This is a genomic window from Burkholderia lata (assembly GCF_902499025.1).
Lineage (GTDB): Bacteria > Pseudomonadota > Gammaproteobacteria > Burkholderiales > Burkholderiaceae > Burkholderia > Burkholderia lata_C.
The window spans coordinates 1-110,189 of record NZ_CABVPW010000014.1 but is presented as its reverse complement, the minus strand read 5'-3'; the positions used below and the strand labels follow the sequence as shown (position 1 = coordinate 110,189).

The 110,189-nt window shown below is 68.8% G+C and carries 105 protein-coding genes; 47 read left to right on the top strand and 58 right to left on the bottom strand.

Annotation, left to right across the window (positions count from 1 at the left end; translation table 11 throughout):
• Nucleotides 1–60 precede the first annotated feature (60 nt).
• Nucleotides 61–678 (top strand): glutathione S-transferase family protein, encoded by a 618-nt coding sequence (locus tag BDI24065_RS16260; RefSeq protein ID WP_175015147.1) that lies wholly within the window; start codon nt 61–63, stop codon nt 676–678.
• A gap of 130 nt (nt 679–808) precedes the next feature.
• On the opposite strand, the gene BDI24065_RS16255 is transcribed toward BDI24065_RS16260, so the two are convergent.
• The 4 genes from BDI24065_RS16255 to BDI24065_RS16240 all read right to left on the bottom strand — a co-directional run bounded on the left by BDI24065_RS16255 (nt 809) and on the right by BDI24065_RS16240 (nt 4,851).
• The gene (locus BDI24065_RS16255) at nt 809–1,531 is read right to left on the bottom strand and encodes an HAD family hydrolase (RefSeq protein ID WP_175032133.1); all 723 of its coding nucleotides are present in this window, start codon (nt 1,529–1,531) and stop codon (nt 809–811) included.
• Between the two features lie 20 nt (nt 1,532–1,551).
• Nucleotides 1,552–2,523, bottom strand: coding sequence for an ornithine cyclodeaminase family protein (locus BDI24065_RS16250; RefSeq protein ID WP_175032195.1), 972 nt, complete (start codon nt 2,521–2,523; stop codon nt 1,552–1,554).
• Between the two features lie 109 nt (nt 2,524–2,632).
• Complete coding sequence (locus BDI24065_RS16245; protein WP_175032132.1) at nt 2,633–3,763, bottom strand: DSD1 family PLP-dependent enzyme; 1,131 nt, start codon at nt 3,761–3,763, stop codon at nt 2,633–2,635.
• Nucleotides 3,764–3,891: 128 nt separating this feature from the next.
• Nucleotides 3,892–4,851: a LysR family transcriptional regulator gene (locus BDI24065_RS16240; RefSeq protein ID WP_438820015.1), complete on the bottom strand. Its 960-nt coding sequence runs from the start codon at nt 4,849–4,851 to the stop codon at nt 3,892–3,894.
• A gap of 129 nt (nt 4,852–4,980) precedes the next feature.
• Here BDI24065_RS16240 and BDI24065_RS16235 point away from each other — a divergent pair, with 129 nt between their 5' ends.
• From BDI24065_RS16235 to BDI24065_RS16225, 3 genes are all read left to right on the top strand, one after another.
• Entirely contained in the window at nt 4,981–5,856 is an 876-nt protein-coding gene (locus tag BDI24065_RS16235; protein ID WP_175015144.1) for a LysR substrate-binding domain-containing protein, read from the top strand.
• A 222-nt stretch (nt 5,857–6,078) separates the two neighbouring features.
• Nucleotides 6,079–7,221 (top strand): iron-containing alcohol dehydrogenase PsrA, encoded by a 1,143-nt coding sequence (gene psrA / locus BDI24065_RS16230; RefSeq protein WP_175032130.1) that lies wholly within the window; start codon nt 6,079–6,081, stop codon nt 7,219–7,221.
• 16 nt (nt 7,222–7,237) lie between these two features.
• Nucleotides 7,238–8,683: an MFS transporter gene (locus tag BDI24065_RS16225; RefSeq protein ID WP_175032129.1), complete on the top strand. Its 1,446-nt coding sequence runs from the start codon at nt 7,238–7,240 to the stop codon at nt 8,681–8,683.
• Between the two features lie 29 nt (nt 8,684–8,712).
• Here the strand turns inward: BDI24065_RS16225 and BDI24065_RS16220 are convergent, their stop codons facing one another.
• On the bottom strand, nt 8,713–9,627 hold the full coding sequence (locus tag BDI24065_RS16220) for an NAD(P)/FAD-dependent oxidoreductase (protein WP_175032128.1): 915 nt from the start codon (nt 9,625–9,627) through the stop codon (nt 8,713–8,715).
• Nucleotides 9,628–9,773: 146 nt separating this feature from the next.
• On the opposite strand from BDI24065_RS16220, the gene BDI24065_RS16215 reads away from it, so the two are divergent.
• From BDI24065_RS16215 to BDI24065_RS16200, 4 genes are all read left to right on the top strand, one after another.
• On the top strand, nt 9,774–10,214 hold the full coding sequence (locus BDI24065_RS16215; RefSeq protein ID WP_175032127.1) for an RrF2 family transcriptional regulator: 441 nt from the start codon (nt 9,774–9,776) through the stop codon (nt 10,212–10,214).
• Nucleotides 10,215–10,464: 250 nt separating this feature from the next.
• Nucleotides 10,465–11,058 carry a DUF2760 domain-containing protein gene (locus BDI24065_RS16210; RefSeq protein WP_175032126.1) on the top strand — a complete coding sequence of 198 codons (594 nt, stop codon included), beginning with the start codon at nt 10,465–10,467 and terminating at the stop codon, nt 11,056–11,058.
• The gene (locus tag BDI24065_RS16205) at nt 11,055–12,896 is read left to right on the top strand and encodes an Hsp70 family protein (protein ID WP_175032125.1); all 1,842 of its coding nucleotides are present in this window, start codon (nt 11,055–11,057) and stop codon (nt 12,894–12,896) included. The genes BDI24065_RS16210 and BDI24065_RS16205 overlap by 4 nt, the downstream gene beginning before the upstream one ends.
• 5 nt (nt 12,897–12,901) lie before the next feature.
• A complete protein-coding gene (locus BDI24065_RS16200; RefSeq protein WP_175032124.1) occupies nt 12,902–15,646 on the top strand; it encodes an Hsp70 family protein in 2,745 nt (914 codons plus the stop codon).
• Between the two features lie 89 nt (nt 15,647–15,735).
• Here the strand turns inward: BDI24065_RS16200 and ctlX are convergent, their stop codons facing one another.
• Together ctlX and BDI24065_RS16190 are read right to left on the bottom strand one after the other, a co-directional pair.
• Nucleotides 15,736–16,740 carry a citrulline utilization hydrolase CtlX gene (gene ctlX / locus BDI24065_RS16195; protein ID WP_175032123.1) on the bottom strand — a complete coding sequence of 335 codons (1,005 nt, stop codon included), beginning with the start codon at nt 16,738–16,740 and terminating at the stop codon, nt 15,736–15,738.
• A 59-nt stretch (nt 16,741–16,799) separates the two neighbouring features.
• Complete coding sequence (locus tag BDI24065_RS16190) at nt 16,800–17,879, bottom strand: ornithine cyclodeaminase (RefSeq protein ID WP_175032122.1); 1,080 nt, start codon at nt 17,877–17,879, stop codon at nt 16,800–16,802.
• Nucleotides 17,880–18,277: 398 nt separating this feature from the next.
• Here BDI24065_RS16190 and BDI24065_RS16185 point away from each other — a divergent pair, with 398 nt between their 5' ends.
• Together BDI24065_RS16185 and BDI24065_RS16180 are read left to right on the top strand one after the other, a co-directional pair.
• Nucleotides 18,278–18,709: an Lrp/AsnC family transcriptional regulator gene (locus BDI24065_RS16185; protein ID WP_006479718.1), complete on the top strand. Its 432-nt coding sequence runs from the start codon at nt 18,278–18,280 to the stop codon at nt 18,707–18,709.
• A 567-nt stretch (nt 18,710–19,276) separates the two neighbouring features.
• Entirely contained in the window at nt 19,277–19,819 is a 543-nt protein-coding gene (locus tag BDI24065_RS16180) for a methyltransferase family protein (RefSeq protein ID WP_254609777.1), read from the top strand.
• 107 nt (nt 19,820–19,926) lie between these two features.
• On the opposite strand, the gene BDI24065_RS16175 is transcribed toward BDI24065_RS16180, so the two are convergent.
• From BDI24065_RS16175 to BDI24065_RS16160, 4 genes are read right to left on the bottom strand one after another with little or no spacing between them, the layout of a single operon-like run.
• Entirely contained in the window at nt 19,927–20,520 is a 594-nt protein-coding gene (locus tag BDI24065_RS16175) for a peroxidase-related enzyme (protein WP_175032120.1), read from the bottom strand.
• The gene (locus BDI24065_RS16170) at nt 20,517–21,047 is read right to left on the bottom strand and encodes a CMD domain-containing protein (protein WP_175032119.1); all 531 of its coding nucleotides are present in this window, start codon (nt 21,045–21,047) and stop codon (nt 20,517–20,519) included. Before BDI24065_RS16170 ends, BDI24065_RS16175 begins: the two co-directional genes overlap by 4 nt.
• Nucleotides 21,048–21,092: 45 nt before the next feature.
• The gene (locus tag BDI24065_RS16165) at nt 21,093–22,523 is read right to left on the bottom strand and encodes an NAD(P)-binding domain-containing protein (RefSeq protein ID WP_175032118.1); all 1,431 of its coding nucleotides are present in this window, start codon (nt 22,521–22,523) and stop codon (nt 21,093–21,095) included.
• On the bottom strand, nt 22,520–23,536 hold the full coding sequence (locus BDI24065_RS16160) for a LysR family transcriptional regulator (RefSeq protein ID WP_175032117.1): 1,017 nt from the start codon (nt 23,534–23,536) through the stop codon (nt 22,520–22,522). The genes BDI24065_RS16165 and BDI24065_RS16160 overlap by 4 nt, the downstream gene beginning before the upstream one ends.
• A 355-nt stretch (nt 23,537–23,891) precedes the next feature.
• On the opposite strand from BDI24065_RS16160, the gene BDI24065_RS16155 reads away from it, so the two are divergent.
• The 4 genes from BDI24065_RS16155 to BDI24065_RS16140 are packed head-to-tail and all read left to right on the top strand — an operon-like array spanning nt 23,892 to nt 28,567.
• The gene (locus tag BDI24065_RS16155; RefSeq protein WP_175032116.1) at nt 23,892–25,085 is read left to right on the top strand and encodes an ABC transporter substrate-binding protein; all 1,194 of its coding nucleotides are present in this window, start codon (nt 23,892–23,894) and stop codon (nt 25,083–25,085) included.
• Between the two features lie 40 nt (nt 25,086–25,125).
• The gene (locus BDI24065_RS16150; protein ID WP_175032115.1) at nt 25,126–26,937 is read left to right on the top strand and encodes an ABC transporter permease; all 1,812 of its coding nucleotides are present in this window, start codon (nt 25,126–25,128) and stop codon (nt 26,935–26,937) included.
• 11 nt (nt 26,938–26,948) lie between these two features.
• Entirely contained in the window at nt 26,949–27,806 is an 858-nt protein-coding gene (locus tag BDI24065_RS16145) for an ABC transporter ATP-binding protein (protein ID WP_175032114.1), read from the top strand.
• A complete protein-coding gene (locus BDI24065_RS16140; RefSeq protein ID WP_039354526.1) occupies nt 27,803–28,567 on the top strand; it encodes an ABC transporter ATP-binding protein in 765 nt (254 codons plus the stop codon). Before BDI24065_RS16145 ends, BDI24065_RS16140 begins: the two co-directional genes overlap by 4 nt.
• Before the next feature lie 22 nt (nt 28,568–28,589).
• On the opposite strand, the gene BDI24065_RS16135 is transcribed toward BDI24065_RS16140, so the two are convergent.
• Nucleotides 28,590–29,144 carry a DinB family protein gene (locus tag BDI24065_RS16135; protein WP_175032113.1) on the bottom strand — a complete coding sequence of 185 codons (555 nt, stop codon included), beginning with the start codon at nt 29,142–29,144 and terminating at the stop codon, nt 28,590–28,592.
• A gap of 67 nt (nt 29,145–29,211) precedes the next feature.
• Between BDI24065_RS16135 and BDI24065_RS16130 the strand changes: the two genes are divergently transcribed.
• Both BDI24065_RS16130 and BDI24065_RS16125 read left to right on the top strand, forming a co-directional pair.
• Nucleotides 29,212–29,856, top strand: coding sequence for a TetR/AcrR family transcriptional regulator (locus tag BDI24065_RS16130; protein WP_175032112.1), 645 nt, complete (start codon nt 29,212–29,214; stop codon nt 29,854–29,856).
• An 84-nt stretch (nt 29,857–29,940) separates the two neighbouring features.
• Nucleotides 29,941–30,387: a hypothetical protein gene (locus BDI24065_RS16125; RefSeq protein ID WP_175032111.1), complete on the top strand. Its 447-nt coding sequence runs from the start codon at nt 29,941–29,943 to the stop codon at nt 30,385–30,387.
• A 37-nt stretch (nt 30,388–30,424) separates the two neighbouring features.
• On the opposite strand, the gene BDI24065_RS16120 is transcribed toward BDI24065_RS16125, so the two are convergent.
• A complete protein-coding gene (locus tag BDI24065_RS16120) occupies nt 30,425–31,846 on the bottom strand; it encodes a sensor histidine kinase (protein ID WP_175032110.1) in 1,422 nt (473 codons plus the stop codon).
• A complete protein-coding gene (locus BDI24065_RS16115) occupies nt 31,833–32,498 on the bottom strand; it encodes a response regulator transcription factor (protein WP_175032109.1) in 666 nt (221 codons plus the stop codon). Before BDI24065_RS16115 ends, BDI24065_RS16120 begins: the two co-directional genes overlap by 14 nt.
• 140 nt (nt 32,499–32,638) lie before the next feature.
• On the opposite strand from BDI24065_RS16115, the gene BDI24065_RS16110 reads away from it, so the two are divergent.
• The 3 genes from BDI24065_RS16110 to BDI24065_RS16100 all read left to right on the top strand — a co-directional run bounded on the left by BDI24065_RS16110 (nt 32,639) and on the right by BDI24065_RS16100 (nt 35,234).
• A complete protein-coding gene (locus BDI24065_RS16110; RefSeq protein ID WP_175032108.1) occupies nt 32,639–32,788 on the top strand; it encodes a hypothetical protein in 150 nt (49 codons plus the stop codon).
• On the top strand, nt 32,785–33,801 hold the full coding sequence (locus tag BDI24065_RS16105) for an ABC transporter substrate-binding protein (protein WP_175032107.1): 1,017 nt from the start codon (nt 32,785–32,787) through the stop codon (nt 33,799–33,801). Before BDI24065_RS16110 ends, BDI24065_RS16105 begins: the two co-directional genes overlap by 4 nt.
• A gap of 122 nt (nt 33,802–33,923) precedes the next feature.
• Nucleotides 33,924–35,234 (top strand): MFS transporter, encoded by a 1,311-nt coding sequence (locus tag BDI24065_RS16100; RefSeq protein WP_175032106.1) that lies wholly within the window; start codon nt 33,924–33,926, stop codon nt 35,232–35,234.
• A gap of 12 nt (nt 35,235–35,246) precedes the next feature.
• Here the strand turns inward: BDI24065_RS16100 and BDI24065_RS16095 are convergent, their stop codons facing one another.
• The 3 genes from BDI24065_RS16095 to BDI24065_RS16085 all read right to left on the bottom strand — a co-directional run bounded on the left by BDI24065_RS16095 (nt 35,247) and on the right by BDI24065_RS16085 (nt 38,477).
• Nucleotides 35,247–35,927: a hypothetical protein gene (locus BDI24065_RS16095; RefSeq protein WP_175032105.1), complete on the bottom strand. Its 681-nt coding sequence runs from the start codon at nt 35,925–35,927 to the stop codon at nt 35,247–35,249.
• Between the two features lie 118 nt (nt 35,928–36,045).
• Nucleotides 36,046–37,836 (bottom strand): sensor histidine kinase, encoded by a 1,791-nt coding sequence (locus BDI24065_RS16090; protein WP_175032104.1) that lies wholly within the window; start codon nt 37,834–37,836, stop codon nt 36,046–36,048.
• Nucleotides 37,833–38,477 (bottom strand): response regulator, encoded by a 645-nt coding sequence (locus tag BDI24065_RS16085; RefSeq protein ID WP_175032103.1) that lies wholly within the window; start codon nt 38,475–38,477, stop codon nt 37,833–37,835. The genes BDI24065_RS16090 and BDI24065_RS16085 overlap by 4 nt, the downstream gene beginning before the upstream one ends.
• 359 nt (nt 38,478–38,836) lie before the next feature.
• Between BDI24065_RS16085 and BDI24065_RS16080 the strand changes: the two genes are divergently transcribed.
• A complete protein-coding gene (locus BDI24065_RS16080; protein ID WP_175032102.1) occupies nt 38,837–39,289 on the top strand; it encodes a hypothetical protein in 453 nt (150 codons plus the stop codon).
• Between the two features lie 102 nt (nt 39,290–39,391).
• On the top strand, nt 39,392–41,410 hold the full coding sequence (locus BDI24065_RS16075) for an LssY C-terminal domain-containing protein (RefSeq protein ID WP_175032101.1): 2,019 nt from the start codon (nt 39,392–39,394) through the stop codon (nt 41,408–41,410).
• Between the two features lie 16 nt (nt 41,411–41,426).
• Here BDI24065_RS16075 and BDI24065_RS16070 read toward each other — a convergent pair whose 3' ends face one another.
• From BDI24065_RS16070 to BDI24065_RS16050, 5 genes are all read right to left on the bottom strand, one after another.
• The gene (locus BDI24065_RS16070) at nt 41,427–41,756 is read right to left on the bottom strand and encodes a helix-turn-helix domain-containing transcriptional regulator (protein ID WP_175032194.1); all 330 of its coding nucleotides are present in this window, start codon (nt 41,754–41,756) and stop codon (nt 41,427–41,429) included.
• Nucleotides 41,757–41,877: 121 nt separating this feature from the next.
• Complete coding sequence (locus BDI24065_RS16065) at nt 41,878–42,432, bottom strand: protein tyrosine phosphatase (protein WP_175032100.1); 555 nt, start codon at nt 42,430–42,432, stop codon at nt 41,878–41,880.
• Between the two features lie 212 nt (nt 42,433–42,644).
• The gene (locus BDI24065_RS16060) at nt 42,645–45,095 is read right to left on the bottom strand and encodes a flavin-containing monooxygenase (protein ID WP_175032099.1); all 2,451 of its coding nucleotides are present in this window, start codon (nt 45,093–45,095) and stop codon (nt 42,645–42,647) included.
• Entirely contained in the window at nt 45,082–46,797 is a 1,716-nt protein-coding gene (locus tag BDI24065_RS16055; protein ID WP_175032098.1) for a GMC family oxidoreductase, read from the bottom strand. The genes BDI24065_RS16060 and BDI24065_RS16055 overlap by 14 nt, the downstream gene beginning before the upstream one ends.
• Before the next feature lie 29 nt (nt 46,798–46,826).
• The gene (locus BDI24065_RS16050) at nt 46,827–47,018 is read right to left on the bottom strand and encodes a hypothetical protein (protein ID WP_175032097.1); all 192 of its coding nucleotides are present in this window, start codon (nt 47,016–47,018) and stop codon (nt 46,827–46,829) included.
• A gap of 145 nt (nt 47,019–47,163) precedes the next feature.
• Between BDI24065_RS16050 and BDI24065_RS16045 the strand changes: the two genes are divergently transcribed.
• Together BDI24065_RS16045 and BDI24065_RS16040 are read left to right on the top strand one after the other, a co-directional pair.
• Entirely contained in the window at nt 47,164–48,195 is a 1,032-nt protein-coding gene (locus BDI24065_RS16045; RefSeq protein WP_175032096.1) for an AraC family transcriptional regulator, read from the top strand.
• 55 nt (nt 48,196–48,250) lie between these two features.
• The gene (locus BDI24065_RS16040; protein ID WP_175032095.1) at nt 48,251–48,760 is read left to right on the top strand and encodes a GNAT family N-acetyltransferase; all 510 of its coding nucleotides are present in this window, start codon (nt 48,251–48,253) and stop codon (nt 48,758–48,760) included.
• A 16-nt stretch (nt 48,761–48,776) separates the two neighbouring features.
• On the opposite strand, the gene BDI24065_RS16035 is transcribed toward BDI24065_RS16040, so the two are convergent.
• The 3 genes from BDI24065_RS16035 to BDI24065_RS16030 form a co-directional block, all read right to left on the bottom strand.
• Nucleotides 48,777–49,730 carry a leucyl aminopeptidase gene (locus tag BDI24065_RS16035; RefSeq protein ID WP_175032094.1) on the bottom strand — a complete coding sequence of 318 codons (954 nt, stop codon included), beginning with the start codon at nt 49,728–49,730 and terminating at the stop codon, nt 48,777–48,779.
• Between the two features lie 58 nt (nt 49,731–49,788).
• Nucleotides 49,789–49,911, bottom strand: a complete 123-nt coding sequence (locus BDI24065_RS41375) for a hypothetical protein (RefSeq protein WP_006766865.1) — start codon at nt 49,909–49,911, stop codon at nt 49,789–49,791.
• A 366-nt stretch (nt 49,912–50,277) separates the two neighbouring features.
• Entirely contained in the window at nt 50,278–50,733 is a 456-nt protein-coding gene (locus BDI24065_RS16030) for an Lrp/AsnC family transcriptional regulator (RefSeq protein ID WP_175000430.1), read from the bottom strand.
• A 117-nt stretch (nt 50,734–50,850) separates the two neighbouring features.
• On the opposite strand from BDI24065_RS16030, the gene BDI24065_RS16025 reads away from it, so the two are divergent.
• Together BDI24065_RS16025 and BDI24065_RS16020 are read left to right on the top strand one after the other, a co-directional pair.
• Nucleotides 50,851–51,396, top strand: coding sequence for an RBBP9/YdeN family alpha/beta hydrolase (locus tag BDI24065_RS16025; RefSeq protein ID WP_175032093.1), 546 nt, complete (start codon nt 50,851–50,853; stop codon nt 51,394–51,396).
• 226 nt (nt 51,397–51,622) lie between these two features.
• Nucleotides 51,623–52,891: a YbfB/YjiJ family MFS transporter gene (locus BDI24065_RS16020; RefSeq protein WP_175032092.1), complete on the top strand. Its 1,269-nt coding sequence runs from the start codon at nt 51,623–51,625 to the stop codon at nt 52,889–52,891.
• Nucleotides 52,892–52,929: 38 nt separating this feature from the next.
• On the opposite strand, the gene hpaC is transcribed toward BDI24065_RS16020, so the two are convergent.
• The gene (hpaC, locus tag BDI24065_RS16015; protein WP_175032091.1) at nt 52,930–53,475 is read right to left on the bottom strand and encodes a 4-hydroxyphenylacetate 3-monooxygenase, reductase component; all 546 of its coding nucleotides are present in this window, start codon (nt 53,473–53,475) and stop codon (nt 52,930–52,932) included.
• A 353-nt stretch (nt 53,476–53,828) separates the two neighbouring features.
• On the opposite strand from hpaC, the gene BDI24065_RS16010 reads away from it, so the two are divergent.
• A complete protein-coding gene (locus BDI24065_RS16010) occupies nt 53,829–54,461 on the top strand; it encodes a response regulator transcription factor (protein WP_011356098.1) in 633 nt (210 codons plus the stop codon).
• Between the two features lie 106 nt (nt 54,462–54,567).
• Here BDI24065_RS16010 and BDI24065_RS16005 read toward each other — a convergent pair whose 3' ends face one another.
• The 5 genes from BDI24065_RS16005 to BDI24065_RS15985 all read right to left on the bottom strand — a co-directional run bounded on the left by BDI24065_RS16005 (nt 54,568) and on the right by BDI24065_RS15985 (nt 58,730).
• Nucleotides 54,568–55,311 carry an SDR family NAD(P)-dependent oxidoreductase gene (locus BDI24065_RS16005; RefSeq protein WP_175032090.1) on the bottom strand — a complete coding sequence of 248 codons (744 nt, stop codon included), beginning with the start codon at nt 55,309–55,311 and terminating at the stop codon, nt 54,568–54,570.
• Between the two features lie 59 nt (nt 55,312–55,370).
• The gene (locus tag BDI24065_RS16000) at nt 55,371–56,495 is read right to left on the bottom strand and encodes an amidase (protein WP_175032089.1); all 1,125 of its coding nucleotides are present in this window, start codon (nt 56,493–56,495) and stop codon (nt 55,371–55,373) included.
• A 31-nt stretch (nt 56,496–56,526) separates the two neighbouring features.
• Complete coding sequence (locus BDI24065_RS15995) at nt 56,527–57,048, bottom strand: nuclear transport factor 2 family protein (RefSeq protein ID WP_175032088.1); 522 nt, start codon at nt 57,046–57,048, stop codon at nt 56,527–56,529.
• 8 nt (nt 57,049–57,056) lie between these two features.
• Nucleotides 57,057–57,434 carry a hypothetical protein gene (locus BDI24065_RS15990; RefSeq protein ID WP_175032087.1) on the bottom strand — a complete coding sequence of 126 codons (378 nt, stop codon included), beginning with the start codon at nt 57,432–57,434 and terminating at the stop codon, nt 57,057–57,059.
• Nucleotides 57,435–57,536: 102 nt separating this feature from the next.
• Complete coding sequence (locus BDI24065_RS15985) at nt 57,537–58,730, bottom strand: acyl-CoA dehydrogenase family protein (protein ID WP_175032086.1); 1,194 nt, start codon at nt 58,728–58,730, stop codon at nt 57,537–57,539.
• Between the two features lie 154 nt (nt 58,731–58,884).
• Between BDI24065_RS15985 and BDI24065_RS15980 the strand changes: the two genes are divergently transcribed.
• A complete protein-coding gene (locus BDI24065_RS15980; protein ID WP_175032085.1) occupies nt 58,885–60,450 on the top strand; it encodes a sensor histidine kinase in 1,566 nt (521 codons plus the stop codon).
• Between the two features lie 77 nt (nt 60,451–60,527).
• Here the strand turns inward: BDI24065_RS15980 and BDI24065_RS15975 are convergent, their stop codons facing one another.
• The 3 genes from BDI24065_RS15975 to BDI24065_RS15965 form a co-directional block, all read right to left on the bottom strand.
• Nucleotides 60,528–60,914: a tautomerase family protein gene (locus tag BDI24065_RS15975; RefSeq protein ID WP_175032084.1), complete on the bottom strand. Its 387-nt coding sequence runs from the start codon at nt 60,912–60,914 to the stop codon at nt 60,528–60,530.
• 242 nt (nt 60,915–61,156) lie between these two features.
• Nucleotides 61,157–61,660 (bottom strand): aromatic-ring-hydroxylating dioxygenase subunit beta, encoded by a 504-nt coding sequence (locus BDI24065_RS15970; RefSeq protein ID WP_175032193.1) that lies wholly within the window; start codon nt 61,658–61,660, stop codon nt 61,157–61,159.
• On the bottom strand, nt 61,657–62,940 hold the full coding sequence (locus tag BDI24065_RS15965) for an aromatic ring-hydroxylating oxygenase subunit alpha (protein WP_175032083.1): 1,284 nt from the start codon (nt 62,938–62,940) through the stop codon (nt 61,657–61,659). The genes BDI24065_RS15970 and BDI24065_RS15965 overlap by 4 nt, the downstream gene beginning before the upstream one ends.
• Nucleotides 62,941–63,079: 139 nt before the next feature.
• On the opposite strand from BDI24065_RS15965, the gene BDI24065_RS15960 reads away from it, so the two are divergent.
• A complete protein-coding gene (locus BDI24065_RS15960; protein ID WP_175032082.1) occupies nt 63,080–64,000 on the top strand; it encodes a LysR family transcriptional regulator in 921 nt (306 codons plus the stop codon).
• A 107-nt stretch (nt 64,001–64,107) separates the two neighbouring features.
• Here BDI24065_RS15960 and BDI24065_RS15955 read toward each other — a convergent pair whose 3' ends face one another.
• Together BDI24065_RS15955 and BDI24065_RS15950 are read right to left on the bottom strand one after the other, a co-directional pair.
• Nucleotides 64,108–65,100, bottom strand: a complete 993-nt coding sequence (locus BDI24065_RS15955; protein ID WP_175032081.1) for a PDR/VanB family oxidoreductase — start codon at nt 65,098–65,100, stop codon at nt 64,108–64,110.
• 166 nt (nt 65,101–65,266) lie between these two features.
• Complete coding sequence (locus tag BDI24065_RS15950) at nt 65,267–66,664, bottom strand: spinster family MFS transporter (RefSeq protein ID WP_175032080.1); 1,398 nt, start codon at nt 66,662–66,664, stop codon at nt 65,267–65,269.
• A gap of 411 nt (nt 66,665–67,075) precedes the next feature.
• Here BDI24065_RS15950 and BDI24065_RS15945 point away from each other — a divergent pair, with 411 nt between their 5' ends.
• On the top strand, nt 67,076–68,194 hold the full coding sequence (locus BDI24065_RS15945; protein ID WP_175032079.1) for a porin: 1,119 nt from the start codon (nt 67,076–67,078) through the stop codon (nt 68,192–68,194).
• A gap of 59 nt (nt 68,195–68,253) precedes the next feature.
• On the opposite strand, the gene BDI24065_RS15940 is transcribed toward BDI24065_RS15945, so the two are convergent.
• Both BDI24065_RS15940 and BDI24065_RS15935 read right to left on the bottom strand, forming a co-directional pair.
• On the bottom strand, nt 68,254–69,288 hold the full coding sequence (locus tag BDI24065_RS15940) for a LysR family transcriptional regulator (protein WP_175032078.1): 1,035 nt from the start codon (nt 69,286–69,288) through the stop codon (nt 68,254–68,256).
• Nucleotides 69,285–70,259: an AraC family transcriptional regulator gene (locus BDI24065_RS15935; RefSeq protein WP_175032077.1), complete on the bottom strand. Its 975-nt coding sequence runs from the start codon at nt 70,257–70,259 to the stop codon at nt 69,285–69,287. The genes BDI24065_RS15940 and BDI24065_RS15935 overlap by 4 nt, the downstream gene beginning before the upstream one ends.
• Before the next feature lie 150 nt (nt 70,260–70,409).
• Here BDI24065_RS15935 and BDI24065_RS15930 point away from each other — a divergent pair, with 150 nt between their 5' ends.
• Nucleotides 70,410–71,525, top strand: a complete 1,116-nt coding sequence (locus BDI24065_RS15930; RefSeq protein ID WP_175032076.1) for an NAD/NADP-dependent octopine/nopaline dehydrogenase family protein — start codon at nt 70,410–70,412, stop codon at nt 71,523–71,525.
• Nucleotides 71,522–72,532 (top strand): 3-hydroxybutyryl-CoA dehydrogenase, encoded by a 1,011-nt coding sequence (locus BDI24065_RS15925; protein ID WP_175032075.1) that lies wholly within the window; start codon nt 71,522–71,524, stop codon nt 72,530–72,532. Before BDI24065_RS15930 ends, BDI24065_RS15925 begins: the two co-directional genes overlap by 4 nt.
• Before the next feature lie 128 nt (nt 72,533–72,660).
• Here BDI24065_RS15925 and BDI24065_RS15920 read toward each other — a convergent pair whose 3' ends face one another.
• Both BDI24065_RS15920 and BDI24065_RS15915 read right to left on the bottom strand, forming a co-directional pair.
• Nucleotides 72,661–73,998 carry an MFS transporter gene (locus tag BDI24065_RS15920; RefSeq protein ID WP_175032074.1) on the bottom strand — a complete coding sequence of 446 codons (1,338 nt, stop codon included), beginning with the start codon at nt 73,996–73,998 and terminating at the stop codon, nt 72,661–72,663.
• A 145-nt stretch (nt 73,999–74,143) separates the two neighbouring features.
• Complete coding sequence (locus tag BDI24065_RS15915) at nt 74,144–75,034, bottom strand: LysR family transcriptional regulator (RefSeq protein ID WP_175032073.1); 891 nt, start codon at nt 75,032–75,034, stop codon at nt 74,144–74,146.
• 101 nt (nt 75,035–75,135) lie between these two features.
• Between BDI24065_RS15915 and BDI24065_RS15910 the strand changes: the two genes are divergently transcribed.
• The 7 genes from BDI24065_RS15910 to BDI24065_RS15880 all read left to right on the top strand — a co-directional run bounded on the left by BDI24065_RS15910 (nt 75,136) and on the right by BDI24065_RS15880 (nt 83,376).
• Nucleotides 75,136–76,689 (top strand): AMP-binding protein, encoded by a 1,554-nt coding sequence (locus BDI24065_RS15910; RefSeq protein ID WP_175032072.1) that lies wholly within the window; start codon nt 75,136–75,138, stop codon nt 76,687–76,689.
• Nucleotides 76,690–76,700: 11 nt separating this feature from the next.
• Complete coding sequence (locus BDI24065_RS15905; protein WP_175032071.1) at nt 76,701–77,888, top strand: acyl-CoA dehydrogenase family protein; 1,188 nt, start codon at nt 76,701–76,703, stop codon at nt 77,886–77,888.
• Nucleotides 77,885–79,036: a CaiB/BaiF CoA transferase family protein gene (locus BDI24065_RS15900; RefSeq protein ID WP_175032070.1), complete on the top strand. Its 1,152-nt coding sequence runs from the start codon at nt 77,885–77,887 to the stop codon at nt 79,034–79,036. Before BDI24065_RS15905 ends, BDI24065_RS15900 begins: the two co-directional genes overlap by 4 nt.
• A gap of 44 nt (nt 79,037–79,080) precedes the next feature.
• The gene (locus BDI24065_RS15895; protein ID WP_175032069.1) at nt 79,081–80,385 is read left to right on the top strand and encodes an MFS transporter; all 1,305 of its coding nucleotides are present in this window, start codon (nt 79,081–79,083) and stop codon (nt 80,383–80,385) included.
• 115 nt (nt 80,386–80,500) lie between these two features.
• The gene (locus tag BDI24065_RS15890) at nt 80,501–81,559 is read left to right on the top strand and encodes a porin (RefSeq protein ID WP_175032068.1); all 1,059 of its coding nucleotides are present in this window, start codon (nt 80,501–80,503) and stop codon (nt 81,557–81,559) included.
• A 37-nt stretch (nt 81,560–81,596) separates the two neighbouring features.
• Nucleotides 81,597–81,989, top strand: a complete 393-nt coding sequence (locus tag BDI24065_RS15885; protein WP_175032067.1) for a BON domain-containing protein — start codon at nt 81,597–81,599, stop codon at nt 81,987–81,989.
• Nucleotides 81,990–82,035: 46 nt separating this feature from the next.
• A complete protein-coding gene (locus tag BDI24065_RS15880) occupies nt 82,036–83,376 on the top strand; it encodes a serine hydrolase domain-containing protein (RefSeq protein WP_175032066.1) in 1,341 nt (446 codons plus the stop codon).
• A gap of 21 nt (nt 83,377–83,397) precedes the next feature.
• Here BDI24065_RS15880 and BDI24065_RS15875 read toward each other — a convergent pair whose 3' ends face one another.
• From BDI24065_RS15875 to BDI24065_RS15845, 7 genes are read right to left on the bottom strand one after another with little or no spacing between them, the layout of a single operon-like run.
• On the bottom strand, nt 83,398–84,444 hold the full coding sequence (locus tag BDI24065_RS15875) for an ABC transporter substrate-binding protein (protein ID WP_175032065.1): 1,047 nt from the start codon (nt 84,442–84,444) through the stop codon (nt 83,398–83,400).
• Nucleotides 84,441–85,592 (bottom strand): NAD(P)/FAD-dependent oxidoreductase, encoded by a 1,152-nt coding sequence (locus BDI24065_RS15870; RefSeq protein WP_175032064.1) that lies wholly within the window; start codon nt 85,590–85,592, stop codon nt 84,441–84,443. Before BDI24065_RS15870 ends, BDI24065_RS15875 begins: the two co-directional genes overlap by 4 nt.
• Nucleotides 85,585–87,018 (bottom strand): NAD(P)/FAD-dependent oxidoreductase, encoded by a 1,434-nt coding sequence (locus tag BDI24065_RS15865; RefSeq protein WP_175032063.1) that lies wholly within the window; start codon nt 87,016–87,018, stop codon nt 85,585–85,587. The genes BDI24065_RS15870 and BDI24065_RS15865 overlap by 8 nt, the downstream gene beginning before the upstream one ends.
• Entirely contained in the window at nt 87,015–87,362 is a 348-nt protein-coding gene (locus tag BDI24065_RS15860) for a (2Fe-2S)-binding protein (protein WP_175032062.1), read from the bottom strand. The genes BDI24065_RS15865 and BDI24065_RS15860 overlap by 4 nt, the downstream gene beginning before the upstream one ends.
• On the bottom strand, nt 87,362–88,156 hold the full coding sequence (locus tag BDI24065_RS15855; protein ID WP_175032061.1) for an ABC transporter permease: 795 nt from the start codon (nt 88,154–88,156) through the stop codon (nt 87,362–87,364). The genes BDI24065_RS15860 and BDI24065_RS15855 overlap by 1 nt, the downstream gene beginning before the upstream one ends.
• Nucleotides 88,153–89,133 (bottom strand): ABC transporter permease, encoded by a 981-nt coding sequence (locus BDI24065_RS15850; RefSeq protein WP_175032060.1) that lies wholly within the window; start codon nt 89,131–89,133, stop codon nt 88,153–88,155. Before BDI24065_RS15850 ends, BDI24065_RS15855 begins: the two co-directional genes overlap by 4 nt.
• Nucleotides 89,134–90,216 carry an ABC transporter ATP-binding protein gene (locus BDI24065_RS15845; protein ID WP_175032059.1) on the bottom strand — a complete coding sequence of 361 codons (1,083 nt, stop codon included), beginning with the start codon at nt 90,214–90,216 and terminating at the stop codon, nt 89,134–89,136.
• Between the two features lie 294 nt (nt 90,217–90,510).
• On the opposite strand from BDI24065_RS15845, the gene BDI24065_RS15840 reads away from it, so the two are divergent.
• The 6 genes from BDI24065_RS15840 (at nt 90,511) to BDI24065_RS15815 (ending at nt 96,619) form a co-directional block, all read left to right on the top strand.
• Entirely contained in the window at nt 90,511–91,398 is an 888-nt protein-coding gene (locus tag BDI24065_RS15840; RefSeq protein WP_047851761.1) for an IclR family transcriptional regulator, read from the top strand.
• A gap of 297 nt (nt 91,399–91,695) precedes the next feature.
• Nucleotides 91,696–92,823 carry a porin gene (locus BDI24065_RS15835; protein WP_175032058.1) on the top strand — a complete coding sequence of 376 codons (1,128 nt, stop codon included), beginning with the start codon at nt 91,696–91,698 and terminating at the stop codon, nt 92,821–92,823.
• 39 nt (nt 92,824–92,862) lie between these two features.
• Nucleotides 92,863–93,075: a DUF3311 domain-containing protein gene (locus BDI24065_RS15830; protein ID WP_175032057.1), complete on the top strand. Its 213-nt coding sequence runs from the start codon at nt 92,863–92,865 to the stop codon at nt 93,073–93,075.
• Complete coding sequence (locus BDI24065_RS15825) at nt 93,072–94,550, top strand: sodium:solute symporter family protein (RefSeq protein WP_175032056.1); 1,479 nt, start codon at nt 93,072–93,074, stop codon at nt 94,548–94,550. The genes BDI24065_RS15830 and BDI24065_RS15825 overlap by 4 nt, the downstream gene beginning before the upstream one ends.
• Nucleotides 94,551–94,598: 48 nt before the next feature.
• Nucleotides 94,599–96,071, top strand: a complete 1,473-nt coding sequence (locus tag BDI24065_RS15820) for an amidohydrolase family protein (protein WP_175032055.1) — start codon at nt 94,599–94,601, stop codon at nt 96,069–96,071.
• Between the two features lie 83 nt (nt 96,072–96,154).
• Nucleotides 96,155–96,619 (top strand): Ivy family C-type lysozyme inhibitor, encoded by a 465-nt coding sequence (locus BDI24065_RS15815; RefSeq protein ID WP_175032054.1) that lies wholly within the window; start codon nt 96,155–96,157, stop codon nt 96,617–96,619.
• A gap of 145 nt (nt 96,620–96,764) precedes the next feature.
• Here the strand turns inward: BDI24065_RS15815 and BDI24065_RS15810 are convergent, their stop codons facing one another.
• Nucleotides 96,765–97,286, bottom strand: a complete 522-nt coding sequence (locus BDI24065_RS15810) for a GNAT family N-acetyltransferase (protein WP_175032053.1) — start codon at nt 97,284–97,286, stop codon at nt 96,765–96,767.
• A gap of 203 nt (nt 97,287–97,489) precedes the next feature.
• On the opposite strand from BDI24065_RS15810, the gene BDI24065_RS15805 reads away from it, so the two are divergent.
• Entirely contained in the window at nt 97,490–97,873 is a 384-nt protein-coding gene (locus BDI24065_RS15805) for a hypothetical protein (protein WP_175032052.1), read from the top strand.
• 54 nt (nt 97,874–97,927) lie between these two features.
• Here BDI24065_RS15805 and BDI24065_RS15800 read toward each other — a convergent pair whose 3' ends face one another.
• From BDI24065_RS15800 to BDI24065_RS15785, 4 genes are all read right to left on the bottom strand, one after another.
• Nucleotides 97,928–98,416 carry a RidA family protein gene (locus tag BDI24065_RS15800; RefSeq protein WP_175032051.1) on the bottom strand — a complete coding sequence of 163 codons (489 nt, stop codon included), beginning with the start codon at nt 98,414–98,416 and terminating at the stop codon, nt 97,928–97,930.
• Between the two features lie 276 nt (nt 98,417–98,692).
• Nucleotides 98,693–99,463 carry an ABC transporter substrate-binding protein gene (locus BDI24065_RS15795; RefSeq protein WP_175032050.1) on the bottom strand — a complete coding sequence of 257 codons (771 nt, stop codon included), beginning with the start codon at nt 99,461–99,463 and terminating at the stop codon, nt 98,693–98,695.
• Nucleotides 99,464–99,608: 145 nt separating this feature from the next.
• Nucleotides 99,609–100,838: a cyanate transporter gene (locus BDI24065_RS15790; protein ID WP_175032049.1), complete on the bottom strand. Its 1,230-nt coding sequence runs from the start codon at nt 100,836–100,838 to the stop codon at nt 99,609–99,611.
• Nucleotides 100,839–101,034: 196 nt separating this feature from the next.
• Nucleotides 101,035–101,892: a helix-turn-helix transcriptional regulator gene (locus BDI24065_RS15785; RefSeq protein WP_175032048.1), complete on the bottom strand. Its 858-nt coding sequence runs from the start codon at nt 101,890–101,892 to the stop codon at nt 101,035–101,037.
• Between the two features lie 95 nt (nt 101,893–101,987).
• Here BDI24065_RS15785 and BDI24065_RS15780 point away from each other — a divergent pair, with 95 nt between their 5' ends.
• Entirely contained in the window at nt 101,988–102,881 is an 894-nt protein-coding gene (locus BDI24065_RS15780; RefSeq protein WP_175032047.1) for an SDR family oxidoreductase, read from the top strand.
• Nucleotides 102,882–102,937: 56 nt separating this feature from the next.
• Here the strand turns inward: BDI24065_RS15780 and BDI24065_RS15775 are convergent, their stop codons facing one another.
• From BDI24065_RS15775 to BDI24065_RS15755, 5 genes are all read right to left on the bottom strand, one after another.
• The gene (locus tag BDI24065_RS15775; RefSeq protein ID WP_175032046.1) at nt 102,938–103,927 is read right to left on the bottom strand and encodes a zinc-dependent alcohol dehydrogenase family protein; all 990 of its coding nucleotides are present in this window, start codon (nt 103,925–103,927) and stop codon (nt 102,938–102,940) included.
• Nucleotides 103,928–104,050: 123 nt separating this feature from the next.
• A complete protein-coding gene (locus tag BDI24065_RS15770; protein ID WP_175032045.1) occupies nt 104,051–104,953 on the bottom strand; it encodes a LysR family transcriptional regulator in 903 nt (300 codons plus the stop codon).
• 93 nt (nt 104,954–105,046) lie between these two features.
• Nucleotides 105,047–106,426, bottom strand: a complete 1,380-nt coding sequence (locus BDI24065_RS15765) for an FAD-containing oxidoreductase (protein ID WP_175032044.1) — start codon at nt 106,424–106,426, stop codon at nt 105,047–105,049.
• Nucleotides 106,427–106,634: 208 nt separating this feature from the next.
• Nucleotides 106,635–107,213 carry a hypothetical protein gene (locus BDI24065_RS15760; protein ID WP_175032043.1) on the bottom strand — a complete coding sequence of 193 codons (579 nt, stop codon included), beginning with the start codon at nt 107,211–107,213 and terminating at the stop codon, nt 106,635–106,637.
• A 49-nt stretch (nt 107,214–107,262) separates the two neighbouring features.
• Nucleotides 107,263–107,727 (bottom strand): GNAT family N-acetyltransferase, encoded by a 465-nt coding sequence (locus BDI24065_RS15755; RefSeq protein ID WP_175032042.1) that lies wholly within the window; start codon nt 107,725–107,727, stop codon nt 107,263–107,265.
• A 151-nt stretch (nt 107,728–107,878) separates the two neighbouring features.
• Here BDI24065_RS15755 and BDI24065_RS15750 point away from each other — a divergent pair, with 151 nt between their 5' ends.
• Nucleotides 107,879–108,517 (top strand): LysE family translocator, encoded by a 639-nt coding sequence (locus BDI24065_RS15750; protein ID WP_069252865.1) that lies wholly within the window; start codon nt 107,879–107,881, stop codon nt 108,515–108,517.
• Nucleotides 108,518–108,604: 87 nt separating this feature from the next.
• Here BDI24065_RS15750 and BDI24065_RS15745 read toward each other — a convergent pair whose 3' ends face one another.
• Nucleotides 108,605–109,816, bottom strand: coding sequence for a hypothetical protein (locus BDI24065_RS15745; protein WP_175032041.1), 1,212 nt, complete (start codon nt 109,814–109,816; stop codon nt 108,605–108,607).
• Nucleotides 109,817–110,189: the final 373 nt, after the last annotated feature.

Here is a 110,189-nt window from a genome sequence, read left to right as displayed (position 1 = left end):
CGGCGATGCGCCGTGGCCGGCAGGCGGACGTTTTCCCGACATTCTGGATGGAGACTGGCGATGAAGCTTTACGGATTTGCCGGCACCCGCTCGCAACGCGCGCTGTGGGGGCTGAAGGAGCTGGATGCCGATTTCGAGTTCGTCTCGGTGAACCTGCTCCAGGGCGAGCACAAGCGGCCCGAATTCCTGCGCCTCAATCCGGCCGGCAAGGTGCCCGTGCTGGTGGACGGCGACCTCGTGATTCCCGAGTCGGCCGCGATCGTGCTGTATCTCGCGGACAAGTACCCGGAGAAGGCGCTGCTGCCGGTCGATCCGGCGCTGCGGGCCGAGGCTTACCGGTGGGTGATGTTCGCGGTGACGGAGCTCGAGCAGCCGCTGTGGCGGATCACGCGGCATTCGTTCATCTATCCGCCGGAGAAGCGCTCGCCGGCCGACATCGAACTGGCGCGCGAGGATTTCAGGACGATGGCCGCGATCCTCGACAAGCATCTGGAAGGGCGCGAGTTCATCGTCGGCGACACGCTGACGGTGGCCGATTGCGTGACGGCCTACCTGATCGACTGGGCGGGCGAGTGCAACCTGATCGAATCGTTCCCGCAGCTGCGCGCGTACCTCGAACGGTTGTATGCGCGGCCGAAGGCGCCGCAGCGGATCGCGGACGCGCGCAAGGCGGCGTGAACGTGCGGCGGCCGGTCATGCGCTGCATCGGCGTGGCCGACCGCTACGTTTGAGCAGTCGGCGAGCGGCAGTCGCGCCGCAATCATGGTGGTGGTGAAACGTGCGTCGCGAACGCGGCGCACGCAGGTGCTCACGCCACGTCGTCAGGCCCGCCGAGCATGCGACACAGCATCGACAGGTCGCTGAGCGTCAGGTGCGTCGTCGCGGCCTGTTTCTGCACACGCTCCGCTTCCGGATGCGTATCGCGCACCACCCAGGCTGCCTGAAGCCCTGCGTTCAATGCGCCGACGACATCGAGGTGATAATCGTCGCCGACATGCAGCAGTTCCGCCGGCTGCACATCGAGGGCCTCGGCTGCCGCATGAAATATCCCGGGCTCCGGCTTCGCGACCCCGAACGCCTGCGCGCTGAGCGTCGCACGAAAGAACTCGCCGCCGCCGGTCAGCCGCAGATCCGCGTTGCCGTTGGTCACCGCGATCAACGGAAACCGCGCGCTCAACCACGCGAGCGCCGGCAATGCATCGTCATAGAATTCGACCCGGTTGCGCGCGGCATAGAAGGCTGCGTACGCACGATCGGTGAGCGCGACATCTTCGTTCGCGCGCTCCAGCGCAAGCCTGATCGAACCGATTCTCATCGCCCGGAAATCGCCGGCGAGATCGGGGCACAATCGTTCGTATTCCTCACGCAAGTCGCTCAGCGCCTGCTGCGTGGGCAGCACACGCTCGGTACCGGGCGCGTGCTCGATCAGCCACGTGCGAAGCGTCGCTTCGGCGCGGATGACGGACGGGCCGAACGGCCACAGGGTGTCGTCCAGGTCGAACGAGACGGCGGAAACTTGGGTGAGACGCATGGCGGATAAGGGTGAGTCGTTTACCACGGCCACGGAATGGACGTTCCGGTGCCGTTTTCAAGGGCCTGCCGATACAGGAAGCGTGCGACGGTCAGGTCCTGCAGCGCGAGCCCGGTCATGTCGAAGACGGTGATCTCGTGCGGCGCGCGGTCGACCGTCGCGGTTCCGGCGAGGATGTCACCGATTTCCGTGCGTGGCAAATCCGGCGCCCACTGGCACTCGCCGATGCGGCGGGCCTGGTCGTGATCGTCCACGACGATGCGCGCGCGTTCCAGCACGCCTGCCGGCAGCTCGCGCTTGCCGGCGGTGTCGGTGCCCACGCAGGTCAGGTGAGTGCCCGGCTGCACCGCCTCCGCATCGAACAGCGGGCCGCCGCCGGGCGTTGCCGTGATGACCACGTCGCTATTGGCCACCGCGTCGTTCCGGTCGCGCGCCACGCCGATCGCGCATCGTTCCCGGAAGGCCGCTTCGAACGCCGGGTCAGGCTCGCCGCTGACGTTCACGTATTGCACCGTGCACCGTTGCGGCAGCAGCCCGAGCGCGTAGTCGAGCTGGACGCGCGCCTGCACGCCGGTGCCGAACACGCAGATTCGCGTGCTGTCGCGACGCGCGAGCCGTTGCAGCCCGAGGCCGCCGGCGGCGCCGGTTCGCGCGGTGGTGATCGCATTGCCGTCCATGATGCACAGCGGGCGGCCCGTGGCCGGGTCGAACAGCGCGACGGTGGCCTGATGCGGTTCGCCGCCGAGCGTCCGGTTGCCGGGCCAGAACCCGGCCGCCTTGAAACCGAGCAGATCCTGGCACGCGACGTCGCCCGACTTGATGCCGAACACGCCGCCGGTGTGCAGTTTCTCGCGGACCACCGGGAACACGCGTCCGGCGCGTTGACTATGCAGCACGAAGGCTTCGCGAACCGCCGCCGTCACTTGCGCGGCCTGGAGGGCGGGCTCGACGGCATCGCGGTCGAGAAGCAGGAGTCGGGCGTCGGTCGGCATGTTCGGGCAAGCGCCTTCGGCGCAAGGTAAATCGGAATTGTTTAAAGTTTGTCCAGATTTGGACAAATAGTCAATTACTCGGTGAGGCGGCGCGGGTGCGCGGGTTGGATCACCACCCGTAGAAGCGCGGCCATGTCTGCGTGCCGCCGTCTTCGCCGATCGCCTGATACTCGGGATGTTGCGCACCGGTGGCGCACGCGTGATTCGGCAGGATGCGCAGGCGGGTGCCGATCGGAAACCGTTGCGCGATGCCGGCGTCGGGCGAGCCCGCGCGCGACACGATCCCGTGCTCCTGGTTGGCAGCGCTCATCACGTAGTCGCCGAGCACGTCGCCGTGTTCGGTGCAGACCTGCCCGTAGCCGAAGTCGTGCACCTGACGCTGCGTGCCGCGGTCGCGGCTCATCGCCATCCAGCCTGCGTCGACGATCGCCCAGCCTTTCTCTTCCTGATGCCCGATGACGGTGGTCAGCACCGACAGCGCGATGTCAGACAGGTCGCACACGCCGATGTTGTGCATCACGAGGTCGAACATCACGTACACACCGGCGCGAACCTCGGTGACGCCTTCGAGGTGTTCCGCCGCGAGGGCGGTGGGCGTCGAACCGATGCTCACGACCGGGCAGGGCAGCCCGGCAGCCCGGAGGCGCTCCGCCGCGCGCACGGTGCGGCTGCGTTCCTGCTCGGCGATCGCCGCCAGCGCGTCGGGCGTGCTGTATTCGTAGCTGGAACCCGCGTGTGCCAGTACCCCGCCGAGCACCATCCCGCCGTCGACCAGTGCGCGGCCCACGTCGATCAGCAGGTCGGCGTCGGGCGGGATCCCGGAGCGGTGGCCGTCGACGTCGACCTCGATCCACACGTCGAAGCGCTCGCCGTGCGCGCGCCCGAATTCGGCGATCGCGTGCGCGGCCGGCAGGCTGTCGGCGACCAGCTTCAGGTCGCAACCCTGCCGGCGCAGCGCGAGCGCCTGGCCCAGCTTCGCGGGCACCATGCCGACTGCGTAGACGATGTCCCGGATTCCGTGCGCGAAGAACTGTTCGGCTTCCTTGAGCGTCGACACCGTGATGCCCTGCGCGCCGGCTGCGAGCTGGGCATCGACGACGTGCGTGCACTTGGTGGTCTTGACGTGCGGCCGGAACCTGACGCCGAGTGCGTCCAGATGCGCCTGCATGCGGCCGATGTTGTGCCGCATGCGGCCGGCGTCGATCAGGGCGGCCGGGGTGTTGAGGGATTGAAGGTCCACGATGCGTTGCCTCGGAGGGTTGCCGATGCGAACACTGTAGGGCCGTCAATGAGTCTCGTGTTTAACGCATCGCTAATCCGGCATTAAAGGCGGTTTAATCAACCGGATCGTGTGGATTCTGGCGAGACTCATGCATGGCCGCGCCATGGCGGCGGGCTGAGAAACCGCGTCGCGGCTTCGAGAAACACCCGTTGCCGCGCGGAACGGCCGGTGCGCGACGGCAGCAGCGCCGTCACCGGCGCGGGCGGCAGGTGCCAGTCGGGCAGCAACCGGACGAGCTTGCCGTTCGCCAGCAGCGGCGCGACGTCCCACTCGGAGCGCTCGACGATCCCGAGCCCGGCCAGCGCCCATTCCGTGATGACGGTGCCGTCGTTCGACGACAGCGCGCCGGTGACGCGGATCACGACGGACCGGCGCGGTTCGCCCTTGACGTCGCCGCCTTGCGAGAAGCGCCAGCGCGGGATGTCCTCGTCGTTCTCGCGCAGGCACAGGCAGTCGTAGCGGGCGAGGTCGGATGGATGATTCAATTCCTTGATGCGCCGTGCATAGGCCGGGCTCGCGCACAGAAAGCGCTCGTTGGGCGCGAGCGGATACCCGATCCACGACGACGACTTGAGGCTGCCGACGTGAACGACCACGTCGGCGCCCGACGCGCTGGTCAACGGGCTCTCCGACAGGTGGAGCGCGATGTCGAGCTTCGGATGCGCGCGTTGCACGTCGCGCACGATCCGCGCGACGTACTTGCGGCCGAAGCCGAGCGGGGCGACGACGCGCAGCGTGCCGCGCACGTCGCCGTGGTCGCCCGAGATGCTGACCGGCAGCGCCTCCACGCGCTCGAGAATGTCGACGGCTTCCTGGTACAGCCGTTGCCCTTCGTCGGTCAACGCGATCCCTTTCGGCTGCCGCACGGCGAGCCGGGCGTTCAATCGCGCTTCCATCCGCTGCAGCCGAATCGTGACCGCGGGCGGCGTGAGATCGAGCAGACGCGCGGCCGAGGCCAGCGAGCGCGACGTGCCGATCGCGCGGACGAGTCGAAGGTCGTCGAGGTCGAGCATTTCATGTCTCTTAATGCTGATGATGCGGGGCATTAAACCGCATATCACGCGTCGTGGCCATCGAGGCGGCGGGAACGCGCGTGTCACATTCGACCGATACATTGGATTTCCCGATGCCTCCCGGCATTTGGCACGAAATTCCCGATCGACCGCCTGACCCCCATGACCCTGACCCAGCTTCGCAGCTTCATCGCCGTCGTCCAGCACGGCGGCTTCACTGCGGCCGCCCGCGCGCTGTCCACCAGCCAGACGACGATCACGTCGCAGATCCAGACCCTCGAACAGGAGCACGGCGTCGAGCTGTTCCACCGGCGCGGGCGGCGCGTCGAACTGTCGGCGGTCGGCCTCGAATTCCTGCCGATCGCGCGCCGCATCTGCAGCGACGAGACCGATGCCGCCGCGCTGCTGCGCGACAGCGGCGCGTTGCAGCGCGGTTCGCTGAAGATCGGCGCGGTCGGCCCGTTCCACGTGACCGAGATGATCGAGGCGTATCACGCGCTGCATCCGCACATGCACCTGTCGGTTGCGCTCGGCAATTCGGAAACGGTGCTGCGCGATCTCGACCAGTACGTCTGCGACGTCGGGGTGGTGGCCCGTGCGTTCGAGGACGCGCGTTACTTCACGCAGCGCTACGCGAGCTTTCCGGTGATCGCGTTCGTGCGGACGACGCATCCGTTCGCGAAGCGCGACGCGATCACGCTGCGTGAGTTGGCCGGCGAGCCGCTGCTGATGCGCGAACCGGGCTCGACCACGCGCCGCGCGCTCGAAGATGCGATGGAGGCCGCCGGCCTGACGCCGCGTATCGCGATGGACATCGGCAGCCGCGAGGCGCTGCGCGAGGCCGTCGCGCGCGGGCTCGGCGTCGGCACGGTGTCGAAGGCCGAATACGTGCCGGATGCGCGGCTGCGGCCGTTGCGCATCGACGGCGATCCGGTCGAGACCCATATCCACGTGTGCTGCCTGAGCGAGCGGCGCGAGAGCCGGCTGGTCGCGTCGTTTTTCGATGCGGTGGCGCGGTGCCGGCCGCTCGATGCATGAAGGCGGCCGGTTGCGCACCGGCCCGCGGCGGCGATCGATCGAAAATTTCGGTCGATCCATAGCCGATAACCGGGATTTTCGATCACGAACGCGTCATCGCGGGTGCCTAACCTGCTGCTCAACCCCATTCGATCCAGGTGCGAGCATGAATTTCGATGATCCTTTACCCCATGACATGATTCGTCATGCTGATGATTGTGCAATGCGTGCGGGAGCCGCGGCATGAGCGGCTGGCGCTTTCACAATCCCGTGCGGATCCGCTTCGGTGTCGACGCACTGGCCGGCGCGAGCGATGCGCTCGCCGGCCGCAGCTACGCGATCGTCACCTATCCCGATGCGGTGTTCGCGCAGCTCGCCGACCGGCTCGAAGCGCAGCTCGGGCCGGCGCTCACGCGGATCGACTGTGTCGAGGCGAACCCGTCGGTGCCGATGTTGCGGCGCGCGTGCGATCAGCTCGCCGCGCTGCCCGGCAAGCCGGACGTGCTGATCGCGCTCGGCGGCGGCTCGGTGATCGATTCGGCGAAAGTGCTCGCCGCCGAACACGGCGACTTCGATCGCGTGCTGCGCATCCTGTCCGGCAATACCGACGCCGGTCGCGACGATGCGGCGCGCCCCGCGCTGCCGATCGTCGCGATCCCGACCACGGCCGGTACCGGCAGCGAAGTGACGCACTGGGCGACCGTCTGGGATCCGCACAACGCGCGCAAGCTGTCGCTGTCGCGGCCCGACCTCTATCCGGAAACGGTGATCGTCGATCCGTGCCTGATGGTCGGCCTGCCGATGCAGCCGACGCTCGCGAGCGGCCTCGACGCACTGTCGCACGCGCTCGAAAGCATCTGGAACATCCATGCGAACCCCGTCACGCGCGGCCTCGCGGTGCAGGCGGCGCGCGAACTGATCGGCGGCCTCTGCCGCGTGAACGCGCATCCCGACGATCTCGGCGCGCGCAGCGACATGGCGCTCGGTGCGCTGCGCGCAGGGCTCGCGTTTTCGAATACGCACACGGCGCTCGCGCACAACATTTCCTATGCGATCACGCTGACGCGCGGCGTCGCGCACGGGATCGCGTGCTCGTTCTGCCTGCCGGCGGTGATGCAGGCGGCGCTCGGCGTCGACGACGCCTGTGACGCCGCACTGCGCGAGATCTTCGGCGACATCGCGTCGGCGCCCGCGCAGCTCGCCGCGCTGCTCGACACGCTCGGCGTCGCGCGCCACCCGGCCGCATACGGGATCGACGCGCACGAATGGGCGCGGATCGTGGATCACGCATTCGACGGCGCGCGCGGCCGCAACTTCATCGGCACGCGCGCGCGCTTTCCGCATCTGGACTTCAGCCCGGAGCAGCCCGAACGGGCGCTTCACTGACGAGGAGCCACTCATCATGAAATCGTCTCACCCGATCGAAACGGACGCGCTCGCGCGTCTGGACAACCTGCCGTGGACGCGCTTCCACACGCTGATGCTGGTCGCGCTCGGCGTCGGCTGGGCGCTCGACTCGTTCGAAACCAACATCATCGGCAGCGTGTTCGGCGTGCTCAAGTCGCATTGGCACCTGAGCGCGGCACAGGGCTCGCTCGCGGTCAGCATCTGGGTGTTCGGGATGCTGGTCGGCGCGATCGCGTTCGGCTATCTCGCCGACCGCTACGGCCGCAAGCGGCTGTTTCTCGCGACGCTGCTCTGGTACGCGTTCTTCAGCGTGGCAACCGTGCTGTCGTGGAACTACGAGTCGTTCCTGTTCTTCCGCGCGATGACGGCGCTGGCCGTCGGCGGCGAATACTCGGCGGTGACCGCGACGATGGGCGAATTCATTCCGAAGCGCCATCGCGGCCGCACCGACGCGCTGATCCTGTCGGGCTTTCCGGTCGGCGCGCTGCTGTCGGCGGCGGTGTCGTATCTCGTGCTGAACCAGTTGCCGGCCGAGTGGGCGTGGCGCGTGGGCTTCGGCCTCGGCACGACGATGGCGCTGGTGTTCTTCTGGATTCGCCGCGTGATTCCGGAGTCGCCGCGCTGGCTGATCCAGCAGGGGCGCGTGGCGGAAGCCGACGCGATCGTCGAGCAGGTCGTCGCGAGCGCCGCGCGCGATCCGCGTGCGCAGGCCGATCGCGCACTGCTGACGAAACGCTATGCGCCGACCCGTTTCGCGCATCAGGCGCCCGCGTTCTGGCGCAACGTCGGCGAACTGTTCGGCGCGTATCGTGCGCGCTGCGCGCTGGCCGGTGCGCTGAACTTTTCGCAGGCGGCCGTCGTGTACGGCGTGCTGTCGCTGATGGCGCTCGTGATCCTGCCGTACATGAAGGTACCGTCGACGGACATGCCGCTCTACTACATGATCGGCAACGCGGCGGCGCTCGCGGGTGGCATCGTCGCGGCGGTGCTCGTCGAGGCGTGGGGGCGGCGTGCGTCGCTGTTCGTGAGCTACACGTTCACCGTCGCGGCGATCGTGTTCATCTACGCGATGCACGCGCTGCCCGGCATGGTGCTCGGTTACTGCCTGATCCAGTTCGGCGTCACATGGGCGTACATCTCGGGCTACGTCGTGTCGTCCGAGATCCTGCCGACGCGGATTCGCGCGACCGGGCTCGGCGTATCGGTCGCGATCGGCCGGCTCGGCGCGGTGATCGCGCCGCTGATGCTGACCAACGTCTATGCGATGTCCGGCTCGCCGTCGGCCGCGCTGGTCGTGTTGCTCGTGCTCGCGTTGCCGGGTCCGCTCGCGGCCGGCCTGTGGTGGCTCAACGGGCGCGAAACGCGGCGGATTTCGCTCGAGGAATGCAGCACGGAAGGCGACGTGCAGCCGGCGGTGGATGCCGCGCCGCGCGTGGCATGACATCGTCTTGCAGCGGGCTGCATGCCGGCTTATGCGTGCAGCCCCCAGATCAGCGACCGGTGCGCGGCCACCCCGGCCATCACGCCCGACGCCGACGCGAACGTCGCATTGGTCATCGGTGTCGACGCATCGCCGGCCGCGAACACGCCGGCGACGCTCGTCTGCTTCATTGCATCGACGCGCACGACCGGGCCGAGTGGCCCGTCGTCGAATGCGCAGCCGAGCTGCTGCGCGAGATCGCTCGCCATCGCCGTACGCGCGCCGACGAACAGCGCATCGATCGGCACGACCTGCCCGTCGGCGAGCCGCAATGCGTCGATCCGCGGCGCATCGCCGAGGATTTCAGCAACGGGCGACCGTTCGATGCGCACGCTACGCGCATTGAGCAACGCGGCTTCTTCTTCATTTGCTTCGACTACACCCTGCGTGAACCACGTCGTCGGGCCCCAGTCCGGAATCAGGATCGCCTGATGCACGGACAGCGGATGCGAGGCCAACACGCCGAGCCGCTGGCCGCTCACCTCGTACCCGTGGCAATACGGGCAATGCAGCACGCTGACGCCCCAGCGCTCGGCGAGCCCCGGCAGCGCGGGCAACTCGTCCCGGATACCTGTCGCGAGAATCAAGCGGTCGGCGCTCGCACGGCTGCCGTCGGCGAGCGTCACGTGGAAGCGGCCGTCCGCATCGCGTTCGGCCGTGCGCACGTCACCGGTGATCCGCTGTACGGTCGGATACGCGGCGAGCTGCGCGGCGGCCTCCTCGACGATCTGCGCGGGCGGTTTGCCGTCCTGCCCGAAAAAGCCGTGCGCGTGCACGGCAAAGCGGTTGCGCGGCCGGCCGGCGTCGATCACGAGCACGCGGCGGCGCGCCCGCGCCAGCTGCATCGCGGCCGACAGCCCCGCAAAGCTGCCGCCGATCACGATCACTTCATGATGGTCATGCATGCCCCCACTCCTTTCCTGAACCTGTGTAAATGACGGACGTGTTCCGATGACGGCCAACCCAACTCATGAAACACGAGAAGTTGCATGATAGGGCGATGGTATGATTCACGCAACTTCAAAAGTTTCGAGAAAGAGGGGCGCCGCCCGTGAGAACCGATAGCCGCTTGTCGCGCATGCTGCATGCGCTGATCCACATGGATCAGGTCGACGGCCCGATGACGTCCGAAGCGATCGCGACGATGCTGTGCACGAATCCGGTGGTCGTGCGGCGCCTGCTCGGCGGCCTGCGCGATTGCGGCTACGTGCAGTCGGAGAAGGGGCATGGCGGCGGCTGGGTGTTGAGCGTTGCGCTCGACGACATCACGCTGCTCGATGTCTATCGCGCGGTGGGCGAGCCGCCGCTGTTCTCCGATCTGGTGACCGACGACGAGGCCGAGTGCCTGGTCGAGCAGGCCGTCAACGCGCATCTGTCGGCCACGCTGAAGGAGGCCGAGACGACGCTGCTCGCCCGCTTCGGCGAAGTCACGCTCGGCATGCTGTCGCGCGATTTCGAAGCGAAGGCGCCGCGGCGGCGCAAGCCGCGCTGACGCACCGCAGCATCGCGGCCGGGCGTCGCCAACGAGCGCGCCGACGCGGCCGAAACTGCTGCGCCGCGATGTTCTGTCCCCCAACTTCTGCCCGGTTCGCCCGCCACAGGGCAAAATACGGGTTTTCCGCACCCGAGAGGGCGCGATCGAATCACGCGCCGGGCGGCGGCAGTGCGCAATCCGCACGCCGCCGCCGGGCGCCCAGGCAAGATTGCTCGCCGTGTCGCGAGCCCACAGGAGTCCAGACCCCATGCCCGAATCCAACCTGTCCTTCTTCGGCCGGCTGTCGCTTGCCGTCGGCACGTTCTTCTCCGTGCTCGGCAATCGCGAGTTCGCGGCCGGCGTGCTGCGCGTGCGCGACGGCGCCCCGGCACCGGTCGCACCGGCGCCCGCCGCGGCACCGGCACCGGCCCCGGCACCCGCCGCCGCGCCCGTGAAGGCGCCGGCGCCCGAGCTGCACGAGGCGAGCCCGCAGGCCGCCCTGCAACTGCTCGGCCTGCTGCAGCGCGATGCGCGCTTCATCGACTTCGTCGAGGAAGACATCGCCGGCTACGCGGACGCCGATATCGGCGCGGCCGCGCGCCTCGTGCACGACGGCTGCCGTGCCGCGCTGCGCGAGCACTTCACGATCGTGCCGGTGCGCGACGAAGCCGAAGGCAGCCGCGTGACGCTGCCGGCCGGCTTCGACGCGACAGCCGTGCGCGTGACGGGCAACGTGGTCGGCTCCGCGCCGTTCACGGGCACCGTCAGCCATCGCGGCTGGCGCGTGGCCGACGTGCGCCTGCCGAAGCTGACGGGCAGCCACGACGCCTCGGTGGTCGCACCGGCGGAGGTGGAACTGTGAGCGATCCGCGCTATTCCATCGGTATCGATCTCGGTACGACCCATTGCGCGCTGTCGTATGTCGACAGCGCCGCGAGCGACGGCGAAACCATCACGCAGCAGGTGCTGCCGATCGCGCAGCTCACCGCGCCCGGCGCGCTGGAGTCGCGCGACCTGCTGCCGTCGTTCCTCTATCTTCCGCATGAAAGCGAACTCACGCAGGGCGACCTGACGCTGCCGTGGACGGCCTCGCGCGCGTTCGCGGTCGGCGAGATGGCGCGCACCCGCGGCGCCGGCACGCCGATCCGCCTCGTGTCGAGCGCGAAGAGCTGGCTGTGCCACCCGGGCGTCGACCGCCGCGCGGCGATCCTGCCGAGCGATGCACCGCCGGAAGTGTCGCGCGTGTCGCCGCTGGAAAGCTCGATCCGCTACCTGACGCACCTGCGCGAAGCGTGGGACCACACGCATCCCGACGCGCCGTTTGCCGACCAGGACGTGACGGTCACGATCCCCGCGTCGTTCGACCCGGCCGCGCGCGAACTGACGGCCGAGGCCGCGCGCGCCGCCGGCTACTCGCGGATGACGCTGCTCGAAGAGCCGCAGGCCGCGCTGTACAGCTGGATCCAGAAGAGCCAGGGCGGCTGGCGCAAGCAGGTGCAGGTCGGCGACCTGATCCTGTGCGTCGACGTCGGCGGCGGCACGACCGACCTGTCGCTGATCGCGGTGGTCGAGCGCGAAGGCAATCTCGAGCTGCATCGCGTGGCGGTCGGCGAGCACATCCTGCTCGGCGGCGACAACATGGACCTCGCGCTCGCGCACATCGTGGCGCGCAAGCTCGCGCAGCAGGGCACGCAGGCCGACCCGTGGCAACTGCGCGCGCTCACCTACGCATGCCGTTCCGCGAAGGAAACGCTGCTGTCCGACCCGACGACCGACGCGGTGCCGCTCGTCGTGCCGAGCCGCGGCTCGAAGCTGATCGGCGGGTCGATCCGCACGGAGCTGACGCGTGCGGAACTCACGCAGACGATTCTCGAAGGCTTCTTCCCGCAAGTCGACGCGGCCGCGCGCCCGGTGAGCCGCGCGCGCGTCGGCCTGACGCAGCTCGGCCTGCCGTATGCGCAGGACGCGGGCATCACGCGCCATCTCGCGGCGTTCCTCGGCCGCCAGGTCGCGGCGCTCGACTCGCTCGAAGGCGTGCAGCGCACGCTGCCGCAGGGTGCGACGTTCCTGCATCCGACCGCCGTGCTGTTCAACGGCGGCGTGTTCAAGTCGACGCTGCTCACGCAGCGTGTGCTCGATACGCTCAACAGCTGGCTCGCCGCCGAAGGCGCGCCGCCCGCGCGCCTGCTGGAAGGCGCGGATCTCGATCTCGCGGTCGCACGCGGCGCCGCGTATTACGGCTACGTGAAGCGCGGCCGCGGCGTGCGCATTCGCGGCGGTACGGCGCGTGCGTACTACGTCGCGATCGAATCGGCGATGCCCGCGGTGCCGGGGCTTGAACCGCCGGTGCAGGCGCTGTGCGTCGCGCCGTTCGGGATGGAGGAAGGTTCGGATGCGGCGCTGCCGCCGCAGGAGTTCGGCCTCGTCGTCGGCGAACCGGTGCAGTTCCGCTTCTTCGGTTCGTCGGTGCGCCGCCAGGATCAGGTCGGCACGCTGCTCGACTACTGGTCGCCGGAAGAGCTGCAGGAACTGGAAGAAATCCAGGCGACGCTGCCCGCCGAAGGGCGCACGGTCGGCGAGGTCGTGCCGGTGAAGCTGCATGCGCGCGTGACCGAAGCCGGCACGCTCGAGCTCGAGGCGATCCCGAGCGGCACGAACGAGCGCTGGAAGGTCGAGTTCGACGTGCGCGGCGCCGCCTGAGCGCGATGAAGCGCTATACGGTCGGGATCGACCTCGGCACGAGCAATACGGTCGTCGCATACGTCGAGGCCGGTTTCGACGCGATCCGCGTGTTCGACGTCGAGCAGCTGGTCGGCCCCGGCGCGGTGGCCGCGCAGCCGCTGCTGCCGTCGGTGCGCTATCACCCGGCGGCGGGCGAGCTGCCGCCGGACACGCTGCGGCTGCCGTGGGCGGCCCATGCGAAAGCGAACGCGGCCGGTGCGACGCCGGCCGTGATCGGCCGCTACGCGCGCACGCTCGGCGCGCAGGTGCCGGGCCGGCTCGTCACGAGCGCCAAGAGCTGGCTGTCGCACGCGTCGGTCGACCGGCTCGCGGCGATCCTGCCGTGGGGCGCGGCCGACGGCGTCGACAAGGTGTCGCCGGTCGACGCGAGCGCGAGTTATCTCGCACACGTGCGCGACGCGTGGGACGCGCGCTTTCCCGATGCGCCGCTCGCGAAGCAGGACGTGATCCTGACGGTGCCCGCGTCGTTCGACGATGGGGCGCGCGCACTGACGGTCGAAGCCGCGCGGCGCGCGAAGCTGCCCGCGCTGCGGCTGCTGGAAGAGCCGCAGGCTGCGTTCTACGATTGGCTGTACGGCCAGCGCGATACGCTGCGCGACACGTTTGCCGCCGCGCGGCGCGTGCTGATCTGCGACGTCGGCGGCGGCACGACCGACCTCACGCTCGTCGATGTCGCGCCGGGCGACGACGGCGAGCCGACTTTCACGCGCGTCGGCGTCGGCAATCACCTGATGCTCGGCGGCGACAACATGGACCTCGCGCTCGCGCGCCTGGTCGAGTCTCGGCTGACCGAGCCCGGCACGCGGCTGTCCGCCGCGAGCCTGTCGCAGCTCGTCGAGCGCTGTCGTGCGGCGAAGGAGCGGCTGCTCGGTGACGATGCGCCCGAATCCGTCAACGTCACGCTGCTCGGCGCGGGCAGCAAGCTCGTCGGCGGCGCGCGTTCGGCCGAGCTGACGCGGCAGGAAGTCGAGCAGATCGTCGTCGACGGTTTCTTCCCGCAGGTCGAAGCCGGCGAGCTGCCGCGCCGTGCGCGCGCCGCGATCGTCGAATTCGGGCTGCCTTATGCGAGCGACGCGGCCGTCACGCGGCACGTCGCCGCGTTCCTGAATCGTCATGCGGAAGGCCCGCTGCCCGACACGCTGCTGCTCAACGGCGGCGTGTTCCGCGCGGGCGCGCTTGCCGGCCGTCTCGCGCAGACGCTCGGCGCGTGGCGCGGTGCGCCGCTCGACGTGCTGCACAACGCGCATCCGGACGTCGCGGTCGCGCGCGGCGCGGTGGCCTACGGGCTCGCGCGCGCCGGGCATGCGCCGCGCATCGGCGGCGGGTCCGCGCGCAGCTATTTCCTCGTGCTCGACGATGGTGCCGAAGGCGCAGCCGCACGTGGCGTCTGCCTGCTGCCGCGCGGTGCGGAGGAGGGCCACGAGATCCGGCTCGACGATCGCACGTTCGCGCTGCAACTCGGGCAGCCGGTGCGTTTCCACCTCGTGTCGACGGTGGCCGAAACTGCGTACCAACCCGGCGACCTCGTCGATCTCGACGGCGGCGATTTCGTGCGGCTGCCGCCGATTGCGACGGTCGTCGATGCGAAAGCGGGCAGCGACGCGCGCGAAACGCCAGTGAAGCTCACCGCGTCGCTGACCGAAGTCGGCACGCTCGAAATGCACTGCATCGCAACCGACGATGCATCGCGCCGCTGGCGGCTCGAATTCCAGTTGCGCGGCGATGCGCCTGCGCAGGGCGATGACGCCGCGCTCGCGCGGCATCCGCGTCTCGACCAGGCGATCGAACTGATCGAGCGCTCGTTCGGCAGCAAGGCCGCCGGCGTCACGCCGAAAGACACGCGCCGGCTGCGCGCGCAGCTCGAACAGGTGCTCGGTGCGCGTGAAGAATGGGACGTCGCGCTTGCGCGCGAACTGTTCGATGCGCTGCTCGCGCGCGCCCGGCGGCGCCGGCGCTCGGCCGATCACGAACGTGCGTGGCTGAACCTCGCCGGCTATTGCCTGCGTCCGGGCTTCGGCCATCCGCTCGACGCATGGCGCGTCGAGCAGCTGTGGCCGCTGTTCGACGACGGGATTCAGTATGTGACCGACGCTCAGGTGTGGTCCGAGTGGTGGACGTTGTGGCGGCGCGTGGCCGGTGGCCTCGACGACGACGCGCAGACCCAGGTGCGCGACGCGATCGCATTCCTCGAACCGACCGATGACAAGCGGCGCAAGCTGCCGTTCGATCCGGGCAAGGTTGGCCCGGCCGACATGACGCGTCTGTCCGCGTCGCTCGAACGGCTGCCCGTCGAGCGCAAGGTCGAGCTGGCCGAGCGCCTGAGCGCGCAACTGCAGAAGCCGGGCGAGCGTGCGCTGTGTGCATGGGCGCTTGGGCGCATCGGTGCGCGCCGGCCGTTCTACGGCAGCGCGCACAGTGTCGTGCCGGCGGAAGTCGTCGATGGCTGGCTGGATGCGCTGTTTGCGCTCGACTGGAAACAGGTCGAGCCGGCCGCATTCGCGGCTGCGCAGATTGCGCGGATGACCGGAGACCGTTCGCGCGACCTGCCGGACGACACGCGCGAGGCCGTGATCAAGCGCTTGTCCGCCGCGAATGCGTCGGCAGCGTGGATCGACATGGTGCGCGAGGCGATCGCGTTCGACGAAGCCGATACGGTGCGGGTGTTCGGCGAAACGCTGCCGGCGGGGTTGAAGCTGCTGGCCGGGTGACGGAAGTCACGGAACGGATGCTTCGACCTCGTTCGCAGGACGAAGCATCCGGTTGTGCCGGTCAGTACGAGGCGTAACCGCCGTTTCCTTCAGGCATGCGACACAGCTTCGCGTTGCCGTTCCACCGATTCGATGTTCGACGTATCGCGCGCGGTCGAACGCCGCGCGAGATGAATCCCCGCCAGCATGCAGCGCACCGATCCACCGGCCAGTTCGATCGTCGGCACGTCGAGCGGCAGCAGGCGCGCGGAACGCTCGATCGTCGCGCGCTGCACCGGCGTGAGGCAGTCGTACGCGCGCCGCGACAGCGCGAGCACGCGGCCCTCCGTCCCCGACAATTCCAGCGTATTACCCGCGAAGTTCGCGATCTGCGATGCATCGAGCGCGATCACCGTGCGCCCCGTTTCGGCCAGCCGTTGCGCGATTTCTTCTCGACGGCGGCTGTCGGCGATGAGTTCGAGGCCGACCATCGCGAACTCGGTCGCGACGCTCATCATCACGTTCGTGTGATAGATCGGCCGCCCGTCGGCATCGGCCGTATCGAAGCAGATCGGCTCGAAATTGAAGTTCGTGCAGAAGCGTTCGAGCGCGACCGGATCGGCGCGGCGCGAACGCGCGGTGTACGCGATCCGCGCGACGTGGTCGAGCACCATCGCGCCGGTGCCTTCGAGGAACACGTCGTCGTATTCGAGCCCGGAATAGTCGATGACGTCCTGCACGCGATACTCGGCCTTCAGCATCTCGACGATATCGGCGCGCCGCTCGCGGCGCCGGTTCGCGCTGAACATCGGATACAGCGCGACGTGGCCGCCCGGATGCGTGGAGAACCAGTTGTTCGGGAACACGGAGTCGGGCGTGTCGCGCTCGCCGTGGTCGTCGAACACGTGCACGCGCACGCCTGCGTCGGCGAGCGTCTGTGCGGCGGCCGTGACTTCGTCGCGCGCGGCGGCCGACACGGATGCCGCACCGGGCGCGCCGTCGGCGCCGGACGTGCGCTGGAACGCGTTGTCGGCCGCGGTCTGCGGGTTCGGCAGGAAGCGGTGCGGCCGGATCATCACGACGGCGGCCGGCGCCTGGATCGATACGAGATTCATGGAAGGCAGGAGCGAAAGGCAAGGGGCCGGGCGGCGCACGGGCCGCCCGGGGATGACGGTCAGCGCGCGAACGCGGCGACGGCTTCGGTCACGTACGCCGCATGACCCTGTGCGATCGCGGCCGGATCGTCGATCAGCGCGAACAGGTTCTTCGGGTCGACGGCCGGCGGAATCAGCGCGATCTCGACGCCCGCGTTGTGCTGCTGCGCGAGCGCATACAGGTAGCGCAGCGCCGAGTAATCCTCGAGCGCGAAGCCGACCGAGTCGAACACCGTGACTTCGTCCGCGCGTTCGCGGCCGGTCGTCTCGCCTTGCAGCACACGCCACAGCTCGGTGACGGGGAAGTCGGCCGGCATCTGCTGGATCTCGCCTTCGATGCGCGACTGCGGCTCGAATTCGACGAACACGCGGCCCGCATGCAGCACACCCGCTTCGAGTTCGGTCTTGCCCGGGCAATCGCCGCCCACGGCGTTCAGGTGCATGCCGGGCTCGATCATGTCGGCCGTGACGATCGTCGCGTACGCCTTGTCGGCGGTGACGGTCGTCACGATGTCGGCGCCGCGCACGGCATCGGCGGTCGATGCGGCGCGCACGACGCGCAAATCCGGGTACGCGGCGAGGTTCTGCACGAGCTTGTCGGTCGCGTGCGGATCGACGTCGAACACGCGGATTTCGTCGATGCCGAGCAGCGTGTGGAACGCGATCGCCTGGAATTCGCTTTGCGCGCCGTTGCCGATCAGCGCCATCGTGCGCGAATCGGGGCGGGCGAGTACCTGTGCGGCGAGCACCGACGTGGCGGCCGTGCGCAGCGCGGTGGTCAGCGTGAGTTCGGCGAGCAGCAGCGGGTAGCCGGTATCGACTTCGGCGAGCGCGCCGAACGCCATCACCGTGTGCATCCCGCGCGCGGCGTTGACGGGGTGGCCGTTCACGTACTTGAACGCGAACAGCGATGCGTTCGCGACGGGCATCAGTTCGATCACGCCGTCGCGCGAGTGGCACGCGACGCGCGGCGACTTGTCGAAGTCGGCCCAGTGCAGGTAATCGGCGCGCAGTGTGTCGACGAGCTCGCGGAGGAACGTCGTGACGCCGGTCCTGGCGATCAGTCGGGCGGTGGCGGGAACGTCGAGGAAGCGGGTCATAAGTTTGTCTCCTGTCGACCCGAGTTCGCGCTTTAGCGCTTACTCGGGTCCCATGCCTTGTGCGGTCGACCCGAGTTCGCGCTTTAGCGCTTACTCGGGTCCCATGCTTTGCAATTACTCAGTGCCGGTACGGGTGTCCCTGGCGTTCTGGTCGACCGGGCGGTGCTTCGGCGCGCGTCCCGGCTTCCTGGAAAGCGGCGGCGCGGCCCATCTCGCCGGTCGATAGCGTCATTATTTCGGTGAGTCGAGCCAACAAAAAGACGGCAAAAGTGGCAGATTTATCGATAGACTTGGCAAATTGCCAGCCAGATCCGGCAGTTTGATCAGTTTCCGCTGGTCGGAATGCACAGCCTCCGGCACGCTGGCAGCCGGTTCACGTTCAACAGGAAGGCCCGCTCATGATCACGCTCGACGACGTCGACCGGCAGCTCATCGCGCTGCTGCGCGACAACGCGCGATTGCCCGTCGTCGCACTGGCGAAGGAATTGCGCGTCGCGCGCGCGACCGTGCAGAACCGGCTGACGCGGCTGGAGAAGAACGGCGTGATCGTCGGCTATACGGTGCGGCTCAAGCCGGCGGCGGAACGGCACCGGATCCGCGCGCTGATGTCGATCGCCGTGCAGGGCAATCGCGGCGCGGAAGTTGTGAAGGTGCTGCGCGGGCATCCGAACGTCGCGTCGATCCACAGCACCAACGGGCGCTGGGATCTCGTCGCCGAGCTGCATGCCGATTCGCTCGAGCACTTCGATCGCGTGCTCGGCGCGATCCGGCTGATCGACGGGATCGCGAATACCGAGACGAGTATTCTGCTGTCGACGCACAAGGCGTGATGCGGGCGGGGCCGCGCTGACCGCGTTGCTGCCAAACGGCCCGGCCGCGGCCGCGGATGGATGGGCCACGTAGCGGCTGCGAATCGAAGCGGTCGGCGCGACATGTGCCGTGGCGCGCCGTTGTCCGATTTCCAGTTCGATCGCGGCATGGCGTGCCGAAAGCGGGCCGGTTTCACCCGGTGTACCCGCCAATCGTTTGCCGCACGACGGAGATGATCGTGTCGGCGCGACATGTGCCGCGTCGCGCCATCTCGCTTCGGCATCCCTGGTTGACCAATGCCTCGGGAATTACGCTAATTAACGTCAGAAAGTCAACGCTTCGGCCCTCGTGAGTCGTTTAGGCATGCTAGTCTGAAACGGTAATACACGGTAATACAACAAGCCCTCAATAAATTACAGATCAATAACATGGCACAGGGGATACAGGATGCAGGGGGACAGGGCACGTGCACGCCAGGTACGCCGGCAGACCACGCTACGACGACAAAAGAGGAAGCGGAGCGGATCAGTCTGATCGAGCTTGGCGCTCGCGCGTGTTCGGTGACGGTGCTGGGCGTGTTTGCCTACATGATCTATCTGCAGTGGCGATTGAATCCAGGCCGGATCACGCTGATCCTGCTGCTGTTCTCCGCAGTACTGACCGTCGGATTCTCGGCTTTCGCAAAATTGCCGAGACGGCGCGACTGGCATCCCGTCGCGGTGTGCTTGTCTGTTGGTGGTTCGTTCTATTGCCTCGCCTATCAGCTGACCGCCAGTAGCCAACTGATTCCGGAGTGGGCCGGGGGCGGCCTTCAAATTGTCGGGATTGCGTGGCAATTGTTCGCAAAGCTGTCGCTGGGGCGCTCATTCGGCCTGCTGCCGGCGAACCGCGGGGTCGTCTCGAGCGGTGCGTACCGCTTCGTGCGTCACCCGATCTATGCCGGTTACCTGTTGTCCGAAATCGGTTTCCTGCTCACCAACTTCGGTACCCGAAACCTGGTCACGATCAGCGCGTGGATGCTGTTGCAGATCGGGAGAATCCTGCTGGAGGAACACGTGTTGTCGGAAGACGCGGATTATCGTGCGTACAAGACGCAGGTTCGATATCGCCTGATTCCGGGCGTGTTCTGACGGGCATACCGGACGCTCGCCATTCCCGGCCGTGGGTGACGCGCATGAGCGTGAGTGCCGGCGCAGCGTTGCGCGCCGGTTCTCGTCAGGTCAGCCGCCCGGCATGGTCAGGCGCTGGCCGCCGGCTCCGGAAACACCGGTTCACCCAGCGTCAGCATCAACCGGTTCGCCCACGCGAAGATCGCGACCGCGTGCGACAGGTCGAGAATCTCCTCATGCGCCAGCCCTTCGGCTTCCAGCGCGGCGATATCGTTTGCGTCGACCGTATCCGGCCGTTCCGTCAGCGCAATCGCGTAGCGGACGATCGCGCGTTCGCGCGCCGTCGTGCCGGCCGTCGCCGGATCGTCGAATACCTGCTCGATCGCGTCGGTGCGTTTCGCGAGCTGTGCGAAGCGCTGTGCATGCACGGACGCGCAATACACACAGCCATTCACGCGCGATACGGCCGTGCTCGCCAGCTCGCGCTCCGCGCGCGACAGCCCGCCCGGGCCGTACATGATCGCGTTGAATACGCCCGAACGTTGCCGCAGGATTTCGGGAAGATGGACGAGCAGCAGGTAATAGTCGGACGTCTTCGCGTGCGGGTGGCTCGCGTCGAGCACGGCAAGCTGATCGGGCGTCGCGGCATCGAGTGCAACGGTGTCGAGCCACGCACGCCAGCCGAGCGTGTCGGACGTGAAGCCGTGGGCGGTCGTCGTCATGCGGCCTCCGTGGCGGCACGTGCCTGAAGCGCTTGCGCGGCAGCGGCGACGCGCAACTGATACGCGACGAACGCCACGAGCTGCGACAGCGCGACGATCGCGGGCGTCGTCAGCCCGGCCGTCTTCAGCGCGTCGAGGTCGGACGGGCGCGCATCGACAGGGGCGAGCGTCAGCAAGCGTGCATGCGCGAGGGTCGCTCCGACGCGGCGAGGCAGCGCGTCGAATGCCTCGGCGTCCGCCCGTGCGATCTCGTCGAGCGTGCCGCCCGCGTCGACCAGTCGTGCACGATAAGCCTCGGCCAATGCATGCGCGTTCGACTTTTGCGCGACATACCGTGCGGCGTGAAGTCGTTCGATCAACGAAAGATCGGGCAACGCGGGATCGAACAGCGCCGCTTCGCTCAGTCGCGTATGAAGCCGCACCTTGTCGCGCGCGCGGCGCAGCGCGGCGACCGCATCGCCGTCGCGCAGGCCGGCTACCGCATCGATCGTGTCCGGCGCCTCGGCCGGTGTAATGGATTCAGTCATCGTCTCGGGTTTCCTTCGTCGTCAATGTGAGCGATGGACGCATGTTCATGCGTCGGCATCGCGCCATTCGTCACCTTGCAGTTCTGCGTTTGCATACGCGACGAGCGCGTCGTAGTGGCGATCGCGGTCGGCGTCGAACAGCCGGCTCGCAATCCCGCGCGCGAGCCGTTTGGCGCCCGCGCTGATGGCCGGGATATCGCCGGACAGCTTGCCGTGGCTCAGGCTCGCCGCATGGTTGAAGCAGTGGATCCGCGTGACGGCGGCACACGCGCCGGGCTCGCGCTCCTGGAATGCGAACGCAGGGCCGAGATCGGGCGACTCGGCGAGCTCGTCGAGCCACGTACCCGGTTCCGGTCGATAGCGATCCTTCCAGCGGCGCACGTGCGCGCCGAACGACGCGAATTCCGCGCGGGTCGTCCAGTCCGAATGAAAGCCGGTCGCGAAGATCAGGAAGTCGACGGTGTAGCGTCCGCGCGGCGTCGTCACGTCGAGGCCGTCCGCGTGTTCGGCGAGCGTCTCGATCGGGCTGCCAGCATGAAAGTGCGCATGTTCGTGGTGCGACACGCGCAGCACGCTGTCGCGCGGCGGCGGTGTCTGCGACGTCAGCGCGTAGTGCATGAAACGCCATTTCGTCGCGTCGTCGAGATCGGCGTAGCCGTGCACGAGGCCCGGGCTGCCGATGCCCGTCAGTTTGTTGATGCGCGGGATGTCCGCGCGGCGGAAGAACAGGTCGACGCGTGCGGCGCCGGCTTCAAGCGCGGTGCCCGCATTGTCGAACGCGGACGCACCCGCGCCGACCACGCCGACGCGCTTGCCCGCGAGCACCGCGAAGTCGATCGGCTCGGAGGCGTGCGCCCAGCGCGTGCGCGGCGCGCGCTGCGCGACGGGCGGTACGTACGGGCCGCCGAGCCCGTCGCGGCCGGTGGCGAGTACCACGTGCCGCGCGAGCAGCGTCTGCGCTTCGCCGTTGCCGCGCACATCGAGCGCGAGCAGGCCGTCGTCGCGCGGGCGCAGCGCGACGAGCGTGGTGTCGTTGCGTACCTGCAGGTCGAGCACGCGCCGATACCAGCGCAGGTAGTCCATCCATTGCGTGCGCGGAATCTTGTAGAGCGCGTCCCACGCGTCGCGGCCGTATTGCGCTTCGAACCACGCGCGGAACGTCAGGGCGGGCAGGCCGAGCGCGGGGCCCGTGAGCTGCTTCGGCGAGCGCAGCGTGTCCATCCGCGCGAACGTGACCCACGGGCCTTCGTAGCCGGCCGGCGCGCGGTCGATCACGCACTGGTTGTCGATGCCGAGCAGGCGCAGTTCGGCGGAAGCCGCGAGCCCGGCCATGCCGCCGCCGACGATCGCGACGTCGAGCACGCGGGTGCCGTCGGCCTCGCGCGGCGGCACCCACGACGGCGCGGGCAGGTCGAGCCAGCGCAGGTCTTGCGCGAGCCGGGCTTCGAGTGCTTGTAATGGATCGGGCGTTGTCATGCCGCCTCCGGGCGTGTGCGGCGTGCACGCGTCGTGCGGGTTGCACCCCGCGGCGCACGCTCGGTGCGCAGCCGGTCGCCGCGCAGCAATGCATCGTGCGCGGCGGCGTCGTGAAAGGTCACGTCGTCGAGCAGTGTGCGCGTCGAGCGGTGCAGCGCGTCGAGCAGCGCATCGACGGCCGCCGTGCGTGCCTTGCCGGCCGGTGTCGCGACGCCGAACGCGAACGGGATGTCGACATCGAGCGGGCGCGAGACGACGCCATCCACCGGCAGCGCCACACCTGTCGCCGGATCGACGATGCCGATCCCGATGCCCGCGCGCGCGGCCATCACCGCATTCAATGACGCATTGGTTTCGATGAATACGCGTGCTTTAACCCGCGCGGCCGCGAATGCGGCATCGATCCGCTGGCGCAGCCGGTGCCGGTTCGCGACCGTGACGATGCGGCGTTGCGCGAGGTCGCGCAGCGCGAGACGCGGCTGCGCCGCGAGCGGGTCGCCGACGGGCAGCACGGCGACGCACGGCGTCTGCGCGATCCAGTGCACGTCGAGCCCCGCATGCGCCATCGGCAGCGTGACGACACCGACATCGGCCGTACCGGCCAGCACCTCGTGCACGACATGCTCGGCCGATTCGCTGCGCAACTGGTAGTGCGGCGCCTGCGTGCCGTCGGGCAGCGCGGCGAGCGCGGCCGGCACGAGCGTGGCCGCGAGCGAAGGCGTCGCCGCGATGCGCACGGGTTCGGCGGTTTGGTCGCCGAGCGCCCGTGCGCGTGCCTCGATCGCACGCAGGCCGACCAGCGAGCGTTCGACTTCCTCGTAGAGCAGGAACGCGCGCCGCGTCGGCGTGACGCGCGGGCCGTGCCGGTCGAACAGCGCGTAGCCAAGATCGGCTTCGAGCTCCTGGATCTGCCGCGTGACGGCCGGCTGCGAGCGGCCGAGCAGTTCGCCCGCGCCGGTCACGCTGCCGGCCGACATGACCGCGGAAAAGGCTTCGAGTTGATGCAGCTCCATGACACCTTCCGATGATGCGATTTGCGCATTGTAGAAGTGCAAGCATGCGTGATTCATATAATGATTTTTGCTATCGACAGCGCGAAAACTGCGAAGGGTGCCATCGTTGCGATGGCCGGCTGTGCGTGCTTGAGCGTCGGTTGCGATCGGCGCCGCGAACGAAACGCCAATCGAATCAAAGCGATGCGATACATGCCGACTCATCGCGCGAGGCGGGGCGTGCCGGCGAGCGTTCGTGAGCATCACCCGCTTCGCGCCGCGCACGATATCGATATGCGCAAAACTTCGTTGGATCGCTCTGAACCGGATGGTTACATGCCCTCACTCTTTTCGACTGACTGAGGCTGGGGGACGCATGAACGTTTCGGGGAACGACACACGCGGCGCATGGCGGCGCGTGCTGGGTACGGTGGCGGCGCTCGCTGTCGCATGGGGGGTGTCGACGGGCGGCGCGTTCGCGGCAGGCGTGTCGGGCGAGCCGGTGGTGATCGGCGTGAGCGGGCCGCTCACGGGGCAGGACGCGCAGTACGGCGAGCAATGGAAGCGCGGCTTCGATCTCGCGCTCGACGAGATCAACGGCAGCGGCGGCATTCACGGCCGGCCGCTCGCGGTCGACTTCCAGGACAGCCGCAGCGATCCGCGCCAGGCGGTGGCGATCGCACAGAAGTTCGTTGCCGATCCGCGCATCGCGATCGAGCTGGGTGACTTCTCCAGCGCGACGTCGATGGCCGCGTCGCCGATCTATCAGCGCGGGCAGCTGATCCAGTTCGGTTTCACGAACTCGCATCCGGACTTCACGAAGGGCGGCGACTATCTGTGGAGCACCGCGCTGAGCCAGGCCGAGGAGCAGCCGCTGCTCGCGCGCTACGCGGTGAAGGAACTCGGCTTCAAGCGGATCGCGGTGCTGTACCTGAACACCGACTGGGGCCGCACCAGCAAGGACATCTTCGCGAAGGCGGTGGCCGGGCTCGGCGCGCAGGTCGTCGCGGCCGAAGGCTATCAGCCGACCGAGAAGGATTTCCGCTCGACGCTCGTGCGGATCGGCGCGTCGAAGCCCGATTCGATCGTGCTGATCTCGTACTACGCGGACGGCGCACAGATCGTGCGGCAGGCGCGCACGTCCGGCGTCACGCTGCCGATCGCGGCAGTCGGCTCCGTGTATTCGCCGAAATTCCTCGAGCTGGGCGGCGCGGCCGTCGATGGCGTCTATACCGAGTCGAACTTCTTCCCGTCGGAACCGCGCCCGGAAGTGCAGGCGTTCGTGCAGCGCTATCGCGCGAAATTCCACGCCGATCCCGATTCGTTCGTCGCGCGCGCCTACGATGCGCTGATCCTGTCGGCCGAGGTGCTGCGCCGCTACGGCACGACGCGGCAGGCCGCGCACGACGGCTTCGCGAAAATCAGCGACGTGCCGAGCGTGATCTTCGGCAAGGTGCGCTTCGATCCGCAGACGCGCCGCGTCGCGGGCGCACGTACCGTGTATCTGGTCGTGAAGCAGGGGCAGTGGGCGCTGTGGGACGGCGCGAAACCGCAGCTCGCCGCACGTTGAACCCGGCCCTGAACCGCATGCACGGAACGGACGCATCGTGATGGCTTCCTGGCTCGACTACACGCTCAACGGCCTCATCGTCGGCAACATCTACGCGCTGCTCGCGGTCGGGCTCGCGCTGATCTTCGGCGTGTCGCACCTGATCAACTTCGCGCACGGCTCGGTCTACATGGTCGGCGCATTCATCGGCTGGCTGTGCCTGACGCGCTTCGGGCTGCCGCTGCCGGTCGCGCTCGCGGCGGTCGTCGTCGGCTGCGGCGCGCTCGGCGTCGCGATCGAACGGATCGGCTTGCGGCCGCTGCGCCACGCGGCGCGCATCGCGCCGCTGCTCGCGACGATCGGGATCAGCTTCATCCTCGACCAGCTCGCGCAGCTCGCATTCGGCGCGGACCCGCGCGCGGTGCCGACGCCGCTGCCCGACTGGCATCTGCGGATCGCCGGCGCGACGCTCGGCTCGCTCGACCTGCTGATCGCGGGGATCGGCATCGCGGCGGCCGCGCTGCTATACGGCTTCCTGCGCTTCACGCGGCTCGGCTGGGCCGTGCGCGCGACCGCGCAGGATCGCGACGCGGCGCTGCAGATGGGGGTCGACGTCGACCGCGTGAACCAGACCGTGTTCGCGATCGCGTGCGCGCTCGGCGGTGTGAGCGGGCTGCTGGTCGGCATGTACTACAACAGCATCGATCCGGCGATGGGCTTCCAGGCCACGCTGAAGGGCGTGGTCGCGCTGCTGATCGGCGGGCTCGGCAACGTGCCGGGCGCGATCGCGGGCAGCCTGCTGCTCGGTCTCGTCGAAAGCTACGGTGTCGCGCTGTTCGGCACCAGCTATCGCGACCTGTTCGCGTTCGGGCTGCTGATCGTGTTCCTCGTGTGGCGGCCGAACGGGTTGTTCAGCGCGAACCGCGCGCTGCCGCCCGAGCCGATGACGGGCACGTTCCTCGCGGCCGCGAAGGCCGTGCGCGTGCCGCGCCCGGTACTCGTCGTGCTGGTCGTGCTCGCGGCCGTGCTGCCGTGGCTCGGCGCATCGCCTTACGTGCTGCAGACGCTGACCAACGCGTGGCTGTACGGGCTGCTCGCGCTGAGCCTCACGCTCGTCGCGGGCACGGTCGGGCAGATCTCGCTCGGCCACGCGGCGCTGCTCGTGATCGGCGCGTATGCGTCGGCGCTGCTGTCGTCGGATCTCGGCTGGTCGCCGGCCGTGACGATCCCGTGCGCGGGCGTGATCACCGCCGTGCTCGGCACGCTGCTCGTCTATCCGGCATTCCGGCTGCGTGGGCACTACGTGTCGATCGCGACGCTCGGCATCGGCGAAGTGGTGAGCCTCGTGATCCTGAACTGGGACGGCCTCACGCGCGGCCCGCTCGGCATCACCGGCATCGCGCCGCTGCCGTGGGCGACGACCGCGCGTGCCGCGTACTGGTTCACGTTCGCGGTGCTCGTCGTGTTCGCGCTCGTGCAGGTGCGGCTGCTGCGCTCGCATCTCGGCCGCACGCTGCGCGCGGTGCGCGAGGACGACGTCGCCGCCCGCGCGCACGGCATCGCGCCGAACCGCTACAAGGCGATCGCGTTCGCGGTCGGCGGCGTCGCGGCTGGCGTGAGCGGCGGGATCGCCGCACACCTGTACAGCTATATCAACCACCAGACCTTCGATTCGCAGGTGTCGATCCTCGCGCTGACGATGGTGATCCTCGGCGGCCTGGGCAACGTGCTCGGCGGCATTGCCGGTGCGATTGCGTTGATCGGGCTGCCCGAGCTGTTCCGCTGGGCGGCTGACTACCGGATGCTGATCTACGGCCTCGTGCTGTTGCTGCTCGTCCGGTTCCGGCCGCAGGGCCTGCTCGGCACGGTGTGAGGAGGAACACGATGACCACCACTCGACCCTTGCTCGACGTGCGGGGCCTGACGCGCCGCTTCGACGGCGTGACCGCGCTCGACGGCGCGAGCCTGACACTCGCCGACGGCGAACTGCTGAGCGTGATCGGGCCGAACGGCGCGGGCAAGTCGACGCTGTTCAACCTGATCGCGGGCGCCGACCGGTCCGATGGCGGCCGCGTGACGTTCGACGGGCGCGACATCACGGGCACCGCGCCCGAACGGCTCGCGGCGCTCGGCATCGCGCGCACGTTCCAGCACGGCCGCGTGTTCGGCAACCTGAGCGTGCTCGACAACGTGCTGATCGGCGCGCATGCGCGGCTGCGCGCGGCGCGACCGGGCTGGCCCGCGCTGGGTGCTGCGGCCGAAGTGCTGCGCGCGCTCGTGCGGCCCGCGTCGGTGCGGCGCGAGGAAGCCGCGCTGCGCGACGAGGCACGCGCCATCGTCGCCGGGTTCGGCGAACGGCTCACGCCGCGCATCGATCATCCGGCGCACAGCCTGTCGTATGCGAACCGGCGGCGCGTGGAGATCGGCCGTGCGCTCGCACTGCATCCGCGCCTGCTGCTGCTCGACGAACCGACGGCCGGGATGAACGAGACGGAGACGGCCGAGATGCTGCAACTGATCCAGTCGCTGAAGGCGCGCGGCCTGACGATCCTGCTGATCGAGCACAAGCTCGAGCTCGTGATGCGCGTGTCCGACCGCGTGATGGTGCTCGACAACGGCGTGAAGATCGCCGAAGGCGCGCCGCGCGACGTGCGGCACGATCCGCGCGTGATCGAGGCGTACCTCGGCCGCCGCCATGCGGGTGGCGCGCCGGCCGACCGCGCCGCGCAGGCGGCCGCATGACCGCACTCTCTTCCGGACCCGACACGACCATGACCGACGCGCTGCTGAAACTCGAACACCTCGACACGTTCTACGGGCCGGTGCAGGTGCATTTCGACGTGAACTTCGAAGTCGGCCGCGGGCAGATCGTCAGCCTGCTCGGCGGCAACGCGAGCGGCAAGTCGACGACGATGAAACTGATTCTCGGGCTGATGCGACCGCGCCGCGGCGTCGTGCGCTTCGACGGCGACGACGTGACGGCGCTCGCGACGCCGCAGCGCGTGCGGCGCGGGATCGCGGCCGTGCCGGAGGCGCGGCGGCTGTTCGGCGACATGAGCGTGCGCGAGAACCTGCTGATGGGCGCGTACACGCGTGGCGACCGCGCGGCGGTGGCGGAAGACTACGAACGCGTGCTCGACCTGTTTCCCCGCGTGCGCGAGCGGCTGACGCAGCGCGCGGGTACGTTGTCGGGCGGCGAGCAGCAGATGCTCGCGATGGCGCGCGCGCTGATGGCGCGGCCGAAGCTGATCTGCATGGACGAGCCGACGATGGGGCTGTCGCCGCTCTACGTCGACAAGGTGCTCGAACTGATCGACGCGATCAACCGGCAGGGCGTGACCGTGTTCATGGTCGAGCAGAACGCGAGCCTCGCGCTGGAGATCGCGCATTACGGGTATGTGCTGCAGACGGGGCGCGTCGTGCTCGAAGGGCCCGCGAAGGCGCTGCTAGACGACGAGCGGGTGCGCGATGCGTATCTTGGCGGGGAGGCGGTGGCGGCGTAGCGGGCGTGGCGCGTGGCGTCGCTTATCGTGTGGCGTTCGCCCCTTCGACCTTGCCGTGAAGCCTGCGCGCGGGCTCCGTCCGGTGCAGATGAACGGCGTAGGTGTCCCACGGCAGCCTGATGTCCTGCCCCGAACGCGCGGCCGCCTGGATCATCAGCCTTCCGGCTTCGCCGCGATGGTAGCCTCCGTGCGTGACGACATGGGTCAGCATCTCTTCGCGCGTCATGGTTCCGTCGTCGCCGTCGGTGAACGCAAACGGAATCGACTCGGACAGCATCGCGGGCGTGGCGGTTTCCGCATAGTCCAGATACCAGCGATCGAGCGCGGCGAGGGCCGCACGCAGTGCGTCGGGCTCCGGCGTGTCGGGCGTGTTGTCGGACACGAAGCCATGACGCTCGCCGGTCAGGTGCGCGGCGAAAATCTTGTTCACGACGAGGCAATGGTTCATCAGCCGCAGCGCAAGATGGCGCTCGTCGGCGTGCTGCGCCGCGTCGAGCCCCGCGATGGCCGCCAGCATTTCGTCATTCGCCCATGCCTGGTAGCGCAGCATGCGGGACAGGAGTGCGTTCTCGCTCATGGTCGTTTCCTTGTGGGTTTCACCTAATATGTGAGCTTCGCCACCATTATTTTCAGTCGGAGCCCGCATGTCCACTCGCGTTTCCGATCCCGCCGCCGCGATGCGGAAAGCCCCGCGCCAGGCGCGTTCGCGTGCGACCGTGGACGTGATCGTCACCGCCGGGGCTCGCGTTCTGGATACGCACGGGTGGGCCGGATTCACGACCAACGAGGTCGCGGAAGTTGCCGGTGTCAGCATCGGTTCCGTGTACCAGTACTTCCCGAACAAGCTTGCGTTGGTCGATGCGATCCGGCGCCGGCATTTCGATGACGTGCTGGCCGTGCTGCAGCGCGCGTACGACCGTCAGGCGAGCCCCAGGCGTCTCGTCGAAGGCTTGATCGGCGACCTGATCGCCGCGCACCGCGATTACCCGTCGCTGCACCGGGCGCTGCTCGATCTCCCCGATCCGGGTGGGGCGAAGGCCGCGTATGACACGTTCCAGCGGGAATATTTGCGCCGCTATGCGCTGATCGTTGCCGCCTGTCGCGGGCGTGCGCCCGTCAAGGCCGATGCGACGACGGCGCAGGTGCTGTCGTCCGCGCTCGAAGGCGTCGTGCACAACGCGGCCCGGCGCGGGCTGCTGGACGATCCGAAACTGAAGCGCGAACTTGTCAGGCTGGCGCGGAGTTACCTCGAAGATCCTCGTGATCGCGCGACGAAGGCGCGTGAGTGAGCCGTGGCGAAAATCATGATGGACACCGAAATTCAGGTAGATTGACGCTTTCCTGATCTCGAATGCCACGGGGGCTACCGCGCCATGTTGACTTATTCCGTTCAGAAGGTCGGCTACGATTTCGAGCAACTGGATCCGCAGGGGGCGACGGATTACCCGTCGTTCACGCGGGCATTCGACGCGTTCCCGTGGGCGGCGCAGCATGCCGAATGGGGTAACACGCAGGAAGGCCCGTTGCCGGCCCTCGTGCTGCAGCATGCCGGCGATCAGCGCGAATTGTGGGTGACCGCGCTGAGCGATGCGCATGCGGACGGCTTCCAGCTGAATGCCGTTTCCATGCGCATGAAGAAGGGGCTTTTCGGAATCGGCAAGGGAAAGCTGGAGCAGCAAGTCGACACGATCGACGTCAGGAAGCGTACCGACGTCGATGCGTTGTGCCGGCTGTTCTGCGATCGTCAGTACGAGGAAATGGACCAACTGGTCGCGCGGCACGTGGAGCGCAACCGCTTCGACGACGACAGCGACGATTGAGCGCCTGTCGCGTACGCGCCGACGCTCACCGGTCGGCTCATGCCTGCTCCGCGCCGATTCCCGCCGCGCGCGGAAACGTCAGCACCACCGCAAACCCGCCCGCATCCGGAAACGCGAACCCGACGCGCCCGCCGTGCGCCTTCATCACTTCCTGCACGATCGCGAGCCCGAGGCCCGACCCGGTGCGCCGCTCGCTGCCGTCCGGCGCGATCCGCACGAACGGTTGCAGCGCGGCATCCCAGTGCGCGCGCGGAATGCCGCGGCCGTTGTCGGTGACGGTCAGCGTCACCGCATCGTCGCCGTTGCCCTTCGTCGCGACCGAGACGACGATGTCGTCCGCATGACCGTGCAGCAGCGCGTTGTGCAGCACGTTCGACAGCGCTTCCTGCAGGCTGATCGCATCGCCGTCGATCCACGCGAGCGGCGCGTCGCTCGCGAACGCGACGGCGACATCGCGCTCGCCCGCGAGCGGAATCGCGCGGCCGAGCACGTCTTTCGCGAGCGCGACGAGTTCGACGGGTTGCAATGGCACGGCTTCGGTGCGATGGATCACCATCGCGTGATTGAGCAACTGGCCGGTGAGCCGCCCGACATCCGCGCAGGTCGCACGCAGCGCGTCGAGCCGCGCTGCGTGACGCGCGGGATCGGCTTCGCCGTCGAGCAGCTCGATCTGCGCGTCGAGTCGCGCGAGCGGCGTGCGCATCTGGTGCGCGGCGTCGGCGATGAAGCGCTGCATCGCGTTGATCCGCTCGGCGAGGCGGCGCATCAGCCCGTTGATCGACCCGATGATCGCGTCGATCTCGCTCGGCGTGTCGACGGCCACCGGCCGCAGGTCGGCCGGGTCGCGCGCGGCGATGATCGTGCCGATCTGCGCGAGCGGGCGCAGACCGCGCCGGATCGCGAGGCCGCTCGCGCCGATCGCGAGCACGCTCATCAGCAGGATCAGCGTCCACACCTTGAAACTCATGTCGTTCGTGAGCTGCTGGCGCGCGTTGGTGGTTTGCGCGACCGTCACGAGTGCCCAGCCCGGCGTGCTTTCCTCGGGCATGTAGCGTGCGATGGTCGCGGTGCGGATCCGGTGCCCCTGGTACAGGCCGTTCGCGAACGCGGGGCCCTGCTTCGCGGCGGCGAGCGTCGCGGGGCTCGCGAGATCGTTGTAGCCGGCCACGACGACGCCGCGCGAATCGACGACCTTGTAGTAGACGAGGTCGTAGCGCGACAGCGTCGACAGCGCGGCCACCGGCGGATTCAGCGCGAGCACGCCGCCCTGCACGTAGAGGTTTTCCGCGACCTGGATCGAGGCGCCCGCAAGCAACTGGTCGTACGCGCGGTCGGCCGCGACGCCCGCGTAGTAGCGCGCGATGGCCGCGAGCGCGAGCGCGCCGGTCGCGACGACGAGCGCGATGAAGAGCAGCGTGCGCCCGAACAGCGTCTTCGGGAACCAGTCAGTGCGCCGCAATCTGATACCCCATCCCGCGCGCGGTCCGGATCTCGACCGAGCTGCCCTGCAGCTTCTTGCGCACGCGTGTCACGTACTGCTCGACCGCGTTCGCGGTCGGCTCGTTGCCGAAGCTGAACAGCTGGTTCAGCAGTTCGTCCTTCGAGAAGATCCGCTGCGGGCGGCTCGCGAGGATCTCGAGCAACGCGAACTCCTGGCGCGACAGCGACAGCGGCTGGCCGTCGAGTTCCGCGAGGCGGCTGCTGCGGTCGATCACGAGGCCGCCGAGCGTCAGCACGTCGTTCGCGTGGCCGCTGTTGCGGCGCAGGAGCGCCTGCACGCGCGCATCGAGCTCGCGGTAGTCGAACGGCTTCACCAGGTAGTCGTCGGCGCCGAGGCCGAGGCCGCTCACGCGGTCGTCGATCGCCGAGCGCGCGGTGACGAGCAGCACGGGCGTCGTGCTGCCCGACGCGCGCAGGTGGCGCAGCACCGTGAAGCCGTCCATGCCGGGCAGGTTCGCGTCGAGCACGACGAGGTCGAAGCGCTCGACGCGCAGCAGCCCGTTCGCGGTCGCGCCATCGGTTTCGAGATCGGCGGCGTGGCCGAGCCGCGCCAGGCGGCTGCGGATCGCCGCGCCGATTTCGGCATCGTCCTCCACGACGAGAATGCGCATGGTGCCGTTTCGCAGGTGGGTAGGTTAGGGGTTTTCCCGAGGCCGGGATGTCAGCATTTTCTCAGACTCGGTCGATAACCTGTGTCGAGCCGGACGTTGCAAGGACGGCCATTAATACCAGAACCACAGGAGACGGCAACATGCAGCAGCAAACGGGCGCGACGAACGCGCGGCGCAGCGCGCCGCCGGCCTGCGCTCGCCGGGGCGGCGAAGCGGGCCGCGGCCGCATGGCGGTCGGCGCGATGGCGTTCGCGGCTCATGCCGCGCGTGCCGGGAAGGCCGGCGCATGACGATGTTGCCGCGCCGCCGCGCGTTGATCGCCGCCGGGCTCGGCGTGCTGGCCGCGCCGTCGCTCGTGCGCGCAAAGCCCCGCACGGTGCGGATTTCCAAAGGCTATGGGGTGCTGTACCTGCCGCTGCTCGTGATGGAGAAGCAGCGGCTGTTCGAGCGGCACGCGGCGCGCCACGGCGTGCGTGACGTCGCGGTCGACTGGGTGCTGCTCGACGGCGGCAATTCCGTCAACGACGCGATGATGGCCGGCACGCTCGACTTCGCGGGCGCCGGCGCGCCGGGTTTCATCGAGCTGTGGGCGCGGGCGCGCGGCATTCCGAACGTCGAGGTGATCGGCATCAGCGGGCTGTCGACCACGTCGCTGTCGCTGAACACGAACCGGCCGGGCCTCGTGTCGCTGCGCGACTTCACGCCGTCCGACCGGATCGCGGTGCCGGGCATCCGCACGTCGCTGTCGGCGGTGGTGCTGCAGATGGTCGCGAGCAAGCAGCTCGGCCCCGCGCACTTCGCGCAGCTCGATTCGATCACCGTGAGCCTGCCGCATCCGCAGGCGATGCAGGCGCTGATCCGCCGCGAGAACGGCGTCACCGCGCATTTCACGTCGCCGCCGTTCTCGACGCTCGAGCTGCGGCAGCCGGGCATCCACCGCGTCGTGAATTCGGTCGACGTGCTCGGCCCGATGACGCACGACGTGGTATTCGCGCCGAAGCGACTCGTCGATACGGAGCCCGCGCTGGCCGTCGCGTTTCTCGGGGCGCTCGACGAAGCGAACCGCCTGATCGCGCAGGACCCGCGCGCGGCGGCGGCGCTCTTTGCGGCGTCGTCGGGCGTCGGCCTGTCGCACGACGACGTGATGCGGATGCTTGCCGCACCCGAAACGCGCTTTTCGGTGCTGCCGAACCAGTTGATGGACTACGTCGAATTCCTGTACCTGGCCGGCACGATCAAGGCGAAGCCGCGGGCGTGGCACGAGATGTTCGCGCCGATGCTCGACGCCTACCGGTCGGGCTGATATCGCCGCTCCCTTTCATCGAAATACCTCGCGCCCGTGCGTTCGTCGCGCACGGCGCCGCTTCAACCGCTATGCAACCCATACGCAATCGCCATGCAACCGATTCACGCAAGGAGCCTCAAGTGAACGCCACCGAAACCCTGGACCCCGCGTCCGCCGAAGAACAGCGCATCATGTCGAAGATGGCGCGGCGCCTGCTGCCCATCCTCGTCGTGATGTTCCTGATCGCGTTCATCGACCGGCAGAACGTCGGCTTCGCGAAGCTGCAGATGGTGCACAGCCTCGGGATGACGGAAGCCGCGTTCGGGCTCGCGTCGTCGCTGTTCTTCATCGGCTACCTGCTGTTCGAGGTGCCGAGCACGCTCGCGCTGCATCGCTACGGTGCGCGCGTGTGGCTCGCGCGGATCATGCTGACGTGGGGGCTCATTACCGTGCTGATGGGCTTCACGACGTCGATGCCCGCGTTCTGCGCGCTGCGCTTCGTGCTCGGCATCGCCGAGGCCGGCTTCTATCCGGGCGTGATCTACTACCTGACGCTGTGGTTTCCGCAGAGCTATCGCGCGAAGGTGCTCGGCATCTTCACGCTCGGCAGCGCGCTCGCGAACATGCTCGGCTCGCTGGTCGGCGGCGTGTTGCTGAGCCTGAATGGCGTGTGGGGGCTCGCGGGCTGGCAGTGGGTGTTCGTGGCGACGGGTATCCCGGCGGTGATCGTCGCGGTCGTCGTGTTCCGCGTGCTGCCCGCCTCGGTGCGCGACGCACGTTTCCTCGACGACCGCGAGAAGCAGATCGTCGAGGCTGCGCTCGAACGCGAGAAGCCCGCTCAGGCCGAGCATGGGCAGCCGTGGAAGGCGCTGCTCGATCCGCGCGTGATGCTGTTCGCGGCGACCTACATGCTGATGTCGACGTCGTTGTACGGCGTGACGTACTGGCTGCCGACGCTCGTGAAATCGTTCGGCGTGTCGAGCAGCACGAACGGCTTCCTGAGCATGCTGCCGTGGGCGCTCGCGGTGTTGCTACTGCTGTGGCTGCCGGGGAAGCTGCGTCGCGCGAAGAGCATCCTGCGCACGATCGCGATCGTCGCGGCGCTCGGCGCGCTCGGCTTCCTGCTGAGCCTCGTGCTGCCGTCGACGCCGCTGCGCTTCATCGCACTGGTGCTGGGCGGCGCATGCATTCCGCTGCTGTATCCGTGCTTCTGGTCGATGCCGCCGCGCTACTTCACCGGTGCGCGGGCGGCGGCGAGCGTCGCGGCGATCAACTCGATCGGCAACCTCGGCGGCTTCTTCAGCCAGAACCTGATGCCGTTTGCCGGCAAGGTGACGGGTACCGCGTTCGGCCCGATGATCGTGCCGATCGTGTGTCTCGCGCTGCTCGGGATCGGCGCGCTGGTCGCGTGGACGCGGTCGGAGCGGGGGATGGTGGCGGCGCGGGCGTGACGGCGCGCGGTGTTACCGCTTCATCAACCGGTTCCCGACGACCGCGAAGTTGGCTGTAGCGTGCGTGTTCGACAGCAGGTAATCGAGCGCGTGGATGTCGGGGGCGGTCGTCGTGAAGCGGTTGTCGCCGTCGAAGACGAAGTCCCACGTGACGATGCCGCGGCTGGTGCCGGGATCGTCCACGTGGATCGCCTTCAGTGACGCAAGCGGATACGCGCGCTCGCGCCAGTCGAACAGGTGCCGCACGTAGAGGTGATCCGGTGTGACGATCTCGTAGCGCCGCAGGAAGGGCGTCGCGATGAGAAGGAGCACCGTCGTGAAGATCAGCCACGAGCGGGCGCCGCGCCACAGGACGGCCCGCGCCGACGGGCGGCCGCGCACCATGACGCGGTAGCGCGCGTAGGCGGGCTGCACGATGAGCGCGGTGCCGAACCACCAGGCGATCGCGATGAACCCGAGCGGCACGTTCATGAACGGCACCGAAAACGCGCCGACGAAGCTCGTCGGAAAATCCAGGAGCCGCGCGGTCGACACGAACCCGAGACCGATGTAGCTGCCCGCCGGATGCGGGATGAACACGGCCGTCGTCAGGGCCTGCAGCGCGAGCAGGACGGGCCAGCACAGCAGCGATACGGCCAGCCAGCCGCCTGCGACCGCACAGAAGATGAGGACGTAGCTGCGGAGTGTTTTCATCGTGGCGAAGGGGATGCAATCGGCTTGGCGCATTGGCGCGCAAGGAACGCGGGACGGTAACGGCGAAGGATTGTAGCGCCACGGCGATGCTGTCACCGGGCGCGGCGCGTGGGACCCGCTACCCGCGCGCGCCCCCATCCGCGCCATGCGCGACCGTCACCCGCGCAGGCGACAGCGGAATCTCGACCTCGACCGTCGTTCCTTCGCCGAGCGTCGTTGCGATCCGCAGCGTGCCGCCCACGAGATACGCGCGCTCGCGTAACCCGACCAGCCCGAACGATCCCGACTTGCGCGGCACGCGGGGATCGAATCCCGCGCCGTCGTCGCGAATCGTCAGCTCGATCGCATGGTTCGCATGCACGAGTTCGACTGTCGCATGCGACGCGGCAGCGTGCCGCGCGACGTTCGCGAGCGCTTCCTGCGCGATGCGGAACACCGCAGTGGCGTAAGGCTCGTCGAGCTGTAGCTCGGGCGGCTCGACATGCAGCGTGCATTCAATGCCGTGACGGTGCCGGAAATCCTCTACGAGCCATTGCATCGCCGCAGCGAAGCCGAGATCGTCGAGCATCAGCGGGCGCAGGTCCGACGCGATGCGGCGTGTCGCGGCCACCGCGCCGCGCGCCAGCGTGTGCATCGCCGCGATCTTGCGCGCCAGTTGCGCATCGTCCTGCGGCACGCGGTCGATCAGCCATTCGAGATCGTTCTTCAGCGTCGCGAGCGTCTGCGCGAGTTCGTCATGCAGTTCGCGCGCGATACGGCGCTGCTCGGCTTCGCGTGCGCTCGCGCTGATCGCGGCGATCTCGCGCAGCTCCTCGCGCGACGCCTGCAGCGCCCGCTCGGCACGCACGCGGTCCTCGACTTCGCGCCGCAGGTCGCGGTTCGACGCGCTCAGTTGCGCGGTGCGCGCGGCGACGCGCTGTTCGAGCCGTTCGTTCGCGTCGTTCAGCTGCGCGCTCTTCTGCACGACGAGCAGATGCTGGTAGCGTGCGCCGGCCAGTGCGCGCACCGTCTGCGCATGCAGCCGGCCGTTCTCGAACAGCATCGCGAACAGCACGACGCCGGACGCGACGAGGCCGTACGCGCGCCCCGCGTAGAAGCCGAGGTCGTAGCGCCCGTGATTCAGCATCGACGACAGCGCGATGTCGAACAGCCATGCAACGAGCACCGTCATCACCCACAGGTCGAGCACGGAATGGCGCCGCCGCCGCTGCCACATCAGCATCAGCGCCACCAGGTTCAACCCCCAGACGATCGTGATCGCGTTCGTCATCGTCGCGGCCATCCGGTTGCCGTTCATGATGCGCGGCAGCAGGTCGTGGCCGGCCGTCGCGAGCAGGGCGAGCGCGACCGTTGCGCCGACCGAGGCCGCGATGCACAGCACCACCGGAATCGCCGCGTGGCGCTGCGGGGTAGGGATCGGGCCCGCGGTACGCGATGTCGCGCGCAGCAGGGCGTACGCGGCGACCGCCAGCGGAAAGCCGCCGTGCCAGAACAGGTACAGCCACGCCGTGGTCTGGTCGCCGGCGCCGAGCAGGCCGGTCGGCGCGAACAGCCCCGGAAAGGTCAGCATGTGGGTGCCGGCCATGAAGCCCGTGAACAGGTAGCCGCCCGCGAGTACGAGCAGCGGCTTCTCGCGCAGGATCGCGTACTGGCCGAGCAGGAGGCCGGCCGTCACCATGTCGTTGACGACGATCGCCGACTGGTACACGGGGATGAACGCCCAGCCCGGCGCAAGCGGCCTGCCCGCGAACGGCGCAAGCGCGGCGAAGATCACGGCGGAGATGAGCACGGTCGCGAGCGCAAACCGCCGCTCGCGCCGGCCCGGCGGCAGCGACGACATGAACAGGCGCGACGCGTCCGGGTTGTCGTCGTCCGGAGGCGAGGGCGGGAAGCGGAAGGCGGTCGTCATGCGTCGCCGCCGGGGTCGAGGTCGTGGCGCACCGCGTAGCGAACCAGCGCGGCTTCGTGCGGCAGTTCCATCTTCTCGAGGATTCGCGTTTTGTACGTGCTGACCGTCTTCGCGCTCAGCGCGAGTTCGGTCGCGATCTGCGTGACGGTCTGGCCCGCGACGATGCGGCGCATCACGTCAAGCTCGCGCGCGGACAGCCGCTCGTGGGGCAGCGCGGCGGCCGGCGTGCGCAACGTGAGCGCGAGGCTTTCGGCTGCCGACGGGCTCACGTAGATGCCGCCCGCCGCAACCTTGCCGACCGCCTCGACGAGCTCGGCGGTCGCGCTGTCCTTCGTCAGGTAGCCGGTGGCACCGGCCTTGAACGCGCGCGCCGCATACTGGGCCTCCGCATGCATCGTCAGCACGAGCGTGCGCAGCGACGGCGCGTGGCGTTTCACCAGCCGGATCAGCTCGATGCCGGTCGGCGCGGGCATCGACAGGTCGAGCAGCAGCACGTCGGCGGCGCCGCGCTCGGCCAGCGCGAGCGTGGCCGAGCCGTCGCTCGCCTCGCCGACGATTTCGAAACCGCCGGCCCTTTCCAGGATGTGACGCAGTCCGTCCCGCATGACTGCGTGATCGTCAGCCAGAATTACCCTGATCATCTAGCGATCCTCTTCGGGATGACGCCGCGCACTGTTGTCCGGGAGTTGCCGCGGCCGTTCTTCTGACCAATATATTCCGCCGAATCCGAAAACGGTACACATCCGGGAAATTTTCGAGATAGCCGAACGTGGAATGTGTACTGAAACGAAATAATCCCAGGGAAAAAGTACGCGGCGGAGCAGGGGGTGATAAGGGTATTCCCTGATTATTATTGAGACCGGGACGGATCGGCGCGGCGCGCCACGAACCGCGCCACGAACCGCGCCGCGAACCGTCCCGCGAACCGTCCCGCGAACCGTTCCGATTCGGGACTAAACTGGTGCCCGATGCCACGACAATCCCCCCGAGGAGCCCCGCGATGATCGATCTTGCCGATATCCTGCCGTCCGCCCTGCCTGCCGCCGTCGCATGGGCCGAAGCGGAGGCGGCGCGCGGGATCGCGCAGGGTGCGCCGCTGACGCCCGCGCAAGCGGACGACGCGCGCACGGTGGGCGTCGCGCAGCCGGAGCGGATCCGCGTGGTGATCGTCGATCGCATGCCGTTTCCCGAGGTGCCTTCGTTGGCCGCGATCGCCCGCGACTCGGGGCTCCTGGCGCCGGGGACGATCGGGCTCACGCTCGGTCATGCGGTGTACGTGCTGCGCGGCCAGGACACGCGCCGCCTGCTGACCCACGAATTCCGCCACGTGCATCAGTACGAGGCCGCCGGATCGATCGGCGCGTTTCTTGCGCGCTATCTGCAGGAGATCGCGACGGTCGGCTACCACGACGCGCCGCTCGAGGCCGACGCGCGGCAGCACGAGTTCGATTGACCTGTCACGCCGGCGCGACCGCGCGCACCTTTCGATGAACGTTCCCCATGCCATCGCCGGCCCGGTGTTCGCACGCCGGGTCGCCCCGCCGTGGAGCGGGCGATGAGCGACACGATCCACGCGTGGATCGGCACGATCGGCGCGCATCCGCTGCTCGTGCTCACGATCGTGTTCGTGACGGCCTGCGCGGAGGCGATCGCGCTGATCGGCACGGTGGTGCCGGCCGGCGCCGTGATGTTCGCGGCCGGTGCGCTGATCGGCGCGGGAGCGCTCGACGGCTGGACGACGATCGGCGTCGCGGCGGTCGGCGCCGTGGTCGGCGACGGGATCAGCTACGAACTCGGGCGGCACTACCGCGGCGTGATCCGCAACGCATGGGCGCGCTTCGGCTATGCGGCCGCCTTCGCGCGCGGCGAGGAATTCGTGCTGCGTCATGGCATGAAGAGCATCGTGCTCGCGCGCTTTCTTGCGCCGGTGCGCGCGGTCGTGCCGGTCGTCGTCGGCTGCGCGACGCTGCCGCGCCGGTCGTTCTATCCGGTCAACGTCATCTCGGCGCTCATCTGGGCGCCCGTGCACGTCGCGCCGGGCATCCTGTTCGGGGCGTCTGCCGCGCTGGCCGCCGCAATCAGCGTGCGGGTCGCGGTGATCCTGCTGGTCGTCGCGGCGCTGGTCGCGCTCGTGTGGATCGGCGTGCGTGTCGCGTTGCGGCGCGGCTGGCCGTTGCTGCGTCGTGCGCTCGTCGAAGGTGTGCACGCATGCGCGCACCGCTGGCCACGCTTCGGCGCGCGGCTGCACGACGCGATCGCTTATGTGCGCGGCCTGCCGGGCGCGGTACCCGTGCTCGCGCTGCTGTTCATCGGCTGCGTGTGGCTGTTCGCGGGCCTCGTGCAGGATGTCGTCGCGAACGATCCGCTGATGCACGCGGACATTGCGCTGTATGCGTTCCTGCAGAACCTGCGCACGCCACCGGTGGACGCCGCGATGCGCGCGCTCGCCGTGCTGCACGGGCACGATACGGGGCTGATCGTCGCGGCCGCGTTTCTCGTCTGGCTGATGATCCATCGCTGCTGGCTGACGGCCACGTGGTGGCTCGTGACGGTCGGCGTTGCCGTCGTACTCGTGCCGGCGTTCGGCGCGGGCATACCCGGCGCGACGCCGGCGAGCCTGCCGCCCGGCGCGCTGCACGTGCCGCTGCCCGATGCCGAAGCCGCGTTCGCGATTCTCGCGAGCAGCGGCCTCGGCTGGGTGCTGACGCGCGACCGGCCCGCGCTGTGGCGGATCCCGGTCGTGACGGCGGTGGTGCTGTGGATCGTGCTCGGCGGCTTCGCGCGGCTGTACGTCGGCGACACGTGGCTGTCGGGCCTGCTGGGCGGCTGGAGCCTTGGGCTCGCGTGGTTCGCGTTGCTGGCCGGCGCCTATGCTTACTGGCGTGTGCGCGAGCACGTGCAGCCGAGGGGGGCGCTCGTCGCTGTGGCCGTGGTGCTCGCAACGGCCGGCGTATGGACGGTTCCCGCGCAATGGCAACTCGACCGCGCGGCGCGCCCGCATGTCGGCGACGTGGTCGCGATGACCGTCGACCAGTGGCTGCGTGGCGGGTGGCAGCGCGTGCCGGTGCGGCGCACCGAGATCGGCGGCGACCGCGAGGAATACCTGCCGCTGCAGTGGAGCGCGACGTCGGACACGCTCGACCGGCATCTCGCGCAGGCCGGCTGGCAGCGCGCGACGCCGTGGTCGCCGGCCACCGCGCTGCGCTGGCTGTTGCCGCAGGCGCCGGCCGACGCGTTGCCGGTGCTGCCGCGCTACACGCACGGCGAAAGCACGCGCCGCGTGTTCGTCCGTGTCGATCCGGGCCAGCCGGAAAGCCGCCTCGTGCTGCGGCTGTGGCGTTATCCGTACGTGTTGCAGGACGCGATCGGCATGCGGCCGCTGTGGTATGGCGCGCTGTATCGCGAGACGCTGCACCGGCCGGCGCGACTGATGACGATCGTGCGCACGACGACGATCGACGATGCGGCGACGATCGCGAACGCGCTGGCGGTCGAGCCGACGATCGAGCATCCGCCGGCGGGGATGACGAACGCGCCGGCGGAGATGCTGCTGGTGTGGATGGTCAGGCCGTGAGCGGACGGTGCGCCGTTTACGCGTGCGCCGGCTGCGCGGGGACGACGGACAGGCGCAGGCCGACGGTCTTGAGCACCGCGAGCAGGGTTTTCAGCGTCGGGTTGCCGTTGGGGGACAGCGTGCGATACAGCGATTCGCGGCTGATGCCGGCTTCGGCCGCGACGGCGCCGAGCCCGCCATACGCTTCCGCGACCGTGCGCAGCGCGAGCAGGCCGGCCGCGCGGTTGTCGGGATCGTCGAGCGACTCCATCGCGACGCGCAGACAGGCGACGGCGAGTTCTCGGTCGGCGCCGAGTTCGGCGACTTCCGCGTCGTGCTGCGATATCGCAGCTTTGACCTGCTTCATGCTGACCTCCTTGTCCAGTTCGACCTTGGTTGTCATTGTAGCTTCTAAGTTACAAAATGAGGGGCGAGGAGGAGGTGTGTGAACCGCAGACCTGTCGGCGCGAACCGACAGGCTTCCCGCATTACTGCTTCGCCGGCGCGGCCGTCGCGACCTTGTCGAGCGCGGCCGGGATGTACGTGTCGAGCTGCGCGGTCACCGATTCGTAGAAATCGATCGGCTTGCCCCACGCGTCGGGCACGTCGACGTGCTTTCCGGACGCATACTCGGCGAGCGTGAACACCTTGCCGGCGGCCGACGGATAGAGCGCGAGCACCTTCTCCTTGTGTTTGTCGGTCATCGTCAGGATCACGTCGGAATGCTTGATGTCGTTCGCGTTCAACTGCACCGAACTGTGCGCGGACGTGTCGATGCCGCGGCGCTTCATCAGGATCACGCCGTTTTCTTCGGGCTTTTCGTCATACGGATCTTCGTCGACCGCGCGCGAAATCACCGCGATGTGCGCGTGGCGCTGCGCGATCAACTGGCCGGCGATCGCCTCGGCCATCACGCTGCGCCCGGTGTTGCCCGTGTCGACGAACGCCACCTTCTTCGGCTCGTCGGCGAACGCCGAAGTCGCGCACTGGATGCCGACGCAACAGAGCAGTGCCAGCGTGTTGAGGGTGTGCCTTCTTTTCATGATGTCTCCGTGAGGGTGGGGGCGCCCCGGCGGCGCGCCAGGGCTTGCGGGAGATCATGACGGCCGCATGCGACGGAAAAAAATAAACGACCGGTTTTCGCAAGACCGCGTCGCTTCGCGGCAAGCGGGCCCGGTGACCGCGCATGCGTTGTGCCCCCGATCGCGGAAGCCGCGCACCCCGTCCGCGGTCGTGGTGCGCGGCCGCTGCGTCGTCACGTCGTTACCGCCACCCGTTCCGCCGCAAACCCCGCCAGCGTCCGCAACGCGTCCCGCGCCGACCGCAGGTAAAACGCCTGCAGATGAAACACATGCCAGCGCGCCGCGTGAATCTCCAGCCGGCACGGCACGCCACAGGCCTGCGCATGACGGGCCAGCCGCTGCGCGTCCGACAGCAGCACCTCCTGGTCGCCGGCCTGGACGAGCATCGGCGGCAGGCCGCGCAGGTCGGTGTCGAGCGGGCCGCGGGCCGCAACCGAACCGGCGCCGTGATACCAGCGCAGCCCTTGTTCGAGCCAGCCGCGGCGGATCATCGGATCGTCGTGGCGGCGCGAAGCCAGCGTCGCGCCGCCGAGCGCGGGATCGGTCACGGGCGAGATCAGCAGCAGCGCGGCGGCGGCCGGCTCGCCGCGCTCGCGTAGCGCGATGGCCAGTGCCAGCGCCAGCGCGCCGCCGGCCGAATCGCCCGCGATCACGATCCGGTGCGGCGCATGGCCCTGCGCACGCATCGAGTCATAGACGGCCAGCGCATCGTCGAGCGCGGCCGGGCTCGGATGTTCGGGGGCCAGCCGGTAATCGGGCACCCACACCGGCAGGCCGGCATCGTTCGCGAGCCGCGTGGTCACGCCGCGATGCGTATGCGGGCCGCCGAGACAGAATGCGCCGCCGTGCAGGTAGAGGATCGCGCCGCCCGTGTCGCCGCGTTTCGGCGCCACGACTTCGACCGGCACGCGATTCGCGGACGTACGGTAGCGCAGCGTGCCGCCCGTGCCCGGCATCAGCGGTGACAGCAGCGCGACGACGCGCCGCTGCATGCGCGCGCCGAACGGCGGCCCGATCAGCGGCCGGAACGCGACGCGCAGAAAGCCGCGCAGCGATGCGGCAGTGAGGGCCTCCAGCCGGCCGGCGGGCGGCGCGACGACCACGTCGCGCGCCGGTGCGACCGACTCGGGCAACGGATGCGTGAAGCGGTAGGCGGCCATCCCGGTGAAGCGCGTGATCCATCGGTAGGTCAGCGTGAAGCCCGGCCAGTTCGTGCTGTTGTGTCCCGACGCATCGACGTACCAGCTCTTGCAGCTGTTCCACACCGATCCTTCGAGCCGTTGCTGCACATGCACGTTGAAGCGCTGGTAGCGGCGCGCGTCGACGTCGATCTCGCGCGCGCCGTCGCGCCGCATCGCGCGCAGGCAGCGCATCACGTGTGCGATCTGGCTTTCGAGCATGTAGACGATCGAGTTGTGGCCGAGGTTGGTGTTCGGGCCGTACAGCATGAAGAAGTTCGGAAAACCGGGTACGGTCAGCCCGAGATACGCCTGCGCGCCGCGTCGCCACGCGTCGTTCAGGTCGAGCCCGTCGCGGCCCGTGATGCGCATCGGCGACAGGAACTCGGTCGCCGCGAACCCCGTGCCGTAGACGATCGCATCGACCGGATGGTGCACGCCGTCGACGGTCTCGATGCCGTCCTCCGTCACGCGCCGGATCCGCTGCGTGACGAGCGCGACGTTGTCGCGGCTCATCGCGGCAAGGTAGTCGCTCGACAGCAGGATGCGCTTGCAGCCGATCGGGTAGTCGGGCGTGAGTTGCGCGCGCAACGCGGGGTCCGGCACATCGCGGGCGAGCAGTTTGTGGAACGGTCGGCCGACCGCGACCTTCATCAGCTTGTGCAGGCGCGTGAACGCGATCGCGCGCGATTCGTAGCGCAGGTAGATCGATGCGCGATGCAGCTTCATCGCCCACGGCACCCGGTGGAACAGCGCCTTCTCCCACGGTCGGTACGCGCGGTCGGGGCGTGGCATCACATAGGCCGGCGAACGCTGGAACACGACCAGGCGCTGCACGTCGCCGGCGATCGCCGGGACGAACTGGATCGCCGACGCGCCGGTGCCGACCACCGCCACGCGCTTGGCCGCGAGCGAATAGTCGTGATCCCAGTGCGCGGAGTGGAATGCGCGGCCGCGGAACGTGTCGATGCCGGGCAGGTCGGGCATCGCGGGGCGGCTCAACTGGCCGGTGCCGCTGACGAGCACGGCGGCGCTCAGCGTCGTGCCGTCCGCGAGCGTGACGCGCCACAGCGCGGCGGCTTCGTCGTAGCGCGCGTGCGCGACTTCGGCGCCGAAGCGCAGGTAGCGTGCGAGGCCGTACTTGCGTGCGCAATGCTGCAGGTACGCATGGATTTCCGGCTGCGGCGCGAACACGCGCGACCACGCCGGATTGGGCTCGAACGAGAACGAGTAAAGGTGCGAGGGCACGTCGCAGGCGGCGCCCGGGTAGCTGTTGTCGCGCCACACGCCGCCGACGTCGTGCGAGCGTTCGATGATCGCGAAATCGTGGATGCCCGCACGTTGCAGCGCGATCGCCATGCCGATGCCGGCAAAGCCGGCGCCGATGATGATCGCTGCAAGCGGTGCGGCTGATTCGGTCAGGTGGGCTGCGTCACGCGACGACATGGCGGATTTCCTCTGGCTGGACGGTATCGTGCGCGGCGCGCGATGCAGGAACGGTGTCGGGATCCGTCGTTATGCTGACGGTTTCGCCCTGCGGCCGCGCGGTCGTGCGATTCACGCCGCGAATCAGGTCGACGGCTTTCTCGGCGATCATGATCGTCGGTGCGTTGGTGTTGCCGCCGATGAGCGTCGGCATGATCGACGCATCGACGATGCGCAGCCCCTGCAGGCCGTGCACGCGCAATTGCGGATCGACGACGGCGAGTGCGTCGTGCCCCATCCGGCACGTGCCGACCGGGTGATACACGGTGTCGGTGCGCCGCCGCAGCACGTCGCGAATTTCATCGTCGGTGTCGATGTTCGCGGTGAACAGGTCGCGCGTGGTCCAGCCGGCGAGCGCCGGTGCTTCCATCAGCCGGCGCGTGAGCCGGAAGCCCGCGACCATGTCGTCGAGGTCGCGCGGATCGTCGAAGAACGCGGGATCGATGCGCGGCGCCGCGAGCGGATCGGTGTTGTTCAGCGTCACCGAGCCGCGGCTGCGCGGCCGCAGCAGGCACACGTGGCACGACAGCCCGTGGCCGGCATGCAGCTTGCGCGCGTGATCGTCGACGAGCGCGACGACGAAGTGCAACTGAATGTCCGGCGCGTCGAGCTCGGCGCGCGTTTTCAGGAAGCCGCCGCCTTCCGCGAAATTCGACGTCAGCATGCTGCGGCGTTCGCGGCGAAAACGCGCAAGCTCGCGCAGCATCCGCAGGCCGCCGCCCGCAGACACGCCCATCGTGTCGACGCTGCGCGTGCGGTAGCCGAAGATGAAATCCGGATGATCCTGCAGGTTGCGGCCGACCCCGGGCAGGTCGGCGTGCACGGCAATGCCCCGTTGCTGGAGTTCGCGGCCCGGGCCGACGCCCGACAGCATCAGCAACTGCGGCGTCTGCAGTGCGCCGGCCGCGAGCACGACTTCACGCCGCGCGCGCAGCGTGCGGACTTCGCCATGCTGCCGCACTTCGACACCGATCGCGCGCGTGCCGTCGAACAGGATGCGCAGCACCTGCGCGTGCGTCTCGACCGTCAGGTTGTCGCGGCGGCCGACGTGCGGCAGCAGGTACGCACGCGCGGCGCTCCACCGTTCGCCGTGCTTCTGCGTGACCTGGTAGATGCCGATGCCTTCCTGCTGCGCGCCGTTGAAATCGTCGGTGAGCGGCAGGCCGGCCTGCTGCGCGGCTTCCAGGTAGCGCGCATGGAACGGGTTGCCGGTGCGCAGGTCGCTCACCCACAGCGGGCCGTCGCGGCCGTGCCACGCATCGTCGAAGCGCTCGTTGTGCTCGCTCAGGCGGAAGTACGGCAGCACGTCGTCGTAACTCCAGCCTTCGTTGCCGAGCGCGGCCCAGCCGTCGTAGTCGACACGATGGCCGCGGATATACACCATCGCGTTGATGGCCGACGAACCGCCCAGCGCCTTGCCGCGCGGCTGGTAGCCGATGCGCCCGCCGAGGCCCGGCTGCGGCACCGTGTCGAAGGCCCAGTTGTTGATGCGGGTCGGCATCATCGCGACTGCGCCGGTCGGCACGTTCACAAGCGTGCCGTCGCCGCGGCCGCCGGCCTCGAGCACGCAGACGGTCACGGCCGGGTCCTCGGTCAGCCGCCCGGCGACGACGCAGCCGCCCGAACCGCCGCCGACGACGATGTAGTCGAAAGTCTTGCTCATGGATCGTCTCCTTGTTCGATGTCGATGGATCAGGCGGCGTGCGGCAGCGCACACCGGCGGCTGGCGCGCGGCAGGCGACTCGCGAGCGGCGGGGCGGGGGCGCGGGCGAACGCGGCGAATGTGGCAAACGCGGCAAACGCGGCAAACGCGGCAAACGCGGCGAATGCTGCGCGCTGGCATGCGAAGCGGGCAGCGGGATCGGTCGGGCGACTCGGTCGCATGGTGTCTCCTCCGGAGGGCGATGGCGTCGTTCGGGCGACGACTGGATGATGCCGATGGTGCTGGCCGCATGGGAAAACACCAATGCTGCTTCGGGACAATTGTTTTAGTATTTGGGCCAAATCGGCGCTTCGAGGGTTTCTCCGCATGAGCTTCTGGGATTTCACCCGGAGTCCGGCCAGCGCCCGGCTGCTGGTCGATTTCGGCGACGAACGCGGCGTGCCGCACACGACGCTGCTGGCCGGCACGGGCCTCGCGGACGCGCAGCTCGACGATCCAAAGGTCGAGGTGACGGCCGCGCAGGAGTTGCGGCTGACCGGCAACCTGCTGCGCGCGCTCGGGCGCGCGCCGGGCCTCGGCTTCGAGGTCGGCCGGCGCTATCACTTCTCCGCGTACGGCGTGTGGGGCTACGGGCTGATTGCCAGCGCGACCGCACGCGACGCGCTCGCGCTGGCGCTGCGTTTCCTGCCGCTCACCTATGCGTTCACCGTGATCACGTACCGCGAGGAAGGCGGGACCTGCGTGCTCAATTTCGGCGCGCCTGAACTCGACGGCACGCTGAGCCGGTTCGTGGTCGAGCGCGACATGACGGCCGCGGCCGTGCTGCTGCAGGAAATCGGCGGCGACGCATTCGCGTTGTCGCGCTTCACGGTGCAGGCGGCGCGCACGCCGGCCCTGCCGGTGCCGCGCATCGCCGGCGTCGAGCCTGCCTTCTCGGCGCGCGTGAACAGCCTCGCATTCGACCGCGTGTTTCTCGACCGGCCGTTGCCGCACGCGAATCCGCTGACGGTGTCGATGTGCGAGCAGATGTGCGGCCAGCTGCTCGACGCGCGGCGTGCGCGCGTGGGCACGTCGGAGATGGTGCGCCAGTACCTGACCGCGACGCCCGGCTCCGCGCCGTTCTCGCTCGAGGACATGGCGCGGCTGATGAACACGAGCCCACGCACGCTCAAGCGCCGGCTGCAGGAGGAGGGCACGACGTTCCGCGCGCTGCTCGCGCAGGCGCGCGGCGCGATGGCCGAGACGCTGCTCGGCGACGCGCGCCTGTCCCTCGCGGAAGTGGCCGAGCGGCTCGGTTTCAGCGACCTGTCGAGTTTCTCGCAGGCGTTCAAGCGCTGGTACGGCGTGCCGCCGGGCGCCTATCGCAGCGCGGCGCAACGGGACAGCGGCCGTTCCTGAATCACGGTACGATCACTGGCTTTCCTGCCGACATTCCAATCACGAGAGACTCCGCATGATCACGATCCGCCCGATGACCGACGACGATTTCCCGCGCTTCTGGCCGACCTACCGCGCCATCGTCGCTGCTCAGGAAACCTATGCATTCGATGCGGCGCCGACACAGGAAGCGGCGCGCGCACTGTGGCTGGATGCGCCGCTGTGCACGTGGATCGCCGAAGAGGACGGCGTGGTCCTTGGCTCGTACTACCTGAAGGCGAACGCGGGCGGCCCCGGCAATCACGTGAGCAACTGCGGCTACATGGTGAGCGAGGCCGCGCGTGGCCGCGGCGTCGCACGCCTGATGTGCGAGCACTCGCAGCAGGTCGCGCGTGAGCGTGGCTTCCTCGCGATGCAGTTCAACTCGGTCGTCTCGACGAACGAAGTGGCGGTCGCGCTGTGGCAGAAGCTGGGATTTGAAATCGTCGGCCGGCTGCCGCGTGCATACCGTCATGCACGGCTCGGCTTCGTCGACAGCCTCGTGATGTACAAGTGGCTCGGCGACCCGGCGGCCGCCGAAGCCTGAGCACGCAGCCGTATCGTCAGACGGCGAACGCGCCGTCGAACACGATCCGGTCGTCGAGCGCGAGCGTACCGCGCGCGAAGATCAGGTCGAGATGGTGGCTGCCGTTTTCGCCGCCGCCGAGCCCGAGGTGCAGGCCCGGATGACGTTCCTCGAACCCCGCGTTGCGGCCGTACAGCCCGCGAATCCCGAGGTTCGTGCCGATGCCGAATTCCTCGATCCGCCGGTGATTCGCATGCCGGTCGAGATAGGTCGAGAAATCGCGCCGGAAGCCTTCATCGTCGGTATCGAAACCGACGATCATGCTGTTCTCGACATGCAGCGTGGCGAGCCGCTCGGCCACCTTGTACTTGATCGCGAACGGCACGGTGCCGAGAAACGTGCCGCTGAAGACGATCGAGCCGTTGAGATCGGTGACGTGCGTCGCGATCTCGCCGGGCACGACGTCGAGATTGCCCATTCCATCCACGCTCGTCCATTTCTGGTCCGGCGCGAGCGAGCCCGTCAGCGTGTTGCCGGCTTCGTCGATGAAGCGGATCTGCGATGCGTGCGCAGCCGCGTCGATCAGCCGGCCGTTGCGTGCGGCGATGTCGTCGAGCGATTCGGCGAATGCCTCGTCGAGATGCGGGCCGTAATCCTTGAACAGCACCGACTTGCTCCAGTGCTCGACGATCGCGGGACGGATCGCGGCGAGGAACGGCGGCCCGCTTGGCGACGGCGTCGGCAGGCACGACGAGTCGTACAGCAGCACGAACAGGTCGGCGCGATCGAGCGCGGCGGCGATCTCGGCGGGCGGGGTGCTTTCGAGGCAGAGTGTGGTGGCGTCGAGCGAATCGGGCAGGGCGGAAAACGCGCGCAACGCAATGTCGCGGTTGCGGGTGTCATGGCCGACCAGCAGTTTTCCCGACTCGCCGCGCGCCAGCTTGTCGCGCAGCGCGGGGTGGAAGCCCAGCGCGCGGTGCAGGTTCAGCATGCGTGTCTCCGGAAACGGCGGAAGGGCCGCAGCCCTTCCGCGAGAACGGGTGGCCCGCTCAGACCGGCCAGAGCGCGGTGCCGAACGGCACCACGGCGTCCTCGACCATCATGTCGACGGCCTCGGGGTGCGTGTCTTCCTGCATCCAGTCAAGCAATTCGATCTGCTGGGTGTCCTGCATGTCAATTCTCCTGTGGTGAACATGAGTGTTTCAACATGAAAGTGCGGCTAAAAAGTTGCCACTCCTCATCACGCATTTCGTGAATGCGCGACGAGTGGCGTTGATATTAGTCTGACGAATTTACGAATGCAATGCGTTGCAAGGTTTTTAGCCGAAGCATGCTAAACACGGGGGGTGTGTGAGTCGCGTGCCGTAAAGCACGGCTAAAGCGGATGACGAATTCGATGTCATTTTTCTAATGACCGGAATCGGAATCGACGCATGGCATTCGGCGATTTTTCATCGGGAATTCGATTGACGAGATCAACGTCCCTCGCGGCAGTCACGCGTGCGAATGTGTCGTCGGTCGGCGGCCCGATGTCCGTTTCAACCGAGCAGCGCCTTGCCGAGCGGTTTGGCCGGCTCGGACCGGAGCACCAGCGATGTCGTGACCGCGCCGAAGCGTGCAATCGCGTCGATGATGGTTTCCAGTTGTCCCGGTGTCGGCACCAGGACCTTCAGCAAGAAGCAATCCTCACCGGTCATCCGGTGAACCTCGATGACGTGCGGCATCTCGGCGAACGCACGCAGCGCAGGCTTGATGTGTTCGTGCGTCGTCTTCAGCCGGATGATGGCCATCATCCCCAGGCCCAGCGCGGCCGGGTCGATCCGCGCGCCGTAGCCCGCGATGATGCCGCGTTCTTCCAGCCGCTTGACGCGCTCCGACGTGGCCGGCTGCGACAGCCCGATGCGCCGGCCCACTTCGGACAGCGGCGTGCGCGCATTTTCCTGAAGCGCCTCGAGGATCGAAAGATCCAGGCGATCGAGTTCTCCGTTCGACATGTCTGCTTTCCCGCTCCGTTAATTCATCGGCATATTGTCTCAATATCCGATGAGTTGCCATTCCCGGCCGGTTTCCGGCAGGCCAGACTGCGAGCTCGCTTATTCATGGAGACGGAGATGGACCAGACGATCGTGATCGTGCCGGGGATCGGCAACTCGGGACCGGATCATTGGCAGAGCCACTGGGAGGCCGCGCTTCCGGGCGCCGTGCGCATGGAGCCGGCGTCATGGGATGCGCCCGACCTGCGCGACTGGATCGCGGCGCTCGATGAAGTGGTCGCGCAAGCCGCGACGCCGCCGGTGTTGATCTGTCATTCGCTGGGTTGCCTGCTGTTCGCGCACTGGCGTGCGGCGTCGGCGCGGGTCGTGCGCGGCGCGATGCTCGTGGCGGTGCCCGATCCTCGCGGCCCGCGTTTTCCGGTTGCGGCCCGTGCGTTCGCGGATGTGCCGGGCGGCGATTTCGGTGGCTTGCCGGTGCTGGCGATCGCCAGTTCGGATGACGGGTACGATCCATCCGGGCGCGGCATTGCATGGGCAAGCGAGCGGGGTGCGACGCCGTTGCTGCTCGGCCCGCGCGGCCATCTGAATACGGACGCGGGATTGGCGGAATGGCCCGAGGGACGCGCGTTGTTCACGGCCTACATGGCGGGATTGCAGGGGTAGCGCGGGCAAGCGGCCGACGTGCTCCCGCGATGGCTTGCGGTGGGTGATGCATGGACACCCCGGCTGCCGTGACCGGGCGCCCGTCGCCAACCCATGCCGGCCCGCGACGGCTCAAGTATGATCGATCGACAGAATCGGAAGCCCCGGCAGTCGGGATTGACGCGTGCGGAACACCGGTTCCGCCGTCACGACTTGCCGGGGCTTCGAACGACAAAGGAGACACGCGATGCGCGCAGCGCCGCAACCGGAACGTGCCGGCCCGTCGAGGCCGGACACCGGCGCGACCGGCACCTACCCCGACCGTGACCCGAATCGCATGGCCGCGTGGCGGCTCGCGATCTGCCTGTCGCTCGGTAGCGCGATCGCACTCGGCCTCGCGCGCTTTTCGTATGCGCTGCTGCTGCCGCCGATGAAGGCCGATCTCGGCTGGACGTTCGCGCAGGCGGGTGCGCTGAACACGGCGAACGCGGCCGGCTACCTGGTCGGTGCACTCGCGTTTCCGTTGCTGTCGCGGCGCTGGCGAGCGGGCACGCTGCTGGCGGCCGGGTGCGTGCTGACCGCGTTGCTGATGGCCACATGCGGGCTCACGTCCGGCATGCACGCGCTGCTCGTGCAGCGGCTCGCGACCGGTGTCGGCAGCGCGCTGATCTTCATCAGCGGCGGCGTGCTGGCCGCGCGGCTCGCATCGGCGTCGCCGCGCGATGCGGGATTGCTGCTCGGCCTCTATTACGGCGGCACGGGATGGGGCATCGTCGCAGCGTCACTGCTCGTGCCGGCGACGCTCTCGCATGGTGTCCATGGCTGGCAGCCCGCGTGGTTCGCGCTCGCGTTCGCTTGCGTGCTGTTCTCGGCGGTGGCCGTGTCGGCCGCGCGCCGCATCGAGCGCGTGCATGCGGCGCCGACCACGCCGCGCGACGGCGCGGCACCGGCCGCGACCGCGAGCCCCGCGCGCTTCGCACTCGCGCTGGCCGGCTACGGCCTGTTCGGCGTGGGCTACATCGGCTACATGACGTTCATCGTCGCGCTGCTGCGCGGTGCGGGGATGAGCGGCACGGTGGTCGCCGCGTTCTACGTGATGCTCGGCGTCGCGACCGTCGTGTCGGCGCGGCTGTGGTCGGGGTTGCTCGACCGGATGCGCGGCGGCCAGGCGCTCGCCGTGCTCAACGCGCTGCTCGGCATCGCGACGCTGATGCCGGCGATGTTCGTGCATCCGGTGGCCGCGTTCGCGTCGGGCGTACTGTTCGGCGCGACGTTCCTGTCGGCCGTCGCATCGACGACGGCCTTCGTGCGCTACAACCTGCCGCCCGACGGCTGGGCGAAGGGGATCAGCGCGTTCACGACGGTCTTTGCGTTCGGGCAGATCGCCGGGCCGGTCGCGATCGGCTGGGTGTCGGACAGCGCGGGGCTCGCGCGCGGGCTCGTGTATTCGGCGCTGACGCTGTTCGCGGGCGCCGCGCTCGCGGCCGGGCAGCGCGCGTTGCGGGCCGCCGCTTAGTCACGCGCGTCACGCGCGACACGCGCGACACGCGATGTTCACCGCACGCACGCCGTGCGCGACACGCGATGAAACGCGCGGCTGAAGTAGATCAGGCTGTCGCCGTCGTCGCGCACGCGGATCGATGTCGCTTCGATGAACATCACCGAATGCGAGCCGACTTCCTTCATGTCGGCGATCGTGCCCTGCAGGCTCGCGAGCGCGTCGCGCAGCACGGGCACGTCCTGTTCGCCGCGATCCCACACGGGCAGGTCGAAACGCCGCTCCATCGGCAGGTCGGTGAACCCTGCGAAGTGCCGCGCGAGTTGCTCGTGTTCGGCCGGCAGCACGTTGATGCAGACATGGCGGTTGCGTTCGAACGTTGCGCGCATCGCGCTCGACCGGTTGAGACACACGAGCAGCGTCGGCGGCGTATCGGTGACGGAGCACACGGCGCTCGCGGTGATGCCGCAGCGGCCGTGCGGCCCGGCGGTGGTGATCACGTTGACGGCCGCGCCGAGGTGGGCCATCGCTTGCCGGAAGGCCTTCTGCGCGTCGGTCGGCTCGACGCGTGCCGGTCGCTGGATATCGGTCGTGGAAGACATGGGCGCTCCTGATTGGACGAAAGCGGCGGTCGTGCGGCGCTGCCGGTGCAGCGCCGGATCGCCGACGATGACCCAAGCGTACGTCGCGAAAATGCCGGCGACCATTCGCACGATTGACGATGGAGATGGCGTTCTCGCCAACGCGTCTAAAGGTTCTACCTAGACGCGCGGCGCGCCGCGCGAAAAAAATCGGGATTGCACGTTCATGCGGCCCGTGAAGGGGTTTTCAGCGGGTTTTCGGCTCGTTATGATGTGCCGCACACCCCCAGCGAACGACGCGCGAGACGAGCCGGAACCCGGCCCCGTATGCGGCGCGTGCGATACCCATACCGATATTCAGTGAGACACCCGCGATGACGTCACCCGCACCGATCGTATACATCGTCGACGACGACAACGGCATGCGGACGTCGCTCGCGTGGCTGCTCGAATCGGTCGGCATCGCGTCCGAAGGGTTCGCGAACGCGACCGATTTTCTTGCGCGTTTCGACGTGAACCTGCCTGCGTGCCTGGTGCTCGACGTGCGGATGCCGGAGAAAAGCGGCTTCGACGTGCAGGCGGAACTGAACGCGCGCGGCGCGACGCTGCCGGTGATCTTCGTCAGCGGGCACGGCGATATCCCGATGTCCGTGCGCGCGCTGCAGAACGGTGCGATCGACTTCGTCGAGAAGCCGTACAACTCGCAGCAGATGCTCGAGCGCGTGCAACGCGCGCTACGGCTCGCGCAGCAGCGGCATGCGGTGAGCCAGCGTCACCGCGAGCTGCGCCAGCGGCTCGATGCGCTGACCGCGCGCGAGAAGGAAGTGCTGCGCGGCGTGGTGGACGGCAAGGGCAGCAAGCAGATCGCGTCGGATCTGTCGATCAGCGTGAAGACCGTCGACGTGCATCGCGCGAGCATCAAGGAGAAGCTCGGCGCGACGTCGATCGCCGCGCTCGTGCGCGACGTGATGGTCGTGTGGGGCGACGACGGCGAAGCGTCGCGATAAGGTACGTTGCCTTGTCCGGAGAAGTTCGTTCGCGGGCCGGCGCATAGGCGGCCGTTGGCGTGAACCGGCCCCGAGCGTCGCAGGAGACGCGGCGAGGCCGTCGTGCTCAGCGCATGTACAACCCGCCGTTGATGTCCCAGCACGCGCCGTTCGCGAAATGCGCGTCGCCCGACGCGAGCAGCACGGCGGCATCCGCAACGAACCCCGCCGAGCCGAGCTTGCCGCCCGGCAGGCTCGCAAGCACCTGGCGCAGCTTCTCCGGTGCGACGCTTTCATAGACGATCGGCAAATCGAGCGGGCCCGGCGAGATCGCGTTGACGGTCACACCCTGGGCGGCGAGATCGCGCGCGAACACCTTGGTCAGCGTCAGCGTGCCGCCCTTCGCGGCTGCGTAGTGCGCGCCTGTCGCCGAGCCGCCGTTCTGCCCGGCGAGCGACGCGATGTTGACGATGCGGCCCGCGCCGCGCGACGCGAAGTACTGGCCGAACACCTGGCAGCCGAACAGCACGCTGCGCAGGTTCACGTCGATCACCTGGTCGAACTGCTCGGCCGTGATCTCCATCGCGGGCACGACCTTCGATGCGCCCGCGTTGTTCACCAGCACGTCGATCGTGCCCCAGCGCGCGACGAGCGCATCGCGCGCGGCTTCGAAATCGTGTTTCGACGTGACGTCGAGCGGCAGCGCGATCGCGCGTTCGCCGCTCGGGTCGAGTTCGCGCGCGTGCGCCTGGATCGCATCGGCGGCGATATCGGCCAGCGCTACGCGGTAGCCGGCCGCATGAAAGCGTTCGGCGATGACGGCGCCGAGCCCGCGCGCGGCGCCGGTGACGAGGACGACTCGGTCTGACATGGTGTGTGATTCCGTGGTTCGCGAGCGCATGCAGGGTGCCGCCGCGCCCGCATCGTGGTTCATGCGGCGAGTGCCGCTTCGAAGTGGGCCGCGATCGCGCAGACCTGCTCGTCCGCACCCTTGCGCCCGACGATCTGCAGGCCGGCTTTCAGCGGCGAACCGGCCAGTGGCAGCGGCAGGCTGAGGGCCGGATGGCCGCTCAGGTTGAACGGCCGGATCAGCGATGACATCGCGATCACCGAGACGCCATCGCGTGCTTGCTGCAGCGTGATCGGCAGCGCAGGCAGCGTCGGCAGCACGAGCACGTCCGCGTGTTCGAGCGCGGCATCGACCTGCGCGGTGAAGCGTGCGCGTACGGCTTCGGCTTCCTTCAATGCCGCCGGCGTGGTCGTTGCGGCCGCACGCAATCGCGCATCGAGGTCGGCGCCGAGCTTGCCGGTTTCGACGAGATGGCCGAACGCGCGCGATGTTTCCGCGTTGATCACGGTGAGCCCCGCGGCGAACGACGCCGGCATGTCGTCGAGCACGACCGCGTGCGAATGCAGGCCCGATGCGCGCACGGCCGCGTCGAGCGCAGCGGCGATTGCCGGATCGGCGTCGACCGTGATGTGCGCGACCGTGCAGCCGGCCACGGAGGCCGCCGCTTGCGCACGATCGAAGCCTGGCGCGATCGCAGCCATCACCGCCACCAGCGTGCGGATATCGCGTGCGAACGGCCCGACGCAATCGAGCGTCGTGTCGACGGGCGCGACGCCGCGCCGCGACACGCGGCCGAACGTCGGCTTCAGCCCGGCCACGCCGCAGCAGGCGGCCGGCCCGCGGATCGAGCCACCCGTGTCGGTGCCGAGCGCCGCATCGACGGTACCGAGCCCGACGAGCGAAGCGGAACCGCTCGACGAGCCGCCCGGAATGCGCGACGCATCCTGCGGATTGACGGGCGTGCCCGTGTAGTCGTTGATGCCGGTCATGCCGAATGCGAGCTCGTGCATGTTCGCCTTGCCGGCGATCTGCCAGCCCGCGTCGAGCAGCAGGCGGACGACGTCCGCGTGTTGCGCGGCCGGCGGGGCATCGGCGAGCGCACGGCTCGCCGCGTGGGTCGGATGGCCCGCGATGTCGATCGTGTCCTTGATCGCGATCGTGGGGCCGGGGCCGCCGAGCGTGAAGGTGTCGATGAAGCCTGTCATGGTCGGTATCGTGAGCAAGTGATGGAAAGCATCAGGACCGTGGCGCGGCAGCGAGCGGCCACGGGCCGTCGAGCACGCGTTCGGTGCGGAAATGGCGGATCAGCCAGGTCGAACCGTCGCCGCCCGGCGCGAAATCGACGGTCAGCCGCGCGGCGATCAGCTCGGCCGTGCCGTCCGCGTAGCGCGACGCCTGCAGCATGATCCAGCGGCCGCGCGCGCTCGCGTTGCCGGTGCCGATCTCGATCGCCTCCGACGTCAGGAAGTGCAGGTTCGCGGAGAAATGCGGATCGGGCGGCAGGTAGCGGCCCAGCATCGCGACGATCGCGGCCGTGCCTTCGAGGCGGCCGAACTTGCGCGCGTATTGCGGGCCGACGCCCTCCCACACGGCGTCGGCGGTGAACAGGTCGGCGAGCGACGGGCCGTCGCCGGCATCCTCGGGTACGTCGCACAGCGCCATGTAGCGCGTGATCGTCGCGCGCACCGCGCGCTCGGCGTCGAGCGCCGCCAGGCGCTGCGCGAGCGCATCGATCAGGCCGGGAGACAGGTCGGTCATCGCGCGCCTCACGCCGCGGGCTTCGCGGCCGGCGGCACCGTCAGCGCACGGCCGACCCGCGCTTCGATCTTGCCGTAGCGCCACAGGTTGTATTCGCCGACCGGCGTCGTGCGATACAGGTTGCACACGGCGACCGTCGTGTCGAAGTCGGCGACGTCGGCCATGATGTAGAAGGTCCACGGCGCGCCGTCGGCCTGGCCGACCACGAGGCGATCGTCGTCCATCACGCCGAGCACGCGCACGCCGGGCGTCGCTTCGACGGCCGCGAGCATCGCGCCGTACGCCTGCCACACTTCGCCGATCTTCTCGCGCGGCAGGTCGAAGAAGTTTTGCGACACACCGCAGCAGAACAGGACGCGCAGCGGCAGCGGATTCGAATCGGACATGTGAGGTTCTCCAGAGGAATCGATCGGGCGCATGAGCCGGCCGGCGAGGGCGCTTCGGCACCGGCACCATGCGTGTTAAAAAAATCTTCGGTCGGACGCAGGTTACAGATAGCCGGGAAACGGCGTGACGCCGGTGAACACCGCGCCGGCGCCGTCGAAGTTGCCTTCGCCGAGAAACGCGTGCTGCGTGACGACCATTGCATCGCGCAGCAGCCGCTGCAGCGGGTGCGTGCGATAGATCGCCGCCGTGCCGCCGAGCCGGTATGCGCGTTCGACGACGCTCGCGCCTTCGCGTGCGATCTGCGTGGCCGCGAGCCGCAGCAGGCTGACCTGCTCGGGCGTCACGGGGTTCCCCGCGAGAATCGATTGCCACACGCCGTCGGTCGCGTCGTAGAAGAACGCGCGCGCCGAGCGCAGTTGCGCCTCGGCCTTCGCGAGTTCGATGCGGTAGTACGCGCGATCGGCGAGGCGCGGTGCGCCGGTCGTCGTCTGGCGGCCGCCCGACATGCGGTTCACGACGTCGAGCGCCGCACGCGCGAGGCCGAGGTTCACGACGGCGAGCACCTGCGCCGCATACGCGACGGTCGGGTAGCGGTACAGCGGCTCGTCGACGGTCGGCTCGCCGCCGCGCACGAAGGTCCATGCTTCGGGAACGAAGCGGTCCTCGACGCGCAGGTCGTGGCTGCCGGTGCCTTGCATGCCGACCACGCTCCAGTTCTCGACGATCTCGACCTGGTCGGCGCGGAACACGGCCGTGCGCGGCTTGTTCGGCGCGGCATCCTGCGCGCCCGGCACGGCGATGCCGACGCCGAGCCAGTCGGCACCCTTGCAGCCGCTCGCGAATTTCCACGTGCCGTTCACGCGCCAGCCGCCCGGCGCGGGCTGTGCCGGCTGCACCGGGAACAGGCCGCCCGCGAATACCTGGTCGGGGCCGCTCGCGTACAACTCGGCCTGGGTCTCGAGCGGCAGCGCGGCGAGATACACGTTCGCGGAGCCGAAGCTTGCGACCCATGCGGCCGAGCCGTCGGCGGTCGCGATCCGTTCGATCATGTCGAGGAATGCGGTCGGCGCGAGCGCATCGCCGCCGAACCGGTGCGGCGTGCCCGCGCGATAGATGCCGGCCTGCTTGAACAGCGCGATCACGTCGCGCGGCACGTGCGACAGTCGGTCGAATTCTTCGCGGCGCGCGGCGACGGTCTCGATCACGGCGTCGAGCGGCGACAGCCGGGCGGCCGGTTCGCTGGCCGCGTGGGGGGCGCTCGGTGCGGCGTCGAGGGCGAGGGCGGCGTGGGGCATGGCTGTCTCCTGGGGCGAATGGGGTTCGATTGCTTGGGTCGCATGCGCATCGCATGACATTGCAATCAGTCTAGAAACGCCGAAAACACGCAGCAATTGGGACGAAAGGCCGCGCGACTGGTAGCGCTCCGTGCCGCACTAAAGAAATCTTCAGATGCGGGCGGCGCGTGCCGGTGCTATGTTGGGTTTCCGGCCGCGCGATGCCGCGCGACCTCATCCGAAGCCGATCATGAGTTTCCCCGACGAAGACGATTTCCACCGGCTGCTCGACGCGCTGACGACCTGCGTGTTGTTGCACGACGCGCACACCAAGGCGATCGTGTGGGCGAACCGCGCCGCGTGCATCGCGCTCGGGTTTTCCGTCGAGGAGTTGCTGCCGCTGAAGGCGCCGGACATGACGCGCCCCGAACCGAAATACCAGCGCGAGATTGCCGTGAGTGCATGGGACCGCGCGCTCGTCGACGGGCCGCAGGTGTACGAGTGGTGCTACCGGTCGCGCACGGGCGTCGACATGCTGTCCGAGGCGACCGCCACCTACGTGCCGCTGCGCGGGCGCGACGTCGTGATGGTGCAGTTCCGCGACATCAGCGCGGAAGAGGCGGTGCGCCAGCAACTGCGCCGCTACGAGGCGCGGCTGCGCGAATTCATGCAGGACCTCGACGAAGGCATCGCGGTCGTCACGCCGCATGGCGGCGTGCAGTTCATCAGCGAGTCGGGCCGCCGCGTGCTCGGGCTCGCGCCCGACGAAGCGCTCGGCGAGGTGCTCGACTACTGCTCCGAGGCCGATCGCGACCGGCTCGTCGCGCAACTGCGCGATGCGCCGTCCGCGTACCCGTCCGCGCCGCAGCGCTACCGGATCGTGCGACGCGACGGCTCGACGTGCTGGCTGCGCATCCTGTGCCGGCAGGTCGAGATCGAGGGCGATCTCGACGGGCTGCTCGTGCAGTTCCGCGACGTGAGCGACGAAGTCGCGATCGAGGACGCCCGCCGCGCCGAGGCGCGCATGCTCGAACACGCGGGCCGTTACAACGCGATGGGCGAGATGGCGAGCGTGATCGCGCACGAGCTGAGCCAGCCGCTCGCGGCCGTGCGCAATTTCATCGAAGGCGCGGTGCAGCGGCTGAACGGGCGCGGCGCGATCGACGACGCGATCTGGGGGCTGCGCAGCGCGGACCGGCAGGCCGAGCACGCGGCGCTGATCATCAAGAGCGTGCGCGAGTTCATCGTGAAGCGCGAGCCGGTCGTCGCGCTCGCCGACCTGCGCGACATCCTCGCGGACGTCGCGTATTTCATCGAGTTGCGTGCGAAGGAGGCCGGCGTGACGGTCGCGATCGTGCAGGCCGATGCGCCGCTGCCGATTCGCTGCGAGCGCGTGCTGATCGGGCAGGTGATCCTGAATCTCGCGTTCAACGCGATCGAGGCGTTCGCCGGTTGCGAGCGTGTGCCGCGCACGCTGACGCTCGGCACCGCGAACGTGGGCGGTCATGCGGAGCTGCGTGCGATCGACAACGGCCCGGGCATCGCGGCCGATGCGCACGACCGGCTGTTCGACGGCTTCTCGTCGTCGAAGGCGGGTGGGAATGGAATCGGGTTGTCGCTGTGCAAGAGCATCGTGACGCGCCACGGCGGCCGGATCGGTGCGAGCCCGGCCGACGGCGGCGGGCTCGACTGCCGCGTGACGCTGCCGCTCGCCGGGACGAAGGCGAACGCAAGCGCATAGCCGCGGGGGAGCGCACGATATCGCTGCCGCCTGGCGGTCGTCGCGCGTGAGCGGGCAGGCTCGCACGCAGCGCATGGTCAGCGCCCGAGCGCCCGTGCGGTTTGCCCGCCGATGCCGAAGTCGGTGTTCGGGATGTCCTTGATCATCACGCGGGTGGCTTGCAGGGGCGCGTCGAGCACGCTGGCGCTAGTCTCCGACAGTGCGGCGATCAGCGCGCGCTTTTGTTCATCGGTGCGGCCGGCGATCAGGATCGCGACGATTACGGGTAGCGACGGCGGCGCGCCGTCCGCGGCGCTGCGGCCACCGAGGCCGATGTGCGTCGCGGGCAATTCGGTGAGCAGCACGCGCACCGATTCGATCGGTGCGCCGATCGAATCGACGGTCGCGTTGCTGAGCCGTGCGATCAGTTCGGCCTTGCGGGCGTCGTCGTGGCCGGCCGGCAGGAAAACTTCGAGTGTGGGCATGGTCGTCGGGAAAGGTGAAGGTGGCCGGCTCACCATTGCGTTGGCGACGGCGAACCGGTGGCCGCTTATAGGTGAAGGTGGACGGCTCACCATTGCGTTGGCGGCGGCGAACCGGTGGCCGCTGACAGGTGAAGGTGGCCGGCTCACCGTTGCGCTGGCGACGGCGAACCGGTGGCCGTTCACGGGTGAAGGTGACCGGTTCACCGTTGCGACGGCGATGGCGACGGCGAACCGGCGGCCGCTTACAGCAGGAAGCCGATCGCGCTGAGCGCTTCGGTCGAATCGATCAGGCGCACGACCTTCTCGGCGATCCGCATCTCGCCTTCCGCATCGACGTGCAGCTTGTGCGTGACGTCGGCCGCGAACAGCGTCGCGACGCCGCGCTTGTACGCGACGACGACCTGCGCCGATTTCAGCTCGACGGTGTCGGCGCTGCCGCTTTCGAGCGTGAAGCGCGACACGGTGCGCACCGTGCGCGCGGCATCGGTGGCCGATGCCGAATAGCCGGACACCATCCGCTGCACGCGCTTCTCGCGCATGTCCTGGTCGTCGAACACGTAGTTCAGCGTCGCGGCGAAGTCGGTCGTGTCGGGATCGATCGGCACCACGTAATGGCCGGCCGGCTCCCACAGGTCGAGCCACGCGCGATAGTCGCGGCGGTCGAGCATCTCGGCTTCGCGCCACACGAATTCGACCGCGCGGGCGAAGGTCTGCTCGGAAAAGAGGGCGTTGCGGTCGTCCATTATTGTTGCTCCATCATCTTGCGCCATTGCTGGTAGGCCTCGCGCATGCCGGTCTCGTCGGTCGCATGTGCGGTCTTTTCGCCGTTCGCGGCGGTGGTCTCGCGATTCAGCCCGCGATTCACGAGGATCGGCACGTCGGGGCCCGCGTGCGCGCCGCGCTGTACGCGCTCCCACGCTTCCGCGTCGTCGGGGCTGCCGAAACCGAACGGGCCCTGGAAGTGCTCGTGGATGCGCAGCCGTTCGCGGTTCGCTTCGTCGGGGCCGCCGTCCATTGCGAGCGCGACGTGGCGGATCTCGGTTTCGTTCGCCGAGATCGGCCGCAGCACGCGGAAGAACGCCATCGACAGCGCGAGGTTCGGGAACAGGTTCAGGTTGAAGCCGACACCCATCAGCGAGCGCACGATGCGACGCACTTCGTCCGGCGTATGACGCTCGGCGAGTTTCGCCGCGAGCGGCGCGAAGCGCTCGGCCAGCGGCGCGCCGTCGTCTTCGTCGAGGTCGATCAGCTCGGGCATCAGCACCGCGAGGCTGTGGCCGTTGCCGAGCCCGCGGCAGAACGCGTCCTCGCTCGTCATGAAGCTCGTGATCGCGGCGGCCGTCTCGTCGTCGATCGACTTCATCCACGACTTGTGCACGACCGGGAAGTGATAGAGGTCGGTCGTGTTCTCGAGCTGGATCTTCCAGTTGCCCTTGAACTTGAACTTGTGTTCGCCGTTCGCCTTGATCGGATAGCCGGCGCCCTGTTTCATGAACAGGTCGATCCACGGCTTCGCGCCGCCGAGGAAATCCTCGAGCGGTTCGATCGCGTCGTTGAAGCTCGCGAAGATCAGCCCCTGGTACACGCCGACGCGCAGCTTCACGAGCGGCAGGTCGCCTTTCTCGCACACGCCTTCGTAGCCGTCGCCGTATGGCAGCGCGCGCAGCGTGCCGTCGAGCGCGTACGACCAGCTGTGATACGGGCACGTGAAGCCCTTCGCGTTGCCCTTGTGCGATTCGCACACGGTCGCGCCGCGATGGCGGCAGCGGTTCTGCAGCACGTTGATGTCGCCGGTCCTGTCGCGCACGACGATCACCGGCTGGCGGCCGATCGTCGTCGTGATGAAGTCGCCCGGGTTCGGCAGCTCGCTTTCGTGCGCGACCCAGATCCAGGTGCGGTAGAAGATGCGGTCGAGCTCGGCTTCGAACAGCGCGGGATCGTGATACATCGCGGGCGCGATGCGGTCGGGCTGCGCGAGACCATGCAACGCGCTGGTGTCGATCGTCTGGTAGGAAATGTCGCTCATCGTTGTCGTGGGGGAAGAGTCGCGAAATCGGGCCGCGCAGCGCGCGGTTTCGAGTACCCAGTCTCGTCTTCCACTACATATCCGTCAAATTGATCTAAAATTGGCCGGTCAATAAATGCGGCAAATAATGGAGGCTACGATGACATCGGTCGATCATCTCGATCTGAACCTGTTGCGCGTATTCCAGGCGATCGTCGAGGAACGCAGCCTGACGAAGGCCGGCGAGCGGCTCGCGCTGTCGCAGCCGGCCGTCAGCTATTCGCTCGGCCGGCTGCGCACGCTGTTCGACGATCCGCTGTTCGTGCGCACGCGCTCGGGCATGCAGCCGACCCCGGTCGCGCTCGAACTCGCGGGCATCGTCGGCAAGGCGCTCGACATGGTGCGCGTGGCGCTGCGCTACGCGGAGCGCTTCGATCCGGCCACCAGCACGCGCACGTTCCGGCTGTCGTTGTCGGACGCGGGCGAGATGGCGTACCTGCCGGCGATCTGCCAGGCGCTGCGTGAGCGCGCGCCGCGCGTGACGCTGAGCGTGCAGCCGCTGCCGGTGGAGGAGATCGAGGAAGCGCTGCGCGCGAGCCGGCTGGATTTCGCGATCGGCAACCTGCCGGAGCTGATGCCGCGCACGCGTCACCAGACGCTGTTCGAGGAAACCTACGTGTGCATGACGGGCCGCCGGCGCGGGGTGCCGAGCGGCGCCGCGCTGAGCCTCGACCAGTTCGTGCGCGCCGCGCACGTCAACGTGAAATCGGTCGAGCACAGCCACCACGCGCTCGACGATGCGTTGCGCGCGCAGGGCGTGGGCCGCAATATCGCGCTCGAAGTGCCGCACTTCGTCGCGCTGCCGAGCGTGCTGTCGGTCACGGATCTCTATGCGACGCTGCCGAAGCGGCTCGCGCAGATCCTGAACCGCGACAACGCATTCCGCCTGTATGAACTGCCCGTCACGCTGCCGCCCGCGCCGGTGACGATGCACTGGCACGAGCATTTCCATGAAGACGAAGGCAACGCGTGGATGCGCACGCTGCTGACCGAACTCGTCGAGCGGTTCGACGATGCGTGACCGATAAGGACGAGGGCAACGCGTGGATGCGCGCGTTGCTGGCCGAATGCGTCGAGCGGCCCGATTGCGCGCGACGTCCTTGACGGACGTTGCTCGGACCGCGTGCGTCAGAGATCGAGCACGAGCACCGCGGAGCGCGCACGCGACACGCAGCAGCAGATCACCGTGTTGCTCGCGCGCTCGGCTTTGCTGAGGCAATGGTCGCGATGATCGGGCTCGCCGTCGATGACGGGCACCATGCAGGTGCCGCACACGCCTTCGCCGCATGATGTATCGACTTCGATGCCGATGCGCGCGAGCGCGTCGACGATCGACGTGTCAGGCGTGACGCGCACCGATTGGCCGCTGCGCTGCAGGCGCACTTCGAAGCCGTCGGCGGCCGGGCCGGCGCCGGCATCGGTATTGCCCGCATCGGCGGCGGCCGGTTCCGCCGCGAAGCGTTCGAGATGGATCGAATCGTCGGGCAAGCGCGTCGCGGCTGCCGCGACAACCGCATCCATGAACGGCCCCGGGCCGCACGTATAGACGTGAGCGTGCGCGTCGACCGATTCGACGCAGCGGCCCAGCTCGGCCGCGAGCGCGTCGGGATCGATGCCGTAGTGGAACGTCACGTGCGACGCGAACGGCTCGGCCGACAACTCGGCGACGAAGGCCGCGTGCTCGCGGCTGCGGGCGAAGTAGTGCAGCCGGTAGCGCGCGCCGCGCCGGTGCAGCGCATACGCCATCGACAGCAGCGGCGTGATGCCGATGCCGGCCGCGATCAGCACGTGCTCGCTCGCGTCATCCGTCAGACGAAACAGGTTGCGCGGCGCGCCGATCGACAGCTCGGCGCCGACCTGCACGTCGTCGTGCAGCGAACGCGAGCCGCCGCGCGACTGCGCTTCCTTCTTCACCGCGAACAGGTAGCTGCCGCGCTCGTCGGGGTTGCCGCACAGCGAGTACTGCCGCGTGATGCCGGACGGCGCGGTCACATCGATATGGGCACCCGGTTCGTATGCGTCGAACGGCTGGCCGTCGACGCGCGACACCCGGAAACAGCGGATGTCCTGCGCCGCGTCGATCAGCGCGTCGATCCGGACTTGGTGGCGATTCGCTTGCATGGGTCAATCCGTGGGGTAGGAGGAAAGCGGCGCGGCAGACACCGCGCCGTCATGCGATCGAGAATAGGGATGGGCATCGCATAAATCAAATCGATTAAAAAGCGATGCATGAATCAGTCGGATGGATGATGGTCGGGCGACCGATTGCGCCGATCGCGCCCGGGGTTCAGCGCGCGGCGATTGCGCTGGCCGCTTCGGCCGCGTGCGGCGCGGCTGCCGACGCATGGCCGCGTTCGCGATCGAGGCTGCGACGGTAGTGCCGGCACCCGGCGGCGAGCAGCAGCGCGGCGAGCGTGGCCGCCACGATGTTGACGATCGACATCGAATGGCCGACCGCCGCCGGCGCGCCGAACACGCGGTCGGTGAACAGCGCGACGACGGTCGTGCCGATCCCGAGCGCGATCAGGTTCGACACGAGCAGAAACAGCGCGGAGATCTGCGCGCGCATCTGGTTCGGCGCGAGCGTCTGCATCGCGGCGGTCGACGTCGGCATCGGGAACGACGCGAAGAACATCGCGACGACGAGCATCGCGAGCGACGCGGGGAGCGAGTCGAGCTGCGTGAACAGCGTCGCGGGGATCACCATGCACGCGGCGCCGATCGCACCGGCACGCATCGGCGCATCCTCGCGGCCGCGACGCAGCAGCCAGTCGTTGAGCCAGCCGCCGCAGAACACGCCGGCCGTGTTCGCGACCAGCAGCACGATGCCGAGCGTGTAGCCGGCTTCGACGGCCGTCATCCCGAAGTGGCGGATATAGAACGCGGGCGTCCAGCTCAGCAGGCAGTACAGCGTCATCGCGTAGAACGAGAAGCCGAGGTAGTGGCACGAGAAAGTCGCGCGATGCGTGCCGACGAAGCGCAGCGAATCGCGCATCGACACGCGCCGCACGGCACCCGAGCGATCCTGCGCGAGCCCCTTGCGCTGCGGGTCGCGCACGGTCGCGGCGAACAGCAGCGCGACCAGCAGCCCCGGCAGCCCGACGATCAGGAACGTGACCTGCCACGCATGCACCTGGCCGACCACCGGCAGCGTGAACGCGCTCGCATGCTTGAGCAGCGCGATCACGTAGCCGCCGATCAGGAACGCGACGCCGCCGCCGATGAACGAGCCGAGCGAATACACGGCGATCGCGCGCCCGAGCTTCTCCTTCGGGAAGTAGTCGGCGAGCATCGAATACGCGCCGGGCGACAGTGCGGCCTCGCCGACGCCCACGCCCATCCGAGCGATGAACATCTGCACGAAATGCTGGCTGAGCCCGCACGCGGCGGTCGCGACGCTCCACAGCGCGATGCCGAGCGAGATGATCCGCGGGCGTGCGTAGCGGTCGGCGAGATACGCGACGGGCAGCCCCATCACCGCATAGAACAGCGAGAACGCGAAGCCGTTCAGCAGGCTGAACTGCGTGTCGGACAGATGCAGGTCGCGCTTGATCGGCTCGATCATCAGCACGAGGACCTGGCGGTCGACGAACGAAAAGACGTACGCGAGCATGCAGATGACGACGACATACCATTCGTACGTATAGCGCTTGCCGTCGGCAGCGCGGGCCGTGGATGCGGACATGCGGATTCTCCAGGAGCGGGCGGTGGAAACGCGCGGCAGCGGCCTGGCGGGCCGGGCACCGTCGCGGCGCGAAAGCGTGCGGGGGGCACGTGTCGGAGACGCAGCGTAGTCGGCCAAATTCGGCCGCCATAGCCGGAGTGACAGCCGCGCCACACGGGCATCTACCGACCCGGATAAAGAAAACACCAGGGTCGCGCGCGCCGGCCGCCGCGCAGCGCGCTTGCGGCGGGGCGCTCGCGCATCATGCGGCGCAACTATAAGCGTTATAGAGCGCATTGCGTCGACGTCCGAAATTGTCGTTCCTAGACTCGGCCCGTTTTTGATCGGCAGCGTTGGCCCTTCGCGGCGAACGCGCTTCACACCACACGGCGCGATGCTGACCGGCGCCGGGACATCTACGGGACGACGACGATGAACCAACCGAACGGGCGGGCCGACCGGCTTGCCGTACCGCTTGCCGCGCTGCTTGCCTGCGCGGCACTGCCCGCGTCCGCACAATCGAGCGTGACGCTCTACGGCCGCATCGATACCTCGATCGAATACGCGAACGCCGGGCCGAACCACGTGACGCGCATGGGCAGCGGCAACCTGTTCGCATCGCAGTGGGGGCTGAAGGGCGTCGAGGATCTCGGCGGCGGCTACGCGACGATCTTCAAGCTGGAGGACGGCTTCAACGCGGCAAGCGGCGCACTGTCGAACAGCAGCGCACTGTTCGGCCGCGAGGCGTGGGTCGGCATCACGGGGCCGTTCGGCGGCGTGCAGTTCGGCGAGTTGTACACGATCCTGCACACGACACTTGTCACCTACAGCCTGCCGGGCCTCGGCGCGGGGCTCGCGTGGGGCAACGCGACGAACAACTTCGTCGGGCCCGCGTTCCTGCGCGTGCGCAACTCGATGCGCTACACGTCGCCGCGCTACGCCGGCTTCATGCTGCGCGCGATGGCCGCGCGCGGCACCAACGGTGCGGCCGGGCAGCCGGCGACGCTCGGCGATACGTACGGCGCGGGGCTCAACTACGTGCAAGGCGGCCTGTCGGTCGACGTGGACTACATGCAGCAGAAGTTCAGCCCGGTGGCCGCATCCGCGCTGGGCGACACGAGCCCGGCCGCGAACGGCAACTACACGCTCGGCGCGATTTCGTACGATTTCAGCGTCGTGAAGGTTGCCGCGCTGTACATGCGCCATCGTGGCGGCCCGGACGTCGCGACCGCGATCGACAGCCAGAGCGCGTATCCGCACAGCGACATCATGGAGCTGAGCGCGACGGTGCCGATCGGGCGCGCGTCGCTGTTGCTGAGCGTGGGCCACTACCGCAAGGTCGCGGACAGCGACGGCAACGCCGATTCGTACGGCATCCGCTTCGACTATCCGCTGTCGAAGCGCACCGTGCTGTACACGGGCGCCGCGATGGTGCGCAACGGCGCGCATGCGCGCTTCGTCGTGAACGGCGCGGCGGGCGGTGGCGTCGCGGTCGCCAAGCCGGGCGCGACCGCCAGCTCGATCGTCGCGGGCATTCTCACGGCGTTCTGACCGCTTCGGCCGTTTTGGCCGCCTCGCGCCCGTGTGCGAACCCGTACCCGCTTGTGCCGCTATGCGCAGGCGGGCGGCTGCGGCGCCAGCCATGCGTCGAACGGCGCCAGCTCGCCGATGTTGAACAGTTCGAGCAGCAGCGCACGCAGCCAGCGATGGCCCGGGTCGGCGTCGAAGCGCCGATGCCAGTACGCGTTGACGGCCCATTCTCCGGCACCGGCGATCTCGTACAGCGCGCACGGCTGCTGCGCCGCGAACGTGATCGCGATCGTCTCCGGCAGGATCAGCGCATAGTCGCCGTCCTGCAGCAACGCAGGCACCACCATGAAATCGGGGAGCGCCGCGCGCACGCGCGGCATCAGTCCGTGGCGCTCCAGCAACTGCATCGATTGCGGATGCGACGTGACCGCGACGAAGCGCAGCGTATCGGGTGCTTCACCATCGAGCACGTAATCGTCGGGCAGCGCGACGCGCTGCGCGGTGCGGCGCGGCATCAGCAGCACGCAGCGCTCGTGCAGCAGCGCGGTGCGCTGGAAGTGGCTCGACGCATCGGCGAAGTGCCCGAGCGCGAAGTCGATGCGCCCCGATTCGAGCGCGACGTTGAGCTGGCATTCGTCGACGTGCAGCGTCTCGATCACGGCACCTGGCGCGCGCCGGTCGAATGCGGCGAGCAGCGTCGGCAGGAACGCGCTCGCCGCGAAATCGCTCATGTGCAGGCGGAACACGCGCTGCGTGCTGTCGGGCGTGAAGCGCGAGCCTTCGTCGAGCACGTCCTGCAGGATCGCGAGCGCCTTGTCGACCGACAGCGCGAGCCGTTGCGCGCGCGGCGTCGGCTCGACGCCGGTGCCGGTGCGCACGAACAGCGCGTCGCGGAACATCAGCCGCAGCCGGCCGAGCGCGTAGCTGACGGACGGCTGAGTGACGCCGAGCCGCAGCGCCGCGCGGCCGACGTGCCGCTCCTCGTACACGGCGCGAAACGTCTTCAGCAAGTTGAGATCGAGATCCTGCACGCGCAGCTCGGACGCATCGTTGTCGTGCGGCGCGGAATCGGCGCGGGCCGGGGCCGCCGGGCGGCCGGTTGCGGAGTGCGTCATCGGGGTTGCCTCGCGGTGACGGAAGGCGCGTGGCCGTAACGCCGCGCATACGCCTTCGCGAAATGGCCGAAGCCGTGGATGCCGTGCGCGATCAGCACGTCGGTCACGCTGCGCGCGTCGCCGCGTTGCAGCGCCGCGTGCACGGCGGCGAGCCGGCGTTCGCGCACGTAGGCGGCCGGCGTGGTGTGCAGGAACGCACGAAACGCGTGTTGCAGCGTGCGCGGTGCGACGCCTGCGACCGCTGCCAGCGCGGCGAGTGCGAGCGGTTCGCCGAGGTGCGCATCGACGTGATCGCACGCGCGGCGCACGTGCGCCGGCAACGGCGGCGTGCCGCGCGCAAGCGCCGCGCTGTACGAATGCGGCAAGTGCGTGAGCAGCAGCGACATCAGCCACGCAGTGAGATCGGCGCCGAAGGTCGTCGTGGCCGTGCCGATGCCCGGCTGCGCGCCGAGCCGGCACAGGTATTCGAAGGTCGGCAGCACGAGCGCGGCGCCCGCACCCGCACCGCCGGCCGCGAGATCGAATTGCAGCGGCCGCGTGAGCGTGGCCTGCAGCATGTCCTGCAGCTTGCGCTCGAGCGCGCCGCGTTCGAGCCGCAGCACGAGGTTGCGGCAATCGGGGCTCGTGCTCAGGCGGCTCGCGAGCGCGGGCGACGATACGGTCAGCTCGCCGGGGCCCGCCCGCGCGACGACGCTGCCGGCCTGCAGCTCGCATGCACCGGCGAGCGTCAGCCGGAACAGGAAGTGATCGGCATCGCCGCCGAAATCGATACGCGTTTCGCGGCCGTAGCAGAGTTCGAGCAGTGCGCCGTGATGCAACGGCACTTCATACAGTTCCGCATGAAACGGATCGCGGCCGCGCGCGGCCATCCGGTGCGGCCCGAGCCGGTGCGCGACCGCGCGTTCGACTTCGTCGGGGGCGTGCAGCGTGCCGAGCCGGTTCGGCGCATGGCGGGACAGGGCGATTTCCATTCACGGACCTCGTAGCGGATGCGGCGGGCGCGGCGGCATGCGCATCGCCGCGATTGCGTTGCGCGAACGGGCGTGCCGTTGCGCGTTTTGAAGCGACGCGGCGAAAGCCGCCGCGTAGTCTCGGAAGCACTCAATCACCGGGAGAAGACGATGAAGGTATGTGTTCTGGGCGGCGGCCACGGCTGCCATGCGGCGGCCATCGACCTGCTCGAGAAGGGCCATGACGTGACGTGGTGGCGGCGTGACCGCGAGCCGCACGCGCGGCTGCACGAACTCGGCGTGCTGAACGTGACCGACTATCGCGGCAAGCGCGCGGTGCCGCTCGGCGATGCGCCGGGTGCGATCCGCCTGACCGGCGATCTCGCGGCCGCGCTGCGCGGTGCGCAACTCGTCGTGGTGCCGCTGCCGGCCACGTCGCACGACGCGCTCGCCGCGCAGGTCGCGCCGTTGCTGGAGGATGGCCAGGTCGTATTCCTGCCGCCCGGCACGTTCGGCAGCTTCGTGTTCGCGCAGGCGGCGGCCGACGCCGGCAACCGTTCGCGTGTCGCATTCGCCGAGACGGGCACGCTGCCGTACCTGGTGCGCAAGCATGGCGACAACGACGTCGTGATCAGCGCGTACGCGACGCGCCTTCCGACCGGTGTGTTCCCGGCGAATGCGGCTGGCTGGGCGTTCGACGTGCTGCGCGCGGGCTATCCGTCGGTCGAACCGGTCGAGGATGCGTTGTCCGGTGCGCTGATGAATGCGGGACCCGTGATCCATCCGCCGCTGATCCTGATGAACGCCGGGCCGCTCGAACACTTCGACGCATGGGACATCCACAACGAAGGCACGCAGCCTTCGATTCGCCGGGTGACGAACGCGCTCGACGCCGAACGCATTGCGGTGCGCGAAGCGCTCGGCTACCGCGCGCCGCATTTCCCGCTCGCGGATCACTACGCGGCGGAAGGCGACGAATGGATGTACGGGCGCGGCGCGCACGGCAAGCTGACCGATAGCGGCGACTGGCGCGAGAAGATCGATCTGCGCACGCATCGCTACATGCTCGAAGACACCCGGCTCGGGCTGTCGTTCATCGTGTCGTGCGGGCGCTGGGCCGGCGCGCCGACGCCGGTTGCGCAGGGGCTGCTGAGCATCGCGAGCGCGGTCGCGGTGCGCGACCTGTATGCGGAAGGGCGCACGCTGGAACGGCTCGGGATTGCGGCGTTGTCGAAGGACGCGATGCGCGCGCTGCTCGACGCGGGAATCGCTGGAGTTGCAGCATGAGCGGGGCCACCGAAGTGACGCGCGTGCACGTGCTCGGCGCGGGGCGGATGGGGCAGGGGATCGCGCTCGTGTTCGCCTTTGCCGGGATCGACGTGACGCTGCTCGACTTCAAGCAGCGCGATGCGGCTGGCCAAAGCGCCTTCGACGATCGCACGCGCGATGAGATCGCCAGGCCGCTGCACGCGCAAGTCGCGCTCGGCCGCATCGATGCCGCGCAGGCCGACGCGGTCGTTGCGCGCATCGCGCTCGTCGCGCGGGACGGCGCTGCGCAAGCCGTGCGCGATGCAGACATCGTGTTCGAAGCACTGCCCGAAGTGCTCGACGCGAAGGCCGATGCATTGCGCTGGCTCGGCGAGCATGTCGCCGCGCGCGCAACGATTGCGTCGACCACGTCGACGTTCGTCGTCACCGAATTGCAGCGTCATGTCGCGCACCCGGAACGGATGCTGAACGCGCATTGGCTGAATCCCGCGCTGCTGATGCCGCTCGTCGAGATCAGCCGCAGCGATGCGACCGACCAATCGGTGGTCGATGCGCTCGCCGCGCTGCTCGAACGCGTCGGCAAGAAGCCGGTGATCTGCGGGCCGGCGCCCGGCTACATCGTGCCGCGCATCCAGGCGCTCGCGATGAACGAGGCCGCGCGCATGGTCGAGGAAGGCGTCGCGAGCGCGGAGGATATCGACACGGCGATCCGCACCGGCTTCGGCCCGCGCTTCGCGGTGCTCGGGCTGCTCGAATTCATCGACTGGGGCGGCTGCGACATCCTGTATTACGCGTCGAAGTACCTGGCCGGCGAGATCGGCCCGCGCTTCGCGCCGGCTGCGAGCGTCGTGCGCAACATGGAAACCGGGCGCGACGGCGTGCGCACGGGGGCCGGCTTCCACGACTATGCGAACGTGGACGTACCCGCGTACATGCGGCAGCGGCTCGGCGAATTCGCGCGGCTGCTCGATCACCTGGGGCTGGCGCCGGTGTTCGACGGCGGGCGAAGCAAGCAGGACGTGTAGCCCGCGCGTCGATGCCGAGCGCGCTCGCGGTGCCACGAAGGCGCGCTCGTGGCACCGTGAACCGGCGTGTCGCTCACCCGGCGGCAAGGGCAAAGGCACGGGCGTGACGGCCGGCGCGCGGCGCACGCTCATGCCGTATCGCCGCGCGAGCCGGCGCCGGCCGCGACGCGCGTCTCGCGCATCACGCACAGCGTCGCGACGGTCACGAGGCCGAGCACAATGAGAAACAGCGACACGGGCCACGACGCGTGATAGTGCGCGAGCAGCGCGGTCGCGATCAGCGGCGACATCCCGCCCGCGAAGATCGACGCGACTTCATGCCCGAGCGCGACACCGGAATAACGCACCTCGGTGCTGAACAGTTCGCCGACGAGCGCGGGCAGCGTGCCGATCATCGCGCCGTGGCTCACCGCGGTGCCGACCGTCAGCGCGAGCCACACGAGCGGCGTCACGCGCGTATCGAGCAGCCAGAAGAACGGGAATGCGCACGCGACGAGGCTCAGCGCGCCGATCAGGTACACGGGCTTGCGGCCGATCCGGTCGGACAGCCGGCCCCACGCGAGCATCGCGCCCATCTCGACGATCATCGCGATCATCACGCCGGTCAGCATCACGCCGTTCGGGATGCCGACGTATTTGCCGTAGACGAGCGAGAACGCGAGGAAGATGTACGCGCCGCCGTTCTCGGCCACGCGCAGCCCCATCGCGAGCAGGATTTCCTTCGGATGGCGACGGAGGCATTCGACGATCGGCAGGTGCGTGTGCGCGCCGCGCTTGCCGGCCTGCTCGAAATCGCGGCTTTCCGGCAGATGGCGGCGGATATAGATGCCGATCGCGAAGATGACGATGCTCGCGAGGAACGGCAGCCGCCAGCCCCACGTGCGGAACGCGTCGTCGGGCAGTGCCTGCGCGGCGAGGAACGCGGCCGACGACAGCACGAAACCGCCGCCGACGCCGAGCTGGCTCCACGCGGCGTAGTAGCCGCGTTGTTCCGGCGGCGCGTTCTCGCTGATCATCAGTACACCGCCGCCCCATTCGCCGCCGGATGCGATGCCCTGCAGCAGGCGCAGCGCGACGAGCGCGGCCGGCGCCCACACGCCGACTTGCGCATAGGTCGGCAGCAGGCCGATCGCGAAGGTCGACGCGCCCATGATCAGCAGCGTCCACACGAGCGACGCCTTGCGCCCGTAACGATCGCCGACGTGGCCGAACACGATCCCGCCGAGCGGCCGCGCGACGAAGCCGAGCGCGAAGGCCGCGAACGCGGCCAGGCTGCCCGCGAGCGGCGATGCGCCGGGCGGGAAGAACACATGGCCGAACACGAGCGCCGCGGCCGTGCCGTACACGAAAAAGTCGTACCACTCCATCGCGTTGCCGGCGACGGAGGCGATGACGATCCGGCGCAGCTGCCGGTCGGCGAGCGGCCGGGCGGCGCTCGGGGATTGCACGGTGTCGGTCGGGTACATGGCGGACTCTGAAGGGGGAGGCAGGCGCGTGCCGTCTTTGCAGCACTGCGGGCTAGTGTTGTCGGCACCGTGCCCCCGGTCAAATCCGCAGAAAAAGGGGAGGGTCATCACTCCCGCTGATGATGGTCGCGGCGCTTTCCCGCGCCTACCCCACGCTTTCCCGCAGCAGCGCGATCATCCGCTGCGCCAGCGGCGGCACGTACGCGCCGGCCCGATGCATCGCGCCGATGCGGCGGTCCAGTTCGAGCTCGCCGGCCCGCAGGTCGAGTGCGCGCAATCCGGTCACCTGGTCGAGCGCATCCATGCCGCCGACACACAGCAGCGGCGTGCCGCGCAACAGCTGCAGCAGCGACGTGTTGCCGAAATCGGTCTCGATGCGCAGGCGCGGCGCCGGCAAGCCGCGTGCGCGAAACGCGTCGTCGATCCGGTGCCGCACGGGAATCGTCGCTTCCGGCAGCAGCCACTCCTGATCGGCGAGATCCGCGAGCGTGAGCGCGCGCTTGCGCTGCAGCGGGTGCGCGGCGTCGGCGAGCACGGTCAGCCGGTCGTCGAACAGCGCGATGGTGTCGAGCCCGGCGTCCTGCTGCTGCGGTTCGGGCGCGACGACGAGATCGAGCTCGCCGGCCGCGAGCAGGTCGAGCAGTTCGCGCGCGAGCCGACAGCGCAACCGCAGCCGCGCGGCCGGTCGCTCACGGATCAATTGCCGGCACGCACCGAGCACGAACGCGTTGGGCACGGTCGGCGAGTAGCCGATCCGCACCACGCCCTGTTCGCCGCCGCGGATCGCGCGCATTTCCTGCATCGCGTCATCGAACTCGAGCGCGATCCGCTGTGCGCGCGCGACGAAGCGTGCGCCGGCCGGCGTCGGCGTCATCCCGTTCGCGGTGCGCTCGAACAGCGTCACGCCGACTTGCGCCTCCAGCCGCTGCACGGCTTTCGTCAGTGCCGGCTGCGACAGCCCCAGCGCCTCGGCGGCCTTGCCGATGCTGCCATGCCGCTCCACGGCCAGCAGGTACTCCAGATCGCGCGTGTCCATCGGGGGATTCCTGTCGGTTATGACTTTATATCCAGTGATGCATTGTGGTGATGCCTGGGCATCTTACAGACTGGCGGCACTGTTCGACCAGGAGAATCGTTTTGAGCTTCGCCTATTTCCTGCGGCGCGCGGCCCGTTACTGGGGCAGCCAGTCCGCCGTGATCCACCGCGACCGCGCCGTCACGTACCGTCAGCTCGACGAGCGCTCGACCCGGCTCGCGAATGCGCTGTGCGGCCTCGGCTTCGTGCCCGGCACCCGCATCGCCGTCCAGGCGCGCAACTGCATCGAGCTCGTCGAGATCGAGTGCGCGCTGTACAAGGCCGGCCTCGTGAAAGCCGCGCTGAATCCGCGCTTCACGGCAGCCGAGGCTGCCGACGTCGTCGGCAATTGCGCACCCGCCGCGTTCATCGGCGGGCGCGGCTACACGGATTACACGCCCGATTCGCCGGGCTTCGCGTCGGTCGAGCGTTTCGTGTCGATCGGCGGCGCGGTGGCCGGCTATCTCGACTACGAAACGCTGCTCGCGAAGGGCAGCGATACGCCGCCCGACTACCAGCCGGCGCCGGACGATCTCGCCGTGCTCCATTTCTCGTCCGGCTCGACGGGGCGCATCAAGGCGGCGATGCAGAGCTACGGCAACCGCCTCGCGTCGTTGCGCAAGATCGTGCTGGGGATGGACCGCCCCGCGCAGCCCGGCGACCGGCTCGCGCTGATCGGCCCGATCACGCATGCGTCCGGGATGCTGATGCAGCCGTACCTGTTCTGCGGCGCGACGCTCGTGCTGTTCGACGCGTTCGAGCCCGCGCACTTCCTCGCCGACGTCGCGCGCCAGCGCATCACGCACACGTTCATGGTGCCGGCGATGGTCAACATGCTGCTGAACGCGCCCGAGCTCGCGCAGGCCGACCTGCGCAGCCTGAAGGTGCTCGGCTACGGCGCGGCGCCGATGGCGCCGGCACGCATCGAGGAGGCGTGGGCGCGCATCGGCCCCGTGCTGTCGCAAGGCTATGGCGCGAGCGAATCGACGTCGGGCGTGACGCGGCTCGGCATCGCCGATCACGCGCACGCGCTGCTGCAAGACCGCGAGCGGCTCGCGTCATGCGGCCGGCCGCTCGGCGAAACCGAAGTGCGCGTGGTCGATGCGGACGGGCGCGAAGTCGAAGGCGACGCGATCGGCGAGATCGTGATTCGCGGCGCCGACGTGTTCCAGGGCTACTGGAATGCGCCGGAGCTGACGCGCGAGGTGCTGGTCGACGGGTGGCTGCATACGGGCGACCTCGCGCGCACCGATCGCGACGGCTTCATTTATCTGGTCGACCGCAAGCACGACATGATCATCTCGGGCGGCTTCAACGTGTATCCGACCGAAGTCGAAGCGGCGCTGTACCGGCACGAAGGCGTGCTCGAGGCCTGCGTGGTCGGCGTGCCCGACGACAAGTGGGGCGAGGCCGTGAAGGCCGTGGTCGTGCTGCGTGCCGGCCGCGAGGCGCACGCGAACGATCTGGTCGCGCACTGCCGCGCGCAGCTGGCCGACTACAAGCTGCCGCGCTCCATCGATTTCGTCGCCGAGCTGCCGAAGAACGCGAACGGCAAGATCGCCCGCAAGCTCGTGCGCGAGCAGTACTGGCGCGGTGTCGCGCGCCGCGTCAACTGAAGGAACCCGCCATGTTCGATCATCTGCAACGCCCTGAATTCGTCGCGCTGCGCGCGGCCGTGCTGCGCTTCGTCGACGACGAACTGCGCCCGATCGAGCGCGAGCTGCGGCTCGACTCCGAAGGCGTGTGGCCCCGCGACGTGCTGCGCCGCGTCTGGCAACGCTCGGCCGCGCTCGGCTTCTATACCGCGAGCCTGCCCGTCGAGATCGGCGGACAGGGGCTGTCGATCGCCGAGGTGTGCGCGCTGAAGGCCGACCTCGCAGCGTGCGGCGCGGCGCTCGCGCCGCATGTGCTCGGCGAACTCGGCGGGCCGCCGCGCGTCGGCAACATGCTGAAGTACGCGACGCCCGCGCAGCTCGATCGCTATTTCAAGCCGGTGATGCGCGGCGAAAAATCGACGTGCTTCGCGCTGACCGAACCGCACTCGGGCTCGGACGCGATGAGCATCCGCACCACGGCGGTCGAGGACGGCGATGCACTCGTGATCAACGGCACGAAGCATTACATCAGCGGCGCGCCGTTCGCCGATTTCGCGATCGTGATGTGCGTGACCGATGCGTCCGCGACGCCGCCGCAGATCACGGCCGTGCTGGTCGATCTCGACCTGCCAGGCGTAAGCGTCGAGCACGAGTACGTGCCGATGTCCGGCCAGCACATCGACGCGGACATCCGCTTCGTCGACGTGCGCGTGCCGCGCGAGAACGTGTTCGGCGGGCTCGGCAACGGCTTCCGGCTCGGCATGTCGCGCATCAACGTGAACCGGCTGCTGCATTGCCCGACGATGCTCGGCCTCGCGATGTCGGCGTACCGGGCCTCGCTCGATTACGCGCGCACGCGCCGGCAGTTCGGCGGCCCGATCGCGCGGTTCCAGGCAATCCAGCACATGCTGGCCGACATGGCCGCCGCGCTTTGGGCATGCGAAAGCATGATCGCGCATACGGCCGCGCTCGCCGATGCGGGTGCCGACCTGCGGATGACGGCGGCTGCGTGCAAGCTTTACGTGTCGGAGCGCTGCTTCGAGGTCGCGGACAAGGCCGTGCAGATTCACGGCAACGTCGGCGTCACGCGCGGGCATCCGGTCGAGCAGACGTTCCGCAAGCTGCGGATGTTCCGGATCCTGACCGGCACCAGCGAGATCCAGCGCAACACGATCGCGAAGGCGATTCTCGAGCCGGCCGGCGCGGGAGGCGGTGCATGACGGCCCGCGACGACGCGCGCAACGCGTGGCCTGCCGCCGAGGGTGATGGCGACGCGCCCGACTGGTCGTGCCTGCGCGGCGTGCGGATCGTCGATGCGGGCCAACTGCTGCCCGGCCCGCATGCGTGCGCATTGCTGCGCCAGCTCGGCGCCGACGTGATCAAGGTCGAACCGCCCGGCGGCGACGCGTTGCGGCAGTTCGGCGCCGACACGTTTGCGCAGTTCAATCGCGGCAAGCGCTCGATCGTGCTCGACCTGAAGACGCACGATGGCCGAGCACGCTTTCTCGATCTCGTGCGCGAGGCCGATGCGGTGGTCGAAGGCAACCGGCCCGGCGTGATGGCGCGTCTCGGGCTCGGCTATGACACGCTGGCTCAGGCAAACCCGCGCGTCGTGCTGTGCTCGATCACCGGCTACGGGCAGGACGGCCCGTATGCGAACCGTCCCGGCCACGACCTGAACTTCCTTGCCGATGCCGGGTACTGGTCGGTGCCCGCGCAACTGCACGACACCGTCGCGCGGCCGCGCGTGCGGCTGGCCGATCATGCGGCCGCGCTGCATGCCGCGCTCGCGCTCGCGGTCGCCGTGATGAGCGCACGCGCGAGCGGGTGCGGCCAGCATCTCGACGTGTCGATCCACGACGCGATTTTCGCGTGGACTGCGCCGGCCGCGTGGGCGCTGCGCACCGGCCGCGATACGCGCGACACCGCACGCTGGGTGATGCCCGACAACGACCTGTTCGAGACGGCCGACGGGCGGCACATCGTGCTCGCGACGCTCGAGGACAAGTTCTGGGCCACGTTTGCCGATGCGCTCGGCGATGCGTATCCGGCACTGCGCGAGCCGCGCTTCGCGCAGCGCGCGGGCCGGCAGCAGCATCGGAACGCGCTGGGTGCGCTATTGCGCGCGACCTTCGCGACCCGCACACAGGACGACTGGATGCGCGTGCTCGGCGCACTTGGGCTGCCGGTGTCGCGCGTGCTCGACGCGGGCGCGGTGTTCGACGATCCGCACGTGCGCGCACGTGGCGTCGCGCGCGAGGTGGCGGCCGACCGGTCGCTTGCGGTGCGCTTCCCGGTGAAGTTCTCGCTCGGCCTGCCGGACGGTGACGACCAGGTACCGGCGCCTGGTGAGCATGGCGGCGGATAGCGCGACGCTACCGGCCGCCCACGATAAATAAACAGGAGACAGCCATGACGAATGGTGTGCAGTACCGCCCCGGACGGGCGTGGTCCATCGCGACGATGCTCGCGCTGATGATGCTGGTGAATTTTCTCGACAAGGTCGTGCTCGGCCTCGTGTCGGTACCGATGATGCGCGACCTGCATCTGAGCCCGACGCAGTTCGGCGTGATCGGCGGCAGCCTCAACTGGCTGTTCGCGGTCGCGGCGGTCGCGGGCGGCATCGCCGCGAACCGCTGGCCCGCGAAATGGCTGCTGTTCGCGATGGCGGCCGCATGGGCGCTGCTGCAGTTGCCGATGCTTGCCGCGAGTTCGATCTGGGTCGTCATCGCGTGCCGCGTGCTGCTGGGCATCGGCGAAGGGCCGGCGTCGCCGGTCGCGACGCATGCGATCTACAAGTGGTTTCCCGATACGCGGCGCAATCTCCCGGTCGCGCTGTTGCACCAGGGCAGCGCGCTCGGCCTGCTGATCGCGGGGCTCGCGATTCCGGTCGTCACGTCGCACTGGGGCTGGCGCGCGAACTTCGCGGTGCTGGCGCTGCTGGGGGCCGTGTGGTGCATCGCGTGGGCGGTGGTCGGCGAGGAGGGCACGCTGTCGCGCGGCCCGCGCGCGGCCGGCGGCGAACGTGTGCCGTACGGGCGGCTGCTGACCGACCGCACGGTGCTCGGCAACTTCCTCGGCCATTTCGCGGCGAACTGGATTCTCGCGATGACGCTTACGTGGATGCCGACCTACCTGCAGCTCGGGCTCGGTTTCGGGCCGCACGAGGCGGGGCGGATGTTCGCGCTGTTCGTCGCGGTCACGTCGCCGCTCAGTCTCGCACTGGCATGGCTGTCGCAGACGCTGCTCGCGCGCGGCATGCCGTCGCGGCACGGACGCGGCACGTTCATTGCCGTCACGCTCGCCATCGCCGGCGCGATGCTGGCCATGCTGCCGGTGCCCGAGGTACCGCGCGCGGCGAAGCTCGTGCTGCTGACGCTCGGCAGCGGCCTGACGCTGACGATGTATTCGGTCGGCCCCGCGATGCTCGCCGAAGTGACGCCGGACGTGCAGCGCGGCGGCGTGCTCGCGCTCAGCAACGGCTTCGCGTCGCTCGCGGGCCTTGGCGCGCCGGTCGTCACCGGGATGCTGATCGAGGCGAGCGGCGCGTCGGTCGCGCGCGGCTTCGAACAGGCGAGCGTCGTGTGCGGCGTCGTGCTGATCGTCTGCGGCGTGCTCGGCGCCTGGTGCCTCGATCCGCAGCGTTCGCTGCGGCGTCTCGCGGGCGACACCGAGCGCGCCGCGCCGCCGCCGCCGGTCGGCGCGTGCGGCCGCTAGCGCCTGCCACGCCAATCGCATTGCATTCGGCGTGCGGCCCGCCAGCCAGGCCGTGGCGCTTTTCGACGGGAAGCAGTACCACGATACGCCGCGCGACGACGCGGCAGGAGGAGACATGAAGAAGATGATCGCGGCGGCGCTGATCGGCGCGCTGTGGGGGAGCGCGCACGCGCAGTCGAGCGTGACGCTGTTCGGCCGGATCGGCGGCGGCGTGCGCTGGGTCAACGGGCTGCCGGGCGGCAGCCAGGTCGGCTTCAACAACAACATCATCGCCGGCAACGAGTTCGGCATTCGCGGCAAGGAGGATCTGGGCGGCGGGTTGAAGGCGCTGTTCGTGCTCGACGGCGCGTTCAACAGCGGCACCGGTGCGCTGAAAACGTCCGGCACGCTGTTTTCGCAGGCCGCGTATGTCGGCCTGGCCGGCGATTTCGGCCGCCTGACGCTCGGCCGTCAGTTCAACGCCGCGGAAGACCTCGGCATCGCGCTCGATCCGCTCGGAGGGCGCGGGCAATCGCTCGCGGTCGAGCCGGGCGTGCTGTTCGACGGCAACTTCTTCACGCTCGACTCGCGTTTCAACAACACGATCAAGTATCTCGGGCAGGTGGGTGGCCTGCGGTTCGGCGCGAACTATTCGCCCGGCGGCGTCGCGGGCAGCTCGCATGCGGGCACCAGCTATTCGACGGCCGCGATGTACACGTATTCGGACCTGATGGGCGGCGTGTCGTATGCGAAGACCTACAGCCCGGACGGCTCGCAGTCGGCGCAGACGATCCAGGCGGGCGGCACGCTGCAGCTCGGCCGCGCGCGCTTCTACCTGAGCTACGCGTCGCTGAACGTGAGCGCGAACAAGGCCGGCGCGCCGTCGCGGCGCGACGATATCCCGTCGTTCGGCGTCGTCGTGCAGCCGCTGCCGTCGGTGCAGTTGAGCGCGGCCGCGTTCTACGACCGCGCGCGCAATCTCGGCAACGTGTCGGGCGCGGACGGTCACAAGCTGACGACCTACGCGATCGCCGAGTACTTCCTGTCGAAGCGCACCGAGCTGTATGTCGAGGTCGACCGCAACGGGATGACCGGTGCGTACATGCGCGACCCGGCGACGATCGCGGCGCTGAACCTGCGGCGCGGTGCGAGCGCGACGACCGGTGTGTCGGTCGGGCTGATGACGCAGTTCTGAGTGTTTTTCAACGATTTTTCCGGAGTGTGATTCGATCATGCGTACTTCATCCCGACTGACCGCGGCGCTGCTGACGGCGGCTTGCTGGACCGCCGCCCACGCGCAACCCGATGCCGCGAGCGCGGCGGTCCCGGCATCGGCGGACGCGGCCGTGCAGGCATCGGCACAGGTGCCTGCGCCGGCCGACCTGTCGCCGGCACAACGCAAGGCGGCCGACCGCAAGCTGAAACGCCGCGTCAGCACGGCGCTCGCGCGCACGAAAAACCTCAACGTCACGCGCATCCTCGTGCGGGTGCGCGACGGCAGCGTGACGCTCAGCGGCTCCGTCACCGATACGAACCAGGTGAATCTCGCGGCGGCGGTCGCACGGCGCGTCGATGGGGTCGCGTCGGTGTCGAACCTGCTGCGCATCGACGGCCAGCAACCGTGATCGCCGGACACAAGGTCGTTTTCTTTCCACTACGAGGCATGACGCGATGCGAATTCATCGACGCTTTACTGCTGCCCGGCGCATCCGCCGGCTGGCCGACACCTTCGTGCTGGCGGGCTGGCTCGCGCTCGCCGCGAGCGCGCATGCCGTGCCCGCCGCAACCGACGCCGTCATGCCGGGCATGATGCAGGGCTTCCCGCCGCCGGCCGACCAGGTCGTCAACAGGGCGAACGCATTCACGCCGGCGCGCCTGCGCTGGGCGTTGGGCAATACGCGGCTGCTCGCGCCGACCGCCGGGATCCGGCACGCGGCCGCGCCGATGCCGTTGCCCGAGCAGCCGGCATCCGGTCTCGACACGCTGCCCGTGACGATCGGCGGCGAGACGCTGACGCTCGACGCCTACCTGCGCGCAACGCATACGGACGGCTTCATCGTCGTGCAGCGCGGCCGGATCGTCTACGAGCGCTACTTCGACGGCTTCCGGCCCGACCAGCCGCACGCGTGGGCGTCGATGACGAAATCGGTGACGGGCCTGCTGGCCGCGCAGATGATCGAATCCGGCGTGCTCGACGCGGGCGCGCCGCTCGCGCGCACGGTGCCGGAACTCGCCGACACGCCGTTCGGCAGCGCGACGCTGCAGCAGAACCTGGACATGGAGGTGCCGACCGCGTACGCACCCGGGATCCCGCCCGATCTCGGGCTGTTCGGCGCGGTCGGGCTGGTGCCGCACCGTGAAGGCGCGCCGGCCAGCATCGCCGACTTCTTGCTGACCGTGCAGCGTGTGCCGGACGTGGCGCCCGGCAGCGCGTGGTTCTATCAGAACGGTTCGCCGGAAGCCGTCGCGTGGGCGATGCAGCGCGCGACCGGGCAGTCGTGGAGCGCGCTGGTCGAGCGATGGCTGTGGCGCGATTTCGCGGAAGACGATGCGTACGTCGTCGTCGACCGCAACGCGATGGCGATGGCGAGCGGCGGGTTGTACACGACGCTGCGCGATGCCGCGCGCTTTGCCGAGCGCGTGCGCACGGGGTTCGGCGGCGCACGCGGCGCGCTGCCGGCCGCGACGATTCGTGCGGCACTGCAGCCCGCGCACAACGCGGCGCTGTTCGCGAAGGGCAACATGATCGCGGGCAAGGACGGCTATGCGTATCGCGACTACTGGTACCAGGTGAACGACGGCGACGGCTCGTTCGCGGCGGCGGGGCGGTTCGGCCAGTCGATTCTCGTCGAGCCGAAGACCGCACTGACGATCGTCAAGTTCTCGTCGTCGCCGGATTTCGCGCCGCGCGCGCTCGATGCGCAGGGCGCAACGAAACGGCCGCGTGCGGCGCTCGAGCGCGGCGATGCGCTGAGCGCGGTGGCGCGCGCGGTCGCGGAGAAGCTGCGGTAACGCAACCGCGCCCGCGCAGGCTTACCGTTCGATCTGCCGGTTCCAGCGCGTATCCCACTGCGCGCGGCGCGCATTGATCGCGGTCCAGTCGACGACCGTCACCTTGCGCACCAGGTCGTCGACGTTGCCGAGGCTTTGCTGCATCGCGGCGGGCATCTTCGCGACGCGGTTGGTCGGGATCTGCTTGCCGGCCTCGGCCGCCTTCGTCTGCGCGGGCGCGGACAGCAGGAACTGCGCGAGCTTCTGCGCCAGCTGCGGATCGGGATTGTTCGCGACCACGCACAGGTCGACGAGCAGCAGCACGGGGCCTTCCTTCGGGTTCGCATACGCGACGGGGATGCCCTTGTCCTGCAGGTCGCCCACACCCGTCGGCGTGAGCGGGAACAGGCCGGCTTCGCCGGTCTGCACCATCTCGGAGATCTTCGCCGAGTTCGGGATGTACTCGACGACGTTCGGCCCGACCGTGCTCGCCCACTTGCTGAAGCCGGGCTCGACGTTCTGCTCGCTGCCGCCGAGCAGACGGTTGATCGCGAGGAAGCCGTGCAGCCCGAACGTGCTGCTCGACGCCGACTGGAACACGACCTTGCCCTTGTACTTCGGATCGGCGAAATCCATCCACGACGTCGGCGGCGCCCAGCCTTTTTCCGCGAACAGCTTCTTGTTGTACGCGATGCCGGTCATCCCGAGCTGCACGCCTGCGCCGACGTCGTCCTTCATCCGCGCGAACGGGTACAGCTCCTTGAGCACCGGCGAATCGTCGAGCTTCTGGCACACGCCGAGACTGACCGCGCGCGCCATCACGCCGTCGTCGAGGAACGCGACGTGAATCTGCGGCTTGTTGCGGTTCGCGAGGAGCTTGGCGAGCACGTCCGACGACGTGCCGGGCACGACGACGACCTTCACGTTGTTCGCCTTCTCGAAGTCGGGCAGCACCTGGCTCGTATAGGCCTTCTCCATCGGGCCGCCATTCATGCCGACGTAGATCGTCTTCGTTTGCGCGAACGCGGGCGCACTCGCGCCTGCGATGCAGAGGGCGGCGGCCGCCGCGATCGTTCCGAGCAGTTTCATTTGTGGGTCTCCTCTTGGGGGAAAGGGGTGGTCGGCATGGCTTGGGGTGCGAAACGGCCGATCGAGAACGCATCGAGCGGCGTGGCGGTTTCGCCGGTCGTGACGAGATCGGCGAGCACGTCGCCGACGCCCGGCGCGAGCAGGAAGCCGCCGCCGGAAAAACCGAATGCATGCAGCAGGCGCGGCGTCGTGCGGCTCGCGCCGATGATCGGGTTGTGGTCGGGCGTGCAGCCTTCGACGCCGCTCCACGTGCGGATCAGCAGCGCGTCGCGCAACGCGGGCAGTAGCGCGCAGGCGTCGCGCATCACCGCGCGTGTCGTATCGACCGACGGCTGGCCGAACTCGCCGTCGCCGCGGCCGCGCCCGCCGCCGATCACGCAGTTGCCGCGCGCGACCTGCCGCGCGTACACGCCGCCGCCATATACACCGAGGTTGTGCGTGATGAACTGCGGCAGCGGTTCCGTCACCCACATGTTCGGGTAGATCGGCTCCATCGGCACGGCTTCGCCGAAGCGTTCGGCAATCGTGTTCGCCCACGCGCCGGCCGAATTGATCAGCCACGTCGACGTGCACGCACGGCCGCCTGCGTGAAAGTGGAAACGCGTGCCGTCGTGGTGGACGTCGCCGACCGGCGTGTGCTCGAACACGTCGGCGCCTGCCGAGCGGGCCGCGCGCGCGAACGCGGGCGACACGAGGCGCGGGTTCGCATGGCCGTCGGTCGCGCACAGCGAACCGCCGAGCGCCGCGCGGCCGAGCCACGGATAGCGGCGGCGGAACGCATCGCCGCGCATCAACTGCAGCGGCAGGCCGTGCTCGCCGGCGAGCGTCGCGTACGCGTCGAGCGCGTCGAGATCGGCGTCGCTGCGCGCGATCCGCAAGTGGCCCGACACGACGAATTCGCCGTCGATGCCGATCAGCTCGGGCAGGCGATCCCAGATGCGCCGCGCGCGCAGTGCGAGCGGCAGTTGCTCGGCCGGCCGGCCCTGGCAGCGCACGCCGCCGTAGTTCACGCCGCTCGCCTGCGCGCCGCAGTCGCGCCGCTCGAACAACCCGACGCGCAGGCCGCGCCGTGTCAGCGCCAGCGCGGCCGACGCGCCGACGAGGCCGCCGCCGACGATCGCGACGTCGTAATGCCGGATCTCACTCATCGCGCGCCTCGTCGGGAATCGCCGCGACGTCGTCGCCTGCGAGCGCGGCCGAGATCGGGAACGGCTTCACGGGCGGTTGCACGCGCAAGCGGCCGATGTCGGCAAGCGGGCGGCCGGTTTCGGCCGCCAGGACGAGCGCGGCCGCGTCGCCGCACATGCGGCCCTGGCAGCGGCCCATCCCGACCCGCGTCAGCGCCTTCAACCGGTTCAGTTCGGTCGCTGCGCCGCCACGGATGCAGCGGCGCAGCGTGCCCGCGTCGATCTCCTCGCAGCGGCACACGATCGTATCGTCGGCGCAGCGCGCAACCTGCTCGACGGGCGGCGCGAACGCCGCTTCGAGGCCCGCGCGGAAGACGCCGATGCGTGCGAGCGTGCGTTCGAGCGTCGCCGCATCGGGCTTGCCGGACGGCGAGGGCGACGCGATGCCCGCGTCGTCGAGCAACGCGAGCGCCGCGCGCCGGCCCGACGCTTCGGCCGCGTCGGCGCCCGCGATGCCCGCGCCGTCGCCCGCGACGTAAATCCCGCGCACCGACGTGCGGCCGGCCGCGTCGCGCTCGGGCAGCCATGCACGGTTGACCGGGTCGAAACCGAACCGGCAGCCGGCGAGATCGGCGAGCTGCGTTTCCGAACGCAGGCCGAAGCCGAGACCGAGCGCATCGCAGTCGAGCATGCGCGGCGGCGCACCGGCGCCGGCCGCGCGCCACGCGAGGCCCGTCACATGTTGCTCGCCGAGCACGCGCTCGAGCGTGACGCCCGTTTCGATCGCGACACCGTGCGCGCGCAGCCAGCCGATGTAATAGAGCCCCTTCGCGAAGGTGGAGGGCATGCGCAGCAGCGCGGGCGCGGCGGCGGCCTGGCGACGCAGCGGGCTCGTGTCGAGCACGGCCGCGACTTGCGCGCCGGCCTTCGCATACTGGTACGCGACGAGATACAGCAGCGGCCCCGTGCCCGCGAACACGATGCGCCGGCCGATCGCACAGCCCTGCGCCTTCAGCGCGACCTGTGCGCCGCCGAGCGTATAGACGCCCGCGAGGGTCCAGCCCGGCACGGGCAGCATGCGGTCGGTCGCGCCGCTCGCGACGATCAGGTGCGAATACGGCACGGTCACTTCGCGGCCGCCCTGCAGCGTATCGACGCGGCCCGCACCGCATGCCCACGCGAGCGTGTCCGGCCGGTAGTCGACGTGCGGCAGCAGCGCGGCCATGGTCCGGTGTACGGCGTCGGCCTTCGCGGCTTCGAACCCGTACAGCGTGCGCTTGCCACGCGCGAAAGCACCGTTCGCCGGCGGTTGCCGGTAGATCTGCCCGCCCCAGCGCGCGTTCTCGTCGATCACGACGGGGCGTAGCCCCGCGTCGACCAGCGCCTCGGCCGCGCGCACACCGGCCGGGCCCGCGCCGACGATCACCGGTTGGAGTGCATCGGTCATCGCGTGTCTCCGGCTGCAACGGGCTGCACACCGGTGAGAATCCGCATGCCATCGGCGATCGGCGTCGAGCATGCACGCACGCGTGCGCCTGCCTCGGTGCGCACCCAGCAGTCCTGGCACGCGCCGATCAGGCAGAAGCCCGCGCGCGGCAGGCCGCTGAATTCGCTGACGCGCACGCAGCGCTGCGCGACGAGAATCGCGGTGAGCACGGTGTCGCCGGCAAGGGCCTGCGCGGGGCGGCCGTCGAGCATGAACGCGACGGCGGTGCGTTCGCGCTCGGCGACGCGCACGAACTGCGCGCCGTCGGCCGCCGGGCCGGTTGAACGGGAAACGGGAGTCGTCATCAGTGTTGGCCGATCAGGATGCGGTTCAGGCCGTACACGCGATCGAGCAGCAGCATCGCGCCGGCGGTGATGAAGATGACGAGCGCCGACACCGACGCCATCATCGGGTCGATCGATTCGGTCGCGTACATGTACATGCGCACGGGCAACGTGACCGTCTGCGGCGACGTGACGAAGATCGACATCGTCAGTTCGTCGAAGCTGTTGATGAACGCGAGCAGCCAGCCGCCGGTGATGCCGGGCACGATCATCGGCAACGTGATGCGGCGGAAGGTCGTCCACGGGTCTGCGCCGAGCGAGCACGCGGCCTGCTCGATACTGCGGTCGAGGCCGGCGACGGACGCGAGCACGAGCCGCATCACGAACGGCGTGATGACGATCATGTGCGCAAGTACGAGCCACGCGAACGAGCCGGTCGCGCCGATCAGCGCGAAGAAGCGCAGCAGCGCGATGCCGAGCACGAGGCCGGGAATCACGAGCGGCGACAGCAGCAGCCCGTTCAGGAACGCGCGGCCGGGAAACGTCGCGCGGCCGATGGCAAGGCCCGCCGGCAGCGCGATCGCGAGCGACAGCGTCGCCGATGCGAATGCGAGCTTCAGGCTGTTGAAGAACGCGGTGACGAAGTCGGGGTAGTCGAGGATCGCGCGGAACCAGCGCAGCGACAGCCCGTGGGTCGGCAGCGTCAGCGTTTCGTCCGGCGTGAACGCGACCAGCACGACGATCGCGAGCGGCGCGAGCACGAACAGGATCACGAGCGTGTGGAACGCGAGGGCGAAGGGGCCGTTCTTTCTCATCGGGATGCGCCTCCGAGGCTGCGCGCATAGCGGCGTTCGAGCACGCGGTAGTAGGTGAGCATCACGACGAGGTTCGCGACCAGCAGCAGCACCGCGATCGTCGCACCGAGCGGCCAGTTCAGCGAGCCGAGGAATTCGTCGTAGACGGCCGTGGCCGCAACCTTCAGCCGGCGTCCGCCGAGCAGGCCGGGAATCGCGAATGCGCTCGCGGACAGCCCGAACACCATCAGGCTGCCCGACAGTACGCCCGGCATCAGTTGCGGCAGCACGATGCGGCGCAGCGTCGTGAACGGCGACGCGCCGAGCGACAGCGCCGCGTGCTCGGTCTGCGGATCGAGTCGTTGCAGCGCGGTCCACACGGGGATCACCATGAACGGCAGCATCACGTGCACCAGCGCGATCACGATCGCGAAGGTCGTGTATTCGAGCTTGTACGGCCCGAGGCCGACGAGCCCGAGCGTCCGGTTCACGAGCCCGCTCGTGTTCAGCAGCATGCTCCAGCCGAACGCGCGGACGACGATCGACACGAGCAGCGGCGCGAGGATCGCGAGCAGGAACAGCGAGCGCCACGGGTCACGCATCTTCGACAGCACGTATGCTTCCGGCGTGCCGACCGCGACGCAGATCGCGGTCGTGAGCACGGCGATGCCGAACGTGCGCAGGAAGATCGTGTGGAAGTACGACGAACCGAGCACGTCCGCGTAGTTGCCGAACTGGAACGCGGCGATCGCGCCCGTCGCCGGGTCGAAGCGGTAGAACGTCAGCACGAACGTCATCGCGAGCGGCACGAGCACGAGCGCGGCGAACAGCGCGAATGCGGGCGCGCACATCAGCCACAGCGGCGCATGCGCGCGCCAGGTCGCACGCGGCGTGGGTGCGGCGGTGCGTGCCGGCACGGCGTCGATGGAAACCGCGGCCGATGGCGCGAGCGTGGCCGGCGCGCCGTCGGTTGGGAGCGGACGGGTAGGCTGTCCCATTCAAGCCTCCCGGCGCATCACGCGCACGGCGTCGCTGTGCCAGTCGATACCGACCGGTGCGCCTTCCGCGAGCGGTTCCGCGCCTTCGTTCTGGCAACACACGAGCACCTCGCCGAGCGCGCTGTCGGCGCGGTACAGCCACTGGCTGCCGAGAAAGAAGCGGCTCGTGATGGTCGCGGCGAAGCGGCCGGCGTCGGGCGCGCACAGCCGCAGCTTTTCCGGACGGATGCAGACCGACACCGCGTCGCCGACACGCATGTCGCGTTCGCGCGGCGGCAGGTGCGCGGTACGGCCGGTTTCGGCGAGGTCGTGCCCGAGGTCGATGCGAATGGCGTCGCCGTCGTGCGCGACGATCGTGCCGGGCAGCAGGTTCGCCTTGCCGATGAACTGCGACACGAAGCGGTTTTCCGGGCGCTCGTACGCGCGGTAAGGCGTGTCGGTCTGCGTGACGCGGCCGGCTTCCATCACGACCACGCGATCGCTGATCGACAGCGCTTCCGACTGGTCGTGCGTGACCATGATCGTCGTCGTGCCGATCTTGCGCTGGATCGCGCGCAGCTCGAACTGCATGTCCTCGCGCAGCTTCGCGTCGAGGTTCGACATCGGTTCGTCGAGCAGCAGCACCGGCGGCTCGATCACGACGGCGCGCGCGATCGCGACACGCTGCCGCTGCCCGCCCGACAGCTCGCGCGGGAAACGGTGCGCGAGCGCGTCGAGACGCACGAGCGCGAGTGCCGCACGGATGCGCTCGGCGCGCTCGGCCTTGTCGACGCCGCGCATGTCGAGGCCGAAGCCGACGTTCTCCGCGACGCTCATGTGCGGAAACAGCGCATAGCTCTGGAACACGATGCCGAGCCCGCGCCGGTTCGGCTTCAGGTGCGTGATGTCCTGCCCGTCGAGCGCGATGCGCCCGCGCGTGACGTCGACGAAGCCGGCGATCATCTGCAGCGTGGTGGTCTTGCCGCAGCCCGACGGCCCGAGCAGCGACACGAATTCGCCTTGTTCGACCGACAGGTTGACGTCGGCGACGGCGGTGAGGTCGCCGAAGGTTTTCGTCAGATCCGTAAGCGTGAGAAACGACATGGGAAGCTCCGGGTTCGCACACCGCGTGGCCGGCGTGCCAATGACGCGGACTCTAGCCAGCCATATTTCGGAGCGTCAATTTCGAATTCTGCTCAACGGGATGAATTTCGGAAAAATTCCGGTGAACGGAATGGATTGGCGCGTGGCTCGCGAATCGTTCCGTTGAATGAGGTGGGGCCGAGCCGCGAAATGCACGCGTCAATCCCGTGCACACCCGGATGCCCGTGAAATTCAGGCCGGGCGACAATGGCGGCTACCGTATTCCGTTCAATGAAATCATCGAGGAGAGTCGGCATGCAGGAACCCCATTCGCCCGGAACGTCACCGGCCGCACGCGCGGCGCACCCGGACGAGGACGCCGCCGATCCGGCCGGCGCGCCGGGTACCGGCATGCTGCAGCGCGCGTTCGCGATCCTGCGCGCGCTCGCCGGCATGCAGCAGGACGGCGTGCGTGTCACGCATCTCGCGAAGGCCGTCGGTCTCACGCAGGGCACCGCGCACCGGATCCTGCAATCGCTGATCGCCGAGGGGATGGTCGAACAGGACGAGCAATCGAAGCTGTACCGGCTGAGCGTCGACTTCTTCGCGCTCGCCGCGCAGGCCGGCAACCCGAGCAGCATGCGTACGCTGTGCCGCCCCGCGCTGTTGCGGCTGTGTGCGAGTCTCGGCGAGACGATCTTCCTGCTCGTGAAGAGCGGATTCGACGCGGTGTGTCTCGACCTGTGCGAAGGGCCGTTCCCGATCCGCTCGTTCACCGGCGACATCGGCGGACGCATCGCGCTCGGCGTCGGGCAGGGCAGTCTCGCGATCCTCGCGTTCCTGCCCGAAGCCGAACGCGAGGAAGTGATCCGCTTCAATGTGCCGCGCATCCGCGGCTATGGCGTGCTCGACGAGGTGTACCTGCGCACCGAGATCGAACGCGTGCGGCAGCTCGGCTACGCGGGCCGCAACAGCGGCGTGCTCGACGGGATGGCCGGCGTCGCGGTGCCGATCCTCGATCGCACCGGGTATCCGGTCGGCGCGCTGAGCGTCGGCACGCTTGCGTCGCGCCTCGGCGACGACCGGATGCCGATGGTCGTCGAACTGCTGCGGCGCCAGGCCGATGCGATCGGGCCGCGCACCAACCCGTTCGACGCCGCGCTGCGGCGGCCGATGCACGGGCTATCCGGGAAAACCGCATAGACGCATCACACGTCGCCGTTTCGTCAGCTTGCTTACGCAAGCCATTCACGTCTGAGCAAAGCGCGCTGCGTCCAGCGGACGTGCGCGCTTTCGTTTCTCTTGCACGGGTGCACCGTCCCCGCTCATCTCCCCACCATTCGATTTTCAACTGCCGGCCAGTTGAACATTTCATTTCTTGATGTGGTTACGGCTGGATACCATCCAGCGAATGTCTATACAACCTGATCGGGCGTATGGGCAGGATCAAAAAAACACAACACGACATCGATGAACAGGTTTGGAGAAGAGGAGACGGAGATGGTGCGAATGAAGGGTGGGAAGACGGGCGCCTCACGCGTGGGCGCCGCTGTTGCAATGCTGTTCGCCGGCGCCGCGCACGCGCAGTCGACGGTGACGCTGTACGGGATCGTCGATGCGGGCGTGACCTACACGAACAACGCGAAGGGCCATGCGTTGTGGCAATTCACCGGCGGCAACGAATCGGGCCCGCGCTGGGGCTTGATCGGCACCGAGGATCTCGGCGGCGGCCTGAAGGCGAACTTCCGCCTCGAGAACGGCTTCAACGTCGCGAACGGCGCGCTCGGGCAGGGCGGCCGGATGTTCGGGCGTTCCGCGTGGGTCGGCCTGAGCGGCGCGAACTGGGGCGCGGTGACGCTTGGCCGCCAGTACAACTCGACGCAGGACATCCTCGGCTCGCTGCAGATGAGCAGCTTTCTCGCGCAGTACTCGACGCACCCGTTCGACAACGACGACATCAACAACACGTTCCGCACCAACAACGCGGTGAAGTACGTGTCGCCGACGATCGCGGGCCTGCAGGCGAACCTCGTGTACGGCTTCTCGAACTCGACCGGCTTCGCGAACGACAACAGCTGGAGCGCGGGCATCACATACGCGAACGGGCCGCTCAACGCGGGGGCCGCGTATGCGCGCGTGAACCATCCGGCGGTCAGCGCGAGCGGCGCCGTTGCTTCGGATAACTACTATCCGGCGTCGGAATCGGTGTTCGGTGCGAGCCTCGGGGACGCGATCCGCCAGCAGATCTGGGGCGCGGGCGGCAGCTACGCGATCGGGCCGGCCACGCTCGGCCTGCTGTATACGGGCTCGAACTTCGGGCAGGCGACGGGCGGCGCGCTGCGCTTCAACAACTACGAAGGCAGCCTGCGCTACATGATCACGCCGGCGCTGATGGCGGCGGCCGGCTACACCTATACGCAGGTCGCGCGCGCCAGCGACAGCGGCCACTACCACCAGGTATCGGCCGGCGTGCAGTACCTGCTGTCCAAGCGTACCGACGTGTACGTGAACGGCTTCTACCAGAAGGCGTCGTCGGGTGTCGGCCAGGCGTGGATCGACGGCACCGACAGCGCGTCGTCGACGACGTCGCAGGTGGCGGTGGTGGTCGGCATCCGCCAGAAGTTCTGATGTTCTGATGCATACGCGCGTCTTCCGGAGGAGGCACTCATGAAACTCAAACTGTTGCTGGCGGCGTTGCCGTTCGTCGGGATGTATGCGGGCGGCTCGATTGCCGAGGTGCGGCCGCTACTGTTCGGGCTGCCGTTCCTGCTCGTCTGGAACCTGGTCTGGATGGCGGCCACCGCCGCGATCCTCGCGATCCTGTTCCATCTCGACGAGCGCGACGCGGCCTGCGCCGGCCGCTCGGGAGACGCGCGATGAACGCTTCGATCATCATCATCGCGGCGTTCGCCGTGTTCGCGCTCGCGATCGGCGTGATGGCGCGCCGCGGCCGCAAGCTCACGCTCGAGCAGTGGGCGGTCGGCGGGCGCGGCTTCGGCTCGCTGCTCACGTTCCTGCTGATGGCCGGCGAGGCGTTCTCGACGTTCTCGTTCCTCGGCGCGAGCGGCTGGACCTACAGCAAGGGCGTGCCCGCGTTCTACATCCTGTCGTACGGCTGCCTCGCGTTCGTGATCGGCTACTGGATGCTGCCGGCGATCTGGCGTTACGCGAAGGAGCGCGGGCTCGTGTCGTTCGCCGATTACTTTGCGTCGAAGTACGACAGCCGTGCGATCGGCGTGCTGGTGTCGGTCGTCGCGGTGTTCGCGATGGTGTCGCTGCTGATGATCCAGTTGCGCGGGCTCGGCGTGATCGTGTCGGAGATGTCGTACGGGTTGATTCCGCAAGCGGCCGCGATCTGGATCGCCGCGACACTGATGGCCGTCTACATGGTCGTGTCGGGCATTCACGGCTCGGCCAGCATCGCGATCTTCAAGGACGTGCTGATCCTCGCGATCGCGATCTTCCTCGGCCTGTACCTGCCGATGCATTACTACGGCGGCCTGGGCGAGATGTTCGCGAAGATCGACGCCGCGCATCCCGAATTGCTGCGCCTGCCGGCGCACGGTTTCAACCTGAGCTGGTACAACTCGACGATCCTGCTCACGTCGCTCGGCTACTACCTGTATCCGCACGGCTTCACCGCGATCTACGTCGCGAAGGACGAGCGTGCGCTGCGCCGCAACGTGATCCTGATGCCGCTGTACCAGGTGCTGATCGCGTTCCTGTTCCTCGTCGGCTTCGCGGCCGTGATGACCGTGCACGGGCTCGAAGGCGCGCAGACCGATCTCGCGTTGCTGCGCCTCGTGAAGCAGACGTTCCCCGCGTGGTTCGTCGGCATCGTCGGCGGCACGGGCCTACTGACCGCACTGGTGCCGGGTTCGCTGATCATGCTGAACGCATCGACGACGATCGCGCGCAACATCTACCGCGAAGGTTTCGCACCGAACGCGACCGACCGCGAGGTGACGCGCGTCGCGCGGATCGCGCTGCCGATCTTCACGCTGGTGGTCGTCTACTTCGTGCTGCGCGGCGGCGCGACGTTCGTCACGCTCGCGATCTTCTCGTCGAGCCTGCTCACGCAGCTCGTGCCGATGCTCGCATCGAGCTTCCTGAAGCGGCCGTTCGGCACGCGTGAAGGCGCGTTCGCGGGCATCGCAGCCGGCGCGATCGTGATCGCGATGACGAACTACTATGGCGTGACGCTCGCGTCGCTGTTCCCCGGCGCGTCGAACACGCTGACGTCGATCAACCCCGGGCTCGTCGCGCTCGCGGTGAATGCAGTGGTGTTCATCGCGATCAGCGCGGGGCAGCGCAAGCTGAAGGCTCGGGTCGCGGCGCCGGTCGGGTCTGCGTGACGGCTGGATGGCAATGAAATCAATCGAACGACAACAGGACACTGTGCGATGACTTCCGAGGACAAGCGAGCGGACAACCGCGAAGCGATCGACACGCTGATCGCGAACGGCTGCGTGATCACGATGGATCCGCAGCGGCGCGTGATCGAGCACGGCGCGGTCGCCGTGAACGGCGATCGTATCGTCGCCGTCGGCCGCACCGATGAATTGCAGGCGCGCTACCGCGCCGCGCGCACGATCGACGCGCGCCGCAAGGCCGTGCTGCCGGGGCTGATCGATGCGCATGCGCACGCGGGCCACGCGATGCTGCGCACGATCGGCGGTGCGGACGGCGATGCATGGTCGGCCGCGGCCGAGACGATCTACACGCGCGCGTCCGACGAGGCGTTCTGGGAAGCCGAATCGCATCTCGCGGCGCTCGAGCGGCTGAAGGCTGGCGTGACGACGGGCGTGTCGCTGCTCGGCGGCGGAAATTCGATCATGCGCGTCGACGATCCGGTCTATGCGCGGCGCCATTGCGATGCGGTCGTGCGCACCGGCACGCGCTCGATCGTCGCGGTCGGCCCGTCGCGCCCGCCCGCACCGCGTGCGTACACGCGCCACACGCCGGACGGCAGCGACACGCGCGACATCGACTTCGACACGATGTATGACGTGTGCGAGCGGATCATCGACGAATGCCACGGCGATGCAGACGGCCGGATCCGCATCGCGCTCACGCTGCCCGTGTACGGGCCCGACCACGACCCGGAACTCGCGCAGTACGAGCGCGATTTCCGCGACCAGGCCGCACGCTACGGCGCGCTCGCACGTGAACGCGGGCTGACGTTCACGCAGGACGGCCACCGCGCGGGCACGCTTGCGTTCGCGCATCGCGAGCTCGGCCTGCTCGGCCCGACGTCGTTCATGTCGCACAGCATCGACCTGACCGACGACGACATCGCGACGTGCGTCGAGACGGGCACCGCGATCGTCCACAACCCGAGCGCGATCATGTCGATCATCGGGCGCTGCCCGGTGCCCGAGCTGATCGATGCGGGCGTGACGGTGGCGGTCGCGTCGGATGGCGCGGCGCCCGATCGCGGCTACGACATGTTCCGCCACATGTGGCAGTGCATGCATTACCACCGACGGCATTTCCGCGACCCCGACGTGCTGCCGCACGGCAAGGTGCTGGAGATGGTCACGATCGACGCGGCGAAGGCGCTGTCGATCGATCGCGAGGTCGGTTCGCTCGAAGCCGGCAAGCTCGCCGACATCATCCTCGTCGACCTGTTCCGGCCGCACATGATGCCGATGAACATGCCCGTGTATCGCGTGACGTGCTTCGCGAACGCGGCCGACGTGTGCATGACGATGGTCGGCGGAAGGGTGCTGATGGAGGATCGACGCGTGTTGTCGGTCGACGAAGGCGCGGTTCTCGAGCGGGTGAACGAAGTCGCGGAAATCACGATCGAGCGCAGCGGGTTGCGTCATTTGCTCGACGAGCCGAAGACACTGTGGGGGCGTAGCCGCTATTGATTGACAAAAGTTGACACGACGGGAAGAACTCTTTCCGGTGGTGCGGCACTAACGAATCCTCGCATGGATAGGAGTAGGCCTAAATGAACGTCAGGATTCCATTCGCCGCCGCCGCACTGATTCTTGCCCAGGCCGCGTGGGCCGCGGGCCCCGCGCCGGCGAAAACATGGACGATGAGCGCAATCCCCGGCGATCGCGCGGCGAGCGATGCGTTCGCCGCGATGAAGAAAGGTCACGCGGTGCCGGCATGGGTGACGAACGGCACCGAATCGCCGGGAACCACCGTCGTGTTCGGCGGGCACGACGTCTACGTGATGACCGCCTGCAAGCCGCACAACTGCGGGTCGGAGCGCATCGCGGTGCTGTATGACCCGCAGAAGAAGGTCATGTACGGGGTGCTGTCCGTCGCGGGCCCGAAGGAGGGCGCGGAGAAGCTGACATGGCTCAATATCGGCGGCGGTAGCGAATCGATCGACGGACGGACGATTCTGTATGCGGCACTGACGGGCAGCCTCGAGAACCACCCGGGCGCGTTCAATTACAAGTGACGCCGGCCGATTGACGGCCAGTCATGCATCAATCGCCGTCGTTGCACGAACGGGCAGGCCGAAGCGGAGCAGGGGTGTCGCGCAATCGTGCGCGGCGCCCCTTTTTCTTTGCCGGCGGGGCTCGGTCGTCATGCCGTTGCGACCATCAGCGGCGGTAGATGAATTCCAGATCGGTCGCTTCACCGACCCTGAAATCGTACGTGCCGACACGCTGGAACCCTGCCTTCTCGTAGAAGGTGATGGCCTTCGCGATGCCGGACCACACGCCAAGCCATACCGGGCCGGGGCGTTCCGTTGCCAGATAGTCGAGTGCGGAGTCGAACAACGCGCGCCCGGCACCGGTCCCTTGCGTACCGCGTCGAAGGTAGATCTGATGGATCTCCCCCGAACCGTCGGCAACTTCCGGGTGCGGGAGCTTGCACGGCCCCGCGTGTGCATACCCGACCAGCTGGCCGTCGTCGCTTTCGGCGACCCACGTGCGGCACCGGGGATCGTTGAGCTGGCCCGTGACCGTTTCTACCGAGTAGGTTTGGGTTTCGTAAGCGGCCAGATCGTGCGGCGGGTAGTCGATGTTGAATCCGTCATGCAGAAAGGTTTCGCGAAACGTGTCGCGCTTCAATTCGGCAAGCGGGATGGCATCGGACGGCGTGGCAACGCGGATCAACATGGAGGATGGCTTGATTCGTGGGTCGGGCAGACAGTTTATCCCGGGTGACGAGAGGCTTGCGAGCGCCTGGTTGACCTGCGTGCGAGCCGTGCCAGGGGCGTGTGCGCCCGAACCTGATCAATCGCAACGCAATCATGCCGATGCTGGTGGTTGACCGCCGGCGGACATGCTAGGATTTCCGACAAACAACTTCGGAGACTGCCATGCCGTTCATCTGCGAAAACGTTGAATGTCGTGCCGTGCTGGCTCGCGGGCAGGTCAGGCCCCATCAAGAGGACTCGGGATGGTGCTTCTACTGCCCGGACTGCAAAGCCAGGAATGAGTTGATGTTTGTCGACATGGCCGGCGGCGCCGTCGAGCTGGTTCAGCCGGAGCGAGCGAGCCCGCCGCACAAGGTCGTTGCAACGGCCCGAGCGCTGGAGGATGGCAAGTACGCGGCGCAGTTGAGCGTTCAGCGGGCGCTTGCCGTCAGGGGAACGTATGCGGCCGAAGAACACTGGGATGAGCTCGGTGTGTTCGGCGACGCGCAGGAAGCCGTCGCGCACGCGAAGTCTTTCGCAACGGACCTGTTGCAGCGCGCGGCATAGTCGCGCTGTTCGATGCTGACGGGCCGTGCATGTCGCGATCGCTCGCGACATGCGTCACGGCTTGTCCAGCACGGCGATACAGTCGATTTCGACGAGAAAGTCGGGATGCGGCAATGACGCCACGATCGCGGTACTTCGGGCCGGGAATTTCCCGGCCTGGAAGTATCCCGCGTAAATGCGGTTCATCTCCTTGAAGTCCTCCCGCCGCACCAGCATCACATCCACCTTCACCACGCGGTCCCATCCCGTGCCTGCGGCCTTGAGGATGCCCGTGACGTTCTCCATCGCCTGATTCATCTGCTTGGTGAAATCGCCGACGGCGAGCTTGCCGTTCCGGTCATAAGCGGGAATGCCCGACACGAACAGCAGATTGCCGGCTTTGACCGCAGGGGCGAGCGGCACAGGGATCGTGTACTGATCGGGGGCCTGCACATATTCGAGCGGTGTCCGGGCGGAAGCGGCCTGCTGACCCATGGGGGTCGTGCAGCCGCATAGAAGGAGGCCGGATCCGACGAATCCGGCAACAAGGAAGGGCGTTCGCATCGTGTTCTCTCCCGGGATCGGTCATGTGCGCGATCCGGCTGCGGCTGCTTTGCGAGACAGCGGATCGTGATCTCTTTCAGACAGTTTAGGAAATCGAAGAACGAGGGGTTAGGCTTCCCGCGCGGGAGGGCGCCGTCCCGAGAGCGGTGGATGAGCGGTGCGCTGTTTGTCCTACGAAAAAGCCGGCTGACGATCGGCGTCGACAGGTCGCGAAAATGAAGAAGGGGCGTCGTGCATTCGTGCACGACGCCCCTTCGCGCTTTCCGTTCTCGCCCGTCAGTTGTAGATATCGAACGAGAAATACTTCTTCGCGATCCGCTGATACGTCCCGTCCTGGATCAGGCTCGCGAGCGCCTGGTTGATCTGCAGGCGCAGCGCGTCGTCATCCTTGCGCACGCCGATCGCCGAACCCACGCCGAGCGTCTTCGGGTCATGCAGCGGCGGCCCCGCGAATTCGAAGTTCGCACCCTTCGCCGTTTTCAGGAAACCGAGGTCGGCCTGCACCGACGATTGCAGCGACGCATCGAGCCGCCCCGACAGCAGGTCCTGGTAGACGAGATCCTGCGTCTGGTACGTGCGGACGATCACCCCCTTCGGCTCCCAGTACGTGCGCGCATACGTCTCCTGCGTCGAACCCTGTTCGACGCCGACGCTCTTGCCCTGCAGCGACTCGGGCGTCGGCTGCAGGTTCGAGCCGCGCCGCGCGACGAGCCGGGGCGGCACGTTGTTGATCTTGTCCGTGAACGCGATCTGCGCGACGCGTTTCTCGGTCACGCTCATCGACGACAGCACGCCGTCGAACTTGCGCGCCTTCAGCGCCGGGATCATCCCGTCGAACGCGTTCTCGACCCACACGCAGCGCACCTTCATCCGTTCGCAGATCGCGTTGCCGAGATCGATGTCGAAGCCGACGAGCTTGCCGTCGGGCGCGAGCGATTCGAACGGCGCATAGCTGGGGTCGACGCCGAGGCGCAGGACCGCCGGGTCTTTCGCGGCGGCGGCGCCGGCCGTCAGCGCGAGCGCAACGGCCAGAACGAGCTTTTTCATGACTGTCTCCAATATCGATCGATGTCGTTTGTGTTGAAGCGAACCAGCGGCCGGCGGGCGTGACTGCCCGCGCCCGGCCATGCGCGGGCGGCTGGACGTTTCACCGGAAGCGGCCGGCGAAACGTCCGGATTCGAAAGGGGGGCCTTAGCGGGCGGCGCCGGTGATGCGCGCCATGTTGTGCCGGTAGCCGGCGGGCGAGAACGCGGCGTTCAGCGCGGCCATCGCGGCGATCACGCCGAGATGCATCCACCACGCGATCGCGAAGCCGCCGCCCGCGTCGCGCAGCCAGCCGATCAGCCAGGGGCTTGCCGCGACGGTCAGGAAGCCGATGCCCTGCACGAACGCGGCGAGCGCGCCGGCGAGCCGCGCATCGGGCAGGTGGTCGAGCGTGACGATCAGGCTCATCGAGAAGAAGCCGCCGAGCCCGAGGCCGACGCTCGCGACCCAGAGCCACGGCGCGAGCGCGGGCAGCGTCGCGAACCCGGCGAAGCCGGCCGCCTGCAGCGCGAGCGTGAGCCACAGCACGGCGCGGCGGTCGGGCGACCGTTTCGCGAGCATCGGCATCGCGAGCGCGCCGGTCGCCTGGAACAGCGCCATCCACGCGAGCAGGTTGCCGCTCGCTTGCGGACTCATGCCGGTGCTGCGGTAGAACGCGGGCAGCCACGCGACGAGGCTGGCATAGCCGCTGTTGCTGAGCCCGAAGAACAGCGCGAGCTGCCACGCGCGCGGAATGCGGGCGAACGCGGTGATCGGGGCCGACACGGCCGTCGCATGCACGGCGTCGCGGGGCGCCTTCGCGCGCCACAGCGCGAGCGTGACGAGCGCGGGCACGGCCCACACGGCGAGCGACAGATGCCAGCCGCCGTGTGCGGCGAGCCACGGGCTTGCGACCGCGCCGAACGCGCCGCCACCGACCAGCGCGGCCGAATAGAGGCCCATCGCGAGCGGCAGCCGGTCGACGAACCAGCGTTTCGCGAGACCGGGCACGAGCGCCTGGACCACGGCGACGCCGGCGCCCGCAACGATCGCGGTTCCGATCAGGCCGGCGCTGCCGCCCGTCCACAGGCGCGCCGTGCAGCCTGCGGCGATCAGCGCCAGCGCGACGGTCAGCGCGCGCTGCTCGCCCAAGTGTCGCGCGAGGCCGACTCCGACCCCGGCGACGACACCCATCAGCACGAACGGCAGCGTGGTCAGCAGCGCGGCCGCGCGAAAGCCGAGGCCCGTGTCGGCGCGCACGACGTCGAGCACGGGGCCGAACGCGGTCAGGAACGGGCGCAGGTTGAGGCCGGCCAGTACCAGCAGCGCGAGCGCGCCATAGGACACGGAAGCCGCATGCGGGCGGTGGGCGGCTTGCGCGGTGCCGGGGTCGGACATCGGGATGCTCCAGGGAGGGGCCGGTGGCCCGGTGATGCGATGCCGAAAGGGTAAGCGCGCGCTACGCCAGGTGAAAATTAAATATTCGACTGGGAATCAGTGCGGAATGCGATGGGTTTGCCCGGGTGACGGGGACGGATTGGGGGCGGCCGGCGATATGGCGCGGCGACCCATTCGTCGGATGAAGCGTGCGCCGTCAGGCGACGGGCATCTGCTCGGCCAGCGCTTGCTCGCGCGCGGCCACCAGCGTCCGGACGAGTGCGCGATCGGCCGCCGTTTCCGGCGTAAAGATCACGAGCGTCTGGTCGGGCCGGCCGCTCACCGCGAACGCCGAGTATTCGAGCGCGATTCGCCCGACGGCGGGATGGTGGATCTCCTTGGTCCCTTCCTCGTGCGAGCGGATATCGTGATCCCGCCACAGCGCGTCGAACTCGGCGCTCGTCGCGCGCATCTCGTCGACGAACGCCTGCACGGCCTGCGTCGCACCGCCGCGCGCGACGTCGGCGCGAAACGCGCCCACCGCGAACCGCGCGACGCGTTCCCAGTTCGCCTGCACGCCGCGCACGTGCGGATCGACGAAGATGAGCCGCAGGATGTTGCGTCGCTCCGGCGACAGCGTCGTGTAGTCGGTCAGTGTCGCGGCCGCCGCGTCGTTCCACGCGACGACGTCCCACGTCGCCGAGCGCACGATCGCGGGGCTCGCGTCGAGCGAATCGAGCACGTGCTGCACGCGCGGCGACACATGGTCGGTCGGGCGATAGCGCACGTCCGGCAGGTGGCCGACGCCGATCAGGAACAGGTGCTCGCGCTCGGCGTCGGACAGCAGCAGCGCGCGGGCGAGGCGATCGAGCACGTCGGCCGACGGCGCACCGCCGCGCCCCTGTTCGAGCCACGTGTACCACGCGATGCTCACGTGCGCGCGCTGTGCGACTTCCTCGCGCCGCAGGCCGGGTGTGCGGCGGCGCGTGGCCGGCAGCCCGAGCGCGGCCGGATCGAGTTTCTCGCGGCGGGCCCGAAGGTATGCGCTGAGCAGGTTGTCGGGGGCGTCAGCCATAGCCTGTTAGTTCGTTTACCGGTAAACCGTCACGACTTCACCGTGCGCGGCGATCGACAGATAGTAAGCCTCCATGCCATCCGGAGGTGTTGAACATGCGTGTCTTGGTTACTGGAGCGTCGGGCTTCGTCGGCTCTGCCGTCGTTGCCGAACTCGTTGCTGCCGGGCACTCGGTGCTCGGTCTCGCGCGGTCCGATGCGGCCGCCTCGTCGGTCGCGGCGGCGGGCGCCGACGTCCATCGCGGGTCGCTGGAGGATCTCGACAGCCTCACGCGTGGCGCCGAAGCCGTCGATGCGGTGATCCATACGGGATTCAATCACGACTTCTCGCGCTTCGCGCAGAACTGCGAGCTCGACCGCCGCGCGATCGAGACGATCGGCGCGGTGCTCGCGGGCTCGGCGCGGCCGCTGGTCGTCACGTCGGGCCTCGCGCTCGTCGCACCCGGGCGCGCGGCGACCGAAGACGATCCACACGTGCCGGTGTCGTCGGTCTACCCGCGTGCGTCCGAAGCGACCGCGGTCGCGCTCGAAGCGCGCGGCGTGCACGCGTCGGTCGTGCGCCTGCCGCCGTCCGTGCATGGCGACGGCGATCACGGCTTCGTGCCGCGCCTGATCGCGTTCGCGCGGGAGAAGGGCGCATCGGCCTATCTCGGCGATGGCGGCAACCGCTGGCCGGCCGTGCACCGGCTCGACGCGGCGCGCGTGTACCGGCTCGCGGTCGAACGCGGCGCGGCCGGTGCGCGCTATCACGCGGTCGACGATACGGGCGTGCGGTTCCGGGAAATCGCGGACGTGATCGGCCGGCGGCTGAACGTGCCGGTCGTCGCGAAAACGGCGGCTGAAGCCGGCGAACACTTCGGCTGGTTCGCGATGTTCGCGGGGATGGATGCGCCGGCAACGAGCGAGCACACGCGTGCATCGCTCGACTGGGCGCCGACGCAGCCGGGGCTGCTGGCCGATATCGACCGGCCGCGGTATTTCGAAAGCTGAGCGGATGGCGGGCCTGCCGCCGTTTCCAAACAGACGGCCCGCCCGCCTCGCCCCGTTCAGACCGTGACGACGATCTTCCCGACCTGCGCACCGGCTTCCATGTAGCGATGCGCTTCCGCGATGTCGTCGAACGCGAACGTGCGATCGATCGGCGGCTTCAACGTGCCGGCTGCGAGCCCGTCGACGATGAAGCGCTTCGCGCGTTCGAGCCGCTGCGCATCGCCGGTGATCTCGAACAGTTCGTAGCCGCGCAGCGTCAGGTGGCGTGCGAGCAGGTCCATCACGGGCACCGGGATGTCGCGCGTGTCGAGCGCGCCGTACTGGAAGTACGTGCCGTTCGTGGCCAGCGCGCGGAGCAGGTTCGCTGCATCCGGGCCGCCGACCGGGTCGAACACGAGGCGCGCACCGGTGCCGCCGGTGAGGTCCGCCACCTGCTGCGGCAGGTCCGCAGGGCTGCCGACGATCACGTGCTTCGCCCCCGCGTCGAGCAGCGCCTGGCGCTTCGATTCGCCACGCGTCAGCGCGATCGGCACCGCGCCGACGTGGTTCGCGATCTGGATCGCCGCTTGCCCGACGCTGCTCGACGCGGCGCCGATCAGCACCGCGTCGCCGCGCTGCAGCCCGCCGAGTTCGATCAACGCGCCCCAGGCCGTGACGAACATCATCCACGTCGCGGCCGCTTCCTCGAACGACAGGCTCGCCGGATGCCTGACCACCGCATGCACGGGCACGTTGACGACCTCGCCGTACATCCCGTAGTCGGCGAACGAGAACGCCGGCACGACGCTCACCGCATCGCCTTCGGCGAATGCCGTCACGTTGCGGCCGACCGCCGCGACGATGCCCGACGCTTCGTAGCCGAGCGCCGCGGGAAAGCGCGGCATGAACGTGTATTCGCCGCTGCGGTACATGACTTCCGCGCGATTGAGGCCGATCGCCTTCACGCGCAGCTGGATTTCGTCGGGGCCCGGCGCGGGTAGGTCGACGGTGTCGATCTGCAGGACGTCAGGGCCGCCGACGCGGTGGAAACGAACGATGCGGGACATGGATGGCTCCTTCAATGAACGGGTGTCGATGAAGGAGCATCGTAGGCGGGTACCCGCGCCGGAGAAACGCGCGGCACGATCATTGATTGTTATTCGACGAATAACAATCGACGCGGACCTGTTCTACGCCGGATAACGCCGCGCGAACAGCTCGTTCAGCCAGTCGATGAAGGCGCGTACCTTGTCGGGCAGGTGCGCGCGGTTCGGGTACAGCACCGAAACCGGCTTCGGCTCCGCCGGCACGCCGGGCAGCAGTTCGATCAGCTGGCCCGAGTCGATGCTCGGCTGCAGCGCGGGCCGCAACGCATGCACGATGCCGAGGCCGGCCAGCCCGCAGGACAGCAGCGCTTCCGAGTTGTCCGTGAGCAGGCTGCTCGCGAGCTTCACCGCGACGGCTTCGCCGTGCGGGCGGAACGTCCATTCGAGCAGCTTGCGATTGCTGCCGGTAAAGAAGTTGACGGCGCGATGCGCGCGAAGGTCGTCGAGCGTGCGCGGCAAACCGTGGCGGGCGATATACGCGGGTGACGCGCACGTGACCATCGGCACCGCGCCGACCGTGCGCGCGACCATGCTCGAATCCTTCAGCTTGCCGACCCGCACCACGCAGTCGATGCCTTCGCCGATCAGGTCGGCCGGCTGGTCGCTCGCGCCGAGCACGAGCTCGATCTGCGGATAGCGCTGCTGGAAATCGGGGAGTGCCGGAATCACGACCGTCTTCGCCAGCGCGAGCGCGATGTCGATGCGCAACCGGCCTTTCGGCACCGCGCGCTGTTTCGGGAACGACGCGAACGCGTCGTCGATGCTGCCGAGCAACTGCACGCAGCGCGCATGGAATGCCTCGCCTTCGGCGGTCACGCTGACGCGGCGCGTGCTGCGGTTCAGCAGCCGGACGCCGAGTTCCTGCTCGAGCTGCTGCACGGCTTTCGTCACGGCCGGCCGATGCAGCTGCAGCGCGTCGGCGGCCTGCGTGAAGTTGCCGCGTTCGACGATCTGTACGTAGATCTGCATCGCTTGCAGGCGGTCCATGGCGTTTCCGGGTGTCGTGGCGAGCGGCCATCTTCGCATACCGTCCGACACCCATGCGACGCCGCTTCGCAGCTGCCCGCCGTGCGTCGCGCGTCATTCGACCGGATGCAGGTCCTGCAAGAGCGTCGGCACGAGCTCCGACACGGTCGGGTGGATGTGCATCGCGCGGCTGATCGTCGTGTACGGCGCGCCCGCGGCCATCACGTCGAGCATCCCGTGCACGACTTCGTCGCCCGTCACGCCGAGGATCGACGCGCCGAGGATCGCGTGGCTGTCCGCGTCGACGATCACCTTCATGAAACCCTGGCTCTCGCCTTTTTCCACCGCGCGGCCGACGCGTGTCATCGGGCGCGTGCCGACGAGCAGCCGGCGGCCCGTCTGCTTCGCTTCCGCGAGCGTCATGCCGACGCGGCCGAGCGGCGGATCGACGTACAGCGCGTACGCTGCGATGCGGTCGGACACCTTGCGCGGATCGCCGTCGAGCAGGTTGGCCGCGACGATCTCGAAGTCGTTGTACGCGGTGTGCGTGAACGCGCCGCGCCCGTTGCAATCGCCGAGCGCCCAGATGCCGGGCACGTTCGTGCGTAACTGCTCGTCGACCTCGATATAGCCGCGCGCGTCGATCGCGACGCCCGCACGGTCGAGCCCGAGATCGTCGGTGTTCGGCACGCGTCCGACCGCGAGCAGCAGGTGCGAGCCCGCGACCTCGCGGCCGCCGCCCGCGCAGTCGAGGCCGACCGCGATGCCGCTGCCGTCGCGCCGCGCGCTCAGGCAGGTCGCATCGAGCTGCACGTCGATCCCTTCCTTCTCGAGAATCTCGCGCACCGCTTGCGACACGTCTTCGTCCTCGCGCCGGATCAGGTGCGAACCCTTCTCGACGATCGTGACCTTCGACCCGAAGCGGCGATACATCTGGCCGAACTCGAGCCCGATGTAGCTGCCGCCGACGATCACGAGATGCTCGGGCAGGAAGTCGACGTCCATCATCGTCGAGTTGGTCAGGTACGGCACCGAGTCGAGGCCCGGCATGGCCGGCACCTGCGCGCGCCCGCCGACGTTGATGAAGATGCGCTCGGCTTCGAGCACGTCGTCGCCCACGCGCACCGCATCGGCGCGCTCGAATCGGGCGTGACCCTGAAACACGGTCGTGTTCGCGAGGCCGCGCACCCACTGCTCGACGCCGTGGTTCGAGCGGCCGGAGATCTGGTCCTTGCGCGCCTTCACGGCTTTCATGTCGACGGTGACGGGGCCGCCGACCGACACGCCGTATTCGCCGGCGCGGCGCGCGAGCTGCGCGGCGTATGCGCTCGCGACCAGCGTCTTGGTCGGAATGCAGCCGGTGTTCACGCAGGTGCCGCCGAAACGGCCGCGCTCGATGATCGCGACCTTCATCCCGGCGGCGGACAGCCGCGCGGCGAGTGGCGGCCCGGCCTGACCGGTGCCGATGACGATCGCGTCGAAGTGTTGCGTCATGACGTCCTCCAGTGCGGGTGCAGCGAGGGAGCGTAGGCGGGCGAGCCGCGCGCGAGGCCGGCGCATGGTCGCGCGACGGCGAGCGCCTATGGTAGTCCTGTTGGCGTGCGCTCGCGAGCGCGGGAGAAGCGGGATGCGATGGAGTCTGACCGGGGCCGCGTCCGCCGCCGCGCGACGCAACCGGTCTCGGCGCGTTGCGCCGGCCGCGTCAGTCCTTGCGTTTCCATTGAGCGAACGACACCGGCCGGTGCGCGTCGGCGCGCGTGACGGTGACGTGGTCGGGCTGGTCGTCGAGCGGAAACGATTCGGTGACGATCTGGTTCGAGAACAGCCACCCGTGCGTGCGCGGGTCGTAGCGGAACGTCACGTAGTCGCTCCAGTGCTGCCCGCACGCGACGAAGTTCTGCACGGTGAAATAGCGGCCTTTTATCGCGAAGCCGTTGTCGGCGGCATCTTCGGGATCGAACGGATCGCACTGGCCGCCTTCGTTCGCGCGCAGCACGACCTGGTCGTTGCGCGCGACGAGCCGGAATGCGTGGTCGGCCTGTTCCTCGAAGATCAGCAGCGGGCGCGGCGACGGCTGCTCGCGCGTATCGACCGCCCGATGCACGACGACGAGAAAGCTGTGCCGCCCGTTGTCGAGATCCGGCCCGGCATGCGCAAGCAGCGGCTGGTAGCCGGGCGGCAACTGCGCGGCGATCGATGTCGGCAGGTCGCCGGCGCGGGCGTTGAACGAAAACGCGGCGAGCAGCGGGAGGAGCACGAAGGGCAGGCGGGATACGCGCATGACGGGGTGTCCGGTCGAATGGAAGAAAGCGGTGCCGACGGCGTGGCGGTTACAGATCCCGCCCGAGAAACTCGGTGCCCGGCACCGGGTTGAACGCGACGGGCGGCGCGGGCGTGAAGCCGAGCGACGCATACAGGTGCCGGGCGGCGGCGAACTCGGGCAGCACGTCGAGGCACATGCGTGCATAGCCGGCCGCCTTCGCGTCGTGCAGCAGCCGTTCGACGAGCTGGCGGCCGACGTTCAGCCCGCGCGCTTCGGGGCGCACGTAGACCCGCTTCATCTCGCACGTCGTGTCGTCGATCTCGCGGAACGCCGCGCAACCCACCGTGCGCCCGCCTTGCCAGGCGAGCAGCAGCCGCCCGCGCGGCGCTGCGTACTTGCCGGGCAGTGCGGCGATCTCGGGCTCGTAGTCCTGGAATTCGAGGCTGACGGTCGGGCTCGCGATGTACTCGCGAAAGATCGCCTCGACGGCGCGGGCGTCGTCGGGATAGCGGGCGGCGCGGATCTCGATCATGGGTGGAGGCGCGAATGACGGGAAAGAGGGCCAGCATAGCAGCGCAATGCCGCTTTCGGCCATGCGCGAAGCGTGCCAGAATCGGCGGCTCGACCGTCGAAAACGACACGCAGGCGTCGGCGATCCGGCGTCGCTCACCAAGGAGACTTCGATGACTGCATCGGCTGCCGTACTCGCCATCCTGGCTGCGCTGTTTCTCGGCGCGATGATTCCGGGCCCGAGCTTCGTGCTGGTTGCCCGCAATTCGATCGGGCTGTCGCGCCGCGACGGGCTGGCCACCGCGCTCGGCATGGGCATCGGCGGCATCGTGTTCGGCGGCGTCGCGCTGGCCGGGCTCTATACGCTGCTGCAGGCCGTCGAATGGCTGTACGTGGGCCTGAAGGTGGCGGGCGGCGCGTACCTGATCTACATGGCGTCGAAGATCTGGCGCGGCGCCGACCGGCCGATCGCGATGGACGATCCGCAGGCGATGGCCGGCGGCAGCGCGCGCAAGTCGTTCTGGACGGGCCTCACGACCCAGCTCAGCAACCCGAAGACGGCGATCTGGTACGGCAGCATCTTCGCGGCGCTGCTCCCGCAGCATCCGCCGCTGTGGTGCTATCTGGCGCTGCCGCCGCTCGTGTTCGGCGTCGAGTTCGGCTGGTACACGATCGTCGCGCTGTGCTTTTCCACGCGCCGGCCGCGCGAGCTCTACCTGCGCGCGAAGAAGTGGGTCGACCGCATTGCGGCCGGCGCGATCACGCTGCTCGGGCTGCGACTGATCCTGAATGCACCGAAAGCGGGAATCTGACCGCCTCCGTTCCCGATCTGCATCGCCCGGCGGCCGGCCATTTCCGTGGTTGGCCGCCGGCGCCTACCGCGCGAACGCGCATCGGCATCAGGCTTCGCTGAACCGCGCCAGCAGCGCCGCGAACCGCGTGTCGTCCGGAAATTCCTTCACTTCGTAACGCATCGGGCGATGCCCGGTGGCCGTCATCAGGTCGCCGCACGTGCGCAGCAGCTCCGCCATCGGCACGTAGGCCGACTGTCCGGTCGACTCGCGATGGAGTGCGACGATATCGGTCTCCGGCAGCAGGGAAGGCACGCCGTCGCTCCACACGCCGACGCTGAACAGGCTGCCGTCCTGACGCTTGTAGACGGAGTAGGTCGCCACGAAGATGTCGGTGCCGTCGCGCTCATGCAGGTCGTTGAGCAGCATCCGTTGATCCTGGTAGTCGCCCGCAAGCTCGCCGATCCGCAGCGCGTGCAGCTTCGCTTCGAGCCCTTCCGGCACGAAGCGCCGCCAGCCGGCGCCATCCCAGCGCAGCATCAGCGGCGGCAGCGGGCGCGGCTGCGCCTGTGCCTGTTCGGCGAGGTCGACCATCGCGGCGAGCCCGGCCGGGTTGCGGTCGCCGGTGAGCAGCAGCACCGCGCGGTTCGGCGCCATCACGACCGGCGCGCCGGCGATCGGCTGGCGGTGGAGCAGGTCGGTCAGCAGCAGCCGCGCCGCGTCGTAGGCGTCGTCGAACTGCGACAGGAACACCCCGTGCGGCAGCGCGGCCCACGGCTTCGACGATTCCGCCCGCAGGTTGTCGATCGCGATGTCGCAGGCTTCGTCGAACGAGACGCCCCATTGGTCGAGCGTCGCGGTCGGCAGGCGCGCGATGTTGAACTCACCGTCGTATGCGATGCCGATTTCGATGTTTTCGCATAGCGGCCGGAACGCCAGCGCCGTGATGCCGGGCTGCCCGGCCAGTTGCAGCGCGGCCACGCCGCGCTCGGTCGCACTGCGGATCACGGGCCGCAGCTTCGCGCGCGCGGCGGCGAAATCCGTCGGGATCTCGTGCTGCATCATCGCGTTCGCCTGGCGCTTCAGCACGGTGTCCCGCTCGGACGGCTTCGCGGCCGCGTAGTCGCGGAACAGGTTGTTCAGGTTGATGATGTTCGACGGGGCATCGGACTGGACGAGACAGCCCTTCTCGTCCTCGTGGCGCCACGTGCGCGTGTCGCCCGATGCGCGCAGCGTGGCGATCAGGCGTTCCGCGAAAGCCTGCGGGGTCGGCGGTTTGCCGAAACGGTCGCGCAGGCGCGTGACGAGATTGGCAAGCATCGTGGGCGGTCGGGCCGGGCCCGTCTGTTGTCGTTGTGGGTCGGTGGCGCCAGGTCTCGGGGGCGCCGCCCGCGGCCGGCACGCGTGGCTCGACGGGTGCTGCGATGGTAGCGCAACGCGGCAGGTATCGTCGGACGATATTCGCAACCGGCGGGCGACGCGGCGGCGGGCGACGGACGTTGGCAGGGGCAGGGGCAGGGGCAGGGGCAGGAGCAGGGGCAGGGGCAGGGGCAGGAGCAGGAGCAGGAGCAGGAGCAGGAGCAGGAGCAGGGGCAGGGGCAGGAGCAGGGGCAGGAGCAGGAGCAGGAGCAGGAGCAGGAGCAGGAGCAGGAGCAGGAGCAGGAGCAGGAGCAGGAGCAGGAGCAGGAGCAGG

Coding starts and splice junctions, on each gene's coding strand:
- BDI24065_RS16085 (WP_175032103.1), bottom strand. CDS start 38,477: ATGATCAGGGTAATTCTGGCTGACGATCACGCAGTCATGCGGGACGGA.
- BDI24065_RS15825 (WP_175032056.1), top strand. CDS start 93,072: ATGAACGCTTCGATCATCATCATCGCGGCGTTCGCCGTGTTCGCGCTC.
- BDI24065_RS16165 (WP_175032118.1), bottom strand. CDS start 22,523: ATGACAACGCCCGATCCATTACAAGCACTCGAAGCCCGGCTCGCGCAA.
- BDI24065_RS15845 (WP_175032059.1), bottom strand. CDS start 90,216: ATGTCGTTTCTCACGCTTACGGATCTGACGAAAACCTTCGGCGACCTC.
- BDI24065_RS15895 (WP_175032069.1), top strand. CDS start 79,081: ATGACGAATGGTGTGCAGTACCGCCCCGGACGGGCGTGGTCCATCGCG.
- BDI24065_RS15860 (WP_175032062.1), bottom strand. CDS start 87,362: ATGACGACTCCCGTTTCCCGTTCAACCGGCCCGGCGGCCGACGGCGCG.
- BDI24065_RS15945 (WP_175032079.1), top strand. CDS start 67,076: ATGAACCAACCGAACGGGCGGGCCGACCGGCTTGCCGTACCGCTTGCC.
- BDI24065_RS15850 (WP_175032060.1), bottom strand. CDS start 89,133: ATGGGACAGCCTACCCGTCCGCTCCCAACCGACGGCGCGCCGGCCACG.
- BDI24065_RS15995 (WP_175032088.1), bottom strand. CDS start 57,048: ATGACCGACCTGTCTCCCGGCCTGATCGATGCGCTCGCGCAGCGCCTG.
- BDI24065_RS15820 (WP_175032055.1), top strand. CDS start 94,599: ATGACTTCCGAGGACAAGCGAGCGGACAACCGCGAAGCGATCGACACG.
- BDI24065_RS16150 (WP_175032115.1), top strand. CDS start 25,126: ATGGCTTCCTGGCTCGACTACACGCTCAACGGCCTCATCGTCGGCAAC.
- BDI24065_RS15815 (WP_175032054.1), top strand. CDS start 96,155: ATGAACGTCAGGATTCCATTCGCCGCCGCCGCACTGATTCTTGCCCAG.
- hpaC (WP_175032091.1), bottom strand. CDS start 53,475: ATGTCTTCCACGACCGATATCCAGCGACCGGCACGCGTCGAGCCGACC.
- BDI24065_RS15930 (WP_175032076.1), top strand. CDS start 70,410: ATGAAGGTATGTGTTCTGGGCGGCGGCCACGGCTGCCATGCGGCGGCC.
- BDI24065_RS15785 (WP_175032048.1), bottom strand. CDS start 101,892: ATGGCTGACGCCCCCGACAACCTGCTCAGCGCATACCTTCGGGCCCGC.
- BDI24065_RS15835 (WP_175032058.1), top strand. CDS start 91,696: ATGGTGCGAATGAAGGGTGGGAAGACGGGCGCCTCACGCGTGGGCGCC.
- ctlX (WP_175032123.1), bottom strand. CDS start 16,740: ATGAATCTCGTATCGATCCAGGCGCCGGCCGCCGTCGTGATGATCCGG.
- BDI24065_RS16070 (WP_175032194.1), bottom strand. CDS start 41,756: ATGAAGCAGGTCAAAGCTGCGATATCGCAGCACGACGCGGAAGTCGCC.
- BDI24065_RS15890 (WP_175032068.1), top strand. CDS start 80,501: ATGAAGAAGATGATCGCGGCGGCGCTGATCGGCGCGCTGTGGGGGAGC.
- BDI24065_RS16175 (WP_175032120.1), bottom strand. CDS start 20,520: ATGACGACGACCGCCCACGGCTTCACGTCCGACACGCTCGGCTGGCGT.
- BDI24065_RS16115 (WP_175032109.1), bottom strand. CDS start 32,498: ATGCGCATTCTCGTCGTGGAGGACGATGCCGAAATCGGCGCGGCGATC.
- BDI24065_RS16260 (WP_175015147.1), top strand. CDS start 61: ATGAAGCTTTACGGATTTGCCGGCACCCGCTCGCAACGCGCGCTGTGG.
- BDI24065_RS16135 (WP_175032113.1), bottom strand. CDS start 29,144: ATGAGCGAGAACGCACTCCTGTCCCGCATGCTGCGCTACCAGGCATGG.
- BDI24065_RS15880 (WP_175032066.1), top strand. CDS start 82,036: ATGCGAATTCATCGACGCTTTACTGCTGCCCGGCGCATCCGCCGGCTG.
- BDI24065_RS15980 (WP_175032085.1), top strand. CDS start 58,885: ATGCGGGCGGCGCGTGCCGGTGCTATGTTGGGTTTCCGGCCGCGCGAT.
- BDI24065_RS16200 (WP_175032124.1), top strand. CDS start 12,902: ATGAAGCGCTATACGGTCGGGATCGACCTCGGCACGAGCAATACGGTC.
- BDI24065_RS15960 (WP_175032082.1), top strand. CDS start 63,080: ATGACATCGGTCGATCATCTCGATCTGAACCTGTTGCGCGTATTCCAG.
- BDI24065_RS16095 (WP_175032105.1), bottom strand. CDS start 35,927: ATGAAAACACTCCGCAGCTACGTCCTCATCTTCTGTGCGGTCGCAGGC.
- BDI24065_RS16000 (WP_175032089.1), bottom strand. CDS start 56,495: ATGACAGGCTTCATCGACACCTTCACGCTCGGCGGCCCCGGCCCCACG.
- BDI24065_RS16145 (WP_175032114.1), top strand. CDS start 26,949: ATGACCACCACTCGACCCTTGCTCGACGTGCGGGGCCTGACGCGCCGC.
- BDI24065_RS16040 (WP_175032095.1), top strand. CDS start 48,251: ATGATCACGATCCGCCCGATGACCGACGACGATTTCCCGCGCTTCTGG.
- BDI24065_RS15900 (WP_175032070.1), top strand. CDS start 77,885: ATGACGGCCCGCGACGACGCGCGCAACGCGTGGCCTGCCGCCGAGGGT.
- BDI24065_RS15935 (WP_175032077.1), bottom strand. CDS start 70,259: ATGGAAATCGCCCTGTCCCGCCATGCGCCGAACCGGCTCGGCACGCTG.
- BDI24065_RS15940 (WP_175032078.1), bottom strand. CDS start 69,288: ATGACGCACTCCGCAACCGGCCGCCCGGCGGCCCCGGCCCGCGCCGAT.
- BDI24065_RS16060 (WP_175032099.1), bottom strand. CDS start 45,095: ATGTCGTCGCGTGACGCAGCCCACCTGACCGAATCAGCCGCACCGCTT.
- BDI24065_RS15775 (WP_175032046.1), bottom strand. CDS start 103,927: ATGTCCCGCATCGTTCGTTTCCACCGCGTCGGCGGCCCTGACGTCCTG.
- BDI24065_RS16065 (WP_175032100.1), bottom strand. CDS start 42,432: ATGAAAAGAAGGCACACCCTCAACACGCTGGCACTGCTCTGTTGCGTC.
- BDI24065_RS16110 (WP_175032108.1), top strand. CDS start 32,639: ATGCAGCAGCAAACGGGCGCGACGAACGCGCGGCGCAGCGCGCCGCCG.
- BDI24065_RS15955 (WP_175032081.1), bottom strand. CDS start 65,100: ATGCAAGCGAATCGCCACCAAGTCCGGATCGACGCGCTGATCGACGCG.
- BDI24065_RS16255 (WP_175032133.1), bottom strand. CDS start 1,531: ATGCGTCTCACCCAAGTTTCCGCCGTCTCGTTCGACCTGGACGACACC.
- BDI24065_RS16155 (WP_175032116.1), top strand. CDS start 23,892: ATGAACGTTTCGGGGAACGACACACGCGGCGCATGGCGGCGCGTGCTG.
- BDI24065_RS15750 (WP_069252865.1), top strand. CDS start 107,879: ATGACTGCATCGGCTGCCGTACTCGCCATCCTGGCTGCGCTGTTTCTC.
- BDI24065_RS15885 (WP_175032067.1), top strand. CDS start 81,597: ATGCGTACTTCATCCCGACTGACCGCGGCGCTGCTGACGGCGGCTTGC.
- BDI24065_RS15915 (WP_175032073.1), bottom strand. CDS start 75,034: ATGGACACGCGCGATCTGGAGTACCTGCTGGCCGTGGAGCGGCATGGC.
- BDI24065_RS16125 (WP_175032111.1), top strand. CDS start 29,941: ATGTTGACTTATTCCGTTCAGAAGGTCGGCTACGATTTCGAGCAACTG.
- BDI24065_RS16210 (WP_175032126.1), top strand. CDS start 10,465: ATGCCCGAATCCAACCTGTCCTTCTTCGGCCGGCTGTCGCTTGCCGTC.
- BDI24065_RS16080 (WP_175032102.1), top strand. CDS start 38,837: ATGATCGATCTTGCCGATATCCTGCCGTCCGCCCTGCCTGCCGCCGTC.
- BDI24065_RS15760 (WP_175032043.1), bottom strand. CDS start 107,213: ATGCGCGTATCCCGCCTGCCCTTCGTGCTCCTCCCGCTGCTCGCCGCG.
- BDI24065_RS15875 (WP_175032065.1), bottom strand. CDS start 84,444: ATGAAACTGCTCGGAACGATCGCGGCGGCCGCCGCCCTCTGCATCGCA.
- BDI24065_RS15805 (WP_175032052.1), top strand. CDS start 97,490: ATGCCGTTCATCTGCGAAAACGTTGAATGTCGTGCCGTGCTGGCTCGC.
- BDI24065_RS15800 (WP_175032051.1), bottom strand. CDS start 98,416: ATGCGAACGCCCTTCCTTGTTGCCGGATTCGTCGGATCCGGCCTCCTT.
- BDI24065_RS41375 (WP_006766865.1), bottom strand. CDS start 49,911: ATGCAGGACACCCAGCAGATCGAATTGCTTGACTGGATGCAGGAAGAC.
- BDI24065_RS16250 (WP_175032195.1), bottom strand. CDS start 2,523: ATGCCGACCGACGCCCGACTCCTGCTTCTCGACCGCGATGCCGTCGAG.
- BDI24065_RS16010 (WP_011356098.1), top strand. CDS start 53,829: ATGACGTCACCCGCACCGATCGTATACATCGTCGACGACGACAACGGC.
- psrA (WP_175032130.1), top strand. CDS start 6,079: ATGAGCGGCTGGCGCTTTCACAATCCCGTGCGGATCCGCTTCGGTGTC.
- BDI24065_RS15990 (WP_175032087.1), bottom strand. CDS start 57,434: ATGTCCGATTCGAATCCGCTGCCGCTGCGCGTCCTGTTCTGCTGCGGT.
- BDI24065_RS16185 (WP_006479718.1), top strand. CDS start 18,278: ATGATCACGCTCGACGACGTCGACCGGCAGCTCATCGCGCTGCTGCGC.
- BDI24065_RS16005 (WP_175032090.1), bottom strand. CDS start 55,311: ATGTCAGACCGAGTCGTCCTCGTCACCGGCGCCGCGCGCGGGCTCGGC.
- BDI24065_RS15755 (WP_175032042.1), bottom strand. CDS start 107,727: ATGATCGAGATCCGCGCCGCCCGCTATCCCGACGACGCCCGCGCCGTC.
- BDI24065_RS16090 (WP_175032104.1), bottom strand. CDS start 37,836: ATGACGACCGCCTTCCGCTTCCCGCCCTCGCCTCCGGACGACGACAAC.
- BDI24065_RS16025 (WP_175032093.1), top strand. CDS start 50,851: ATGGACCAGACGATCGTGATCGTGCCGGGGATCGGCAACTCGGGACCG.
- BDI24065_RS16225 (WP_175032129.1), top strand. CDS start 7,238: ATGAAATCGTCTCACCCGATCGAAACGGACGCGCTCGCGCGTCTGGAC.
- BDI24065_RS16020 (WP_175032092.1), top strand. CDS start 51,623: ATGCGCGCAGCGCCGCAACCGGAACGTGCCGGCCCGTCGAGGCCGGAC.
- BDI24065_RS15975 (WP_175032084.1), bottom strand. CDS start 60,914: ATGCCCACACTCGAAGTTTTCCTGCCGGCCGGCCACGACGACGCCCGC.
- BDI24065_RS16075 (WP_175032101.1), top strand. CDS start 39,392: ATGAGCGACACGATCCACGCGTGGATCGGCACGATCGGCGCGCATCCG.
- BDI24065_RS15925 (WP_175032075.1), top strand. CDS start 71,522: ATGAGCGGGGCCACCGAAGTGACGCGCGTGCACGTGCTCGGCGCGGGG.
- BDI24065_RS16045 (WP_175032096.1), top strand. CDS start 47,164: ATGAGCTTCTGGGATTTCACCCGGAGTCCGGCCAGCGCCCGGCTGCTG.
- BDI24065_RS16240 (WP_438820015.1), bottom strand. CDS start 4,851: ATGCCCCGCATCATCAGCATTAAGAGACATGAAATGCTCGACCTCGAC.
- BDI24065_RS15830 (WP_175032057.1), top strand. CDS start 92,863: ATGAAACTCAAACTGTTGCTGGCGGCGTTGCCGTTCGTCGGGATGTAT.
- BDI24065_RS16160 (WP_175032117.1), bottom strand. CDS start 23,536: ATGGAGCTGCATCAACTCGAAGCCTTTTCCGCGGTCATGTCGGCCGGC.
- BDI24065_RS15810 (WP_175032053.1), bottom strand. CDS start 97,286: ATGTTGATCCGCGTTGCCACGCCGTCCGATGCCATCCCGCTTGCCGAA.
- BDI24065_RS15950 (WP_175032080.1), bottom strand. CDS start 66,664: ATGTCCGCATCCACGGCCCGCGCTGCCGACGGCAAGCGCTATACGTAC.
- BDI24065_RS15780 (WP_175032047.1), top strand. CDS start 101,988: ATGCGTGTCTTGGTTACTGGAGCGTCGGGCTTCGTCGGCTCTGCCGTC.
- BDI24065_RS15745 (WP_175032041.1), bottom strand. CDS start 109,816: ATGCTTGCCAATCTCGTCACGCGCCTGCGCGACCGTTTCGGCAAACCG.
- BDI24065_RS16105 (WP_175032107.1), top strand. CDS start 32,785: ATGACGATGTTGCCGCGCCGCCGCGCGTTGATCGCCGCCGGGCTCGGC.
- BDI24065_RS16180 (WP_254609777.1), top strand. CDS start 19,277: ATGATCTATCTGCAGTGGCGATTGAATCCAGGCCGGATCACGCTGATC.
- BDI24065_RS15985 (WP_175032086.1), bottom strand. CDS start 58,730: ATGCCCCACGCCGCCCTCGCCCTCGACGCCGCACCGAGCGCCCCCCAC.
- BDI24065_RS16035 (WP_175032094.1), bottom strand. CDS start 49,730: ATGCTGAACCTGCACCGCGCGCTGGGCTTCCACCCCGCGCTGCGCGAC.
- BDI24065_RS16140 (WP_039354526.1), top strand. CDS start 27,803: ATGACCGCACTCTCTTCCGGACCCGACACGACCATGACCGACGCGCTG.
- BDI24065_RS16190 (WP_175032122.1), bottom strand. CDS start 17,879: ATGACCCGCTTCCTCGACGTTCCCGCCACCGCCCGACTGATCGCCAGG.
- BDI24065_RS15765 (WP_175032044.1), bottom strand. CDS start 106,426: ATGACGCAACACTTCGACGCGATCGTCATCGGCACCGGTCAGGCCGGG.
- BDI24065_RS15905 (WP_175032071.1), top strand. CDS start 76,701: ATGTTCGATCATCTGCAACGCCCTGAATTCGTCGCGCTGCGCGCGGCC.
- BDI24065_RS15920 (WP_175032074.1), bottom strand. CDS start 73,998: ATGTACCCGACCGACACCGTGCAATCCCCGAGCGCCGCCCGGCCGCTC.
- BDI24065_RS16130 (WP_175032112.1), top strand. CDS start 29,212: ATGTCCACTCGCGTTTCCGATCCCGCCGCCGCGATGCGGAAAGCCCCG.
- BDI24065_RS16235 (WP_175015144.1), top strand. CDS start 4,981: ATGACCCTGACCCAGCTTCGCAGCTTCATCGCCGTCGTCCAGCACGGC.
- BDI24065_RS16030 (WP_175000430.1), bottom strand. CDS start 50,733: ATGTCGAACGGAGAACTCGATCGCCTGGATCTTTCGATCCTCGAGGCG.
- BDI24065_RS15855 (WP_175032061.1), bottom strand. CDS start 88,156: ATGAGAAAGAACGGCCCCTTCGCCCTCGCGTTCCACACGCTCGTGATC.
- BDI24065_RS16170 (WP_175032119.1), bottom strand. CDS start 21,047: ATGACTGAATCCATTACACCGGCCGAGGCGCCGGACACGATCGATGCG.
- BDI24065_RS15790 (WP_175032049.1), bottom strand. CDS start 100,838: ATGTCCGACCCCGGCACCGCGCAAGCCGCCCACCGCCCGCATGCGGCT.
- BDI24065_RS16050 (WP_175032097.1), bottom strand. CDS start 47,018: ATGCGACCGAGTCGCCCGACCGATCCCGCTGCCCGCTTCGCATGCCAG.
- BDI24065_RS15965 (WP_175032083.1), bottom strand. CDS start 62,940: ATGAGCGACATTTCCTACCAGACGATCGACACCAGCGCGTTGCATGGT.
- BDI24065_RS16220 (WP_175032128.1), bottom strand. CDS start 9,627: ATGCATGACCATCATGAAGTGATCGTGATCGGCGGCAGCTTTGCGGGG.
- BDI24065_RS15870 (WP_175032064.1), bottom strand. CDS start 85,592: ATGAGTGAGATCCGGCATTACGACGTCGCGATCGTCGGCGGCGGCCTC.
- BDI24065_RS15795 (WP_175032050.1), bottom strand. CDS start 99,463: ATGAAAAAGCTCGTTCTGGCCGTTGCGCTCGCGCTGACGGCCGGCGCC.
- BDI24065_RS15865 (WP_175032063.1), bottom strand. CDS start 87,018: ATGACCGATGCACTCCAACCGGTGATCGTCGGCGCGGGCCCGGCCGGT.
- BDI24065_RS15770 (WP_175032045.1), bottom strand. CDS start 104,953: ATGGACCGCCTGCAAGCGATGCAGATCTACGTACAGATCGTCGAACGC.
- BDI24065_RS15840 (WP_047851761.1), top strand. CDS start 90,511: ATGCAGGAACCCCATTCGCCCGGAACGTCACCGGCCGCACGCGCGGCG.
- BDI24065_RS16055 (WP_175032098.1), bottom strand. CDS start 46,797: ATGAGCAAGACTTTCGACTACATCGTCGTCGGCGGCGGTTCGGGCGGC.